Below are 112,532 nucleotides of genomic sequence, written 5' to 3'. Positions count from 1 at the left end.
AGACGTGCTGGCCATCGGCGGCGGGCACCCAGGCGCTGACGAAGTAGTGCTGCAGCCAGGCGGCCCAGCCACCGGTCACTGTCTCGCGCAGGTTGCCCTTGTCCATGTCCTTGAGCTTGAGCTTCTCATAGGAACCATCGGCGCTCCAGTAGGCGGCGCCGAGGAAGGTAGCCATGCCGGTAGCGGTGGAGCTCGACGGATCTCCACTGCCATCACGCTTGATCTGACCGTAGAGACCGCCGTTCCAGGTCTCGCCGCTCTGGTTGTCGATCAGGTAGTCGACCTTGATCAGATAATCGCCACGGGTGAAGGTGAAACGCTTGGTGTAGTTGACGCCGTTCTCGCTGAAGCGCAGATCGACGGCGAGGTTGTCCTGCCCCTCGGCCAGCTGGTAGCTGGTCTGTTCTGCCTGGTACAGCGGACGACCGTTGGCCCGGGCATCCGGCCCGTTGCGACCGGCCAGACCACTCTGGGCAATGTAGGTGCGCTGGCTACTGTTCTCGAGCAGCTGGAAGGGAACATCCGGACGCTGCTGGTGCACCGGGTACTCGGGCAGTGCCAGGGAGACGATATCACCACCGCGCGGATCTATGGTCAGGCGCAGGGTGTCGGTCTCGATGCTGATCAGACCACTTGCGGTCGAGGCTGTGGTGGTCGGTTGCAGAGCCGGAATATCCGAGCCGTCCGCCTCGACTGCCAGGGGAACATCACCATTCTCGGTCACCGCATCGGCCGGGGTACCGGGCAGGGCAGGAACGTCCGCTGTGTGGGCCTGCGGGCTGCTGCCGTTGACTGCCGCTTCGGCGACCGGGTCAACATAATCCTTGTTCCACTGCAGGATCATCAGATAGGTGATCACAGCCAGCGCAGCGATGAGGATGTTTCTTTGCATGTTCATGGTTATTCAGCCATCTGAGACGAACAGTTGTTCTTGAGTGGTACAGGATCATAGCCACCCGGGTTCCAGGGATGACAACGGGACAGGCGCCGTGCACTGAGCAGACTACCCCTGAGCAAGCCATGTTCTTCGATGGCTTCCTGGGCATAGCAGGAACAGGATGGGTAGAAACGACAATGACTGGCCATCAGCGGACTGATAGCGTAACGGTAAACCTTGATCAGTCCTAACGCGAGATTACGCATTGGATGACGGGCGTCCGGAATTGCTGGAGCGGTGGTATTTGTCAGCGGCCTTGTTCAGCCGGCGCCACATGTCCCGGAACAGGACATGCAGCGCTGCATTGTCAAGCTCGCCCAGACCCTTGCGGGCCAGGACGACGATATCCAGATTGTCCAGTTCGGCACGGTGGTGTCTGAAGGACTCGCGGGCAATGCGTTTTACCTTGTTGCGGTCAACGGCCCGCCGGACATTCTTCTTGGCAATGACCAGTCCCAATCGCGGATGATCCAGGCTGTTGTGCCTGGCCAGCAGCAGGATATGGGAACCAGAGGCCTTGCAGGTGGCTCCATCGAATACGCTCTTGAATTGCGCGGGCGTCAATAGCCGGTGTTCAGGAGTGAACCCGAGATTCACCTGCAAATCCGGTCTTAGGCTGACAGCTTGTGACGGCCCTTGGCGCGACGACGAGCCAGAACTGCACGACCGTTCTTGGTAGCCATACGAGCACGGAAACCGTGGTTGCGCTTACGCTTCAAAACGCTGGGTTGGAAAGTTCTTTTCATCTTCAGATACCTGAGTAATTCACAAAAGAGCAGTGAAGCCCTTTCAAGGGATCGGAGATTCTAGAGAAGAAGCCTGCTCAGGTCAATTTGATTTCCAAGGGGGATGAGTAAATTAGGAATAAAGAAAGACAGATTTTTAAAAGACTATGGATGTTGATGTATATAGGCAGGCGTTTTTCTGTGGATAACCGCGGCCAGGGTGCGCCGTTGCTGGCTGATCGGGGAAGGACAAGCCGGTGGGTACTCTGTTCACATCACCCGTCCGTGGTTGTGTCGGGCTTGTGGATAAGCGGGCATGATATCCACAGCCGGATTTATCCTCAGACAAACCGCCGACCTGCTAACAGGGTCATACAGGGATTGTCCACAGATTTCAGGAAGCCGCGCGGCTCAAGGGCCGGGAGCTTTCAGGCGGCTTTTTTCACGCGCGTTCAGGCGGGTGTTCCGGTATCGGGAACCCGATCTGCAGATGCTCGGGCGTGTGGATAAGTGAGGGCCGAAAGGCTAGAATGCAGGATGCTCGCAGGCCCGTCAGGCTGGCCGTCCTGCACCATCTTTCACCAAGCTGAACCGGGCCCTCGCGACCCGGAGTCGGGGGAAATTAGTGTCTGTTGTACTCTGGCAGCAATGCATGGAATTCTTGCGCGATGAGCTTCCTTCCCAGCAGTTCAATACCTGGATTCGTCCACTGCAGGTAGAAGGCGACCATGCGGAACTGCGCTTGTACGCTCCGAACCGCTTCGTGCTGGATTGGGTGAATGACAAGTACCTCAATCGCATTCAGGAACTGCTGGATGATCTGTCCCAGGGACAGGCGCCTTTCGTGTCCCTGGTGATCGGCAGCCGGCGCAGCGCCCCTGCTCCAGCCCCGAGCCCGGTGGCTGCGCCTGCCGTGGGGGGGGACACTGCCCCTGCGGCACCGGCTCCGGTGGTGTCCCAGGGGCATGGCTTCCAGCCGGACGCGGCCAATCAGGGTAACGCCGAGGACGAACCGCAGCCGCCGCAGCGCGCCGATCAGGGCAGTACTCTGATCAAGCATACCAGCTACCTCAATCGCAGCTTCACCTTCGAGAATTTCGTCGAAGGCAAATCCAACCAGCTGGCCCGCGCTGCGGCCTGGCAGGTGGCCGACAACCCGCGGCACGGTTACAACCCGCTGTTCCTCTATGGTGGCGTGGGTCTGGGCAAGACTCACCTCATGCATGCGGTGGGTAATCATCTGCTGAAGAAGAACCCGGCGGCCAAGATTGTCTATCTGCATTCCGAGCGCTTCGTGGCCGACATGGTCAAGGCGCTGCAGATGAACGCCATCAACGACTTCAAGCGCTACTACCGCTCGGTGGATGCACTGCTGATCGATGATATCCAGTTCTTTGCCAAGAAAGAGCGGTCACAGGAAGAATTCTTCCATACTTTCAATGCCTTACTTGAAGGCGGCCAGCAGGTCATTCTCACCAGTGACCGTTATCCGAAGGAAATCGACGGCCTTGAAGAGCGCCTCAAGTCCCGTTTTGGCTGGGGGTTGACCGTGGCGGTCGAGCCGCCCGAGCTGGAAACCCGGGTAGCCATTCTGATGAAGAAGGCCGAGCAGTCGCGTATCGACCTTCCCCACGACGCTGCCTTCTTCATTGCCCAGCGCATCCGCTCCAACGTCCGTGAACTCGAAGGTGCTCTGAAAAGGGTGATCGCCAGTGCCCACTTCATGGGCCGGGATATCACCATCGAGCTGATCCGCGAGTCACTCAAGGACCTGCTGGCACTGCAGGACAAGCTGGTCAGCATCGACAACATCCAGCGCACCGTGGCCGAGTACTACAAGATCAAGGTGGCGGATATCCTGTCCAAGCGCCGATCCCGCTCGGTGGCCAGACCCCGTCAGGTAGCCATGGCCCTGGCCAAGGAACTGACCAACCACAGCCTGCCGGAGATCGGTGACGCCTTTGGCGGACGGGATCACACAACTGTGCTGCATGCCACACGAAAGATCGCAGAACTGCGTGAAACTGATGCGGATATCCGCGAAGATTACAAGAACCTGCTACGGACACTGACCACCTGAGTGTGTGCCAAGCAAATTGCCAACCTGCACGAGGTCGAAGGAAGACAATGCAATTTACCATCCAGCGCGAAGCCCTGTTGAAGCCCCTGCAACTGGTGGCGGGTGTCGTCGAACGCCGGCAGACCCTGCCGGTTCTTTCCAATGTCCTCCTGGTGGTCGATGGAAATACGCTGTCGTTGACCGGTACGGATCTGGAAGTGGAACTGATCGGCCGGATCACCCTGGAAGAACCTGCCGAAGCGGGCGAGATCACAGTGCCGGCGCGCAAGCTGATGGACATCTGCAAGTCGTTGCCGGATGAGGCCAGCATCAACTTCCGCGTCGAAGAAGGCAAGGCGGTGGTCAAGGCCGGTCGCAGCCGCTTCACCCTGGCGACCCTGCCGGCGGCGGATTTCCCGAACGTGGAAGACAGTGCCGGCTCCATGAGTTTTGCTGTCAGCCAGAACAAGCTGCGCCGTCTGATCGAGCGTACCGGTTTTGCCATGGCTCAACAGGACGTGCGCTACTACCTCAATGGCATGCTGCTGGAAATCAACGCCGGTCAGCTGCGTGCGGTCGCTACCGACGGTCATCGCATGGCCATGTGCACCGTGGACGCCAATATCGACTATCAGGAAAAGTACCAGCTTATCGTGCCGCGCAAGGGCATTCTGGAACTGGCCCGCCTGCTTGCGGAAGCGGATGATCTGATCAATATCGTGCTGGGCAGCCATCATATCCGCGCGACCACCGGTGACTTCACCTTCACCTCCAAGCTGGTTGATGGCAAGTTCCCCGACTACGAACGGGTTCTGCCCCGTGGTGGTGACAAGGTGGTCATCGCCGATCGCCATTCCCTGCGCAATGCCTTCAGCCGTACCGCCATTCTGTCCAATGAGAAGTACCGTGGCATTCGTCTGATGCTCAGCGACTCGCTGCTGAAGATCCAGGCCAACAACCCGGAACAGGAAGAGGCGGAAGAGGATGCAGTGGTGGATTACTCCGGCAGCCCGTTGGAAATCGGATTCAACGTCAGTTATCTGCTGGACGTGATGAACGTATTGAGTGAAGAGCAGGTGCGCATCACCCTCTCCGATGCCAACAGCAGTGCCCTGGTTCAGGAAGCCGAGTCGGACGATTCCCTCTACGTCGTTATGCCCATGCGTCTCTGAGCGCCATGCCGCTCAAGCGTCTCTCAGTCACCGGCGTGCGCAATCTGCAGCCGGTGACATTACACCCCTCTCCCCGCATCAATCTCATCCATGGCGCCAATGGCAGCGGCAAGACCAGCCTCCTGGAAGCCATTCACCTGCTTGGTCTGGCCCGTTCCTTCCGCAGCACCCGCCTGCAACCGGTCATACGTTACGGCGAACAGGCCTGCACCGTCTTCGGTGAAATCGCGCAGCGCAGTGGGGTAACCAATTCCGTTGGGATTACGCGCAGCAAGGAACCCGATTACCAGATCCGAATGGATGGGCAGAAGGTGCGCAGCCTTGCGGAACTGGCTGCGGCCCTGCCCTTGCAGTTGATCAACCCGGACAGCTTCCGGTTGCTGGAAGGAGCGCCGAAACAGCGTCGACAATACCTGGATTGGGGTGTGTTCCACGTGGAACATCAGTTTCTCCCGGCATGGCAACGCTTGCAAAAAAGCCTCAAGCAGCGTAACAGCCTGCTCCGACGTGGTAGAATACAACGTTCCATGCTGCAGCCCTGGGAGATAGAGCTGGTGGCAGCGGGGGAGCAGCTGGATGCTTTCCGGCAGGCTTACCTGCAGCAGCTCAAGCCCGTGTTCGAGGATATCCTCGCCCAGCTGGTGCCGTTGGAGGACCTCACCCTCAGCTATTACCGCGGCTGGGATCGGGAGAAGCCACTGGCGCAGGTGCTGGATGAGCAGTTCGAGCGCGACACCCAGCTTGGCTATACCCAGGCCGGGGCCCAGCGGGCTGATCTGAGGTTGCGTTACCGCGGTATGAATGCGGTGGATGTGCTGTCCCGGGGGCAGCAGAAGTTGGTTGTCTGCGCGCTGAAGATTGCTCAGGGTTATCTGATGAAGCAACACGGCGCGCAGCAGGATTGTGTTTTTCTGGTGGACGATCTGCCGTCAGAGCTGGACGAACACCACCGCAGGGCGCTGTGCTCGCTGCTGGAAAACCTGGAGTGCCAGGTTTTTATCAGTTGTGTTGAACTGGCTACCCTGCGGGAATGTTGGAAAACCGATACACCCGTGTCGATGTTCCACGTGGAACATGGGCATATTGTGCAGACCGAAGATGTCTGGGAGTGATTACAGAATGACCGAACAAAAAGCTTACGATTCATCAAGTATCAAGGTTCTCAAGGGCCTTGATGCGGTGCGTAAACGCCCCGGCATGTATATCGGCGACACCGACGACGGAACCGGCCTGCACCATATGGTGTTTGAAGTGGTGGACAACTCCATCGACGAAGCCCTGGCGGGGCATTGTACTGATATCAGCATCACCATTCATACCGATGAATCCATTACCGTCCAGGACAACGGCCGGGGTATCCCCACCGATATTCACGAGGAAGGGGTGTCGGCAGCGGAAGTGATCATGACCGTCCTTCATGCGGGCGGCAAGTTCGACGACAACAGCTACAAGGTATCCGGCGGCCTGCACGGCGTGGGGGTTTCCGTGGTCAACGCCCTCTCTGAGGAGCTGGTAATGACCATTCGCCGGGGCGGCAAGGTGTGGGAGCAGACCTATCACCACGGCGTCCCACAGGCCCCTCTGGCGCCGATCGGGGACACGGATACCACAGGCACCCAGATCCATTTCAAACCTTCCGCCGAGACCTTCACCAACGTCACCTTCAGCTGGGATATTCTGGCCAAGCGACTGCGCGAGCTGTCGTTCCTCAACTCGGGAGTGGGCATCCATCTGATCGATGAGCGCACCGGCAAGCGTGAGCTGTTCCGTTACGAAGGCGGGCTGCGTGCCTTTGTTGAATACCTGAACCAGAACAAGACCACCATCAACTCGGTGTTCCACTTCAACGTTCAGCGCGATGACGGGATCGGCGTGGAAGTGGCCATGCAGTGGAACGACAGCTTCAACGAGAACCTGCTGTGTTTCACCAACAACATTCCCCAGCGCGACGGCGGTACCCACCTGGCGGGCTTCCGCAGCGCCCTCACCCGCTCGCTCAACAGCTATATCGAGCAGGAAGGTCTGTTGAAGAAGTTCAAGGTCAGCACCTCCGGTGACGATGCCCGTGAAGGTCTGACCGCGATCATTTCGGTCAAGGTGCCCGATCCCAAGTTCTCCTCCCAGACCAAGGACAAGCTGGTTTCTTCGGAAGTGAAGACCGCGGTCGAGCAGGAAATGAACAAGTTTTTCGCCGATTATCTGCTGGAGAAGCCCAACGAGGCCAAGGCCGTGGTCGGCAAGATGATCGATGCCGCCCGCGCCCGTGAGGCCGCCCGCAAGGCCCGGGAAATGACCCGGCGCAAGGGCGCTCTGGATATTGCCGGTCTCCCCGGCAAACTGGCCGACTGCCAGGAAAAGGACCCGGCGCTGTCCGAACTCTACATTGTGGAAGGTGACTCCGCGGGCGGCTCTGCCAAGCAGGGACGTAACCGCAAGACCCAGGCTATCCTGCCGCTCAAGGGCAAGATCCTCAACGTGGAAAAGGCGCGTTTCGACCGCATGCTCTCCTCTCAGGAAGTGGGCACCCTGATCACCGCTCTGGGCTGCGGCATTGGCCGGGAAGAGTTCAATATCGAGAAGCTGCGCTACCACAACATCATCATCATGACCGATGCTGACGTCGACGGTGCGCACATCCGGACCCTGCTGCTGACCTTCTTCTTCCGGCAGATGCCTGAACTGATCGAAAAGGGCTACATCTACATTGCCCAGCCGCCGCTGTACAAGATCAAGAAGGGCAAGCAGGAACAGTACCTCAAGGATGACGAGGCACTGGAGGATTACCTCACCCAGTCCGCGCTGGAGGATTCCTACCTGTACGTCAACGAGCATGCCCCGGGCATCACCGGTGAAGGGCTTGAGCGTCTGGTCAACGAATACCGCAGCGTGATGAAGATCCTCAAGCGCCTCGGCCGTCTCTATCCCCAGGAGCTTATGGAGCAGCTGATCTACCTGCCGCGCCTCTCCAAGGAGCATCTCGCGGACAAGGAGTTCATGGATAACTGGTTGAATTCATTCGAAAAACTGGTCAAGGAAGAGGAGCGTTCCGGTCAGGAGTACCTGGTCAGCCTGCGTGAGGACAAGGAGCGTCAGCTGTGGCTGCCCGAGGTGGAAAGCATCAGCCACGGCCAGACCAGCTATATCACCTTCAACCGCGATCTGTTCGCCAGTAACGACTATCGTGCCATCGCTGACCTCGGTGAAAAGCTGCAGACCCTGCTCGAGGAAGGCGCCTACGTCCAGCGTGGCGAGAAGAAGAAGCCCATCCGCTACTTCAAGGAAGCCATCGAATGGATGATGAACGAAACAGCTCGTCGTCATACCATCCAGCGCTACAAGGGGCTGGGTGAGATGAACGCCGACCAGCTGTGGGAAACCACCATGGATCCGGAAAACCGCCGCATGTTGCAGGTCACCATCGACGACGCCATCGCCGCCGACCAGATCTTCAACACCCTGATGGGCGACCACGTGGAACCCCGCCGCGAGTTCATCGAGCAGAACGCCCTGGCAGTATCCAATCTCGATGTTTGATGCGTAGCTACGGGGCTCCAGCCAGGAGGGGCCCTCAGAAACAAGGAAGAAGGCCCGACAGGTGACTGCCGGGCCTTCTGTGCGCCAGGGGGAGGGCCGCTGCGCTTGGCTACCTCCATCTCACTTACCCGGAGCCTTGCCATGAAGCTGGTCTGCATCTCGGATACCCACAGCCTGCACCGGGAAATCCCTCATATCCCGGACGGAGACGTGCTGATCCACGCCGGTGACAGCCTCGGTCAGGGCACGCTGGAAAATATCGAAGAGCTCAATGTCTGGCTGGGTTCCCTGCCCCACAGGCACAAGATTGTCATCGCGGGTAATCACGACTGGGCCTTTCAGGATGAGCCCGAGCAGGCCCGCGCCCTGTTGACCCACGCCATCTATCTGCAGGACAGCGGGGTCGAGATTGAGGGTATGCGTTTCTGGGGCTCGCCCTGGACACCGACATTCATGCACTGGGCGTTCATGCTGGACAGGGGGAAGCCCCTGCGCGATGCCTGGGGGCTGATTCCGGATAACACCGATGTGCTGATCACCCACGGCCCGCCGCAGGGGGTTGGCGACACCAGTTGTATCGGTGGAAGCAATGTCGGTTGCCGGGATCTGCTGGATCGAATCGATGAGCTGCGCCTGAAAGCCCATATCTTCGGGCATATCCACGAGGGCTATGGCAGCTATCAACGGGATGACACTACCCTGATCAACGCCAGTACCTGTACCGAGCGCTATGAACCGACCAACCCGCCAGTGATCTTCGAGCTGGGCTGAGGCACAAGGCGAAAAACATTGCCGGAGGTTCATTATGTCTATATTCTCCGACATATGGAAATGAAAAACGCGCTCGACACCTTTGCTGCACTCTCTCAGGAAACCCGTTTGGAGGTTTTTCGGCTTCTTGTGCGCCATGAGCCCCAGGGACTGGCCGCGGGCGAAATTGCCCGCCAATTGGCGGTCCCTCACAACACCATGTCAGCTCATCTTGGGGTGCTGACCCGAGCGCATCTGGCGGTATCTCAGAGGCAGGGTCGCTCCATCATCTACCGAGCGAACCTTGATCATATGAAGAAGACGGTTCAGTTCTTGGTACGCGATTGTTGCGCTGGCCACCCGGAAGTATGCGAGCCGCTAATGGCTGCTTTGTCAGGATGCTCCCCCACCACAGAAGAGAATCAACCAGCATGAAAATCCAGATTTATCACAACCCGAAATGCGGCACCTCTCGTAACACCCTGGCGATGATAGTGGCTTCTGGCGAAACACCGGAAGTCATCGAATATCTCCAGACGCCGCCGACGCGGGAGCGTCTGGTCGAGCTGATCGCAAGTATGGGAATACCAGCGCGAGCACTCCTGCGCCAGAAAGGCACCCCCTACGATGAACTCAACCTGGGCGATGCCAGCTTGACGGATGAGCAGTTGATAGATGCCATGATGGAGCATCCGATCCTGATAAACCGGCCCATCGTGGTTACCGACAAGGGCGTACGGTTGTGTCGGCCTTCTGAGTTGGTCTTGGATTTGTTGGCCGAGCCGGTAAAGGAATTTACCAAGGAAGACGGTGAAGTCGTACGTTACGATGGGAAGGAAGCATGAGCAGCACCAGTCCTGTCGACGACTTACCCAATATTGATCCGGATGAACTACACCCTATCAATATTGACGCGCTGGCTCACCCGGATGATCCTCGCCATCCACCGCGCATTCTGATGCTCTACGGGTCCCTACGCGAGCGCTCTTTCTCACGGCTCGTTTCCGAGGAAGCGGCTCGACTGCTCCGCTGGTACGGATGCGAGGTGCGCACCTTCAATCCATCCGGCCTGCCCCTGCCGGACGATGCGGATGCCGAGCACCCGAAGGTGCAGGAGCTGCGCGAGCTTACCCAGTGGTCGGAGGGGATGATGTGGGTCAGTCCAGAACGCCACGGGGCCATGACCGGCATCATGAAAACGCAGATTGACTGGATTCCGCTGGCATTGGGCGGCGTGAGGCCAACCCAGGGCAAAACGCTGGCAGTGATGGAGGTCTCGGGCGGGAGTCAGAGTTTCAATGCGGTTAATCAAATGCGCATCCTCGGACGCTGGATGCGGATGATCACCATCCCGAATCAATCTTCAGTACCCAAGGCTTTTACCGAGTTCGATGATGAAGGCCGGATGAAGCCATCACCACTGTATTTGCGCATCGTGGATGTCTGTGAAGAACTGGTGAAGTTCACCTGGCTCACAAGGGGCCGATCCAGCTATCTCACCGATCGTTATTCTGAGCGCGTGGAAACTGCTGAAGCCGTATCCCGGCGCGTCAATCAAGTCAGTCTCTGAATCACAGGACGTTTCATGTTGGCACTTGCTGTATTTGCGATCACTCTCGTGCTGGTGATCTGGCAACCCAGAGGGTTGGGTATCGGCTGGAGCGCGCTCGGTGGGGCTCTGGTTGCGCTGCTGCTGGGCGTCGTCCAGTGGACGGATGTCGAAGTGGTCTGGAATATCGTCTGGGACGCGACCTTCACCTTCGTCGCGCTGATCATCATTTCATTGATACTGGACGCCGCCGGTTTCTTTACCTGGGCCGCCCTGCACGTCGCTCGCTGGGGTAATGGCAAGGGGCATATGCTGTTTCCGCTGATCGTGGTGCTGGGGGCCCTCATAGCTGCATTCTTTGCCAATGATGGGGCGGCGTTGCTTCTGACCCCCATAGTGATCGCCATTCTGTTGCGGTTGAACTTCCCCCCGCCTGCCGCTTTTGCTTTCATCATCGCTACCGGCTTTGTCGCTGACACTACCAGCCTGCCTCTGGTGATCTCCAATCTGGTGAATATCGTCAGCGCCAATTACTTCGATATCGGCTTTGATCGTTATGCTGTCGTCATGGTGCCGGTCAATCTGGTGTCGCTGGCGGCCACCCTGATGGTGCTCTGGCTGGTGTTTGGGCGGCAGATACCTGGACATTATTCGGTCGCTGCGCTGGACCCGCCCCATTCCGCAATCAGGGATATGCTGGTGTTTCGCGCAGCTTTCCCCATCCTTCTGCTGCTGCTTATTGCCTATTTCGTTACAGCGCCGTTGGGAGTGGCCATATCGCTGGTGACCGGCACCGCTGCGCTTTTGCTGATGGCGATTGCGGGGCGCTGGTGGAAGAAAGGTGAGGGCGCTGTGGTTTCGGTAAGCCACGCCCTGCGCCACGCGCCATGGCAGATCGTACTGTTCTCGATGGGGATGTATATGGTGGTCTATGGTCTGGGCAATGCTGGTCTGACCAACCTGGGAGCTGCCGCCCTCCATTGGCTTGCGCAACAGGGTGATCTGGTCGCGACGGTGGGCACCGGATTCCTCTCGGCCGTGGTGGCCTCCATCATGAACAACATGCCGTCGACTTTGGTGGGCGCACTGGCCATCGACCAGGCGCAGGTTTCGGCAACGACCCGGGAGCTGATGATCTACGCCAATATCATAGGTAATGATCTGGGCCCGAAATTCACGCCCATTGGCAGCCTGGCAACGCTGCTGTGGCTACATGTTCTGGCGGACAAGGGCTACCGGATCACCTGGGGGCAATACATGAAGATTGGCTTGCTGATCACCCCGCCGGTTCTGTTCGCTACCCTCTTGGCCCTTGCCTGGTGGTTACCGGCCATCGCCGTCCATCAAGGGTAGCTCCAACAGCTTGCTCATTCCGGCTTCGGCAAGACCGGCGGCGTGGAGTCCATATAGGTAAGGAAATCCGCCCAGATCTGCAGGGTTCGCTGCCGGGTCAGCTGCAGAACGCAGTTCCCGGTCATGATGCCGCGGATGCTTCCGCCGGACCATTGCTGATAGACCGCATCGCAATAGGTCTTGCGGTAGTTCATCCAGGCGTCCTGGGACTCTTGCAGCAGGTCCACCACCGCCGGATCGTCGGAATAGCGCTGCAATGCCGCCTGCAGATATCGGCCGAGCTGTTCATCCGCTGCTGTCACCTGCTCGGCGATGCACAGGTTCATATCCAGGGTGGTGCCGGCGTGTTCCTCGCAGTCCGGGGGCTCCGCGTGAATGAAGGGGGTGAAGGCCAGCGGCAACAGCAACAGGTAGTTCTTCATGCACGGCTCCTCTGAGTCGGGGGCAACGCCATCAAGTATGGTACCGACCGCAGCCCTGGCCAATCCGGGGATCTGCCCGCGCTATCTGAAATCGTCCGTCAGGTCGCTGTCGCGCAGCACCTTCATCTCGTTCTCTTCATAGCTGAAGCCTTTCTCCAGGCGTGCCCTGAGCGTGAGGTCGGTGCGCGAGTCGGCGTGCTTGAGGGCTTCGTCGAGGCTGATGGCGCCGCTCTGGACCAGCTCGTAGAGGTGCTGGTCGAAGGTCTGCAGGCCCAGCTCGGCGCTGCGACTCATGGCGGATTTGATTTCCTCGAGCTCGTCCCGGGCGATCAGGTCGACGATATAGGGAGTGCGCAGCAGCAGTTCGACCGCAGCGACGCGCTTCTTCTCCACGCCGGGAACCAGGCGCTGGCCGATGACCGCAGCCAGGTTCATGGCAATGTCCCCGAGGACCTGATTGCGCGCTTCCTTGGGGAACATGTTGACCATGCGCTCAACGGCCTGTGAGGCGTTTGTAGCGTGCAGCGTGGCCAGTACCAGGTGACCGGTATCACTGTAGTGCAGCGCGTGCTGCATGGTCTCCAGATCGCGTATCTCGCCGATCATGATGACGTCCGGGGATTCGCGCAGGACGTTGCGCAGGGCCTCGGCAAAACTCATGGTATCGAGCCCGACTTCCCGCTGGTCGATGATGGCTTTCTGGTGCCGGTGCAGGAACTCGATCGGGTCTTCGATGCAGACAATGTGCCCGGCGCGGTTGGCGGTGCGGTAGTCGAGCATGGAGGCCAGGGTGGTCGATTTGCCGGAGCCGGCGGCGCCGACAACCAGAATCAGGCCGCGGTCGAGCATCACCAGCTTTTCCAGAACCGGGGGCAGCCCCAGCTCGGCGATACGCGGGATCTTGTTGTTGATGTGCCGCACCACCATGGCCACTTCGCCACGCTGGTAGTAGACGTTGACCCGGAAGCGCCCCGCATTGGGCACGCCCACCGCCAGGTTCATTTCCAGGGTGCGTTCGAACTCGGCAATCTGCTTCTGACTCATCAGCTGGTAGGCCAGCTGCTTGACCTCGCCCGGGCCCAGAGGCTTTTCCTCAAGCGGGTGATAGTGACCCTCGCGCTTGAGGGTGACCGGGGCACCTACACTGAAAAACAGGTCGGAGCCGTTGCGTTCGGAAAGCGCGTGCAGATAACGGAAGACGTCCATGGAATGACACTGTCCTGACTGAAATCAACCCTGAGCATAGCTCAGCGCTGCTGGATCTCGAGCATGGTCTGCTGCACCCAGTTTTCGGCCTGCTTGTGAGCCTCGACTATGGAACGCGGGTCCTGCCCCTTGGGATAGATGGCCGGCCCGATATGCACCTGTACGGTGCCGGAGCGCTTGCCCCAGCCGCGGCGCGGCCAGAACTCGCCGGCGTTGTGTGCCACCGGCACTATGGGCGCGTTGTTGGCGCAGGCCAGTGCGGCGCCACCGCGGCTGAACCTGATCGGCTCACCGGGGGCGACACGGGTCCCCTCGGGGAATACCAGTACCCAGAGGCCTTCGCGCAGCCGTTGACCGCCGATACGGTTGAGCTGCTGCAGGGAGCTGCGGGCCTTGCTGCGGTTGATGGCGATGGGTTTCATCAGGGCAAACGCCCAGCCGAAGAAGGGAACGTACAGCAGCTCCTTCTTGATCAGTTGGGTCTGGGGTGCGAATACCAGTTGCAGGAAGAAGGTTTCCCAGGTGCTCTGGTGGTTGGCGAGGATTACGCCGGGCCGGTCAGGGATGTTCTCCAGTCCGGTAACCCGGTAGTTGATGCCAACCACTGTCCTGGCCAGCCAGATGGCCAGGCGACACCAGCACTGCAGCACCAGCTTGAAGCGCAGCCGGTACGGCAGGAAGGCGCCGATCAGGATCATGGGGATGGCCCAGAGCACGGCGCTGGTGGACAGCAGCAGGTAGAACAGGATGACACGCAGGCCCATGAACACGGACATGATCAGTTTTCCAGCAGGTGAGAGACAACGGCAGCCAGATTATCGAACACGCGGGTACCTTCTGGCAGTGCCTTTTGTTCGGTTTGTGCGCCCTTTCCGGTGCGTACCAGATAGGGGCGGCAGCCGACCGCTGCGCCGGCCTGAAGATCACGCAGACTGTCGCCGACGGTGGGCACGCCGTCGAGGGAGACCTGATAGTGCTCGGCGATGCTGCGGAACAGGCCGGACAACGGTTTTCGGCAGCTGCAGCCGTCATCGGGACCGTGCGGACAGTGACGGATCAGATCGACCCGGCCGCCCTGCTCCGCGACCAGTTCGCGCAGGCGGCGGTGCATGGCTTCCAGGGTTTCTTCGCTGAAATAGCCCCGGGCCAGGCCGGACTGGTTGGTGGCCACTGCCACTGTCCAGCCGGCCTTGCTCAGGCGGGCGATGGCTTCAATGGAACCCGGCAGGGGAATCCATTCCTCGACCGATTTCACGAAGGCGTCGGAGTCCTCGTTGATGACCCCGTCGCGGTCCAGAATGATCAGCTTCATCCGAGCAGCGAGATATCGGCCACGCCCAGGAACAGGCCCCGCAGACGAGCCAGCAATGCATAGCGGTTGGCGCGGATGCGCTCATCCTCGGCATTGACCAGAACCTGATCGAAGAAGGCATCCACCGGCTCGCGCAGGGCAGCCAGACGGTTCAGCGTGGCGCTGTACTGGCGTTGCCGGGCCAGCGGTGCCACAGCGGCCTCGGCGTCGCTCAGGGCGGCGGCCAGTGTCTGTTCGGCGGTTTCGCTGAGCAGTTGCTGATCCACCGTGCCGGGTACCGTGCTGTCGGCCTTGGCGAGGATGTTGGCTACCCGCTTGTTGGCTGCCGCCAGCGCCTCGGCCTCCGGCAGACGGCGGAAGGCCTGGACCGCCTGCACGCGCTGATCGAAGTCCAGCGGCGAGTCCGGGTGTACCGAGCGTACCGACTGGTACACGGCCACATCGATGCCCTCGTCCTCGTAGCGGGCGCGCAGGCGGTCGAAGATGAAGTCCTGCACCTGGTCGACCAGACCGTCGCTCTTCACGGCGCTGCCGTACTGGTTGACGGCGGTCTGCAGTGCGGTGTGCAGGTCCAGCTCCAGCTGCTTCTCGATCAGGATGCGCAGCACACCCAGCGCCGCCCGGCGCAGGGCGTAGGGGTCCTTGCTGCCGGTCGGCAGCATGCCGATACCGAAGATGCCGGCCAGGGTGTCCAGCTTGTCGGCCAGGGCTACCGCCGCGCCGGTCAGGGTGCTGGGCAGCTCGGCGCCGGCACCCCGGGGCATGTACTGCTCGTTCAGGGCCAGCGCCACATCCTCGGCCTCGCCGTCATGACGGGCGTAATAGTAGCCGGCAATACCCTGCAGCTCGGGGAACTCGCCGACCATCTCGCTGGCCAGGTCGCACTTGCTCAGCAGACCGGCACGGGCCGCGTTGGCCGGGTTGCCGCCGATGCTCTCGGCAATGAAGGCGGCCAGGCTGGATACGCGCAGGGCCTTGTCATAGACGCTGCCCAGCTGGGCCTGGAAGACCACGTTGGCCAGCCGCTGATTGTTTTCCTCGAGCCGGTGTTTCTTGTCCTGCTGGAAGAAGAACTCGGCGTCGGTCAGACGCGGGCGCACCACCTTCTCGTTGCCGGCGATGATCTGCGCCGGGTCGGTGCTCTCGATGTTGGCTACGGTGATGAAGCGCGGCAGCAGCTTGCCCTCGGCATCCAGCAGGCAGAAGTACTTCTGGTTGTCCTGCATGGTGGAGATCAATGCCTCCTGGGGCACTTCGAGGAAGCGTTCCTCGAAGCTGCAGACCAGCGGCACCGGCCATTCGACCAGGGCGGTCACCTCATCCAGCAGGCTGTCCGGCACGATGGCACTGCCCTGCTGCTCGGCGGCCAGCTCGCTGACGCGGCGGCTGATCAGCTCGCGGCGCTCGGCGAAATCGGCGATGACGTGGGCCTTGCGCAGGTCATCCGCATAGCTGGCCGGGCTGCTGATGCTGACCGCAGCAGGATGGTGGAAGCGGTGGCCGCGGGATTCGCGACCGGCCTCGCGGGACAGGATCCGGCAGGGGATCACATCCTCGCCCAGCAGCATCACCAGCCACTGGGTGGGGCGTACGAATTCGGTCTTGCCGGCACCCCAGCGCATGCGCTTGGGAATCGGCAGATCGGCCAGGGCCTGGTCGACGATACCCGGCAGCAGTGCGTTGGCCGGCTGACCGGGAATGGTCTGCACGAAGCGCAGGCGCGGTCCGCTCTGGTCCAGCTCGCTCAGCTCGACCCCGCACTTGCGGGCAAAGCCCAGGGCCGCCGGGGTCGGCTGACCGTCGGCGCCGAAGGCGGCCTGCAGCGGCGGGCCGTCCATCTGCTGGGTGCGGTCCGGCTGCTGGGTAGCCAGTTGCTCGACGCGCACGGCAAGCCGGCGGGGAGCGGCGTAATGACGGGCCGCCCGGTAGCCCAGGCCGGCTTCCTTCAGACCCTTCTCGACACCGGCGAGGAAGGCCTCGGCGAGCTGTCTGAGGGCCTTGGGGGGCAGTTCTTCGGTGCCCAGTTCAACCAGAAAATCCTGTGCCTGCATCATTCGGCCTCCTTCAGTCTGGCCAGTACTTCGTCACGCAGCTCCGGGGTGGCCATGGGGAAGCCGAGGCGGGCGCGGGCGTGCAGATAGGCGTGGGCGATCGAGCGTGCCAGGGTGCGTACCCGCAGGATGTAACGCTGGCGCTCGGTCACCGAGATGGCCCGGCGGGCGTCCAGCAGGTTGAAGGTGTGCGAGGCCTTCATGACCATTTCATAGGCCGGCAGCGGCAACTCGGCCTCGATCAGCCGGTTGGCTTCGCTTTCATAGAAGCTGAACAGCTCGAACAGCTTCTCGACGTTGGCCTGCTCGAAGTTGTAGGTCGACTGCTCCACCTCGTTCTGGTGGAACACGTCACCGTAGGTGACCTTGCCGAACTGGCCGTCGGAATAGACCAGATCGTAGACCGAATCCACGCCCTGCAGGTACATGGCCAGGCGCTCGAGACCGTAGGTGATCTCGCCGGTGACCGGGTAGCACTCGACCCCGCCGACCTGCTGGAAATAGGTGAACTGGGTCACTTCCATGCCGTTGAGCCAGACTTCCCAGCCCAGACCCCAGGCGCCCAGGGTGGGCGATTCCCAGTTGTCCTCGACGAAGCGGATGTCGTGCACCAGCGGGTCGATGCCGATGTGGCGCAGGGAGTCCAGATACAGCTCCTGGATATTGTCCGGGTTCGGCTTGAGCACCACCTGGAACTGGTAGTAGTGCTGCAGGCGGTTGGGGTTCTCGCCATAGCGGCCGTCGGCCGGACGGCGGCTGGGCTGGACATAGGCTGCGTTCCAGATTTCCGGGCCGATCGAGCGCAGGAAGGTGGCGGTATGGAACGTCCCTGCACCCACCTCCATGTCGTAGGGCTGCAGGATTACGCAGCCTTGTTCCGCCCAGTAGCTCTGCAGGGCGAGAATCAGGCCCTGGAAGGTCTGGGCAGCAGGATTGGTCTGTGTCACGTTTTTCACCGGTCAACTGTGAAGTAAAGGGCGAAGTATACATTCTGGCGGGACGGCATACAGCATGCCCGGCTATTTGTCGGCCCGTCATGCTGCTGCCCGGTGTAGCGCAGCGGCGCTACACCCCGGTCAGGTTCAACTGACCACCCGGTAACAGGGCGTGTAGGCGGTACCGTTGGGCAGCTTCATGCGCTGCTGGTCGACAAAGGCCTGCAGCAGGGCACCCAGCGGCTGCATGATCTGCGGATCACCGTGCAGCTCGTAGGGGCCGTACTGCTCGATCCGGCGTATGCCGTGTTCCTTGACGTTGCCCGCGACTATACCGGAGAAGGCCCGGCGCAGATTGGCGGCCAGCAGATGCGGGGGCGTGTCGCGGCGCAGCGCCAGGGCCGCCATGTTCTCGTGGGTCGGGTCAAAGGGATGTTGGAAGTCTTCGTCGATCTTCAGCAGCCAGTTGAAGTGGAAGGCATCGTTGCGTTCGCGGCGGAAGCGCTCGACCTCTATCAGCCCCTTCTTCATGTGGCGGGCGACCCGGGCGGGGTCCTCGATGATGATCTCGTAGCGGGTCTGGGCGGCGTTGCCCAGGGTGGCGCCGACGAAATCATGCAGCTGGTGCAGATAGTCCGCTGCGCTGCGCGGGCCGGTGAGGATCAGCGGGAACGGCAGTTCGGCATTGTCCGGGTGCAGCAGTATGCCCAGCAGGTAGAGGAACTCCTCGGCGGTACCCACGCCGCCGGGGAAGATGATGATGCCGTGCCCGACCCGGATGAAGGCCTCCAGGCGCTTCTCGATATCCGGCAGTATCACCAGCTCGTTGACTATGGGGTTGGGTGCTTCGGCGGCGATGATGCCCGGCTCGGTCAGCCCCAGGTAGCGGGCATCCAGCACGCGCTGCTTGGCATGGGCAATGGTGGCGCCCTTCATCGGTCCCTTCATCACGCCCGGGCCGCAGCCGGTGCAGATGTCGAAGTTGCGCAGGCCCAGCTCATGCCCTACCCGCTTGCTGTACTTGTACTCCTGGTCGTTGACCGAGTGCCCGCCCCAGCACACCACCATCCGCGGTTCCACGCCCGGGGTCAGGGCGCGGGCGTTGCGCAGCAGGTGGAACACATAATCGGTGATGCCGCTGGAGGTGCTCAGGTCCGCCCGGTTGTTGTGCAGCTCGCTCTCGGTGTAGACGATATCGCGCAGGGCGCTGAACAGCATCTCGCGGACACTGGAGATCATGTGCCCGTCGACGAAGGCGTGGGCCGGGGCGTTGCGCAGCTCCAGGCAGACGCCGCGATCGAGCTGATGGATGAATACCTCGAAATCGGCGTAGGCTTCGAGGATGCTGCGTGCATCGTCCACCCGTACGCCGGTATTGAGGATCGCCAGCGCACACTGGCGGAACAGCTGATAGGTACTGCCGGAACCGACTTCACTGAGTTTGCGCACTTCGCGCTGGGACAGCACTTCCATGCTGCCCCGGGGGGTTACTGTGGCGTGAATCTTGTGTGCAGGCATTGTTGCTTCCGTTTGATCTGGACGGTCATATTACGCCATAGCCGGCCCCAGGGTGCAGAGCCGACCGTGCGCGTCGGCGTTTCGACGACTAGGATTATCCGGTCGTTCCCTTCAGGTGCCTGCCATGCCCGTCGATGTCCCTGCCCCCTGCCGTTGTCGGTGGTGTACCACTGACCCGCTCTACCAGCGCTACCACGATCAGGAGTGGGGCGTGCCCAGCCGGGACCCCGGGCACCTGTTCGAGATGCTGGTGCTCGAAGGCCTGCAGGCGGGCCTGTCGTGGATCACCATCTTGCGCAAGCGCGAGCGTTACCGGGAGGTCTACCGCGGCTTCGATGTCCGGTTCATGGCGGCGCAGACGGACGCCGAACTGGACCAGCTGGCGGAGGACCCCGGCATCATCCGCAATCGCCTGAAGCTGCGGGCGGCACGGCAGAATGCGAAGGCCTGGCTGAGGCTGGCCGGGGAACAGGATCCGGTCGACTGGCTCTGGCAGTTCGTCGGTGGAAAGCCGCAGATCAATCATTTCGCCGACCACGGCCAGGTGCCGGTCACCACGCCGGAGGCCCGGGCCATGAGCCGTGCACTGAAACAGGCCGGCTTCAGTTTCGTTGGTCCTACCATCTGCTACGCATTCATGCAGGCGACCGGGATGGTTATGGACCATACTCAGGACTGCTTCCGCTATCCGGAACTGGGCGGCAAGACCGGTGCCGCCCCACAACAACAATGAACGAGAACGAGGGGAGAGCTACATGCGACTGACCAGACGACTCGGCCTGCTCGCCGCTGCCGCTACGCTGACCATCACCACCGCCGTCAGCGCGGCACCGACCTACATCAACATCCTCACCGGCGGTACCAGCGGGGTCTACTACCCCATCGGTGTGGCCATTTCCCAGCTCTACGGCAAGATTGACGGCGCCAGGCCCTCGGTTCAGGCGACCAAGGCCTCGGTGGAGAATCTCAATCTGCTGCAAAGCGGTCGTGGCGAACTGGCCTTTGCGCTGGGCGACTCGGTATCCGATGCCTGGAACGGCGTCGAGGATGCCGGTTTCCGGGCGCCGCTCACCAAGCTGCGGGCCATTGCCGGGACCTACAACAACTACATCCAGGTGGTCGCCAGTGCCGAATCGGGCATCCGCAGCCTGGAGGATCTCAAGGGCAAACGCATCTCCGTCGGCGCACCGAAATCCGGCACCGAGCTCAATGCCCGGGCGATCTTCGCCGCCGCCGGCCTGAGCTACGATGACATGCGCCGGGTCGAGTTCCTGCCCTATGCCGAATCGGTGGAGCTGATCAAGAACCGCCAGCTCGATGCCACGCTGCAATCCTCGGGTCTGGGCATGGCAGCCATCCGCGATCTTGCCAGCACCATGCCGGTGACCTTCGTTGCCATTCCCGCCGAGGTGGTGGAAAAGATCGATAACGCCGCCTATCAGCCCGGGGTGATCCCCGCCGGCACCTACGACGGTCAGGACGAGGATGTGCCCACCGTGGCCATCACCAATATTCTGGTCAGTCATGAAGGGGTAGATGAGGAGACGGCCTATCAGATGACCAGGCTGATCTTCGATAACCTCGACGCCCTGGGCAACGCCCATTCCGCCGCCAAGGCAATCAGCCTGGATAACGCGGCGCAGAACCTGCCCATCCCACTGCATCCGGGGGCGGAGAGGTACTATCGGGAAGCAGGCATTCTGCAATAACCGGCGGCAGGGGGTAGCCCATGAGCGAGTATCAGGGGCTCCACGCGAGCCCCGCCGAGTGGCCCAGGGCCCTGTTCTACGTGGCCCTGGCATTTTCCTGTTACCAGATCATCACCGCCGCTTTTCACCCGGTTTCCACGCAGGTGTTGCGGGCCGGGCACGTCGGTTTTCTGCTGATGCTGGTGTACCTGGTCTACCCGGTGCGTGGCAACGACCGGCCCTGGCAGCCCCTGGCCTGGGTTCTGGCCCTGGCGGGCATGGCGACCTTCTTCTATCAGTGGTACTTCGAGGCCGATCTGATTCAGCGTTCAGGTGATCTGACCACGGCGGACATGGTCATCGGTCTGGTGCTGATAGCGCTGGTATTCGAGGCCGCGCGTCGGGTGATGGGCGTTGCCCTGCCGATCATCTGCGGGCTGTTCCTGGCCTACGGCCTGTTCGGCGAGCACCTGCCCGGAGAGCTGGCGCACCGTGGCTATGGTATCGATCAGGTCATCAACCAGCTGGCCTTCGGTACCGAGGGGTTGTACGGCACACCCACCTACGTGTCGGCTACCTATATTTTCCTGTTCATCCTGTTCGGCTCCTTCCTCGAGCAGGCCGGGATGATCCGCCTGTTTACCGATTTCGCCATGGGTCTGTTCGGTCACCGTGCCGGCGGGCCGGCCAAGGTGTCGCTGGTGTCTTCGGCGCTGATGGGTACCATTACCGGCTCGGGGGTCGCCAACGTGGTGACCACCGGGCAGTTCACCATCCCGCTGATGAAGCGCTTCGGCTACAAGTCCGCCTTCGCCGGTGGGGTGGAGGCCACCTCGAGCATGGGCAGTCAGATCATGCCCCCGGTCATGGGCGCGGTCGCCTTCATCATGGCCGAGACCATCAACGTGCCCTATGTGGAGGTGGCTAAGGCGGCACTGCTTCCGGCCCTGCTGTACTTCGGCTCGGTGTTCTGGATGGTGCATCTGGAGGCCAGGCGCTCTCAGCTCAACGGGTTGCCGAAGGATGAATGCCCCAGTGCCTGGGATGCGGTGCGCCAGCGCTGGTTCCTGCTGATCCCCCTGTTCGTGCTGATCTGGCTGCTGTTCTCCGGGCGCACGCCCATGTTCGCCGGTACCGTGGGTCTGGCCCTGACGGCCATAGTGATCCTCGGCTCGGCGCTGATCCTGCGGCTGTCCTCCACCGCCCTGCGGGTGGCGTTCTGGGTAGCGCTCGGCATTGTCTGCGCGGGATTCTTCCAGCTCGGCATCGGCGTGATCTTCGGTGTCATCGCCGTGCTGGTGGCTGCCTGCTGGTTCGTCCGCGGCGGCCGGGAGACCCTGCGGGTATGCCTGCAAGCGCTGGTGGAGGGGGCACGCCATGCGGTGCCGGTGGGTATCGCCTGCGTGCTGGTGGGCGTGATCATCGGCATCGTTTCGCTGACCGGGGTCGCCTCCACCTTTGCTGGCTATATTCTGGCCATAGGTCAGGACAACCTGTTCCTGTCTCTGCTGCTGACCATGCTGACCTGTCTGGTGCTGGGCATGGGCATTCCGACCATTCCCAACTACATCATCACCAGCTCGATCGCGGCTCCGGCGCTGCTGGATCTGGGCGTGCCGCTGATTGTCTCGCACATGTTCGTGTTCTATTTCGGCATCATGGCCGACCTCACTCCGCCGGTGGCCCTGGCCTGCTTCGCCGCCGCGCCGATCGCCCGGGAGAGTGGTCTGAAGATCAGCCTGTGGGCCATCCGCATTGCGGTGGCCGGCTTCGTTGTCCCCTTCATGGCGGTCTACAGTCCGGCGCTGATGATGCAGGGGGGCGATCTCTGGGCGACGCTGTACATGCTGTGCAAGGCAGGTTTTGCGATCGGCCTCTGGGGCATCGTGTTCACCGGTTATCTGGCCCAGCGTCTGCGCTGGTGGGAGGCGCCGCTGGGCCTGCTGGCCGGGGCGCTGATGATCCTCGCTCTGCCGGTTACCGATGAACTGGGCTTAGGCCTCGGACTGCTGTTTGTCATCCAGCATCTGTGGCGCGCCCGGCGTGCTCGGCAGACCGCATGATGCAACTCTGCCTGGGCCTGGCGGGGGTGATCTGGGCCCAGCTGCCGGTGACCGGCTTCACCCTGGCCTGGCAGCACAGCGTCGAGCAGATCCGCTGGGAGGAGGACTATCGCCTGGAGCCGGCCGGGCTGCGCCTGCATGAGGCGCGGGTGCGCGGCAGTGGAGCCGGTATGGAGATCCCCGAGGATGCCGTGCTGCGTGACGGCAGCTGGCATTACCGGCCGCAGCTGGCCCCCCTGGCCCAGCTTCGGCTGGCGCGCAGCACGGCCGAGCGGGCCGCTGACTACCAGCTGTGTACTGCGGGCCAGTGTCGGGCATTGGCTCACTGGCTGGGACCGCCGAGTGCCGGGCAGCCGGTGGTCGAACTGTGGAGCTGCGCCCCGGCGGTGGGCTGAGGCCGAAGGGCAGGCTACAATGGCGCTTTTTGCAGAAATGGGGTGTGCTCGGTGGAAAAGCTCAAGGGCGCGATCGTGGTGGGATCACTCAAGCTGTTCGCACGGCTGCCGTTCGGTGTGGCACAGCGGGTCGGCGCCTTTGTCGGCTGGCTCATGTGGAAGCTGCCCAATCGCTCGCGGGAGGTGGTGCGTACCAACCTGCGGCACTGCTTTCCGGAGTTGTCCGAACAGGAGCGCGAGCACCTGGTGGGCGAGACCCTGATCAATATCGGCCGCAGCTTTGCCGAAAGTGCCTGCGCCTGGATGTGGGACCCGGCCAGAACCGTGGGCCTGATCCGCGAGGTCGAGGGCGAACACCTGCTGGATGAGGCCCTGGCCTCCGGCAAGGGAGTGGTCGGCATCACCAGCCATCTGGGGAACTGGGAAGTGCTCAATCACTGGTACTGCCGCAAGTGCTCACCCATCATCTTCTACCGTCCGCCCAAGCAGAAGGCGGTGGACGAACTCCTGCAGAGACAGCGGACCCAGCTGGGCAACAAGGTGGCGGCCTCTACCCGCGAGGGCATCATCAGTGTCATGCGCGAGGTGCGCAAGGGGGGTGCCGTGGGTATTCCCGCCGACCCCGAGCCGGCGCTCAAGAGCGGCCTGTTCGTTCCATTTTTCGGGGTTCAGGCGCTGACCAGCAAGTTCGTGCCCGGGCTGCTCAAGGGGCATGCAGCCCGGGGCATCTTCCTGCACTGCGTGCGTCTGCCGGACCACAGCGGCTTCAAGGTGATTGTCGAGCAGGCCCCGGAGGCGTTATACAGTGAGGACGAGCAGGAAGCCGTCACCGCGCTGAGTGCGACCATTGGGAGTTATGTTCGCCGGTGGCCCAGTCAGTACATGTGGAGCATGAAGCGCTTCAAGAAGCGCCCCGCCGGAGAGAAGAAGTGGTACTGACCGGCGGCTGACCCCAAGGACAGCAACGATGAGCAACAAGCGGGTTTATCCCCGGACCATGATGAAGGCCCGGATCAATATCACCCATCCCGGGCTGGGTGAGGTATTCGGCTATACCCGTGACCTTTCGGACGGCGGGGTATTCGTCGAGAACCCCGAACTGGCCGGGTTGGCCCCCGGTACCGAGGTCGACGGACAGGTGCAGGACATGCCCTTCGAGGCGCCAGTACTGCGCATGGTCATCCAGCGCGTGGTGGCCGGGGAAGGTGCCGGTATGGCATTCGTCGACCCCTGAAGGCTCAGCGCCGCCAGAACATCGGCGTCAACAGTACCAGCAGGGTGAAAACCTCCAGACGGCCCAGCAGCATGGCGAAGCTCAACAGCCATTTCACCAGGGCGCTGAGTTCACCGTAGTGTGCATTTACCTCCCCCAGCCCGGGCCCCAGATTGTTCATGCAGGCCGCCAGTGCCGAGAAGGCGGTGACGAAATCCAGCCCAGTGCCCAGCAGCAGCAGAAGCAGCACCGCGAAGGCAAACACGTAGACCGAGCAGAAGCCCCATACCGCCTCCACCACCCGGTCGCCCACCGGCCGCTGGCCCAGCTTGACCGGGAACACCCCGTTGGTGTGCAGCAGGCGCTTGATCTCGCGCACTCCCTGCTTGAATACCAGCAGTACCCGGATGATTTTCATGCCGCCGCCGGTGGAGCCGGCACAGGCGCCGGCGAAGCTGGCGTACAGCAGCAGGAAGGGCAGTACCGAAGGCCAGGCGGAAAAGTCGGTCACGGTGAAGCCCGTGGTGGTGGCGATGGAGACGGCCTGGAACAGGGCGAAGCGGATGGCCGAGGCCGGTGCATAGTACTGATGGGCGATCAGCAGCAGCGCGGTGACCAGCACCAGGCCCAGCAGTATCATCAGGTAGGCGCGGCATTCCGGATCCCGCCAGTAGCTGCGCATCGAGCGGAAGCGCCAGGCGGTGAAGTGCAACGCGAAGTTGATCCCCGACAGCACCATGAAGAACACGCATATCAGCTCGATGACCGGGCTGTTGTAGTAGCCGATGCTGGTGTCGTGGGTAGAGAAGCCGCCGATTGCCACGGTGGAGAAGCTGTGACCGATGGCATCGAACAGGCGCATGCCGGCCGCCCAGTACGCCAGGGCGCAGGTCAGGGTCAGGCCGGTATAGATGAACCAGAGTACCTTTGCCGTCTCGGCAATGCGCGGCGTCAGCTTGTTGTCCTTCAGCGGGCCGGGCATTTCCGCGCGATACAGCTGCATGCCGCCGACACCCAGCAGGGGCAGTATCGCCACCGCTAGTACGATGATCCCCATGCCGCCGAACCACTGAAGTTGCTGCCGGTAGAACAGCAGCGCCCGGGGCAGGGTGTCGAGCCCGGTGATGACAGTGGCGCCGGTGGTGGTCAGGCCGGAGAAGGATTCGAACACCGCATCGGCCACGCTCAGATCGGGCAGCTCCAGCAGGTACAGCGGTACCGCCCCGAACAGGCCCAGCACCGCCCAGAACAGAACGGTGATCAGGTAGCCGTCCCGGGTGCGCAGTTCGTTGCGCTGCCCCCTGACCGGCAGCCAGACCAGCAGACCCACCCCCAGGGTGATGGCGAAACCGGTGAGGAAGGCGTTCCGGGCCGGCTCGGCAAAATAGTGACCGACCGCCGCCGAGGGCAGCATTGCCAGGGAGAACAGCATCAGCAATATGCCGATGATGCGCTGGATCTGGGGATATTGCATGGGCGTCTACCTGTCCGGAAAGGAGGTCAGAGGAACGTCAGGCCGATCTGGAACAGACGCTCGACATCGCGGATATGCTTCTTGTCGATCACGAACAGGATGACGTGGTCATCGCTCTCTATCACCAGACTGTCGGAGGCGATCAGCACCTTCTGCCCGCGGACCACCGCACCTATGGTGGTGCCCGGCGGCAGCTTGATGTCACGGATGGCGCGGCCGACCACCTTGGAGGAGCGGGCATCGCCATGGGCGACGATCTCGATGGCCTCCGCCGCACCACGGCGCAGGGAGTAGACGTTGACGATATCGCCGCGGCGGATGTGCGTCAGCAGGGTGCCCAGGGTCGCATGGGACGGCGAGATGGCGATCTCGATCTGCCCACCCTGCACCAGATCCACGTAGGCCGGGTTGTTGATCAGCGCCATGACCCGGCGTGCCCCCAGTCGCCTGGCCAGCAGCGAGGACATGATGTTGGCCTCGTCGTCGTTGGTCACGGCGCAGAAGATGTCCACTTCCTCGATATTCTCGTCGATCAGCAGTTCCCGATCCGATGCGCTGCCGTAGAGCACTATGGCCCGATCCAGGTGCTGGGCCAGATAGTCGGCGCGGGCCCGGTTGTTCTCGACGATCTTGACCCGGTAGCGGGTCTCGATGGCCTCGGCCAGGCGTTCGCCGATATTGCCGCCGCCGGCGATCATCACCGTCTTGTTGCTGCGCTCGACCCGGCGCAGCTCGCTCATCACCGCGCGAATATCTTCCGAGGCGGCGATGAAGAACACCTCGTCGTCGGCCTCGATGATGGTGTCGCCCTTGGGCGTGATGGGCCGGTCGCGGCGGAAGATCGCCGCCACCCGGGTATCCACGCTGGGCATGTGCTGGCGCAGATAGCGCAGTTCCTGACCCACCAGCGGGCCGCCGTGATAGGCACGCACCGCCACCAGCTGGACCTTGCCCTCGGCGAAGTCCAGCACCTGCAGGGCACCGGGGTGCTGGATCAGACGCTTGATGTAGTTGGTGACTGCCTGTTCCGGGCTGATGACCACGTCCACCGGCAGATGATCATTGCCCAGCAGGCCATCCCGGGTGAGGTAGGCCGATTCGCGGATGCGGGCGATCTTGGTAGGAGTGCGGAACATCGAGTAGGCCACCTGGCAGGCAACCATGTTGGTCTCATCGCTGCTGGTCACCGCGATCAGCATGTCCGCATCGTCGGCACCGGCCTGGCGCAGTACGGTCGGCAGGGAACCACGGCCCTGGATGGTGCGGATGTCGAGGCGGTCACCGAGCACCCGCAGGCGGGTAGCGTCCACGTCCACCACGGTGATGTCGTTGGCCTCGCTGGCCAGCTCCGCTGCCAGGCTGCCGCCCACCTGTCCTGCACCGAGAATGATGATCTTCATGGATTCGTCCTGTTATCCGCGCTCAGCCCTTGTCGAGCTTGACCAGTCTGGCCAGATAGAAACCGTCATGGCCCTCTGGCTGGGGCAGCAGCTGGCGACCGGCGGGCTGGGTCGCGCCCTCGCCCACGTCGACTGGCAGCTGCCGGGCACCGCTGTGGCGCTGCAGAAAGGCTTCGATGACCCGGGTGTTCTCCTCGGGCAGCACCGAACAGGTGGCATAGACCAGAATGCCGCCTACCTCGAGGGTCTGCCACAGGGTATCCAGCAGCTCGCCCTGCAGGGCCGCCAGCGCGGCTATGTCCTCGGACTGGCGGGTCAGCTTGATGTCCGGATGACGGCGGATCACCCCGGTGGCGGAGCAGGGCGCGTCCAGCAGTATGCGCTGGAAAGGTCTGCCATCCCACCAGCTGGCCAGCTCACGCCCATCGGCCGCCTTGAGTGTAGCCTGCAGTTGCAGACGCTGCAGATTCTCGCGCACCCGCTCCAGTCGGCTCGGCTCCAGATCCAGCGCCACCAGTTCGCTCAGCCCGGGTTCCAGTTCGAGGATATGGCAGGTCTTGCCGCCAGGGGCACAGCAGGCGTCCAGCACCCGCTGTCCCGCCTTGAGGTCGAGCAGCGGAGCGGCGAGCTGGGCCGCTTCGTCCTGCACGCTGACTTCACCTTCGGCAAACCCCGGCAATTGCTGTACATCCCGGGGCGCCTGCAGGGTCAACCCGTCCACCGAGAAACGGCAGGGGCTGGCTTCGATGCCGGCTTCCTGCAGGCGTGCCAGATAACGGTCGCGGGTGCCGCGCCGGCGGTTGACCCGCAGGGTCATCGGCGGGTGCAGATTGTTGGCGGCGCAGATGGACTCCCAGTGATCGGGCCAGTCGGCCTTGAGGCGTTTCTGCAGCCAGCGCGGGTGGGCGGTGCGGATGACCGGGTCGCGTTCCAGCTGGGCCAGCAGGTCATTGCCCTCGCGCTGGACCCGGCGCAGGACGGCGTTGAGCAGTCCCTTGGCCCAGGGCTTCTTCAGGCGCACGGCCGCATCCACTGTTTCGCTGATGGCGGCATGGCCGGGTATGCGTGTGTACAGCAGCTGATAGATGCCCACCAGCAGCAGGGCGTGAATGTCGCGGTCGGCGGCTTTCAGTGGCTTCTGCAGCAGCTGCTCGGCCAGACCCTGCAGGCGGAAGGACCAGCGTGCCGTGCCGAAGGCCAGCTCCCGCGCCAGAGCCTGATCCCGCGGGGCGACGTGAGCCAGCTGAGGGGGCAGGCTGGTACCCAGCGACGCCTTGCCGGCCATGACCAGCGCCAGCGCGTTGGCGGCAGCCAGGCGCGGACTCACTGGCCGTTTTCCAGGCGCTGGCCGGGTACGAACTGGTCGCGCCGGGCGTTGTACAGATCGGCAAAGGCCAGCGGCTTGCCGCCGGGCAGTTGCAGCCGGGTCAGGCGCAGGGCCTGATCGCCACAGGCCACCAGCAGGCCCTGGCGGCTGCATTCGATAATGGTCCCGGGTGCGCCATTGCCGGCCTCCACCTCGGCACTCCAGACCTTGAGTGGCTGCCCCTGCCAGAGTGCGTGGGCCAGTGGCCAGGGGTTGAAGGCGCGGATCATCAGCGCCAGCTCGGTGGCCGGGCGACTCCAGTCGATGCGTGCATCGGCCTTGCCCAGCTTGTGGGCATAGGTCGCCTGGCTGTCATCCTGAACCTCGCCGGTGAGGGTGCCGGCTGCGAGCCCCGCTATGGCCTGCAGCACCGCCGGCGGTCCCATTTCGGCCAGGCGGTCGTGCAGGCTGCCGCCGGTGTCGTCGGGGCTGATCGGTGTGCTGACCTTGAGCAGCATGGGCCCGGTGTCGAGCCCGGCCTCCATCTGCATCACGGTCACCCCGGTCTCGCTGTCACCTGCTTCTATGGCCCGCTGTATGGGCGCCGCACCGCGCCAGCGTGGCAGCAGCGAGGCGTGGCTGTTGATGCAACCCAGTCGCGGGATATCCAGTACCGCCTGGGGTAGTATCAGGCCATAGGCAACCACCACCAGCAGGTCCGGCTGCAGCGCCGCCAGTTCGGCCTGGGCCTCGGCTGCGCGCAGGGTCTGCGGCTGATACACCGGCAGCGCATGCTGCAGCGCCAGTTGCTTGACCGCGCTCGGGGTCAGGCGCTGACCACGGCCGGCCGGGCGGTCAGGCTGGGTGTAGACCGCGACTATGTTCAGTCCGGCCTGCAGCAGCGCCTGCAGATGGGCGGCGGCAAACTCGGGGGTGCCGGCGAAAACGATGCGTAGATCCGCGCTCTTCATCACACTCTTTTCCTGCGTAAAGAAAAAAGGCTTGCCGTAGCAAGCCTTCCAGCCCTGACCGGCTCAGGCGTTGGCCTGGGCCCGGTGCAGCTTTTCCAGCTTCTTGCGGATGCGATCCCGCTTGAGGTTGGACAGGTAATCCACGAACAGCTTGCCGTTGAGGTGATCGCACTCGTGCTGGATGCATACCGCCAGCAGGCCCTCGCAGATCATCTCGAAGGCTTCGCCGTCACGGTTGAGCGCCTTGACCCGGACCCGCTCCGGACGGGTTACCGTCTCGTAGAAACCGGGGACCGACAGGCAGCCCTCCTGCATCTCGTCCAGCTCCTCGGTGAGGATCTCCAGCTCCGGGTTGATGAACACCAGAGGCTCGTTGTGCTCCTCTGACAGGTCGATGACGATGACCCGCTCGTGCACGTTCACCTGGGTAGCCGCCAGGCCGATGCCCGGCGCTGCATACATGGTTTCGAACATGTCATCCACCAGTTGGCGGATGCGTTCGTCAACCACGGCGACCGGCTTGGCAATGGTGCGCAGCCGGGGGTCGGGAAACTCAAGAATATTCAATATGGCCATGTCGGTTTGTGATGCACTTGTAGAACTGAGACGAAAGGTGCTGCTAATATGCTTGCAGCTTGGAAGTATAGCTGGTCCGCATGCCGGTTTGGGCAGGGACCTGGGTGCTGGCCTCTATAATAAAGGGATTCGTGTCATGAGGAAAACATTACTCGGCCTGATGCTGCTCGGTGTGAGCGTTCTGGTACAGGCACAGGAGTCGGTGTTCAAGGAAAACCACCCGCAGCAGTACGAAGTAGTCAAGGGCGATACGCTCTGGGGCATCGCCGGCCGGTTTCTCAACCTGCCCTGGAAGTGGCCCGAGATCTGGCACGCCAACCCGCAGATCAACAACCCCCATCTGATCTATCCGGGTGACATCATTTCCCTGGTGTATATCGACGGCCAGCCCCGTCTCATGGTCAATCGTGGCCAGGGCGGCACCATCCGTCTGTCGCCCACCGTGCGCACCACCCCCATGGCCGAAGCCATCCCGACCATTCCGCTGGAAGCCATCAATGCCTTCCTCAATGCCGGCCGCATCCTGGATGACGCCGATGCGCTGGAAGCCGCGCCCTATATCATCGGTGGCGAAGCCGAGAGCGTGGTAGCCGGTGCGGGCAACAAGGTCTATGCCCGTGGAGAGGTTGACGAATCCGTGCCGGCCTACGGCCTCTACCGCCGTGGCAAGGCCTATACCGATCCGCAGACCGGCGAATTCCTCGGCCTGCATGCCCAGGAGATCGGCAACGTCCAGGTGCTGGCAACCGAGCGCGACATCACCACCCTCATGGTCAACCGCAGCCGCCAGGAAGTTCGCATCGGTGACCGCCTGCTGGAGACCGAGGAGCGCGCCGTGTCCTCCACCTTCTTCCCCAGCGATCCGGAAGGTGAGGTCGAGGGCCTGATTCTGGATGTACCCAACGGTGTCACCCAGATCGGTCAGTATGACGTGGTCATCCTCAACAAGGGTGCACGCGACAACCTCAAGGAAGGTAACGTGCTGGCCATCTACAAGACCGGTGAGCTGGTCCGCGACCGCATCCAGAACGAACGTGTGCGCCTGCCCGATGAGCGCGCCGGTCTGCTGATGGTGTTCCGTGTCTATGACCGCATGAGCTACGGTATCGTCCTCAATGCCCAGCGGCAGCTGGCGATCATGGACAAGGTCCGCAACCCCTGATGTTCTCCGGGTTGCCGCCCGGCCGGGCGGCAACCCGTCTTCACCCCACCTGCCCCATCCTGATTCTCTTCCGAGCCCTGCCATGCTTACCGATTCGACTGACCGCCGTCTGGCCTGGTTGGCCCTGAGTCTGCTGCCCGGCGTTGGCCCCGCAGCACGCCGCCTGTTGCTGGATCAGGTTGATGATCCCCTGGCCCTGCTCCACGACCTTGATTGCCCGGTTGCGGGCCGCCTGCCGCCCCGCGTGGAGCAGGGGCTGAGCCTCTATCGCCAGGGTGATCCGCGCATCGACCGGCACATCGAGCAGAGCCGGGCGTGGCTGCAGCAGGCCGACTGCCATCTGCTGACCATTGACGACCCGCACTACCCGCCCCTGCTGCGCGAAATCAGCGACCCGCCGCTGGTGCTCTTCGTTCAGGGTTCTGCACAACTGCTGAGCGATCCGCAGATCGCCATGGTCGGCACCCGGCATCCCGGTCCCCACGGCGCCAGCACGGCCAGGGCCTTCGCCCGGGATTTCACCGAGAACGGCCTGACCGTGACCAGTGGCATGGCGCTGGGCATCGACGGTGCCTGCCATCAGGGCGCGCTGGATGCCCATGGTCAGACCATAGCCGTTTGGGGCACCGGCCTGGCCAACTGTTACCCGCGGCGTCATCGCCGGCTGGCCGAGGAGATCCTCGCCAACCGCGGCGCGCTGGTGTCCGAGCAGCCGCCCGGCACGGCGCCCCATGCCGGTTTGTTTCCCCTGCGCAACCGCATCATCAGCGGGCTGAGCCTGGGCACCCTGGTGGTCGAGGCCAGCCTCAACAGCGGCTCGCTGATCACCGCGCGCCTGGCGATGGAGCAGAACCGCGAAGTGTTTGCCATACCGGGGTCGATTCACAACCCCCGGGCCAGGGGCTGCCATCGCCTGCTGCGCGACGGTGCCATACTGGTGGAAACCGTCGACGATGTACTGCAGGCCCTGCGTCTGCCTCTGCACCGTGCGCTGGCCGAGGCACCATCGCAGACGCAGGTGACCCACCCGCTGTGGCGCTGGCTCGGGCATGACCCGGTCACTGCAGACTGGCTCGCGCTGCAGAGCGACATGCCGATTCACCAGGTACTCCAGGGGCTGATGGAGCTCGAACTCGACGGGCTGGTACTGCATACCCCGCAGGGATATTGTCGGGCCGGTGCAAGCTGACCTTGAGCGACGGCGGCGCCTCAGCTAATGTCGCCACTCGCAGATCAGGGGGTGGAATATGCTGGCAGAATGGCGGTTGGGACAGATTCGACGGGTGCTGTATTCCGGGGGCGTGATTGCCTATCCGACCGAAGCGGTATGGGGCCTGGGGTGTCACCCCTTGCATGGCCATGCGGTGAAGCGGCTGCTGGAGCTCAAGCAGCGGCCGGTGGAAAAGGGGCTGATTCTGGTCGCCGGCGATATCGAGGAGTTCGGTTTCCTGCTCTGGGACCTTCCCCAGCATCAGCTGGCCAAACTGCAGTTGTCCTGGCCGGGGCCCAACACCTGGCTGGTGCCACACCAGAACCGACTGCCACACTGGATCACCGGCGAGCATGACACAGTGGCTCTGCGGGTCAGTGCCCACCCGCTGATCCGTCAGCTGTGTGCAGCCTGCGGACCGCTGGTGTCCACCTCGGCGAACCCTGCCGGGCGCCCGCCGGCGCGCAACCGGCTGCGGGTGGAACAGTATTTCCACGGCCGGCTTGATGATGTGGTGGCGGGCAATTTGGGTGAGCAGCGCAATCCAAGTATCATCCGGGATCTGCAGACCGACGCCATTATCCGCCCCGCCTGAGAGGTACCCCGTGAACGAGATTCCCACCGCCACCGACATAGCCGCCGTCAAGGACTACCTGATGGGGCTGCAGGACCGTATCTGCGCTGCGCTGGAGCAGGCCGACGGTCAGGCTCGCTTTGTCGAGGACGACTGGCAGCGCCCGGGGGGCGGCGGTGGCCGCTCGCGCATCATCGAACAGGGTGCGCTGCTGGAGAAGGGCGGTGTCGGCTTCTCCCATGTCCATGGCGACGGCATGCCGCCCTCGGCCACCGCGCACCGGCCGGAACTGGCCGGCCGCAGCTTCCAGGCCATGGGCGTGTCCCTGGTGATGCATCCGGACAACCCCCATGTGCCCACCTCCCACGCCAACGTGCGCTTCTTCGTTGCCGAGAAGGCGGGCGCCGATCCGGTCTGGTGGTTCGGTGGCGGTTTCGATCTGACCCCCTACTATGCCACCGAGGAAGACTGCATCCACTGGCACCGCGTGGCCCGGGATGCCTGTGCGCCCTTCGGTGAGGATGTCTATCCGCGTTTCAAGAAATGGTGTGACGACTACTTCTATCTCAAGCACCGTAACGAAGCCCGGGGTGTCGGCGGCCTGTTCTTCGACGACCTCAACGAGTGGGGCTTCGAGCGCTGTTTCGCCTTCCTGCGGGCGGTGGGCGATGCCTATCTGGAGGCCTACCTGCCGATCATCGAGCGGCGTCGCAACACCCCCTGGACAGAGCAGCAAAAGGCTTTTCAGGAATACCGCCGTGGCCGCTATGTGGAGTTCAATCTGGTCTGGGACCGCGGCACCCTGTTCGGGCTGCAGTCCGGTGGCCGCACCGAGTCCATCCTCATGTCCCTGCCGCCCACGGTGCGCTGGGGCTATAACTGGCAGCCGGAGCCGGGCAGTGCCGAGGCTCGCCTGGTGGAGGAGTTCCTGCCGCCGCGCGACTGGCTGAAGGAGGAGCACTGATGGACAGGTATGCGGTCATCGGCAATCCGATTGCCCACAGCAAATCCCCGCTGATCCACGGACTTTTCGCCCGCCAGACCGGCCAGCAGCTGACCTATGAGGCGCTGCTGGCGCCGCTGGATGACTTTGCCGGCACCCTGCGCGCCTTCCTCCGAGAGGGGCTGGGCGCCAACGTCACCGTGCCCTTCAAGGAGCAGGCCTGGGAGCTGGTGGATACCCGCACCCCGGCAGCCGAGCTGGCCGGTGCGGTCAATACCATTGCGCGGCGGGCGGATGGCCGGCTGCTGGGCGACAACACCGACGGCAAGGGGCTGGTGAGGGACATAGAGCACAACGCGGGTTTCAGCCTCAGGGGTAAGCAGATCCTGCTGGTGGGTGCCGGCGGTGCCGCCAGAGGGGTGATCCAGCCGCTGCTGGAGGCACAGCCGGCGCAGCTGTGCGTGGTCAACCGTACCGTGGAGAAGGCCGAGCATCTGGCCAGGCTGTTCCGCGATCTGGGCCCGATCAGTGCCGCCGGATTCGACTGGATCGAGGAGCCGGTGGACCTGATCATCAATGCCACCTCCGCCAGTCTCGACGGTCAGCTGCCGCCGATCTCGCCGGGGCTGATCCAGCCGGGGCTGACCTGGTGCTACGACATGATGTACGCCAGCGAGGCCACGGTATTCAACCGCTGGGCCGCCCAGCAGGGCGCGGCACGCTGCCTTGACGGCCTCGGCATGCTGGTCGAGCAGGCCGCCGAGGCCTTTGCGCTGTGGCGCGGGGTACGCCCGGAAACGGCCCCGGTACTGGCCGCGCTGCGCTGAGCGACTTGCCGCCGCTCAGAGGCTGTTGGTGAGGTGGCCGCCGTCCACGTTGATCACGGTGCCGGTCATGAAGGAACCGGCCTCGCTGGCCAGCAGCAACAGCGGCCCGTCCAGTTCCTCCAGCTGGCCCAGGCGGCGCATCGGCACCTTGTCGCGGATGTAGTCCATGCCCTGTTGGGTATCGAACCAGTCGCTGTTGATCTCGGTACGGAAGTAGCCGGGGGCAATGGCGTTGACGCGGATCCTGTTGCGCGCCAGCTCCTGGGCCATGGCCTTGGTCAGCTGGACCACACCGGCCTTGGCCACCGCATAATGACTCAGGGCGGTGCCCACCCGCAGCCCCAGAATCGAGGCGATATTGATGATGCAGCCGCCCTGCCCGGCGCGGGCCATGGCCAGGCTGGCACGGTGGGCTACCCGCCAGGCGCCGTCCAGGTTGGTGTCCATCATGCTGCGCCAGTTGCCCTCGGTCATGTTGAGGAACATCACCGGGTCACCGATGCCGGCGTTGTTGACCAGGATATTCACCACACCCCACTGCTCTTCCGCCTGCTCGAAGGCGCGCTTGACGCTGTCGCTGTCGGTCACGTCCATGGTCACTGCCAAGGCCTGGGAGCCCTGCGCCTGCAGCTCCGCTACCAGTGCGGCCAGCCGGTCGGTGCGCCGCGCGGCAACCACCACCCGTGCTCCGGCCTCGGCCAGGGTACGGGCAAAATGGGCACCCAAGCCGCTGGAGGCGCCGGTAATCAGCGCGGTCTTGCCGGTCAGATCAAAACGCTGTGCAATCATTTGTTCCTTCCTCTCTGGACTCTCTCCCGAGTATCCACGATTCAGCCGGACCGCTCCAGCAACCCGGATGGGATGAATATCGGCGGATCAGCCATTACACTCTTGGCAAGGGCCGCGCTGCGGCGCACCGGTTTGGTAGGAGTTTCGGGTGCGGGATGATCACTGATGCGGGATAACCTGCGGCTGCAGCCGCCCGGGGGTGATGGCTGGCTCGCCTGGCTGCGCCCTTATCGTGCCGCCTGGCTGAGCGGTGATCTGGTCGCGGGCCTGGTCACGGCGATCATGATCATTCCCCAGAGCATGGCCTATGCCATGCTTGCCGGTCTGCCGGTGCAGATCGGACTCTACGCCAGCCTGCTGCCGCTGATCGGTTATGCCCTGTTCGGCACCAGCATGAGCATGTCGGTCGGCCCGGTGGCGGTGACCGCGCTGATGACCGTGGCCCTGCTCGGCCCCTTCGCCACCATCGGCTCGGCGGAGTACCTGCAGCTGGCCATCTGGCTGGCGCTGCTGTCGGGGGTGCTGCTGTTCGTGCTCGGCCTGCTGCGGATGGGCTTTCTCGCCAATTTTCTCAGCCATCCGGTGATCAGCGGCTTCATCAGCGGCGCCTCCATTCTCATCCTGCTCAGCCAGTTTCCCCATCTGCTCGGGCTGGAGCAGCTGCCGGGCTCGCCGGCGGCACTGCGCGAGCAGTGGACCCCGGTCAATACACTGGTGCTGACCATGGGACTGCTGGCGCTGATCTGGCTGCTCTATGCTCGCAGCCGTTTGAGCGGCCACCTGCAGCGGCTGGGTTTGAACCCGGCGCTGGCGGGCGTGCTGGCGCGACTGGCGCCCATTCTGGTGGTGGCCCTGGGCCTGGTGATCAGCCTGCCCGCCGATCTGGCCGGGCGCGGGGTGCCGGTGGTGGGCAGCCTGCCCGCCGGCCTGCCAGCCCTGGTCTGGAGTACGCCCGACCTGCCCACGCTGAAACTGCTGCTGTTGCCGGCGGCGCTGATCAGTCTGGTCAGCTTCGTCGAAAGCGTGTCCATCGCCCAGTCGCTGGCCCGTCGCAAGCGCCAGAGCATAGACCCGGACAAGGAACTGCTGGCACTGGGGGCGGCCAACGTGGGATCAGCACTGACCGGCGGTTTTGCCGTCTGCGGCGGTTTTTCCCGCTCGGGGGTGAATATCGAGGCCGGGGCCAATACCCCCCTGGCCGGAGTGGTCTCGGCGGCCGTGATCGCCTTCATTCTGGTGACGCTGGCGCCCCTGTTTGCGGCCCTGCCGCTGGTGGTGCTGGCGGTGGTCATTCTGGTAGCGGTAGCGCCGCTGATCGACGTGGCCGGACTGCGACGTACCTGGCGTTACGACCGTCGGGAGGGCGCAACCCTGGTAGCGACCGCCGCCGGGGTGATCTGGCTGGGTATCGAGGCTGGCATAGTGCTGGGTGTGGGCCTGTCCATCGTTACTCAGCTGTGGCGGGGCAGTCGCCCCCACGTCGCGGTGGTAGGCCGGGTGCCCGGCACCCAGTATTTCCGCAATACCCGCCGGCACCTTGTGGAGATCGAGCCGCGATTGTTGGCGGTACGCATCGACGAGAACATCTTCTTCGCCAACACCCGGGCCATTGAGCGGGCCATCCTGCAGGCCCTGCGCGACTATCCGGACACCCGGGATCTGCTGCTGATTCTCTCGGCCGTCAACCATATCGACAGTACCGGTCTGGACATGCTCTGCGAACTCAGCCAGGGCCTGCGTGACAAGGGCATTGCCGTGCATCTGGCCGAGGTCAAGGGGCCGGTGATGGATCAACTGTCCGATACCGACTGGATCCAGAAACTGGTCAGCGGCGTCTTTCCCAGCACCCATATCGCCTTCAATACCCTGGGCGACAGCCCGGGCGCTGCTCTGGATCAATCCGCGGGCAGCACAACCTGATACCATTGTCTGCTGGATTTAGCCGCCCCGGACGGTTATACCAGCCTGCGGCAGCCATGTGCTGCCAGTTCAAATAACAGATAAGGAGTAATAACAGTGTTCAGAACCGTGCTCGCCGGCGCCCTGGCCGCCGTGGTAATGGGACTCGGCATGACCGCTCAGGCCGAGGTTGTTTCCCCCGAGGACCAGATCAAGCTGCGCAAGGCCGGCTACAGCTACATGTCCTGGAACATGGGCAAGATCAAGGCGCAGGTGATTGATCAAAGCGTGGCCTATGACCAGGGCCAGATCCTGGCCGCTGCCCGCACCCTGGATGCCATTGCCAATTCCGGCATGGGTGCGCTGTACGGACCGGGTACCGACCGTCAGGTCGGCGCGCAGCAGACCCGGGTCAAGCCCGAGATGTTCGACAACTTCCCCGATGTGGCGCAGCTGTCGGCTGGCCTCACTGCCGCCACCGGCAAGCTGGTCGACGCCGCCGAGGCGGACGATCGCGCCGCTCTGCGCACCGCCTTTGCCGAGGTCGGCCAGAGCTGCAAGGCCTGCCACGACAAGTACCGGCAGCGCTGAACCAACCGCCGTGCGGGTCTGGCCCGCGCGGACTTACCAGGCCGGTGCCGCCGCTGGGGCAGGTGCCGGTATCCAGCTGCCATTGGCCAGCCACAGCGCAGCGCCCGCCAGCAGCAACGCCAGTACCAGCGCCAGTACCGACCTGAACGGGGAGCGATTCCCCGGACACACCTTGCTCTCAGGCACATAGGTACAGCCATGAATCATGGGGCCGATCAGCCGCTTGCCGCGGAGCTGATACACCAGGATTGCCAGCACATGCAGCCCTATCAGCAGGTACAGCCACAGCTCGGTCTGGCGATGCAGACTGCTCAGCGTGGAGACGGTTGAAGAGGATACTGCCCGGGTCAGCGGGCCGTTGAAGGCGATCTCGTCGCTGGTGAACAGGCCCGATACCGCCTGGAAGCCGAACAGGAAAAGCATGGCCAATACCGAGAGCGCCCCCAGGGGGGTGTGTCCGGGCCGCTGCCAGTCTCCGCGCAGATAGGCGCCCAGCGCAGCAGGGGTGGGGAAGAAACTGCAAAAACGGGAATGGGTTGATCCCAGCACGCCCCAGGCAAGACGGAAAGCGATCAGGCCAACTACCGCCAGGCCGAAGCGGCCATGCCATTCGATCCAGGCTGCACCGCTATTGATGGTCACCAGTGCGCCGATGACGGCGACGGCCAGCGACCAGTGAAACAGCCTCAGGGGAAGATCCCAGACCTTGATCCGTACCACGTTACTGCTCCTTGCTGATCCAAATCAGCAAGGCTAAACGCAGTGCCGAACCCCGGCAAGGGGTGGAAGGTCGCAGTTACAAAGGGAGTAACGCCATACCGGCCACGGCAGGAGCCCGTATGGCGTTGCTGCTTCCCGCTGCGATCAGAGTCGCGGTCGGCGTCCCATGATGAAGGACACGATGAACAGGACGAGAAACACGACGAACAGAATCTTGGCAATGCCCGTTGCGGTCCCGGCGATGCCACCGAAGCCCAGAACCGCAGCGATGATGGCGATGATCAGAAAAGTGATAGCCCAGCTCAGCATGGTAGTTCTCCTCGATTGGTTTTATATTCAGCGCTCCTGCGCCGACTTCAGTCTTCCATGCCACCGACCCGCAGGGAGCCGGCATTCACACCGCGGACGCCGCGGATGTTCTCGGTGATCTCTACCGCCAGGGACTTCTCGGCCTCACTGGCAACCGCGCCACTCAGGGTGACCTGACCGTTACGGGTCTCGACGGAGATGTCCAGACCATCCAGATTGCTGTTGAACAGGAAGCTGGACTTCACCTTGCTGGTGATCCAGGCATCACTGATCGCCCCACCGGCATTGTCCACCTGCGCCCTGGCCCGATCACTGGTGCCGCCCTCGGCACTCACATTCAGCTTGTTCTCCACCCGGCGTACGCCTTCGGTGTTGCGAGCCAGACGCTCGGCCAGCTCGCTGGCGGCATCGCTGTCGGCACGGCCCTCCAGGGTCACCACGCCATCGCGTGTGGTGACATTGATATCCAGACCCTCGGTGTTGCGATTCCACAACAGTTTCGACTTCACGGTGGCGGTAGTAGTTGCATCATTGAAGCGGCTGGAGAAGCTGCGCTCGCCGTCCGCAGCGCGCTTGACCTCTTCACCGCTGACCTGCAGCTGGTTGTCCACCTCGTTGATGCCTTCCACGCCCAGGGCGACTTGCGCGGCCAGATCACGCTCGACCTCGGACTCCACTTCACCGGTCAGGATGGCTACCCCGTTCTCCACTTCCACGTCTATGCTGAAAGGACTCAGATGGCGGTTGAGGGCGAAGGCAGTCCACACCGACCCCTCCTGGCGAGCCTCGGTCAGCTGGCGGCTCATGTCCCCGTCGGCGGCGTGGGCGGTCATGGTGCCCAGGGTGAGCACGCTGAGGGTGGCGGTGGCGAGGGCTATCGTTTTCAATCTACGCATCGGTTGACTCCGTTTCATGTTGTTGTCTGCTGCCCAGAGTGGTGCTCTTCGTCTGCCGGCGTCTGCAGGGGGTGGCAAAACGGACCTTTTTCAAGGCAGTCTGATGTCATAGACCGTTATTTAGCGCAGAGGTTGCCATGTTTCGTTTAGCGATGTTGATCTCCCTGGTGCTGGCCCTGGGCGCCTGTCAGGTGTCGGTGCCGCGCACCGATTACGACCTGAACCGGGATTTCGGTCAGTACCAGACCTGGTCCTGGTCCGAGCCGGCGGTGACCTACGCCCCGGCCAGCGACCCCCGTGTGGCCAGCGATCTGACCTCCCGGCGGGTAAAGGAAGCGGTCAGCGCACAGCTCGATGTACGCGGACTTCGCCCGGCGACGGAGCCTGCCACCGCGGACCTGCGGGTACAGGCCACCCTGATCACCGAGATCCACAGGGATGACGTGACCACCCACTATGGGGGCTATTGGGGTTACTGGGGGCCCTATTGGGGCGGGCCGGGCTACAGCCAGACCCGTACCGTGGAGTACCCGGTGATGACGCTGCAGATCGATCTGTTCGACGCCCGGGATGGGCAGCTGGTGTGGCGCGGCAGCGACAGTGCCCGGGTCAATGAGCGTCTGTCGCCGCTGGAGCGCAGTCGCGAGATGCACGAGCGCGCCGCACGGGTGCTGAACAGCTACCCGCCCGGCTACTGAGATCGTTCAGAAATTGGCTGGGGTGGTGGCGCTGATCAGCTCGCAGGGCTCATCGAAGGGATTATTGAAGCGGTGCGGCAGACTGCTCTCGAAATAGTAGCTGTCCCCCGCATCCAGCACGTGAACCTCGTCACCCACGGTGAGCTCGAGGCGGCCACGCACCACCATGCCGGCCTCCTCGCCTTCATGGCGCAGCATGTCCGGACCGGTATCCGCCGCAGGGGGATAGACCTCGCGCAGAAAGGAGATGCTGCGTCCGGGATGGTCCTTGCCGACCAGCTGCATGATGACCTGATTGGAGCCGATATCCAGTAACTCGTCGGCCCGGTAGACCACCTTGCGAGGCTGCGCCTGGGCACTTTCCAGGGAAAAGAACTCCACCAGCGACATGGGGATGCCGCCCAGCACCTTCTTCAGCGAACTGACCGAAGGACTGACGCTGTTCTTCTCGATCATGGAAATGGTGCTGTTGGTGACACCGGCGCGTTTGGCCAGCTCACGCTGGGACAGACCCTTGAGTTTACGGATGGTTTTCAGGCGGGTACCAACATCCAAGGTCGGAATCCTCCAGGAGGGCGGAAAGTCAGGAACAGCAGGGGGTTCAGGAACAGCGCATTGTTGCACGGCTGTGCATTATCTTCAACGCGCTGACTGAAATCCGCCACGCTGGCGGACAGTCAGTCCTGATAGCAGCGCGGTACCCGGTTCAGGTTGCAGAACAGCTGGTAGGAAATGGTCCCCGCATGACTGGCCACCTCGCCCGCATCCAGCCCCTTGCCCCACAGCCGTACATGGCTGCCCAGACCGCTGGCCGGCAGGTCGGTCAGATCCACGGTGAGCATGTCCATCGACACCCGCCCGACCAGGCTGGTGCGCTGACCATCCACCAGCACCGGGGTGCCGTCGGCGGCATGGCGTGGATAGCCGTCGGCATAGCCCATGGCCACCAGACCGATACGGCTGGGTCGGGTGGTCAGGTAGCGCGAGCCATAGCCGATGGGTTCGCCGCTGGCGACCTGGTGCACGGCGATGATCTTCGATTCCAGCTGCATCACCGGCTGCAGTTGCGCCGCCTGCGGCTGGGGAAAGCCGAAGGGGCTGGAGCCGTACAGCATGATGCCCGGGCGGACCCAGTCACCATGGGCCTGTGGCCAGGCCAGTACGCCGGCGGAGTTGCACAGGCTCCTGGCCACCTCCCCGAGGTCGGCGGTGGCGCTGCGGACGGCCTCCAGCTGCTGCTCGGTGCGGCCGGTGTCCGGCTCGTCTGCGCGGGAGAAGTGGGTGATGCTGGTCAGGCTGGCGACCTTGCCGCTGGCCAGCAGCTGCCGCCAGATGGCCGGATAGATCTGCGGAGCGAAGCCGGTGCGATGCATGCCGCTGTCCAGCTTCAGCCAGGCGTTCAGCGGTTTGCTCAGGTTGGCCTGCTCAAGGTCCTGCAGGTGCCCGTCGTGGTGTATGACCGGCCACAGGTCATGCTGGCAGATCAGCTCCAGTTCACTGGCCTCGAACCAGCCCTCGAGCAGCACTATCGGCTGGCGATGGCCGGCCGCCCGCAGTTCCAACGCCTCCTCGATGGCGGAGACGGCAAAGCCGTCCACTTCCGTGTCCAGCGCCGCCGCACACTCCAGTGCGCCATGGCCATAGGCGTTGGCCTTGACCACCGCCAGTGCCCGGCAGCCGGACAGGCTCTTGGCCAGACGGTAGTTGTGACGCAGGGCAGACAGGTCGATCAGGGCACGGGCTGGACGCATGGTAAATCCACAGGAATGACGATAGAAACAGGGCCACGGAATGGCGGAACGCCGGCGGCAAGAATATCAGATTCCGCCGGCTGAGGCGGTGGACGTTGGTCGATATGTCCCGCTTGTGCGCTCTTCTTCCGCAGGGCAATTGCCGCTATTCTGCGGCTATCAATCGCAAGCAGGGGATTTTTCATGTCGTTTCCAGCCATTCACACCGATGACTACCCCGACTCCTGGTATCTGGCCTCGCGCAAACTGGAATTCGATTGCCCCGTGCTCGAGGGCGAGTTGCAGGCGGATGTCTGTGTGGTGGGCGGCGGCTTCACCGGCCTGAATACCGCCATCGAACTGGCCCAGCGCGGCATGTCGGTGGTGTTGCTGGAGGCCCGGCGCATCGGTTGGGGCGCCAGCGGGCGCAATGGCGGGCAGCTGATCCGTGGCGTGGGTCATGACCTGGAGCAGTTCACCCGGATCCTGGGTGCCGAGGGGGTGCGCGAGCTCAAGCTGATGGGACTGGAGGCGGTACAGCTGGTGCGCCGGCGCATCGAGGAGTTCGGCATCGATTGCGATCTGACCTGGGGTTACTGCGATCTGGCCAACAAACCTAAGCACATGGACGGCTTCCGGGCTGATCGGGAGGAGTTGCTGGGGCTGGGTTATCAGCATGAGCTGCGGCTGGTCGAAGCCGATCAGCTGCATTCCGTGGTCGGCTCCGACCGCTATGTCGGCGGCATGATCGACATGGGCTCGGGGCATCTGCACCCGCTCAACCTGGCCCTCGGCGAAGCGCAGGCAGCCCGCTCGCTGGGCGTGCAGCTGTTCGAGCGCTCGGCGGTCACCGCCATTGACCAGGGCCCTGTGATTACCGTCCATACCGCCCGCGGGCGGATCCGGGCCTCGCAGCTGGTATTGGGTTGCAACGCCTACCACAGCGGCGTACAGCCATCGCTGGCCAGCCGAGTGATCCCCGCCGGCAGCTATGTGATCGCCACTGAGCCCCTGTCCGAGGAACTGGCGCGGGAACTGATCCCGCAGAACATGGCCCTGTGTGATCAACGGGTGGCGCTGGACTATTACCGGCTGTCGCCCGACCGTCGCCTGCTGTTCGGCGGTGCCTGCCACTACTCCGGGCGGGATCCGGCGGATATCGCCGCCTACATGCGGCCGAAGATGCTCAAGGTCTTTCCGCAGTTGGCCAATGTCCGCATCGACTACCAGTGGGGCGGCATGATCGGCATCGGCGCCAACCGCCTGCCGCAGATCGGCCGTCTGCCCGAGCACCCCAACGTGTTCTATGCCCAGGCCTACTCCGGCCACGGGGTGAATGCCACCCACCTGGCCGCGCGCATCCTTGCCGAGGCCATCACCGGCCAGGCCAGTCGCGGCTTCGATCTGTTCAGCCAGGTGCCGCACATGGCCTTCCCCGGCGGCGAACGCTTCCGGGCGCCGCTGCTGGCGCTGGGCATGCTCTGGCAGAAGATCAGGGAAGGCAGTTTCTGAACAGAGTTCAGGCAAACTGCTTGGCAAAGGCGGTTATTTTGTCTGTCTGCTCGAACTCAACGAGAGGCAGCCGGTTTCTGCGGATAATTTGCTTGGCTGCATCAACCGCTTTGCGTTGAGTTCTGGTTTGCTCTGAATAGGGTGCAGTAACGGGTATCAGAACATTTTCCAGTTTGATAATCCCCTCACGTTCGGCCCGTGCCAGTCTTATCACCCACTGCTCGCAATGGTCGAGAATCGAGCTTGGTTCAGCTTGGTCAAACGCCAGAGGCTTGATCGCGGCTATCACATTGTTGCGATGTACCAACGGAAGGTGCAGCTTGGTCAGTTCACCGGTAAGCGTGTCGTCGCGAAAGTTGCGGATGGCGGCCTCTGTAAACAAGGTCCGGATTTCTCTAACCATCTGTTCTTCCCGACGCGCGCGCGGTATCTCCTGCCGCTCAATGAAACGTTCGTACAGCTGGTTGAGCGTCTCCGAGAAGCCGTCCGCTAGAATGGAGCGCATCGGGCTGAAACGGATCAGGGACTCCCTGGGTTCGGTAAGGTATCTGAAATGGTTGACGATCTGATTGTCCGTGGCCTGCGCGGTCATCTGCCGAACGCTTTCCAGCTCGTTCTGTGCGACTTCGATGACTTTGGCGAATAGCTGAGGGCACTCAAAGAATTGATTGACCCGCTTCCAGTTTCTGCGCGCCAGACGATATTCCATGCGGCCGTATGCCGGTGCCGTGAGCACAATACCGACGTTGGCAAACTCTTCAGTTTCAGCGTAAGGCGCGAAGCGCACTATGCTGTAGAGACAGGAATATTTCATTCAAGGACGCCCCAGAAGTCATCCGTGCGGTAGCGTAGAAGGTTGCTCTCGATCAGGCGCAGCTGCTCGCTCAGCGCAGCATCGCCTGATGCTTCTCGCCATTGCTCAGGTATGTCTGAGCATAGTTCATTGAATCGCACGGCAGTATCATCGATCCGCTGTTGGTATTCAACACGACTGACCAGGTCCAGACGCCAGGAGCGATTAGCCGGACCAAAGGTATGGCTGGCTATGAATTCCTCTGCGTTGACCGGCCACTGGAAGGCCTGATTATGATCAATCAAGCTGAGCGAGCCATCTGCTTTCATCATCAGGTTGGGGCGTCCGCCATAACAGGTCAGCTGTCGGTCGCTGTTTCCAACCCAGTAATCAAAAACATACACGGCTTGTTGCAATTCAATCGGTATCTGCTAGGAATGGCCGTGTCATACCACCTTCCAGTCTGCGGATAATCTCAACAGCTTCTATGTAATGTCCGTTGATCACGCTGTGCCTCCGTCGTATCAGCGGGCCAGGCTGTAGCCGTCTGTGGTTTGCTCCACCATGCCCAGTTCTTCCAGGGCCTCCAGTACCGACTGCACGGCAGCCTTGGGTGAGCGTTTGAACCGGCTGGCGATGGCCTCGGCTGGCAGGGCCCCTTGGGCCAGCGCATCGCGTACGGCGGCGACCTGTTCGCGCATCTGTTTGGGCCAGGTGAGTTTACCGGTGGTGGCAGGCACGGTGTTGAGCACGGCTTCAATCTGCCCCCTCTCCCTTTGCGGGAGAGGGCTGGGGAGAGGGGTAACAGCCGTCGGGTTCTGGTATTCCGGCCGCAGCCAGCGAACATGCCCGCGAGCCTCTTCCGCGGCGCGCTGGGCATTAAGGTCTACCAGTCGGCGCAGCAGTTCCTCCTCGGCTTCCGCCTGGGCCTCGGGTTTATCTGGCAGCGGGGTGGTTGCGCCCGGTCTGCCGACCAGTTGTTCGGCCAGGTCATCCCAGCCGTAGGCTGCGAATACCTCCCGGTCCAGTTCGTCGTGCAGCTCGCGCAGCACCGATACCAGCCCCTGTCCGTGGATGGTTTTCTCCTTGGCCGTCAACGGCTCTTCGCTGCGCAGTTTTTCCAGCACGTTATACATGCCGGTCAGCGTCAGGGTCGGGTGCTGCTCCTGCTGGCGCTTGCGGTGGGCATCCAGGCGTTCGGCCAGGTCGCGGATCTTTTCCTGTTGCTCGGCGCTGGCGTCGGGGAAAGGGAAGGTTTCGAAACAGCGGGTTTTGTTGTAGCGGGGATCGTTGCCAACGCCGAGGCGGCCGCCTGCGGTTAGAGCCCAGCCGGAGTGAATGCGGCTGGAAAGAACACCCAGTAACAAGGCATCGCCGCTGGCAATATTGACCAACATGTTATCTGGCAGGATTTCCGCACCAAGGAACTGGAAGACACGGTGCTTGGTTGTTTCGACTGTCGCGATATAGCGGGGTAGCCCCGCTAACTGATGGCGAAGCTTGGGATTGGTTTCGCCAAAGAGCCACCAATTGAGTCGACGGCTGTCTCGTTTATTCTGATCGCGCTCCGGCTTCACCTTTTCTAGTAACCATTGGTAGACCTCTGGAAAAGACTGGCGTGTTTCGTCTGCGGTCAATCCAAAGAGATCTATTACCATGGCATTGCGTGAAATTTGAGTGAGGTCTTTCCCGTTACGGTAATGCCTTATGTGTCGATCAAGACCAGGAACTTGCCCAAGCCCAAGAAGACAAGCTTCATCTTGGCTGACGATAAATCCTGAACCAAATAGGCAAACGCCACGATTGCTAATTCCAGCATTGGCGTTGAGTTGCTCACTGCCAGCAACATCCGCTCCAATTTCCAGATTTGAGAACAATACCCCACGCCGCTCCTGCAACTGCACCGAGATGTCATCCTGGTTTCGTTCATTGCGGTACTCATCGCGTACCTGCAGCAGCCTGCCCTCCCCCGATTCGCCACTGCCCACCGTCATGGCAATCCGCACAGCGGCTCCGTCTCCGGCATCCACCCAGGGATGGTCGGGGATGGCAAACGTCAGTGCCAGCGGGTTTTTCTTCGCTTCCAGCTGGGTCTGAATCACCCGCCGGTTGAAGGTCTGACGGATGCTGTTGGTGGTGATGAAACCAAAGCGCGCTGCCTGCCCGGCGCGCACGGTTTCGGCAGCGATATGCCACCAGTACATGACAAAGTCTGCGGATTCGGGGACTTCCGGCCAAGTGCGGCGTACCGCATCTACATAGCCATCACCCAGTGCACGGCGCATGGTCGAGGCACCGATAAACGGCGGGTTGCCGACAATGTAATCCGCCTTCGGCCACTCAGCCTGTTTTGGATTACGGTAGATATATCGCTCGACCTGTGCGGTTTCATCCGGCACCTGTTCGCCAGTAATCGGGCTGACTCTCGTGGTGATGCCGTCCCAGCGGGTAAGCGGTTTGCCGCTGGCGTCGGTCAGCAGCTCCTGCGCGTCATAACTGATCAGCGCATCGCGGTTTTCTATGTTCTTGAAATCACGCAGTACCGGCTCCGGTGGGCTGACCTTGCCGTGGGTGCGGTAGTGCCATTGCAGGTAGCCGATCCACAACACCATCTCGGCAATGCGCGCGGCACGCGGGTTGATTTCCAGGCCGAGGAACTGGTGCGGATCAACGGTGACGCCTTCAAGCTCCAGCAAGCCCTGGGATTCGCCCAGGTCGTGCAGCAGGTTGAGCACTTCGCCTTCAAGCCGCTTCATGTGCTCCAGGGTCACATACAGAAAGTTGCCGCTGCCACAGGCTGGGTCAAGCACCCGCACTTCACACAGGTGGCGGTGGAAGGCGCGGACTTCGGCTACGGCCTCTTTGAGCTTGTTACGTGCCTCAAAGGCCAGTGCAGCTACCTGTACTTCCTGCCATTGGGCGCGCAGGGGTTCGATCACGGTCGGCAATACCAAGCGTTCGACATAGGCGCGGGGCGTGTAATGTGCGCCCAGTTTATGGCGCTCGCGGGGGTCAAGAGCACGTTCCAGCAGGGTGCCGAAGATGGCAGGCTCAACGTAACGCCAGTCTGCCTCGGCGGCGCTGAATAATAGCTCCATTTGATCCCGGTCAAGACTGATGGCCTGATGCTCGGCAAACAGCCCACCGTTAAAGCGCAGGAGGTTGCCCTCCAGGATTGGTGAGAACCCGCCAGTGTTCATGGTCTGCCAGAGGTTTTCCAGCATCGGGGCGAAGGTGTCCGGGCTTTTCTTCAAGCGTTGCAGCAGCTCGGTGAAGCCCCGTTCAGGCAGCAGGCCGACGTCCTCGGCGAACATGGTGAACAGGGCTCGCATGAGAAATGCCGAGACCAGTTGGGCGGAGTGCCCAGCGCTTTCAAGGGATTTGGCCAGCTTTGCCAGTTGGTCGGCAATTTCACGGGTAACCCGTGCCGAACGCCGTGAAGGGTCAAGGCTGATTGGGTCCAGCCACACCGCCCTCAGGCGTTCACGGATATCTTCGCGATGCAGGTCTTCGAGTCGGATGCGGTGGCTGCGGGCATCCGGAAATGGTGTATAGGTAGCGCCGGAACGGCTGAATTCAGCATACAGCTCGATATTGCGACCCACATCCACCACCAGAATGAACGGTGGGCGGCCTTCTTCCGCTGGCAGGGCTCGGGCGTACTGGTCGGCCTGGTTGTGCGCCCGGAGCATGGCCTTGTCCCAGCCGGAGCTGTCCAGGGTCTTGCCAGTCTGCTTGGCTTCCAGTACGAAACAGCCACGTTTGTACAGATCGATAAAACCGTTGTTACTGGAACCGTCTGGCTGCTTGATGAGCACGCGCCGCTCGAACACATAGGCGTTGTCGCGGGTATTATCGCCTGCGGGTTCCGGTAGTGGCAGATCGAGCAGTGCGCAGAGTTCGGTGAGGAACAATTGGTAATTGGCGCGCTCGGTACCCCCCGATGTTTTGCCAGCGGGCCAGAAAGGGTTCCAGATGGTCCTTCAATCGACTACTCCTGTTCGGTTGGACTTCGGATTCTAACCAAGCGGGGTCAGGGAAGACAGGTGCAGAGTCCGGTCGTCGGGCGGGCGCTCGACAACCCGCGGCCGGTATCGATTATCCGCGCTGGATCTCCGCCAGCCCCCAGGGCAGCTCGGCGACCTTGCAGGGCTGAGCGCTCAGGTCTATCAGCTCGCCGTTGCGCGGCACCAGGGTGCCTATGCCGAGGCTGCGGGCAAAGGCCTGGTGCGCCTGCTGATGGTAATCCTCGCCATGCACCGGCAGCACATGGCGTGGCCGCAGCCATTCATACAGCTGGCGCAGATCCTCCTGTGGCGGGTGCCCGGAGGCATGGATCGGTGCCATGTCGTCGTCGATGATACGCACGCCCTGGGCCTGCAGGCTCTGGCGGATGCGGCCGAGAGCCTCCTCATTGCCCGGTATCACCCGCGAGGAGAACACCACGCTATCCCCTGGCTCCAGGGTCAGCTGCGGATGGTTGCCGGTGGCCAGTCGACCCAGCGCGGCGGCCGGCTCGCCCTGGCTGCCGGTACAGATCCACAGTTGCTGGTCCCGGGGCAGAAAACCCAGCTCCCAGGGGCCGATGAAGCCTGGGCGAGCGGAAAGGTAGCCATGGGCACGCCCGTGGCCGTGCATGCGCACCAGGCTGCGCCCCAGCAGGCCAGCGTAACGGCCGCAGTCCATGGCGATCTCGGCCAGGCTGTGCAGCCGGGCCAGGTTGCTGGCAAAACAGGTGACAATCACCCGCCCGCGGCAGGGGCGTATCACATCCGACAGACCATCCTGCACCGCCCCTTCCGAACGGCTGGCGCCGACAACCGAGGCGTTGGTCGAGTCGCCGATCACCACATCAACCCCTTCCCTGCCGATGCTGCGCAGACGGCCTTCGGCGGTCAGACCGCCGACCACCGGCTGGGGGTCGAGTTTCCAGTCGCCGCTGTGGTACAGCCGCCTGCCGGCCACCTGCAGGAGTATGCCGTGGGACTCGGGAATCGAGTGGGTCACCGGTATCCACTCGGCCTGAAAGTGGTCCAGCCCTACCGGTTGCAGCGGACTGATCTCATGCAGCACCGGCCACTCCAGATTCGGCGCCAGCCGGCTGCGGATCAGCTGCGCGGTGAAGGGGCTGGCATACAGCGGACAATTCAGCTCGCGCCACAGGTGCTCAACGGCGCCGATATGATCCTCGTGGCCATGGGTGATCAACAAAGCATTGAGCTGGATATCGTGGCGCCGCAGGGCCTCCAGCGAAGGCACCGAGACGCGATTGTCGCCACTGGGCGTCGATTCCAGCGCCAGCCCGCAATCGATGCCGATCCACTGACCCGCCGAGCCGTACAGATACAGATTGGCACCGAACATCCCCGCCCCGCCAAGGGCGAGAAAGAAGGGACCGGGCTGGCGGTGCAACTGATCGAAACGCGGGGCAGGCATGGGGTGCTCCTTGAAAACGCTTGCCCACAGCTTAACAGGCCATGGCCGGAACGGGGTCAGCCGAAGAACCAGTAGCACACCCCTATGGCCGTCAGCATGCCGGCCAGGTCCGACAGAAGCGCGCAGCCCAGCCCGTGGCGGATGCGGGTGATGCCCACCGCGCCGAAATACACTGCCAGCACATAGAAGGTGGTCTCGGTACTGCCCTGGAAGGTGGCGGCCAGCAGTGCCGGGAAGCTGTCCACGCCGAAGGTGTTCATGGTTTCCAGCATCATTGCCCGGGCGCCGCTGCCGGACAGCGGTTTCATGAAGGCGGTGGGCAGGGCGTCGATGAAGCGGGTGTCCCAGCCTGCTCCTTCCACCAGCCAGCGGATGCCCGCCAGACCGGCATCGAGCACGCCACTGGCGCGCAGTACGCCGATGGCCACCAGCATGGCGATCAGGTAGGGCAACAGCGAGATAGTGAAGCTGAAACCCTCCCTGGCCCCGGCGATGAAGGTGTCATACACCTGGACCCGGCGCAGGGCGGCCACCCCGAGAAACAGGATGACGATACCGAACAGGGTCAGGTTGCCGATCAGCGAGGAGGTGGCGGCCAGCGCCTGGGCGGACATGCCCGCCAGCGCGGTCAGCAGCAGGCCCAGACCGGCGGCCCCGGCCAGCAGGTAGGCCAGCACCACCGGATCATGCAGCCGCAGGCGCTGCACCAGGGCCACCGTCAGCAGGCCGACGAGGCTGGAGACGGTGGTGGCCAGCAGTATCGGCAGGAACACCAGGGTCGGGTCATCGGCGCCCTGCTGGGCGCGGTACATGAAGATGGTCACCGGCAGCAGCGTCAGCGATGAGCTGTTGAGCACCAGGAACAGGATCTGGGCATTGGTGGCGGTGTCCTTCTGCGGATTGAGCTCCTGCAGCGAGTGCATGGCCTTGATGCCTATGGGCGTGGCGGCATTGTCCAGGCCGAGGATATTGGCGGCGAAATTCATGCTGATATGCCCCAGCGCCGGGTGGCCGCTGGGCACGCCGGGCATCAGTCGGCGGAACAGCGGGTCCAGCAGCCGCGCCAGCAGGCGTATCAGACCGGCCTTTTCGGCAACGGCCAGAAAGCCCAGCCACAGGGTCATGGTGCCGACCAGTACCAGGACGATTTCCACGCTGAGGCGGGCCATGTCGAACAGGGCGGCGACCAGCCGGGTGAACACCTCGGCATCGCCCAGCCCCAGCCATTGCCAGAGGGCGGCAGCAAAGGCCGCGAGGAAGAAGCTCAGCCAGATTCCATTGAGCATACGCTGGACAGTCCCTGATCAAGGTTGGGTGGGAAAGGGCTCGACCTGCTGCAGTCGGTGGTAGTCGCCGATACGCTCGAAGCTCCCTGGCACCAGGGCCGCGAGGATGGCTGCAGTCTCGGGATCGGCTTCGCCATCATGTCGGGCGGGCCGGAAGCGCATCTGGAAAGCGGCGATGACGTTGCGCAGTCGTCGGGCCTCATCACCGGTTCCGCCAAGGCTGTAGCCGAAGCGTTCCAGGGTTGCCGCAAACCACTCCAGGGAAGGGGTGAGCTCGCCCAGCAACGCCTCGTAGTGATTTACCCTGGCGGCATCGGGCCAGATGGCGACGCCGGCGGCCGCCAGCTGCTGCCAGGGGAACAGGGGGCCCGGATCAAGCTTGCGCTGGGGCGCGATGTCACTGTGACCTATGACTCTTTCGGGCGGCAACCCGTGTCGCTCCAGTATGTCCTGCAGCAGAGGGATCAGGGCGTCAATCTGCTGCGGGTTCCAGGGATACCAGTGACGGCCATGAGGCCCGTCCCGGTAACCGGGATGCACTATCTCGATGCCGATGGAGCTGGCGTTGAGCCAGGTTCGCCCCTGCCAGCTGCTGTCCCCGGCGTGCCAGGCGCGCCGGTTCTCGTCCACCAGCCGGTAGATGGTCGGTGGGGTATCGTTGATCAGGTAATGGCTGCTGACCTCACCCTGGGTGAGGGTGCGCAGGGCGCGTTCGGCATTGGACGAGGTGTAATGCAGGATGACGTACTGCACCCGGCTGTCCTGCCCACGCGCCGTGTGGGTGGTGTCGATCTTCAGGCCGCCGGCGCAGCCGGCCAGCACGGCCAGGATCGCTGTCAGGCAAGCCTGATGGAAGGGGCGCAACCAGCTCCGCGGCATCAGCTTGCTGCTGGATGGTTGTCGGGTATCCGGCAGACGCTGGGGGGCAACCGGATATGCATGGCCACGGGAAGGTGATCGGAGATCGGCTGCGGCAACACATCCACCTGCTCGATGCTCAGGCTCGGGCTGAGCAGGATATGATCCAGCACCCTGGCCGGTTTCCAGCTCGGGTAGGTGCCCGGCAGATTGGCGGTATGCAGGTTGCTGCCGCTCAGGGGCGAACGTTCCAGGAGGTCCTCGGCGTGGGTGTTCATGTCACCCATGAGTACCACATGGCTGTGATCGGCAATGCGTTCGCGGATATAGGCCAGCTGGCTGGCGCGGGTGCGGGTGCTCAGCGCCAGGTGCATCATTACTACCAGCAGGCTGTCTGGCCCCTGACCGAAACTGGTGAGGATGGCACCGCGGCCGGGCAGCATGCCGGGCAGCTTATGATCCTCCAGCAGCTGGGGCTGGTAGCGGCTGAGGAAACCGTTGGAGTGCTGGGCAAAGCGCCCCAGGTTGCGGTTGAGCTGCTGATACCAGTAGGGGAACTGGCTCTCCCTGGCCAGGTGCTCGACCTGGTTGATGAAGCCGGAGCGCAGGCTGCCGCCATCCACTTCCTGCAGCGCCACCACATCGAACTCGCTGATCAGCTGGGCGATCTGGGCCAGGGTCTGCTGGCGCCGGGCGTGGGGCAGCAGATGCTGCCAGCCACGGGTCAGGTAGTGATGATAACGCTGGGTGTTGATACCCACCTGGATATTGAAGCTGAGCAGCTTCAGCACCTCAGGCAGGGTGGGCACCTCCTCCGAGCAGGTCCAGTTGGGGTTGGTCTGCATGCAGGCGGGGGCCATGGTGCCTTGGGTGGCCCGCCGCCAGGGAATATTACCCGTTGCCATCATTAGGTCATCCTCGGTCAGGGACGTTCCTGTTCCACCAGATAATCCGCGATCTTCAGCATGTTCTCGAAGCTGCCGGCCATGCTGGCTTCGATACGGTACTTGCCGTTGACAATCAGGGTCGGTACCCCGGTGGCCCGGTAGGCCCGTGCCAGTCGTTTGGCCTGATTCATCTTCAGCTTCACGCCGGGGGAGTTCCAGGTCTCACGGAACTCCGCTTCGTCCACACCATACTGCTTGAGCAGCCGGACCATGGCATTGACATCGGCCAGTCGCTCACCCTGATTATGGATCGCCTGGAAGATGGCTGCATGGGTTTCATCCAGCTTGCCCATGCTCTCCAGAGTATAGAATAGCTGTCCATGGGTATCCCAGGTACCACCGAAGAAGGCCGGAACCGGGCGGAAGTAGGCATGCTCGGGCAGGGTTTCCTTCCACTCGCGGATGATCGGCTCGAGGTTGAAGCAGTGGCCGCAGCCGTACCAGAACAGCTCGGCTACCTCTACCTTGTCCGGCTCCTGGGTGGGGGCCGCAGAGGGCAGCTCGACGTAGTCGACACCGGCCTGATACTGGGCACTCTGGGCCTGTGCCAATGCCAGGCTGCCCAGCAACCAGACCAATCCTGCAGTCAAGAACTTGCGCATGTAACTCTCCGAACAAATGTGGCTGCCATTAAGGCTGCAATGGTGGCAGAAAGGTTCCCGGCAGCCTCCTGTCCGCTGCCGTTGGGCATCCTACAGTCGCAAAAAAGGGTGGCCTTGGCCACCCTTTTTTTAACACCGGTTATTGCCGGTCGCTCCAGGCTCAGCGCAGTCCCTGGATGTACTCGGCAACGGCCTGTATGTCCTTGTTGCTCAGGCGTTCAGCGACGGTGCGCATGACCATGATGTCACCATCATTGGTGCGATCGCCTTCGCGGAAGTCGGTCAGCTGCTTGGCAGTGTAGGCAGCATGCTGGCCAGCCAGACGCGGATAGCCTGCAGGCTCGTTACCCTGACCGGTGGGCGAATGACAGCCGGTGCAGGCGGGCAGACCGGTTTTCAGGTTGCCACCGCGGTAGATGGCTTCGCCGCGCTCGGCCAGTTCGGCGTCGGCAACCCCGCCAGCCATGGGCTGAGAAGCGAAATGGGCTGCGATGTCAGCCAGGTCCTGATCACTCAGGTTGGTCAGCATGCCGGTCATTTCTGGTACCTCACGGGCGCCATCACGGATGTCCGTCATCTGCTTGACCAGGTAACGCTCGCCCTGACCGGCCAGTTTCGGCCAGTTCGGCATGATGCTGTTGCCATCTGCGCCATGACAGGCTGAACAGACTGCCACCTTGCCTGCGCCGGCAGCGGCATCACCCTGCAGAGCATGGGCCGAACCGGCCACACCGAGGGATAACACCAGACTTACAAGTAATTTATTCATCGGCTAATCCAATTACGGCTAAAAATAACAGGTCTGGTCTGCGTCCGGTCTTGATGACCGCGTTATATGCAGGCCGCCTCGCATGCTTGCTGACAATTCCAGCCAGCTGCAGGCACGGATAAGCGCCCATGCTAGCGGCGGCCGGAGGGCAGCGCAATGGTCATTCTGTCGCAGTTCCCTGCCACGATATAAAACCGCGGCATTATATACTAAGCTAGCCGCGAACGTGAATGCACCAAGCCACAGAACCGGATATCCCATGTCTTCAGTAACGCCCCTGGCAATACTCTGCCAGACCGCCAGTTTCATCAAGAGTGCCAGCAAGGTCGACCAGTGTCCCGAGGATATCGGCCTGGAAGTGGCCTTCGCCGGCCGGTCCAATGCCGGCAAGTCGAGCGCGTTGAATACGCTGACCCACGCCCGCCTGGCGCGTACCTCCAAGACACCGGGGCGCACCCAACTGATCAATTTTTTCGCTCTGGATAAGCAGCGCCGCCTGGTGGATCTGCCCGGCTACGGCTACGCCAAGGTGCCGCTGGAACTCAAGGAGCACTGGAAGCAGCATCTGGATGCCTACCTGACGGGTCGCCAGTCACTGGCCGGCGTGGTACTGGTGATGGACATACGTCACCCGCTGTCGCCCTTTGACTGCATGATGCTGGACTGGGCCAATACCGCCGGCCTGCCGGTGCATATCCTGCTGAGCAAGGCGGACAAGCTGTCCTTCGGTGCGGCCAAGGGGGAGCTGCTCAAGGTCCAGAACCGGGTGCGCAGGGAGTTCGGCAACCGGGCCACGGTACAGCTGTTTTCCTCGCCCAAGCGTATGGGTGTCGAGGAGGCCCACGGGGTGCTGCAGCAATGGCTGTTTCCGGAGGAGTCCGCAGAGGAACCTGCGCCGCAGGAATAAAAAAAACCCCGAACTTCATAGGGGAGGGAGGTTCGGGGTTCAACAACCGGGCTGTGCTAGGAGAGGTGCCCGGTTTCTGCCAACACTAAATCACATCCAAGGAGCATGAAGGGCCTGACGAGCCGTTCATGATGCTAGGACCGCCTGGGTTGTCGGGAGTTCCACCGCAGCGAAAACTTTTTTCGCGCGTTCAGCGTTCGCCGCCCACGGCGAAGTTCGGCATGCTGTTGACCGGCTGGGCAAAGTCGAAGGGGATGGAAACCGTATTCAGTCCGACGTTCTTCTGCACCACGAAATGCAGATGCGGACCTGTGCTGTTGCCGGTATTTCCCGACTGCGCCAGCAGGTCCCCGGTGCGCACATACTGTCCCTCACGGACCTGGACCGAGCCCTGCTTCAGGTGCAGATAGACCCCCATGGTGCCGTCGTCATGCAGCACCCGCACGAAGTTGCCCGCCGGGTTGGTGCCCCGTCCGCTCTGATTGTTCTCGGTCTTGATTACCACGCCGCTGCGCGCCGCGACTATGGGCGTGCCGACCGGCATGGCGATATCCACGGCATAGCGCCCCTTGGGACCGGTGTGGCTGTAGCGCCCACCGGGGCCCTGGGTCATGCGGAAGGGACCGCCCCGCCAGGGCAGCGGGTAGGCGACCGGCTGGGGCTGGGCGCGGGGATCGCCCAGCGCATAGCGCAGCCGGTGCTGATAGTGGGGGGTGCCGGTACCGGCAGGGGCCAGGGTCAGCAGGCGGATTTCGCCGCGGGGCGGCAGCACCCAGCGCACAGGTTCGGCAGGTACGCCGAGAACGTGTCTGGCCTCGGTAATTTCCAGCTCGATCTCCACGGGGGCGTAGAGCTCGTTCTTGACCACCAGGGTGTCGCCCCCCGCATGTTTGCGCGTGGTTACATAGACCTGACGATCGATGTTCTCGACCATGTTGTCGTTGAAATGGAATACCCGCGCCCCTTCGACGCGCTGGTCGGTATAGGTCACTACGCCATTGGCATCGGTGTATTTGTAGATGGTCGCGCCGAGCACAGCTGGGCTGGCGAGCAGCAGGGCGAGGCTCAGTAGACAGGTACGCATCCGTTGCAACCCTATGAACGCATGACAGAAGGGCAAGAATAAACCCTGTGGGCGGGGAAAGCGACCCGCCCGACAGGGTGAATCTGCGACCCTGTTAACGCTCCGGGGTAACCCTCCAGACCGTGTTCGACAGATCATCGGCAACGATGAGGGCCCCCGCCGGGTCCACGGTCACGCCGACCGGTCGGCCGCGGGTCTTGCCATCCTCGCCATAGAAGTTGAAGACGAAGTCCACCGGATCGCCGGCGGGCTCGCCGTTGCTGAAGGGCACGAAGACCACCTTGTAGCCCGCTGGCTCCTTGCGGTTCCAGCTGCCATGCTCACCGACGAACACGCCTTCAGCGAACTCCGGACCCATCGCCGGTGTGGAAAAGTCCAGCCCCAGCGCCGCCACGTGGGCGCCCAGACTGTAATCCGGCGCTATGGATGCGGCGACCTTTTCCGGGTCCTGCGGACGCACCCGGGGGTCCACGTTCTGGCCCCAGTAGGCGTAGGGCCAGCCGTAGAAGGCGCCTTCCCGGACGGAGGTCAGGTAGTCCGGCACCAGGTCCTCGCCCAGCTCGTCCCGCTCGTTGACCACGGCCCACAATCGGCCGCTACCGGGCTGAATGGCCAGTGCGGTCGGGTTGCGCAGCCCGGTGGCATAGGGCTTGTAGTGGCCGGTCTCCACATCTATCTGCCAGACCATGGCCCGATCCACCTCGGCCTCCATGCCGCGCTCGGTGATATTGCTGTTGGAGCCTATGCCGACATACAGGTAGCGGCCATCGGCGCTGGCGGTCATGGCCTTGGTCCAGTGGTGATTGATCTCCGAGGGCAGATCGATGACCTTCTCCGGGGCGCCGCCAGCCTGGGTCTGGCCTTCCCGGTAATCGAAGCGGACCAGGGCGTCCTGGTTGGCGACGTACAGGTCGTTGCCGATCAGTGCCAGGCCGTAGGGGGCGTTGAGGTCCTCCGCGAACACAGTCTGCAGCTCGTAGGTGCCGTCGCCATCGGCGTCGCGCAGCAGGGTCAGGCGATTTCCGCTGTCCACCGAGGTGGTGCCCCTGGCCTTGATCACACCGGCAATCACGTCCTTGGGCTTGAGGGCAGGGGCACCCCCGCCACGGCCCTCGGCCACCAGGATGTCGCCGTTGGGCAGCACCAGGGTCTGCCTGGGGATCAGCAGGTCGGTAGCGATGGCGGTAACTCGATAGCCATCCGGCACCCGGGGTTGCTGATCGCCCCATTCGGCCGGTTCGGCAATTTTCATGCTGGGCAGCAGGCCGCGCTGGATGTTCGGCAGATGCGGATCGGGACCGTAGTTTCTCGGCGGTTCGTCGTTGCCACCGCAGGCGGTGAGCAGGGTGCCCAGGGCCATCAGCCCGAGGAGATCGGCTTTTCTCATCGCACACCCCCGTCGCGCAGGCTGAACAGACCCAGCCATACCGCAGCCAGGGCAAGAATCGTCACCAGTACCGAGAGCACCAGGGCGCCGGGCATGATCGCCCAGGCGTCACGGGCATGTATCAGCGCGTTGAAGAAGCCGAGGATCCAGGCGGCCAGCAGCATGACGAAGTACATCAGCGCCGGCCCCTGACGCCGGTCCCGGCGGAACAGGCCTATCAGTGCACAGAGCAGGGCGAGGCCGCTGAGGAGCAGGGCGCCTGCCAGCAGCCAGGAGGCGAAGTTGCTCCACTGGATCTGATAGGTGTTGTAGTAGGTGATGTCGCTCAGCAGGGTGCCGAGAAACAGCGGAAGACTGCCGGCCAGCAGCAGGGCATGCAAGGGATGCAGCGGAGTGGGGTAATACGGATCTACAGCTGGGGTCACGGCTCGGTTTCCTGTACCAGGGAAAGACGGGCCGCCGGTCAGGCGGGGTTGCCCCTGCCTGTCGGCGGCGGCAACCCTGGCGGGCCGGCAGCGTGCCTGAGCCAGTGTAGTTCAGCTGGCCGGGGAGGCCAGCGAAGCGGCAGCGGCCTCAGACCGCCCCGGGCTGCAGGCTGTAGGTGCGCAGATGAGCTGCGAAGTCCTGCAATACCCGGATGCGTGTCGCCTCGGCCTGGGCACACCAGTCCTTGAGTGCCTGAACCATCTCATGACCGTTGCTGCTGGTGCGGTTCCAGATCTGCTGCAGTGCGGCGTGTTTCTCGTGAATGATGCGCAGCGTCTGATTGTGCTCCAGCAGTGACTGTACGCGTTTCTGCTGGTGGGGCTGCAGCAGGCTGGCTTCGCGACCCAGCAGGCGTCGGGCGCGGCGGAACAGATGGCGGACGGAGTCGTCCACGCGCTGGCGTTCCTGCCGCAGCAGCGGCAGCATGACCTGCTTGCGGTACTGAGCCATGACCTGGAACCGGTTGTTCAGGATGGCTCTGGCGGTATCCAGATCCAGCGTCTGCTTGCCTTCCACGCGATGGGGCACGGGGGCGACGCGGCGCACCCGGGCCAGTCCCAGCAGGCTGAACAGGCGGATCCACATCCAGCCCATGTCGAACTCCCACTTCTTCACCGACAGCTTGGCGGAGTTGGGATAGGTGTGGTGATTGTTGTGCAGCTCTTCGCCGCCGATCAGCACACCCCAGGGCAGGATGTTGGTGGCCGCGTCCTTGCATTCGAAGTTGCGGTAGCCCACGGCATGTCCCAGGCCATTGACCACCCCGGCGGCGAACAGTGGAATCCACATCATCTGTACCGCCCAGACGGTCAGTCCGAGTACGCCGAACAGGGCCAGGTCAATCAGCAGCATCAGCACTATGCCGGTATTGCGGAAGCGGCCGTAGAGGTTGCGCTCGATCCAGTCATCGGGGCAGCCCTTACCGTAGGTCCGCAGGGTGTCCTGGTTCTTCGCCTCGGCCATATACAGCTCGGCGCCCTTGCGCAGTACGGTGCTCAGGCCCTTCTGCACCGGGCTGTGGGGATCTTCCGGGGTCTCGCACTTGGCGTGGTGCTTGCGATGGATCGCGGTCCATTCCCGGGTATTCATGCTGGTGGTCAGCCACAGCCAGAAACGGAAGAAGTGCTGCAGGACAGGGTGCAGCTCAAGCGAGCGGTGGGCCGAATATCGGTGCAGATAAACGGTTACGCTGATGATGGTGATATGGGTCAGAACCAGGATGATGGCAGTCAGCTGCCAGGGGGAAGGATCAATAAAACCGTTGTACCACATGCGTCAGAACCTCTGATGGAGCTGTGCCGAGCTGATCGGCCTGTTGTTGTCGAGTATGGGCCAGCTTTGCAGAAGCTGACATGCGCAGGGGACGAATGGAAGGTCTGGCGGGACGGTCAATTGCTACCGGATGTGGCAGGGCGATGGCGGCACCGAGGGCTGCGCGTACTGCGCTGGGTTCAGGGCCTGCGCAGCACCCGTTGCAGCAAGGAGGGAGCAGCCTGGCTGAACGCCGCCAGCAGTGTAGGGATATCCGGCCGCTGGGTCTGCTCGAAGGCTAGCGCGCGGCGCAGTGCCGGCCAGCAATGGCGCGGAAGCCTGGGCGGCGGCGTCAGGGTCTTGTCCTGACCCATGCGGATGGCCTGGCGGGCAGTCAGGCGGCTGAAGGGGTGATGACCACTGCACAGCTCGTAGAGCACGCAGGCTGCTGCGTAGACGTCCGCGGCAGCTGACAGGGGCTCGCCGTCGAGCAGCTCCAGGGCCGCATAACGTGGGGTCCAGGCCGCCAGTCGTGCCCGGCTCAGGCGCGGCAGACCGGGCAGTCTATCACCGATGGATTGTCCCAGGCCGAAGTCGAACAGCCGCAGACCGTCCTCGGCCATCATCACGTTACTGGGTTTCAGATCGCCATGCAGAACACCCCGGGCGTGGGAATGTGCCAGGGCCTGCAGCAGGGCCACGGCGATTTCCCGATACTGCTCCCAGGGCAGCCCCTCGGGATTGGCGCTGATCAGATCATCCAGGGTGGGGCCCCTGAGCAGCTCCATGGTGATATAGGCGCGCCGGCAACGGGCATCGGTATGAAATCCGTAGAGCTGGACCACATGGGCGTGGCGCAGGCGGCTGGTCAGGGCGAACTCGCTGTACAGCAGGGCATGGGCGTCGGGGTACTCGGCGAAGGTGTCGTTGAGCACCTTTACCGCCACCCAGGGTTCGGGGTCACCGAACTGCTCGCGCAGCAGGTCACGTGCCCGGTAGACCGCGCCCATGCCGCCCACGCCCAGCAGGCGTTCGATGCGATAGCGCTTGCTCAGCACCTCCGGCACCGGACCGGGCGGAACGAACTCCTTCTTCCCTTGTGTGGTGGCTGGAGGGGTGATGGCGGTTGCGCTGGGGGTTTCCATGTTGTGCTCCTGTTGCATGTCAGCGGCGGATGACCACGGCACTGAGGTTGTCCCGGGCGGGCCCGGCCAGGGCCTGTTCGAAAAGACGCTCCAGCGCCAGCTGGGGCGAGGGCCGATTGAGGGCGCTGCCCAGTTCGGAGCCGCTCAGGCTCTGGTACAGGCCGTCGCTGCACAGCAGCAGGGTATCGCCGGGGTAGACGTTGAACTCGACCACATCCAGCGCCAGCTCCTCGCTGGCGCCGACAGCGCGGGTCAGGGCATGAGCGGATGGGTGACTGGCGGCCTGTTCCGGGGTCAGGTGCTGCTCTTCGATCAACTGCTGCAGCAGTGAATGGTCCCGGGTGATCTGGTAGAGGCCGCCGCTGCGCCACAGGTAGCAGCGGCTGTCGCCGGCCCAGATGCAGGTGGCGCGGTCCTCCTCCACCAGCAGTACCACCACTGTGCTGCCCATGACAGGGTCGGGTTGTCCACTGACCAGGGTCAGCTCCCGGCTCAGACGCCTGTTGAGCAGGTGCAGGGTGTGGCGCACCTGCTGGACGCGCCTATCCAGGTCGCTGCCGCCGGGCAGCTCGGCCAGGTGTTCGACTATCAGGCGGCTGGCCAGGGCGCCGTTCTGATGCCCGCCCATGCCGTCGGCTACCACCCAGAGCCCGCGTTCCGGCAGGGCCAGAAAGGCGTCCTCGTTGTGGCTGCGGACCTTGCCGGGATCCGTTCTGGCATGGCTGTGCCAGGCGCTGAGCAGATCCATCACAACCGGGCCGGCAGGCTGAAGCCGCGCAGCAGGCTCAGATCGAACGGGTTCGGCGAGCGCTGACTGTGCAGCAGGTAATGGGCACGCATGCCGCCCAGGTCCGCCTTGAGCAGCAGCACGTCGCGATCCGAGTGGTAGTCGACCTGGAGCTCGTCGAGCAGCCGGAACAGTGACCAGACGCCGCGATTGTGATCCAGCGACATGCGCTTGCCACCCAGATCCTCGAGTACCAGGCTGGCGCGTCCGGCCTCGTTGTCCACCGGCCAGCGGAAGGCGGTCTGCACTATCGGGCCGTGACGGTACTCCATGTTCTGATAGCCGAGGCGCAGACTGGCCCGCCCCAGGTTGGAGTCGAGGAAGAAGGGCTCCAGGCGGAACTGCACCTGGGGCTCGCTGGGATTCTCGGCGAAGAAGCTGCGCCGGATCCGTTCGGCCCGGCCCATCTGTGCCAGCAGCTCCCGGGATATCGGCAGACCCCGGCCGTCCACCTGGCGGATCTGGTAGCCCCGGGCGCTGCTGCTGACGAAGGGCTGCAGATACTGCTCGAAGAACTGCTCGGCGGTACCGCGGCTGCGGAAGAACTCGCGGAAGTCGCTGAGGGTTACCTCGCTCTCGCTGTCACGGCTGAAGGGATAGCGCTGACCGACGGAGTTGCGCCAGCTGGCCAGCAGTTCACTGCGGTAGCGCTGGTTCAGATGCTTGTAGGCCTCATCGAGCACCAGCATCCAGCTGTCACCGGCCAGTTCGGTGAGCCACTTGTTCGCTGGCAGCGGCAGGCGGGCGGCGGCGGTGCGCAGCTGGGTGATGGCGTCAGCCTGGCCACCGATACGGCTGCGTGCCATATCGAAGGCCGCCTGACCCGGTGCACTGGCCTGGGCCAGACCACTGAACTGCAGGTGCATGGCGTCCAGCGCCTGGAGTGCCTGGAGCAGCTCTGGCCCGGGGCTGGCGTCCTGATCCAGCAGTTGGTGCAGCGGCTCGAAGCGGCGCTCCATGCTGCGCATGGCGCGGTTGGGGGTGGCGGTGTCGTCGGTCAGCAGGGTGTTGTTGCGCACCTGCTCCAGCAGCTTGACCAGGGGCGAGTTGGCGGCAGCCAGTATGCTCATGTTCTGGGCCGCCTGCTGGGCGTCGGGCAGCGGGTCCAGAGCGATGCGGCCGAGCAGCTCGCCCCAGTGATGGGCGTAATCCTCGAAGTACAGCTGTTCCATCTCCAGCATCAGCCGGTTGCGGTCCTGGCTGCTCAGCTCGTCATCGCCACCGAGAACCCAGTTGTCGCGCAGCATGTCCTGCACCAGATCATTGCCGCGGGCGAGGAACATCTGCTGGTAGCCGCTGCGGGTGTAGAAACCGGGCAGGGTGTTCTGGTTGCTGGTCAGAAGGGCACCGCGGGGCCCCAGGTGATTGATCAGGCGGTACTCCGGCAGGCTGCCGGACTGCTCCACCAGGGTGCGGTACAGCACGCTGGCCAGCGACTCGCGGCGCAGTTCGCGGCGGGCATCACTGATCAGGCGGGTATCCAGTGCGTAGGGACGGAACGGTTGTTCCAGCAGGCGACCGAAGTGCCCGTTCAGGCTGGCCTGCATGGAGGTGTCGCCGGCGAAGCGCTGGGACCAGTCCTCGGCCATCCATTCCTGCAGCCACTGGCGATCACGGCGCTCAGACATGCCGAGCATCAGGTAGGCGCGCAGGTTGTTGAACAGCTGTTCACGGTCATGCAGGCTGGCCTCGATCCGGGATTCCAGGCGCAGCGCTACATTCTTCAGCAGCAGCTTCTCCAGCTGGTCGCGGTAGGCGCGGTGCAGAGTCGGATTAACCGCTTCGCCCTGATAGAGCCCGGCCCGCTCGCGCCAGCGGGCATCGGCGCGGCTGGTGTAGACCAGGCTGGCGGCGTGGCTGCTGTCCAGAACCCGCAGCATGCCCTCGGTATGCTTCCGGGTCTGCAGGCGCTGCTGATCCTGCTTGAGCTGCTGGGCGATGCTGCGCAGTTGCTCGAGTCGTTGGTGGTTGGCCGAGAAGCTGTTGGCCCAGGCCAGGCCGGCGACAATCAGGCAGGCTGCGGCGGTTCCGAACATCAGGCGCTGGCGCCAGTGGATGCGTTTGACCTCGCGCTCATCCAGCCCGGCGAGATCCGCCTCGGGGAAGATCACCCGGCTGAGCAGGTGGCGGATGAAGCGCGGGCGGCCGCTGCGGGCGGCGGGTACCGCCGCGCTGCCCTGGCCCAGGTTACGGCCGATGCTGGCGGTGAGCGGATCGAGACCGCCGCGCACGCTCGGCGCGCTGGTCAGGTAGAAGCCGCGCAGCTGGGCGGCGCTCTGGTAGCGGTTGCCGGCGAAGGCCAGCTCGATCAGCAGGCTCAGGGGTTCGCCCAGGCGGCCCAGCTGATGCGGAAAATCGAGGATGCGTCCGCGGCGGCCGATGTCCCGCTCCTGATGCAGGCGCATGATCACCTGGCTGTTGAGACGCTGCAGCAGGTCCTGGAATTGCTGGCGCACGACCTCCAGGTCGGTGCCATCCTGGTCCTTGCGGAAGCTCACGCCCAGTACCTGATCATTCTCGTCGCTGGACAGGTTGTCGAAGTGCTCGTCGAAGCCGAGCAGCAGGTCGGCCTTGCTCAGAACCAGATAGACCGGCACCTCCATGCCGAGCCGGCGGTTGATTTCCAGCAGCCGCTGGCGAATCTGCCGCGCCTGGTTTTCCAGCGCCTGCTGGTTCTCGCCCAGCAGCAGATCGACCGGCAGGTTGATCAGCACGCCATTGAGCGAACGCTGTCTGCGGTTGCGCAGCAGCCCCAGCAGGGTATTCCAGCCGAGGCTGTCAACCTGGGGATCGGGTTGGCTGAGATAGCGTCCGCTGCTGTCGATCAGTACCGCATGTTCGGCGAAGTACCAGTCGGCATAACGGGTGCTGGCGACCTCGTTGGTGACACCCTGCCGATCACGGGTATTGAGCGGGAAATCCAGCCCGGAGAACTCCAGCAGGCTGGTCTTGCCGCTGCCCTCGGGGCCGAGCAGCAGGTACCAGGGCAGCTCCCGCCGCCAGCGTTCACTGCGCCCCTTGTACAGGCTGGAACGGCTGAGGGTACGCAGGGCCTGCTTGTAGCGGCTGTGCAGCTCGAGCTGTTCCTCGACGATCAGGTTCTCCCGGCGCAGGCGCTCCTGGGCTTCGCTGTCGCTTTCCTCGGTCTTCTGTCGGCGCTGCTTCTTCCAGTTGGCGAACACCAGACTCAGACCCCAGCCCAGCAGCAACGCACTGATGGTCAGCCAGCGGGCGCCGGCACTGCCCCAGGGCCTGTGATCATTGATGGCCAGGGTCGGGCCCAGGGTCCAGACAATCACCGCCAGGCCCAGCACCAGGATCAGGCTCCAGGCCCAGCCCTGGCGGACCATGCGCAGTGCTTTGAAGAGTATGGATTTGGCATTCATTGCAGATCATCCCTGAAGGTGGTGTCGGCCAGCGAGGCCGGACTGCCCTGTATGAATTCCTGAAGAACGTGCTGGCGCTGCTCCCTGAGCACCCAGCTGAAACCGCCATAGATCACCCCCAGGCACAGCAGGGTGAACAGGGTGACCGCCCACCAGGGCGCAGCCCGCACGAACTGGCCGCGCTCGCCCTGCAGGCCCTGCCAGTGGGGCGAGATCTCGCTGGGTACATCCCCGCGCAGCTGGCGGATCTGCCGATACAGGCTGTCGCGGATGACCTCCAGCTCCAGCGTTCCCCGGGGCATGACGCGGTACTTGCCCTCGAAGCCCAGGGACAGGCACAGGTACATCAGCTCCAGCAGGTGCAGATGCTTGACCGGGTTGCGCGACAGCCGCTCGAGCAGCTGGAAGAATTTCTCGCCACCGAAGGTTTCATTGTGGAAGCTGCTCAGCAGGCTCATCTGCGACCAGGCGCTTTCGTTGCCCCAGGGAGTGGTGGCCACGGCCTCGTCGATGGCCGTGCAGAGCACGTAGCGGGCGGCCATTACCTCGCTGCTGTCGCCGCTGTCCTGCAGCGCCTGGTGCTCGAACAGGCGGATCTCGGAACTCAGGCGCTCCTTGAGGCTGTGCAGATCCTCGGCCTGGTAGGTGTTCTTCAGCCGCACCACCTCGGACAGCAGGGTGGCGGCGAGGGAGATCAGCGGGTTCAGGCTGGGATTGAAATTGCCTGCATCGTGCCGGCGAGCGGCGTACACCATGCGCTGCTCTATCCTTTCCATCTTCGGCGCGGCGGCGAAATCGGTCAGCGGTGTACGTGCCGGCAGCTCGCCGCTGCGATTGAGAATGACCGTGCGGTCGTCCTGGCTGTAGTCCATATCCTTGATCATGGGGTTCAGTTCCTGATGGCCCAGAATGTGAGTTCAAGTCCGGGGAAGTCGCCGGAAACGTGGAAGGCGAAACCCCCGGAGCGCTCGAGCTGCGCCATCTCTTCGGAATTGAGCTCGAGGGCGAAGTAGGTCTTGCCGGAATGGAAGGGGATCTGCCGGGGCGCCACCGGCAGCGGTCTGACCTTGATGCCAGGCAGATGCAGATTGACCAGCTGGCGGATCCGTTCGACCGGGCCGACCTTCAGATGCGCCGGCAGGCGCTGGCGCAGTTCTTCGGAATCGCACTGGGCGCTGGCAGCCAATACGAAGGAGGCGGTGTCCAGCAACTTGTGGTCGTGCAGCGGCGACACCTGAATGCCGTACTGGCGCTGCTGCAGGGCCAGTTCCACGGCGTGCTGTTCCAGCACCATGGAAAGCGACTGGCGCAGCGCCTCCATCAGACGGCGGAAACTGCTGCGCTGATCGCTGTGCTGATAGCGGCTGTCCAGACGTGGCCGGCGGGCATCGCCGGCGAAGGTCGACAGCTCGCCGAAGAGCCCCAGCAGCTCCCGGTACAACTGTTCCGGATGCAGGTGCTCCTGGCCCATGTAATGGCGCAGCAGCGGCTCGTGCCGGTTGATCAGCTGCAGCATGGCGAAGTCGCCGAATTCCGCGCCGCTCACCCGGCCCGCCGCGCGGATCCGCTCGGCGAGGATGTCGCCGCGGTGGCTGAGCATGCTGATCACTTCCTTCAGGCAGGACTGCAGGAAGTGGCTGGCCTGGACGTGCAGGAAGCTCGGCACGAACTCGGTATCCAGACTCACCACCCCATCCGGTGTGGTATCCAGTATCTGGCACAGTTGCAGGCGCACGTAAGCCTGGGCATCAGGCTGCTCGCCCAGCAGCAGACGGAAGTCCGGCTGGGCGCAGCTGACCACGGCGCTGCCATCATCCCCGGCATTGGAGTCACTGACGTCCCGGTCATGCACCGTGTAGCGGGCCAGCACATCCTGCTGCTGGGGTCGTCGGGCCTCGACGTGGTTGCCGGTTACCAGCGGCAGGGCCAGCCATACCGCGCAGTTGCTGGTGTTGGGCGGCACATCCAGCGACAGCGGGCTGTGTCCTGATCCCAGTTCGAACAGGCTGCCATCGGGCAGGATGCCGCTGGCCTGGCTCAGAACCAGCTTGCCCATGGCCAGGAACTGATGGTCGATCTCGAGATTGAAGAAGCCATGGGCGCAGCTGTGCAGCAGCTGGGTCCGCGCCTTCAGCTGGTGATCGTAGTACCTGTCGTTCTGCTGGAAATGCTGGGGCCGCAGCAGCATCCCCTCATGCCAGACAACTCTGCTGATCATCATGCATCAGTTCCTCGGGGCGCGGGCATGGTCGTTGTCGCTGATGCCCAGCTCATCGAGCTGCAGATGCAACTGATTGAGCTGGCCGACGCGCAGGGGAATCACCTGTTGCCAGCGTGTCGCCGGCAGATTGCGATAGGCGGCCAGTACGCCGAGATAGGTGCCTTCAGCGGTGGTCAGCAGATTCAGCTCCTGGCTCTGGCCGGGCCGCAGCTCCAGCTCCTCGTGGGCGATCAGGTCCAGCGCCAGGGTTTCCTGGGGCTGCTGATACAGGGAAAAGAACTCGGCATGCTCGAAGGTCACCGGGTTCTTCAGTTCATACAGGCGCAGCACTATGGGCGAGGGACGCCCATGCAGATCCGGGTTGAGCCGGTCGCTGCCGGTCAGGTGCAGGTCGATCCGCGTGGCAGGCGGATTCTGTTTCAGGGCACAGCCGGCCAGTGTCACAAGTACCAGAGCGGTCAGGGCGATACGCAGCATGGCAGTCATCCTTGGGTATCCATGTTGAGGGTGGCGATCAGGCGGATCTGTTCTTCGTAGGCATTGGCAAAGTCGCGGGCGAACAGGCGCTTGCTCCAGTCCTCCTCGGCCTGGATCGCCTGATGGAAGCGGGTGTAGGCCTTCCAGCGGGCGCCGTTGGTGTTGAGCAGGCCCTTGCCTTCGCGTTCGAAACGCAGGTTCAGCTGTTCCGGTGAGAAATGTTCCAGCATGCCCCGCAGCGCTGCTCGACTGGCGGCACTGAGGGCCACCTGATGGGCCTGCAGGTCACGATAGCCACGGGCTACCGCCTGGGTGGCGGACAGTTGCCCAGGCTCCCCGCCGCGCAGCATCAGGGTCAGGGCCTCACTGCTGTCCGCAGCGTGCTTGAGCGGATTGTTGCCGGCAGTCTGAACCGTGGTCTGGGCCAGACGCAGCTCGCTCTTCAGCTCGCTGCGGGTCTTCAGGCTCTGCTGCAGATGGCTGACACATTGCCTGAGCAGGGTGGCTGCGGCGATGGCCAGGGCCTCGCGCTGGTCATCCGGCAGTCCATCCAGGCTGACACCCAGGGCCTGGGAGTATCTGGCCCAGAAGGTATCGGCGAGCGCCGGTTCGACGGTGGACACGGGCGGCTCGACCGGCGCGGCCGGGGGCGGAACCAGCTCGGGGACCGGCAGTCGCTCCATATCGATACGAGCGTAATCGTGGGGTTGCTCGGCGGATTCAGCGGGCAGCCCCCAGGACAGCTCGTCCCGGTACTGGCGCTCTTCCTGCTGATCCAGGGCATTCAACGGGTCCAGATCGAGGAAGGCATCGTCGGGAATGATGTTGCCAGTGGACTGGCTGTGTGGCAGGGCGGAGTCGAACTCGCTGGGGTCCTGCCGCAGCCGCGCGCGGATCTGGTAGTCGCCCAGACAGAACACCTGGCCATGCTCGATGCGTACCGGCTCGCCCTTGACCATGGGCATGCCGCTGTCCTTGAGGTGGATGCCGTTGCTGCTGGTATCGGTCAGATAGAAGGCGCCATTGTCGAAGGTCACCATTGCATGCTTGCCTGATACCACCCGGTTGCGATCCGGCAGCACCCAGTCGCACCCCTCGGCACGTCCGATGATGCCTCCTGCCAGCCTGAAGGTCTTGCTCGCCGCGCTTCCATCCAGCGGTTGCGGTGCGCTGACCATGTCAAAAACCAGTTCCATGCCTGTTTTGCTCCTGTCGATCAGAGGCCGCGACCGGCCGTGGGCTCGCCGAGCGGGCGGTAGTCCTTCTTGTTGCTGCTGCAGCCAGCGCTGAGCACCAGCAGTAACGAAAGGGTGAGTGCGGAGTAGAGTTTCCAGTTCATGGCGCTTTACCTTGCGGGGATTTCAGTTGTCGTTCTGCTTTGCAAGCACATGTATGTATGGGTCGTGATAGCTGTGCTCGATCCGTATGCCGGCCGCTCTGGCCTGTTCTTCATGTATTGGACGCCGAAGCGCTTGATCACCGGCTCATCGGCGACCATGCCGTTGCCCTGATCAAAGCCGGTGGGCGCCAGCCGCGGAAATACCGGCAGGTCGCTGACCAGCTGCAGTTCGATGCGGTAGCACTGGCTGATGGCTTCGTGAGCGCGGAAGGAAAGCACCCGGAAGTCGTGCTTGAGGCCGGACAGGTCCAGGGTGAAGTGGGCTTCATTGGCCAGGTTGAGCATGGTGTCTCTCCCTGGTTCTCAGGTTGGCGGGGCTGATGTTCAGTCGTTGCATGCGGTACAGCAGGGTGCGTCTGGGCAGCCCCAGTTCCTGCGCGGCGCTGGTCTGGTTGCCCTGATTGCGCTGCAGGCAATCGAGCAGCAGGTTGCGTTCGACCCGCTCCAGTCGGTCGCGCAGGTTCATGCCTGTGGCCGGCCCGCTGTCGGCGGGCAGGTTGAAATGCTCGGGCAGCAGCAGGTTGTCCTCGCACAGCAGCAGGGCTCTGGCGATCATCCCCTTCAGCTCGCGGACGTTGCCCGGGAAGCTGTAGCTGCTCAGCTGCTGCAGGGTGCCTTCGCCCCAGCGGCAGGGGCTGCGGTGCAGGAAGCGGCAGGCCTCGTCGGCAAAGCGCAGGGCCAGCAGCGCGATATCCTCACCCCGCTCCCGCAAGGGCGGCAGCAGGATGGGGAAGGGGGTCAGCCGGTAGTAGAGGTCCTCGCGGAACAACCCCTTGCTGACCATGCTTTGCAGATCCTGATGGGTGGCGGTGATGATGCGCACATCCACCCGGCGGGTTTCGTTGCTGCCGAGCGGGCGCACTTCGCTTTCCTGCAGAAAGCGCAGCAGCTTGGCCTGCAGCGACAGGGGCATGTCGCCGATTTCATCCAGGAAGAGGGTGCCGCCATCGGCGCTGGCGATGAGCCCGGCGTAGTCCCGATCGGCCCCGGTGAAGGCACCCCGGCGATAGCCGAACAGCTCGCTTTCCAGCAGGTGTTCGGGCAGGGCCGCACAGTTCTGCACCACGAAGTTCTCGCTGCGGCGGGAGCCGTAATCGTGAATCGCCCGTGCCACCAGCTCCTTGCCGGTGCCGGTTTCCCCTGTTATCAGCACTGTGACCGGGTTGTGCAGCACCTTGCCGATGAGCTGGTAGACCCGCTGCATGGCGGTGCTTTCACCGATCAGGCCGTAGCTGCGGGCCAGAGCCGTTGAAGGCGTCACTGCCGGGAGTGGGGGTGACGCCGGCTGATTGTGCTGCAACAGCTGCAGTTGCTGCAGGGTGAAGTTACCCAGTAACTGCAGGGATTCCTCATAGGCCTGGAAGGCCTGACCTGCGCGTCCGGCCAGCAACAGCAGTCCGCTGACATGCTGTTCGCCGTCCTGCAGCGGCAGGCAGGTCAGGCAGCGCCACTGTCCAGCATCGGCGGGCAGGAAATCCGTCTGATACAGGCTGCCATGCAGATCGTCGATATGCAGTGGCCGGTTCTGCGTCAGGCAATACTGCAGCAGCTGCTGGTCACGGTAGTCGCTGGACAGGGTGCCGCCGTCCCGGGAGCAGGGACGTCCATCCTGCCACTGCGCAGCCAGGTTCAGCTGGGTATGGGTCACGTCCAGCAGATAGAGCTGACTCAGGGCGCTGCCGGACAGCGCACCCGCCGCCTCGGCCAGGCCCTGCTGCAGTTCCCGGCTGTCACGGTTGCTGGCCAGAGCGGCGAAGCGGACCAGCAGCTGCTCGGCGTAATCCAGCGGTCGGCTCAGCTGGTCGAACAGCGGTGGCAATTCAAGCGAACTCACAGACCAGCGCTCCTTCGGCATCCAGGGTGGCGTGAACGTGGTTCAGGCTGGCGCCGGTGGCCATGCTGTCCAGCACCTGATCGACGATTCGCGGTTGTAGCTGCTGGTCGATCAGGTAGTCGATCAGCCTCGCGCCGCTGTCGCCCTGCTGGCAGCGACCGGCGAAATGCTCGACCAGCGCCGGGCTGTGGCTGAAGCCCAGCTGGCGGCGTTGCAGGCGCTCGCCGAAGCGCTCCAGCTTGAGTGCGATGAGCTCCCGCAGCACCTGATCGTCGACCGGGTAGTAGGGCACCACGCGCATGCGGGCCAGCAGCGCCGGCTTGAAGTGGCGGCTCAGGGTGGGGCGTATGCTCTGTTCCAGTTGCGCGGCATCCGGCCGCTGGCCCCCGGCACAGAGCTGCATGATCTGTTCGCTGGCCAGATTCGAGGTCATCAGGATCAGGGTATTGCGGAAGTTGATCTCTCGACCTTCACCGTCATTGGCTACGCCCTTGTCGAAGACCTGATAGAAGACGTTGAGCACCTCGGGGTCGGCCTTCTCGATCTCGTCCAGCAGGATGACCGAGTAGGGCCTCTGGCGCACTGCTTCGGTGAGCATGCCGCCTTCGCCATAGCCGACATAGCCGGGCGGCGCGCCGAGCAGCCGCGATACGCTGTGCTTTTCCTGGAATTCGGACATGTTGATGGTGGTGAGAAAACGCTCGCCGCCATACAGCAGATCGGCCAGCGCCAGCGCGGTCTCGGTCTTGCCGACCCCGCTGGGACCCACCAGCAGGAATACCCCGGCCGGCGCATCCGGATTGTTCAGCCCCGCCGCCGCGGCGCGCATGGCGCGGTCCAGCGCCACCACCGCCTGCTCCTGGCCGCGGATGCGCTGGCGCAGATCGTCGGCGAAGCCGGTAACCCGTGCGCTGTGTTCCCGGGCCAGCTGGCTGAGCGGTACTCCGGTCCAGTGGCTGATGACCTCGGCCACCAGGCGCGGGGATACCTCGTAGCTCACCAGCCGCCGCTCGACGGGGATGCTCTGCAGTTGGCCCTGCAGCTGCTCCAGCTCGGCGGTCAGCTGCTCCAGCGACGGTGCCTGCGGCTGATCCGTTGGGCTATCGGCCGGCGCGTCGGACTGGCGCCGCGCGGTGCAGCGGCGGCGCAGCTGCAACAGGCGATCCGCCAGTTCCCGTTGTTGCTGCCAGTCGGTCTCCAGCTCCTGCAAGGTGTGGCGGTTCCGGTCAATCTCCTGCTGCAGATGGTCGAGCTCGCTGCTGGCCACCGCCAGTCCGGCCTGCTGATCGCGCTGCCGGGCCTGGAGCTGACGTTCCTGCTCGGCGATTCGGGTGCGCAGGTCGGTGATGGCCTCCGGCGGTGAGGCGAGCCCGATGCGTACCCGGGCGCAGGCCGTGTCCAGCACATCCACTGCCTTGTCCGGCAGCTGCCGTCCGGCCAGGTAGCGGGCGGACAGCTGCGCAGCGGCAATCACCGCATCATCACGCAGGTAGACCCCGTGACCGGCTTCGTAGAGGGGGGCCAGCCCGCGCAGTATGGTGACGGCTTCATCGGTGGTCGGCTCCAGCACCTGCACCGGCTGGAAGCGTCGGGTCAGGGCCGGATCCTTCTCGAAGTGCTTCTTGTATTCGCTCCATGTGGTGGCGGCGATGGTGCGCAGCTCGCCCCGTGCCAGTGCCGGCTTGAGCAGGTTGGCGGCGTCCGAGGTGCCCTGCTGGCCGCCAGCCCCGATCAGGGTGTGGGCTTCATCGATGAACAGGATCGCCGGGCGGGCGGCGCTGCGAACCTCGTCGATCACCGCCTGCAGGCGACGCTCGAACTCACCCTTGATGCTGGCGCCCGCCTGCAGCAGGCCCATGTCCAGGGCCAGCAGGTCGACATCGCGCAGGGCCTCGGGTACCTCCCCGGCAACAATGCGCAGGGCCAGCCCCTCGACCACGGCGGTCTTGCCCACACCCGCATCACCGATGACGATGGGGTTGTTCTTGCGTCGCCTGGCGAGGATATCGATCATCTGGCGCAGGACCTGATCGCGGCACAGAACCGGGTCCAGACGGCCGTCCCGGGCCTGGGCTGTGAGGTTGTGGGTGAAGCGGGCCAGGGCGCTGTCTCCAACGGCGGCCGGAGCGCTGGCCGGCGATTCCTGCATGGCCAGAGCATGGTCAAGGAGCCTGTCGCTGCGGATGCTGTCGAGGGCCGGCTGGTAGCGGGTGCCGGCATAGCGCACCGGATTGCGCAGCAGGCCGAGCAGCAGTGCCGCCTGGTCCACCTGACTGCGGCCCAGTTCCAGGGTGGCCACCAGCAGCGCGTCCTGCAGCCACTGCACCAGCTCCAGCGCGAAGCTCGGGCTGCGGCCGCAGTCGCCCTCGCCGCGGGGCTGCAGGGCGCTGCGCAAGCGGTCGATATCCTGCTCCGCGTCCTCCAGAGCCTTCAGCAGCAGGCTGTCCGGGCGCTCCAGCATCGCCAGCAGCAGATCCTCCGGCAGGACCTTGCCGGCACCCCGGTGCACGCAGCTCTGGGCGGCGCCTTCCAGGTCGCGGCGGCTGGGCGCATCGAGCGCCTGTACCAGTTTCTGAATATCCACGTTGATCATCTGTCAGTCCTTGATTCCTGAGGCCAGTGTGACTTCCGGGGGGTAGTCGGATTCGCCCAGCCAGCTGGTCCAGCCCAGCCGGCAGAGGTTGTTCCCGGCCAGAAAAAGCGGGTGAATGGCGTCCCGGCGCAGCTGCAGCCGCAGGTCATGGGCCAGGGGTGTGCGCAGACAGAAGCGCACCAGGGTCAGCAGTGCCGCATAGCCCTTGCCGCCAGGCAGGAAGTCATGGAAACCTTCCCAGTCCAGATCGCGGATATGGATGCGGAATTTGCCGCTGCGGTCGCGGATGCGGTCCCCCAGTACCAGCGAGCTGCCCAGCTGACTGTTGGCCCGGCCCAACCGGTTCTGCTGTTCCACGTCGATCTCCACCCGGCGTTCGACGCATTCCTCGATGTCCATGCCCGGGTGCTGGAAGTAGTAGCGCAGGGTGGATTCCAGCAGTGCCGCGGACTGCACGCGCATGCTGATCAGGCCCAGGTAGGGCAGCAGACGATTCCACTGCAGGTCGCCGGCCTCGCGCAGCGGCGCCTGACCCAGCCCGACCAGGGCAAACATGTGCGCCGAAACGGCGTCGCCGGCGCCGGGACGGTAGCGGCTCTGGTAGCGATACTTGCGCCATATCGGCAGCAGCAGCCGTTGCAGCCGATTGTTGAACAGGTCGAGAAAGTCCCGGGTGGTGATGTCCCCCGGAGCATCGCCCAGGGCCTGTTCACTGTAGAAGGTCGGCAGTGGAGAGGCGGAGCCGAACAGGCCGATCAGATTGATACACAGGCGCGCCCGCAGCTCCCCATGCTCATGCACGAACTCCACCTGCTCGATATCGGTGCCGGGAAACCCCATGCTCGGATTGGCCCGGAATTCCAGGTGCTCGTACAGCGCCTCCTCGCTCAGGCCGGGGTGGGCCTGGCGCAGGCGGTGCATTACCTGGCTGATGCCCTGAAACAGGCTGTATTCTCGAATGGTGCGGCCCAGACTGCTCAGAGCAGGGGCTGCAACCCCATGCGTGGCGTCCATTGGTACCGCTCTCCCTGGGTGGTTGTGACCCGCAACTCGTGGAAGGAGTTGAGGTTGGCGTACAGCGCAAAGAATTCGTTGAGCACGCTGGCGAACAGGAAGAGTTCGCCCTCGCTCAGATAGTGCTCGGCGTCCATCTCCAGCTCGGTGCGTATGCCGCGCACCGGCAGCCCCTGTTTGAGGCGGTCGACATGCTGGTGCCGGATATGTTTCAGGCCATCGAGCCGGTGCTGCCCGATGCGCGCCGCGTGCTGATCGTGATAGCGCGGGAAGTCGTAGTTGCGCAGCATCGCCTTGAGTGCATCGACATTGGTCAGCGACAGGTAGTTGAGCGACATGTTGCTGATCAGCTTCCACAGGAAATCGCTGTCCAGGGGCGGTGCGTAGCTGGGGGTGACCGGACTGATGTTGCGGAAACCGAGAAAGTCCGGGGTGTCCTCGCTGAGGCAGCAGATGTCGCCGATACCCAGCTGGCTGGGCAGCTGGTGATTGGTGCAGGTCAGCTCGATGGACAGGGTCTCGTGGAGATCCTCGCTGCCGCCGCCGAAGCTGAGGAAGGTCTCCAGCCCCTCGCCGTGCAGGGACGGATACTGACGGAGGCTGTAGTGGGGCGCCGACACAGCTCCCTCGGTGCGGTTGTCGTGCTCGAAGGATTCGAAGGCGACGTACTCGGTATGCCCCATGCCGCCGGGCTTCCAGCCGGTGATCCGGTCCACCGAGTAGACCGCGCACTGGTGCTGCGGATATTCCGCCGGGCGCAGCAGGTAGTGGTCCTGTCGGCCATCAAGGCGGATGGGGACGGCATCGTGACTGAACAGGTTCGCCACCGGCGTGCAGTACAGACGCACGTTGTCCAGGGTCGGACTGATACGCTGGCTGCCGGTCTTGCGGATGTGGCAGCGCAGCTCCAGACCGCAGGCCTGCTGGAGCAGTGCCGGATCGAGCCGGGTGAGACAGTCCAGCCCGGTGACGTCGACAAAGAGGAATTTTTCCTCGAAGGCGTAGTATTCCTGCAGGCAGCGATAACCGGTGAAGGTATTGACCGGATAGGGGACCAGCCCCTGTTGCGGGTCGAAGCCACCGGCCTGCACCTGGTCGGCGCCGATCTGCAGTGCGCGTGGTCGGCCGGGGCCCTCCGGCAGTGCCAGGGCTCGGCCTTCGGCATCCAGCGGGACCAGCTCTATCCTGTCCAGCTGTTGCAGCAGATACAGGTAGAGCATCTGGCTGACGTAGCGCTCGCCGGCCAGATGCAGGCGCAGGCGCTGCAGGCCCAGATCACCCAGACAGCCTTCGCAGACCATGGCCATGCGCAGGCTGAGCAGCGCGCCTTCACCCTTGACCGAGTAATCCAGCCGGTTCAGCTGCAGGGGCAGGATCTCCACCTCGCTGGTGGTGCGGAATCGGCAGGAGATGCCCTGTATCGGTCGGGACTCCACGGGGGTGTGACGGGGGACCGTCACCGCCGGGCCGGCGCGCCTCAGCGGGTCGAACTGCAGCATGCTGAAGGCAGGCAGCGGGCGCATGTAATTCGGCCACAGCAGGTGCATGAGCGAATGGGTCAGCTCCGGCAGTTCATCATCCAGCTTCTGCCGCAGGCGGCCGGTCAGAAAGGCAAAGCCCTCCAGCAGACGCTCCACGTCCGGGTCCCTGCCGCTCTGACCGAGGAAGGGCGCCAGCGCCGGGTTGCGCTCGGCAAAACGCTTGCCTGCCTGACGCAGGGCGCTCAGTTCGCTCTGGTAATAGTGGTTGAAGGACATGACTGGCGACCCTGTCTTGGTGGCTGGCGCGGTTATCGAACACGAACCCGGCCGCTGCCATCGAGGCTGGCGGCAAAGCTCACTTTCCGGCGATCACCCCCGCTGTCCATGAACGCTTCGATGGCAAAGGCCAGATGCAGGGGGTCGTGGTGGCGCGGCAGGGCGGTGACGCGGACCTGCTGCAGGCGCGGCTCGTAGTCGGTAATGAAGCGCTCGATGGCCGAGCGCGCCTGCTGCAGGGCGTCGTGTACTGACAGGCGCATGTCGTTGAGGTCCGGCAGACCGTAGTCCGGCAGGGTCTGTACGCTGCCGGCACGGGTGCTGAGCATGCGGGTCAGGTGCCGGGATACCGAGGCGGCCACCGCGTCTGCGGTGGCCAGCCCCTGACGGGCGCGGACCTCGCCGGCCAGGCGTTCGAACAGACTGCCGTAGCTCACCGGGGCTTACTCCTTGTCCAGCTTGCCGACCAGGGACAGGGTGAAGTCGGCACCCATGTACTTGAAGTGCGGGCGCACGCTGAGGCTGACCCGGTACCAGCCCGGCTCCCCTTCCACATCGGTCACCTTCACCTGGGCGGCACGCAGCGGCCGGCGTCCGCGCACTTCGGGGTTGGGGTTGTCCTGGTCGGCAACGTACTGGCGGATCCACTTGTTCAGCTCCAGCTCCAGGTCGGTGCGCTCCTTCCAGGCACCGATCTGTTCGCGCTGCAGTACCTTGAGGTAGTGCGCCAGGCGGTTGACGATGAACAGGTAGGGCAGCTGGGTTCCCAGGCGGAAGTTGAGCTCGGCATTCCTGCCCTCTTCGCTGTTGCCGAAGAACTTCGGCTTCTGGGTCGAGTTGGCGGAGAAGAAGGCCGCATTGTCGCTGCCCTTGCGCATGGTCAGGGCGATGAAGCCCTCCTCGGCCAGCTCGTATTCCCGGCGGTCGGAGACCAGTACCTCGGTGGGGATCTTGGTCTCGATCTCGCCCATGCTCTCGAAGTGGTGCAGCGGCAGGTCTTCCACGGCGCCACCGTTCTGCGGGCCGACGATATTCGGGCACCAGCGGTAGCGGGCAAAGCTTTCGGTCAGACGGGTAGCGAAGGCGAAGGCAGTATTGCCCCACAGGTAGTCTTCGTGACTGCCCGCGACATTCTCCCGATAGACGAAGCTGCGCACCGGGTTCTCGACCGGGTCATAGGGGGTGCGCAGCAGGAAGCGCGGCAGGGTCAGACCGACATAGCGGGCGTCGTCCCGCTCACGGAAGGACTGCCACTTGGCGAACTGAGGGCCCTCGAAGTGATCCTTGAGGTCCTTGATGTCGGGCAGCCCGTTGAAGCTTTCCAGGCCGAAGAACTGCGGGCCCGCCGAGGCGATGAACGGGGCATGCGCCATGCTGGCAACGCTGGCCACGTACTGCAGGGTCTTGATGTCGGGTGCGCTTGGGCCGAAGTAGTAGTTGGAGATCAGGGCGCCCACCGGCTTGCCGCCGAACTGGCCGTACTCGGCGGTGTAGACGTGCTTGTACAGGCCGGATTGGACGATATCGGGACTGTCCTCGAAATCCTCCAGCAGATCCTGTTTGGACGCGTTGATCAGTTCGATGCGGGTGTTCTCGCGGAAGTCGGTACGATCGACCAGCAGCTTGAGTCCGCGCCAGGCTGATTCCAGGGCCTGGAAGCTAGGGTGATGGAGAATCTCGTCCATCTGCTGGCTGAGCTTGCTGTCGATCTCGGCAATCATGCGATCGACCATGGCCTTCTTCACCGGCTGCTGCTGATTGTGGGGCTTGAGCAGTTCCTCGATGAAGGCGGACACACCCCGCCGTGCGATGCCGTAGGCTTCGTCTTCGGGGCTCAGGCGGGTCTCGGCGATGATGCGGTCGAGAATGCTGTCGTCGGTGGCTTGCCGGCTGGTGTCGAGCGCTGTCTGTGTGGTCATGGCTGGCGTCCTCGGGATCAGGAATCGGGTTGCTGGGTGTCGGTGAGGCCGAGTTCGTCGAGAATGCGTTCCCGAGAGGCGTCATCACCGAGTACGCTTTCGATGGCCTTGCGGAAGGCCGGGGCATTGCCCAGAGGGCCTTTCAGCGCGACCAGGGCGTCACGCAGCTCCATCAACTGGCGCAGTTCCGGAACCTGCTCCACCAGGCTGGCAGGGTTGAAGTCCTTCATCGAATTGATCTGCAGTTTCACCGCGAGATCTTCCTGCTGCGGGTCGTCCTGAAGCCGGTTCGGCACCGTCAGCGTCAGATTCAGCTCCTGCTTGGCCAGCACCTCGTCGAAGTTGTGCTTGTCGATCGAGATGGGTTTGCGATCCTCGATCTGGCGCTCGTCCTCGCGCTGGGTGAAATCACCGAGGACCATGAGCTTGAGTGGCAGCTCCAGTTCCTCCTGGGCGCCACTGGTATCCGGGCTGAAGGTGACGTTGATGCGTTCCTTGGGTGCTACCGAGCCTTCTTTGGCCATGTGTCGTTCTCCGCTTGGGTTATGGCCCGAGGGCCTGCTCCAGCACCACATCGAAATCGAGGTGGCACAACCGTTGAAAGATTTCATCGCGGCGCTGGCGCGATGCCTTGTCCGCGAGTTGCTCATGGGTGCGCAGCAGCAGGCGCATGACCCGTACCAGCAATTGCGGCTCCCATTGGCTCAGCCGTGGGTCGCGCAGCGTGTGTTCCATCCCCTCGAGCAGGTGCCGGGCCAGATCCTGTCGGCCTGCCTGGCTGCACAGCCGAGCTGCCGCCAGCTGCCAGTGCAGTCGTGCGCGTCCGCCCCGGGCGTTGTCGATACCGGTCTGCATCCTGGTCATGGCGGCCTTGAGACCCTCGCCCTGCAGCAGGACCATGGCTTCGCTCAGGGCGGTGTCCCAGGGCTCATCCGTTGGCGATTCCAGGGCTGGCGTGCTGGCGCCGTTGTGGTCCATGAGTACCCGGCTGCTGATCCAGGAAAGCGTTTTCGGGTTGGCGAAGGGCGTGCCATCGAAGAACTGCAGCTGTTCGATGCCGGGCAGGCGCCGCAGGAAGTTGCCCAGCTGCAGCTCCAGTTCCTGTCTGGCGGCTGTGGCCTCCAGAGCACCCAGGCACTGCCAGACCAGATGCTGGCCATCAAGCCAGAATGGGGAGCGGGCGACGCTGCTTTCGATGTCCCTGAGCAGTTCGCCGGGCTGCCCCTGCCCCAGGCGTTCCTGGAACTGCTGCAGCCGGTCGGCCGGCAAGCCGCGCAGCTGGGTGCGCCCGCTGGCGTCGTGTTCCGGCACGGCTTCGATCGGCAGCCACAGCAGGCAGCGGGACAGGCTCATTGCCCGCGGATCGGTCAGCGACTGGCTCTGCCACCACTGGCAGATGCTGCGGGCCTGTTCCTGCAGGGATCGGAGCGCCCGATGCGCGTCCCTGGGGGAGACAATGATGTCGGGGCCTGCTGATCCGCCGACGCTGCCGGGGTCCGGGACAGGGGCCGGCGCAGGTGAGGCAGTGGCACTGGGTGCCGGGGCAGGACTGCTGGCGGGATTTGCGGCATTACTGCGCTCACGGAGTTGCCGGCACAGCGGCTGTAACAAGGGGGCCTGCTCTCCGAGCAGCTCGGCAAGCGGCTGGTCCAGCCCGGACAACGCCCCCTGCAATCCTTGCAGCTGCTCGCTGGTACCCGCCTCAAGCAGGTCGGGCATGGCCTGTTCCAGGCGCAACGCGAGCCAGCCGATGGCGGCTGCACGGGTTCTGTCGCGGCGCGGATGCAGCTGCAACCAGTGCGGCAGCAGCGCGCCGATCATCTCAAGCCCCGCCTGCAGACCGGACGGGCCTTCGTGGCGATAGAGCGCCCAGGCCAGCCAGCAGGCCACCCGCAGATCCTTGGATTGTTCGGCCAGCAGTGCGCTGCTCTGCGCAATCACCTGCTGCCAGTCGGGCTCGCCACTGGCGTGGATGGAGCCCTGCTGTGTCACCGTCGATTCGATGGCCTCGAATTCTCCGCAATAGCGCACATCAACGCCGGCAAAGTCGCCGTCGGCAATGGGCTGGGTGGCCAGTTCGATATATCGAGATGTAAGCATTCCGGATGCCAGACCTGTAAAAATAGGCATGACGCGCCAGATATCTGGTGCGCCCTGATTCATCGAATTCTGATACGCCGGATACTGCTGAGATTCAGCGACGTGCTAGAGCTTGGTTGTTGTGTGCAACTTGTTGCGCAGCATTAATTTCACCGCAGCGAACTCTAGTTTCCATGCTCTTCAAGAACAAGGGCAGTTATGTGAGGTGCTTGGCGTTTCCGGGAAATAGGACGGCAAAATTGTGCATGGGAGCGTCTAAAAAGCGGATGTTGACACGGCATGATTTGTTTCTGGTCCGGATTCCAGGTGATCTGTTTCACACTTTGGACGGTTTATTAGTTAGAGAGTCATCCTGTTTAAAGGTTGGCAAGAATTTGCGCAGTATGGATTTGTCATGAAGCTCTGGATGATTCTAATTTTTGTTGTTTATTCATATTTAAGTGCGCAACTTCTTGCGCGCTTGTATGTTCCGTGGATTTCCGAAAAACGTAACAGATAAAAATGATGCAAAATGGAGCAGACCCCGCTTCCAGCAGCGCCTCGCTGTCCTGAAGGGGGCGAAAAACGGGGAGTTGTGACCCGCAACGCTAGGCAAACTGGTCAGAATATGGATAATGCGGAACCATCCCATTACAACGTCCCACGGATGGGTGATGGGCACGAACTCTACTAAAAACAGCATCCAGGCATCTGAAAATGACTAAATACAAACTGAGCGCCATAGCACTGGCCCTGATGACTTCCGTCCCGGCACTGGCTGCCGGTCAGGCCGACTCCAAGGGCTTTGTCGAGGACAGCAGTCTCGATCTGTTCCTGCGCAATGCCTATATGAACCGCGACTACAAGCACGGTGCTGACGACAAGGTGGAATGGGGCCAGAGTGCCGTTCTGACCTTCAAATCCGGGTTCACCCAAGGCGTGGTTGGCTTTGGAGTCGACGCCTTCGGCCAGTATGCCGTGCGTCTGGACAGCGGCCGGGGCCGCGCCGGTGCCGGCGGTATCGACTTCTTCATGATTGATAACAATGGTGATGTTGAGAAGGACGTTGCCCACGCTGGTGCAGCCTTCAAGGCGCGTTTCTCCAATACCGTTCTCAGCTACGGCGATCAACAGCCCGCTCTGCCGGTACTGAGCCATGATAACAGCCGTCTGTTGCCGGAAGCCTATACCGGTACCATGATCACCTCCAACGAGATTGACGGTCTGACCGTGCATGCCGGCCGCTTCCATGCTCAGCATCGCAAGAGTGATGAAGGTCGTGACAGTGGCGGACTGAAGTCCATCGAAGTCCTGGGCGGCAGCTATCAGTTCAGCGACAACTTCCGTGCGGCTCTCTATGCCTCCGATGTGGAAGATCGCCTGAAGCGCCAGTACGCCAACCTGAACTATGTTCTGCCGATGGATCAGAATGATACCCTGACCCTGGATTTCAGCGGCTACCGCACCAAGCAGGACAAGGATTGGGATGGTTCGGGTGACCGTAACAATCTGTGGAGCCTGTCTGCCAACTACGCTACCGGCCCGCATGACTTCACCGTGGCTTACCAGCGCAGCAGTGGTGACACTGGTTACAACTATGGTTTCTACCAGAACCAGGGTGCGGTGGGTGATGGTGGCACTACCATCTGGGTCGCCAACTCCTTCTGGTCCGACTTCAACGCCGAAGACGAGCGCTCCTGGCAGTTCGGTTACGGCCACGACTTCACCCAGTACGGCATTCCCGGTCTGAGCTACAACTTCGCCTACATCTACGGCACCGACATCAATGATGGTACGGGTCGTGGCAGCGGTAGCGAGCGGGAAATCTTCAACCAGCTGAAGTATGTGGTACAGAGTGGCGCAGCCAAGGATATGAGCATCCGCCTGCGCAGCTCCTTCCTGCGTGTGTCCAACAATGCCAGCGCCTATAACGACGATGGCAACGAAGTGCGCATCTTCGTCGACTTCCCGATGAACATCCTCTAAGCACGCCGGTTATCGGGCGGGCCGCCATGGCCCGCCCGGTTCCTTCCTTACTCTCTCCGCCTGCGACCTTCCGCGGCTGTCATTGCCTCACATCCAACGCCTACAATGGCGGCACTGATTCCATCCTGCCGGAGGCATCCTTGTCCCTTGGTGTTGTTCTGTCCGTACTGGCCTCCATGTTGTTTGGCGGGCTGTATTATTTCTCCACCCTTCTGGAGCCGCTCAACGGTGAGCAGATCTTCGGCTGGCGCATGCTGCTGACCTTTCCCTGCGTCACCCTGTTCATGCTGTGGTTCGGTTACTGGCCGCTGGCCCGGGAAATTGCCGGGCGTCTGCGCCGGCGACCCGTGCTGCTGCTGATGCAGTTGCTGAGTACCGCGTTGATGGGCGTCCAGTTATGGCTGTTCATGTGGGCACCGCTCAACGGCCGGGCGCTGGAGGTCTCGCTGGGCTACTTCCTGCTGCCGCTGAGCATGGTGCTGGCCGGGTATCTGATCTACCGCGAACACCCGTCCCGCCTGCAGCAGCTGGCCATTGCCTTCGCCGTGTTCGGCGTCGGTCATGCGCTGCTCCAGGCCGGCACCCTGGCCTGGGAAACCCTGCTGGTGGCCATAGGTTATCCGGCCTATTTCATCCTGCGTCGGGCGCGGGGTACCAACCATCTGGGTGGTTTCTGGTTCGACATGCTGTTTCTGCTGCCGGTGGCCTTCTGGTTCGCCTGGGATGGTGGGACGGCCCTTGCCCTGTTTGCCGAGGCGCCCCGCCTGTATCCGCTGGTGGCCCTGCTCGGGGTATTCAGTGCCGCCGCGCTGATCTGCTTCATCGTGGCCAGCCGCCTGCTGACCTTTACCCTGTTCGGCCTGCTCGGTTATGTCGAGCCGGTGCTGCTGGTGATGGTGGCCTTGCTGCTTGGCGAGCAGATAGGGCCGAGCGAGTGGCTGACCTACATTCCGATCTGGCTGGCGGTTGCCGTGCTGGTGCTGGAGGGCCTGCGTCACCTGCGGCGCCAGCAGCGAGGGCTGCAGCCACCGGCCGAGCCACCGCAGGGCTAGCCCCGGGCGGCAAGCCGATCCTGACCTATACTGCTTGGCGAGAGCAGTTTTGCTGTCGACGCCAGCGCCCTATCCGGGCGCTGGCGGGCAGTCCGGCCACAAGCCGGCCACCCCGGACAGGAGGACAGTATGCCGTTAACCGTGCAGATTCCCTTTACCCGTTATCTGGACGACCAGGGCCAGCCGCAGGGCGACCTGCCGGGCTGGGTGGATGATCCCCCGCTGTTGCTCGAGTTGTACCGCCAGATGAATCTGGTGCGGCTGTTCGATCAGAAATGTGTTGCCCTGCAGCGCACCGGCCAGATAGGCACCTACGCGTCCACGCTCGGGCAGGAGGCCGTTGGCACGGCGCTGGGCCGTGCGATGAGCGACGCCGATGTGCTGATTCCCTACTACCGCGATACCGCCACCCAGCTGCAGCGCGGCGTGCAGATGCAGGACATCCTGCTGTACTGGGGTGGAGACGAGCGCGGCAGTGCCTGGTCGGCGCCCGCCGCCGTCGAGGATTTCCCCATCTGTGTGCCCATTGCCACCCAGGCCTGCCATGCCTGTGGTGTGGCCGCCGCCTTCCGTATCCGGCAGCAGCCCCGGGTCGCCGTCGCCACCTGTGGGGATGGCGCCACCAGCAAGGGCGATTTTCTCGAAAGCCTGAACCTGGCCGGGGTGTGGCAGCTGCCGGTGGTGTTCGTGGTCAACAACAACCAGTGGGCGATTTCGGTACCGCGCTGTCTGCAGTCCGCCGCGCCGACCCTGGCGCACAAGGCGCTGGCGGCGGGTATTCCCGGGGAGCAGGTGGATGGCAATGATGTGCTGGCGGTATACGACCGGGTGCGGACCGCCATCGAGCGTGCCCGGGCCGGCAAGGGCCCGACGCTGATCGAATGCGTCACCTACCGTCTGGGCGACCACACTACCTCGGACGATGCCAGCCGCTATCGCTCCGCCGAGGAACTGAGCGAGGCGTGGAAACGTGAACCTTTGGGCCGCCTGCAGCGGTTCCTGCACCAGCAGGGGCTGTGGGACGACGCGCAGGAGCAGCGCTTGCACCGGGAGCTGGGTGAGCAGATCAACGCTGCGGTGGAGGCCTTCCGCGCGCTCGCCGAGCCTGAGCCATCGGCACCCTTCGATCACCTGTACCAGCAGTTGCCCGCCGGTTATGCAGCGCAGCGGGACCAATGGCTGGAGCGGGCCGGGCGACTGGTGGGAGGTGAGCATGGCTGAGCAGAATACCCTGTGCATGGTCGAGGCCATCAATCTGGCGCTGCACCGGGCCATGACCGACGACCCGGATGTGGTGGTGCTCGGCGAGGACGTGGGGCCCAACGGCGGCGTGTTCCGCGCCACCCTGGGGTTGCATGAGCGTTTCGGTTTCCGCCGGGTCATGGACACGCCGCTGGCCGAGACCCTGATTACCGGGATCGCCGTGGGCATGGCCGCCCAGGGCTTGCGCCCGGTTGCGGAAATCCAGTTCATGGGGTTCATCTACCCGGGCATGGAGCAGCTGGTATCCCATGCCAGCCGCCTGCGCAGTCGCACCCGCGGACGCCTCAGCTGCCCCATGGTCATACGCACGCCCCATGGCGCGGGCATCCATGCGCCGGAGCACCACGGTGAGAGCACCGAGGCCATGCTGGCCCATGTGCCGGGATTGCGGGTGGTGATTCCCTCCTCCCCACGCCGGGCCTATGGCCTGTTGCTGGCGGCGATCGCCGATCCGGATCCGGTGATCTTCCTCGAGCCCTCGCGGCTCTACCGGTCGGTGCGCCAGCCGGTGGTCGATGACGGTCAGCCCCTGCCGCTGGACACCTGCTTTACCCTGCGCGAGGGCAGTGATCTGACCCTGGTCAGCTGGGGAGCGGCGCTCAAGGAGACCCTGGAGGCCGCCGCACGTCTGGCCGAAGAGGGTATCGACTGCGAGGTGATCGACGTGGCCACCCTCAAGCCCCTGGATGCCGAGACCATCCTGGCCTCGGTCAGCAAGACCGGGCGTTGTGTGGTGGTGCACGAGGCCGCACGCAGTTACGGCCCGGGTGCCGAGATTGCGGCACTGGTGCAGGAGCAGCTGTTCCATGCCCTGCAGGCACCGGTGCAGCGGGTTACCGGTTTCGATTGCGTGATTCCCTATGCGCGTCAGGAGATGGCCTACCTGCCGGATGTGGAAAGTATCTGTCGGGCCGCGCTGCGGACCCTGGAGCAAGCATCATGAAGCAATTTCGACTGCCTGATCTGGGCGAGGGGCTGCAGGAGGCGGAGATCATCGAGTGGCATGTGCAGCCCGGTGATACCGTGGAAGTCGATCAGTTGCTGGTTTCGGTGGAGACGGCCAAGGCCATCGTCGAGGTGCCGTCGCCCCGGGCCGGGGTGGTCAGCCGCTGCTTCGGCGCACCGGGGGACCTGCTGCACGTCGGCTCGCCGCTGGTGGAGTTCGAAGGGCCGGCCGAGGACAGCGGTACCGTGGTCGGCAGCCTGGGCCAGGCCGCCGGACACAGCGACCTGGCGGCGGATGATTTCATCATAGGCGCGGCACCGTCCAGTCGTGCGGCCCGGGCGGTGCGCGCTGCCCCGCGCGCCCGTCAGCTGGCGGAGCGCCTCGGCGTGGCACTGGACACCCTGCAGGGCAGCGGTACCGATGGGTTGATTACCGAGAAGGACGTGCAGCGCGCTGCCGCCGGCCCCGATGGTGGCGAAGCGGTACGCAGCGTGCGACGCAGCATGGCCAGGAACATGGCTCGGGCCCATGCCGAGGTGGTACCGGTGACCCTGGTCGAGGACGCCGATCTGCACCTGTGGCCGTCCGGGCAGCGTGACCCCATGGTGCGGCTGGCCCGCGCCATAGCCCGTGCCTGTCTGGCCGAGCCGGCGCTGAACGTGGCCTTCGATGGGGTGCGCATGAGCCTGGTGCGGCATCAGCAGGTCGAGCTCGGTGTGGCGGTGGACACCCCCGACGGGCTATTCGTGCCGGTACTGCGGGACGTGGCCAATCGCGATGCGGAGGATCTGCGCGCCGGGCTTGATCGGCTGCGCGCGGATGTGCTGAATCGCTCCATCCCGCCCCGGGAGCTGATGGGCGCGACCATCAGCCTGTCCAATTACGGGACCCTGTTCGGCCGTTACGCCAGCCCGGTAGTGGTCCCGCCGCAGGTGGCCATAGTCGGTGCCGGGGTCATCCGCGATCAGGTGGTGGCAGTGGATGGACAGCCGGTGGTGCACCGGATATTGCCGCTGTCGCTGACGGTGGACCACCGCGCCGTTACCGGTGGCGAGGCGGCGCGCTTTCTCAAGGCGCTGGTGAGCGATCTGCAGCTGGCTGAGTAATGCTGTCGCTCCGGTTACCAGGCCTGAATGCGGTTGCGGCCCCGTTCCTTGGCCTGGTACATGCGCTGGTCCGCGAGCTTCAGCAGGGCACCGGGGCTTTCGATCTGATCAAAGAAGCGCTCCGCCAGACCGATACTGGCTGTCAGTGGGCTGCCGTCGGGCCGCTGACCGAGCCCCGTCATCTGTAACCGCTCCAGTGCCTGGCGCGCCCGGGTCATGTCGGTATCGGGCATGATCAGCAGGAATTCCTCCCCACCCCAGCGCACCAGGCTGTCGGAACTGCGCATACAGCTCTGGATCTGCTGGCTGGTCTGGCGCAGCGCATCGTCGCCGCTGGCATGGCCGTGGCGATCATTGATCTGCTTGAAATGGTCCAGATCGATGAACGCCACGGACAGCGCGCTGTTGTTGCGCAGGCTGGTATTCCACTGCATCTGGAGTATTTCCTCGCCGCTGTTGCGGGCAAAGACCCCGGTCAGGTCATCGCGGATGGCCCGTCGCAGCAGCGCCACCATGTAGGCCAGCTGGCTCATGCAGGCCAGGCTGGTGACGCCGGCGATCAGGATCAGCAGCCAGAAGGCACCGACGAAGGACGGCCAGTTCAGGGTCGACCAGTTCAGATAGCCGGCCAGACCCTGGGCGAGCAGCAGTACGGCTGCCACCAGCAGGTTCTCCAGCAGGGTCAGCGGGAACAGCGCCAGCCCGGCCATCAGTACGAAGGGCAGGAAGGCATAGCCGGCGGCAACCGCTGCCGGCATGTCCACCAGATCGTAGTGCATCAGCAGGGTGTGCGAGGCGATATAGAACAGGGTGGGGATGGCGAACAGGATGAACATCGCCAGGTAGGCGTCCCCCATGCGTTCCCGGTCCCGGTAGAACAGCAGCAGGCAGAGGAAGGCCAGACATACCATCAGCCGCAGGCCCATCAACTGCCCCCACAGCGGCGAGGGGAAGGCGATGAAGTCCACGATGCTCCACAGTGGGGTCAGCACGGCGAACAGGAAGGCAAACAGGCGAACCCGGTCGACGATCAGCCCGGCGCGATGGCGACTGATGAGCAGGGGGTGCCGAAACGGGGTCAGCAGTTTCAGACGCTCACCGGGGGCAATCTCCGCTGGCAGCAGACTGCCGAGGCGCCGCCGGAGCAGATCAAGAAATGTCGACATAGTGGTGTGTTGATATCGTTATAGTGGCCTGAGCCTAAGATACAGGGCACCGGGGTATCCGAGCTGATACAGATCAAGATAAGGCCCGATTGGGGTACCGACGGAAATTTGATCCCGGACAAGATGGGTGTCGCGTTGCTCTGCTATGCTGTGTGCATGGAACCTCTCATGGGGACAGGTATCCGGTTCACCGGGCTTGGTTTTCCGGTGTCGTTCACGCGGTCGCTGAAGGAATCCGCTGTTGGTGCGTAAACGCCTCAATGCACTGAGTATCTGGCTTGGCCTCTTTGCCATGCTGATGATTCATGCCGGTCCGCTGTACTCCGCGCTGCGGATGGAGGCGGCTGCCCCGGCACATGCGGGGCACCATCAAACGCATCATGCGCCGCCTTCGGCTCACGGCCACCATACGACCACGGCCGAGTTGCCCGACTGGCTGGCGGCGCTGGAGCTGTGCGGCTACTGTGAGCTGCTGACCCTCAATCCGCCGCTGATTCTGTCCCTGCAGCTGGTACTGCCCCGGCATCAGCCGCAGCAGGCCCAGCCGTTACCTGAAACACCGCGGCGGCCGACGCTGCGCCATGGCGACAGTCAGCCCCGCGCCCCTCCCCTGCATTTCCACAGTTGACCTCCATAGCCGTGCAGGAGCACGGCGAAGCTGATTATTGAAGTGGAAATTGCCATGTCCAGATATGACTGTGACCGGGTGGCATCTGCCTGCCCGTCCCTGCGTTTTGCCGTTCACCCTTCCCGCCTGCGCTGGCAGGCTGCACATACCGTCCTGCTGGCGTTGCTGGCCGGCAGTGCCCTGGCTCAACAGCATCATCACCCGCATGGGGAGCAGGACCTCTTGTTGCTGCCGCCCCGGGTGATCACCTCGGTGCAGCAGGACTCACCGCTGACCATCATCACCAACCCCAGGGACGCGCGCCAGCCGATCCCAGCCAGTGACGGGGCCGACTACCTGAAGACCATCCCCGGCTTTTCCGCAGTACGCGGTGGCGGCAGCAACAGTGATCCGGTGCTGCGCGGCATGTTCGGCTCGCGGCTCAAGCTGCTGACCAACGGCGGCGAAATGCTCGGTGCCTGCCCTTCGCGCATGGATACTCCGTCCTCCTATATCGCCCCGCAGAACTTCGATCAACTGACCGTAATCAAGGGTCCGCAGACCGTGGCCTGGGGGCCGGGCTCCTCGGCGGGCACCGTGCTGTTCGATCGCCTGCCGGAAAGTTTCGACGAGCCGGGTACGCGGCTGGATGCCAGCGTGGTGGCTGGGTCCAATACCCGCCGGGATCTGCAGCTGGACGGTGCCATCGGCAGCCGTGAGGGCTATCTGCGGTTGAGTGGCAACCGCTCCCGTTCCGGCGACTATAAAGATGGCAACGGCGACCGGGTGCCCTCGCGCTGGTACAAATGGAATACCGATCTGGCGCTGGGCTGGACCCCGGACGATGACACCCTGCTGGAGCTGAGTGTTGGCGCCGGAGACGGCGAGGCGCGTTATGCCGGGCGCGGCATGGATGGATCCCAGTTCGAGCGCGAAAGCCTGGGCCTGCGCTTCGAGAAGCAATTCCAGGGCGGTGCGCTGCAGGAACTGGAGGCGCGGGTGTACTACAACTATGCCGACCATGTGATGGACAACTACAGCCTGCGGGTACCGCCCAGCACCGGCATGATGGCCGGGGGCATGGCCTCCAACGTCGACCGCCGTACTCTGGGCGCGCGGCTCGCGGCCACATGGGTATGGGAGGATATCGAGCTGCTGGCCGGGGCCGATGCCCAGCGTAACACCCACCGCACCCGCAACAGCATGGGCGTCGAGGATGCCTACCGGCACCAGCCCTGGCTCAAGGACGCCAGCTTCAGCCAGATCGGCCTGTTCTCCGAACTGACCTGGACGCGCCGGAAGGACCAGCGGCTGATCGGGGGTGTGCGGCTGGATCAGCACCATGTCGAGGACTTTCGCCAGACTGTCAGCGCCGGCCATGGCGGTGGGCATATGCCACCGCCAGCCAATCCTACCGCCGGGGAGACCCGCCGGGAGACCCTGCCCGCCGCCTTCCTGCGGCTGGAGCAGGATCTGTCCAGCCTGCCCGCCACCGCCTATATCGGTATCGGCCATGTGCAGCGCTTCCCCGACTACTGGGAGCTGTTCTCGCCCCGCCGGTCGCCGGGAGCGGTCAATGCCTTCGACGCTATCGAGCCGGAACGCACCACCCAGCTGGACGTGGGTCTGCAGTACCAGCGTGACAGCCTGCAGGCGTGGATCTCCGGCTATGCCGCGGTGGTGGATGACTTCATCCTGTTCGACTACACCGGCATGGGCAGCAGCGCCGAGAATATCGACGCCCGGATCATGGGCGCCGAGGCGGGCATCGCAGTGGATCTGACCGACCGCTGGCAGGCGGAAACCAGCCTGGCCTGGGCCTGGGGCCGCAATCGCAGCGACGGGGAGGCATTACCGCAGATGCCGCCGCTGGATGCCCGCTTCAACTTGACCTATGCCCGGGACAACTGGAGTGCCGGGGCCCTGTGGCGGGTGGTGGCGGCGCAGAACCGCACCGCCGATGGCAAGGGCAATGTCACCAGCCGGGACTTCGGCGACTCTGCCGGGTTCGGGGTACTGTCACTGAATGCGGCCTACCGCTTCAATCAGGCGGTAACCGCCAGCGTCGGGGTCGACAACCTGTTGGACAAGGCCTACGCCGAGCATCTGAACCTGGCCGGCAACGGCAGCTTCGGTTTCCCGGCCGATACCCGGATCAACGAGCCGGGGCGCACGCTCTGGGCCAAGCTGGATCTGAGCTTCTGAGGTGAGCAGGCGTGGCGCACGTGCGCTACGCCTTCACGAAGCCCGTCGGCGAGCCGGTGCTCGCCAACCCTTGTCAGTAGAATACCGCCAGCAAGGCGATGCCCAGCAGGATGCGGTAGATGACGAAGGGCTGCATGCCGATGCGCTTGATGAACACCAGGAAGTAGTGGATGCACAGGAAGGCGCTGACGGCCGACACCAGCACACCCAGCCCCATGGCGAACCAGTCTACCGGCACCTGCTCCTCGATCAGGTCCCTGGTCTTGAGCAGGCAGGCCAGCAATATCACCGGGATCGACAGCAGGAAGGAGAAGCGCGAGGCCGCTTCCCGGTTCAGCCCCAGAAACAGGGCCGCGGTGATGGTAATACCGGCGCGGGAGGTGCCGGGAATCAGCGCCAGGGCCTGGGCGCAGCCGATGATCAGCACATCCTTCCAGGTCATCTGGCTCTCGCTGCGATCGCCGCGGTGGCGCCAGTCCGCCCAGCCCAGCAGCAGACCGAAGAACACCAGGCCCATGGCCAGATAGAAGGGCGAGCGCAGGTAAAGCTCGATCTGATCCTTGAACGCCAGCCCCGCCAACCCCACGGGAATGGTGGCGAAGACCACGCCCCAGGCCAGTCGTGCATTGTCATCCAGTTGCCGGGTCGCGACCGAGCGCCCCCAGCTGGCGGTCATGCCGATCAGGTCGCGGCGGAAATACAGCAGCACGGCAAACAGGCTGCCGAAGTGCAGGGCGACATCAAACGCCAGGCCCTGGTCCGGCCAGCCGGTCAGGGCGGGCACCAGGATCAGGTGGGCGGAACTGGAAACGGGGAGAAACTCGGTCAGGCCCTGGAGCAGGGCCAGTACCACAACTTGCAACCAATCCATCTACGCATTCGCTCCGTGGTCTGGGGAAACGGCTGGAAAACGCGCAAGTAAACCACGAACTGCCCGGCGGAGCGAACATTTGCATGACCCGTTCAGCTTCCGGTCAGCTGGCCGGCAGATGGCGCAGCAGCAGTGCGTACCCTGTGTCGACTCCCTGCGGCCTGGGAATGCGCACTACATGGCCGGTGCCCGGTGCGACTTCGGCTGGCTGCCCATGGCGGTCCTGCAGTGCTTCCAGAACGAAGCTGTGATTGCCGGAGGGGGTCATGAGTTCCATCCGGTCGCCCAGGGCAAAGCGATTCTTTACCTCGATGCTCAGCCAGTCATCCTGCTCCTCCAGGACCTCGCCGACGAACTGGTGACGGCTCATGCTGGAGTTGCCGCGCTCGTAGTTCTGATACACCCCCGGTGGATGGCGGCGGTAGAAGCCCTCGGTATAGCCGCGGTTGGCCAGACTCTCCAGATCGTCCATCAGGGCCATGTCGAAGGGCCGGCCGGCCATGGCATCGTCGATCGCCTTGCGGTAGGTCTGCACGGTGCGGGCGACGTAGAAATGGGACTTGGTGCGGCCCTCGATCTTCAGCGAGTGGATGCCCATCTCGACGAACCGGGGTACATGCTGAACCGCCCGCAGGTCCTTGGAGTTCATGATGTAGGTGCCGTGCTCGTCTTCCTCGATCGCCATCTGCTCGTCGGGCTTGTCGCTCTGGTTGAGCAGATACAGCGGCTGGGGCGGGGGCTCCACCACCACCGGCTCGACATTGCCTTCGGGAGTTTCCCAGGCCGGCTGCAGATCGTATTTCCAGCGGCAGGCGTTGGTGCAGGCGCCCTGGTTGGCATCGCGGTGGTTGAAGTAGCCCGACAGCAGGCAGCGCCCTGAGTAGGCGATGCACAGGGCTCCATGAACGAAGACCTCCAGTTCCATGTCCGGGCACTGCCGACGGATCTCCTCGATCTCCTCCAGCGACAGCTCACGGGAGAGAATGACCCGTTGCAGCCCCTGTTGCTGCCAGAACTTCACCGTGGCCCAGTTGGTGGCATTGGCCTGCACCGACAGGTGCACCGGCATCTGCGGCCAGCGTTCACGCACCAGCATGATCAGTCCCGGATCGGACATGATCAGCGCATCCGGCCCCATTTCGATGACCTGCTGCAGATCGCGCTCGTAGGTGGCGACCTTGTTGTTGTGGGCGGAGATGTTGCTGGCCAGATAGAACTTCCTGCCCAGCGCGTGGGCCTCGGCAATGGCTTCGGCCAGTACCGCCGGGTCGTGGAAGTCGTTCTCGCGCACGCGCAAACTGTAGCGCGGCTGACCGGCGTAGACCGCATCGGCGCCATAGGCAAATGCAAAGCGCATGGCCTTGAGCGTGCCGGCCGGAGCCAGGAGTTCGGGGGCTTGGTTCATGGCGTGATCCTGTTTACAAGACAAGAAGGCCGGGGAGGATAGCCGCTCAGGTCATGCAGGACATTGATCAGGATCAGGCGCAGCGCAGGTGCGCGGCACCCCACCGGGATGGCGAGCACAGGCTGGCCGACAACCCGCCTCTGCTCGGTTCCCTCAGGCGCAGTGAGCACCCGGGAGGGAGGAGCATCATCTCGTCCAGCGGGCTAGAGAAACATCTCCAGAAGATCATTGAGAAACAGCCGGCCCTGTTCGGTAGGGCGCAACTGCTGTTGCCAGGGCTCCAGCAGCCCGCGCTGCACGGCCTTGTCCAGCAGTGGAGCGATGGCCGCCAGGCTCTGACCGGTGCGCTGCTGATACCAGGCGCTGGGTACACCCTCCACCAGCCGCAGTGCATTCATCAGGAAGTCGAAGGGTAGCTCCTCGGCGCTCAGCCGCTTGCTGCCGGCCAGCCAGGGCGTCTGCGGGTTGAGGTAGTCCTTCGGCTGGCGGGTCTTCCAGTTGCGCTCCACCGTGCCGTCCGGCTGGGTCAGCTTGCCGTGGGCGCCGGCGCCTATGCCGATGAAGTCACCGTACTGCCAGTAGTTCAGGTTGTGCCGGGCACGGCGGCCGCCGCGGGCATAGGCGGAAATCTCGTACTGGGCATAGCCGGCCTCGGCCAGCCGGGCCTGGCCGGCTTCCTGGATATCCCACAGCACCTCGTCCTCGGGCAGCTGCGGCGGGCGGCTGTAGAACACCGTGTTGGGCTCCAGGGTCAGCTGGTACCAGGACAGGTGCTCCGGGCCCAGGGCGATGGCCTGGTCGATATCGGCGCGGGCCTGGGCCAGGCTCTGACCGGGCAGGCCGTGCATCAGATCCAGATTGAGGTTGTCGAAACCGGCGCGGCGGGCCATGTCCACCGCCGCCAGCGCCTCGCTGTCATCATGGATGCGCCCCAGCGCCTTCAGGTGTTCGGGGTTGAAGCTCTGGATGCCGATCGACAGGCGATTGATGCCGATAGCGCGGTAGTCGCGGAACTTGGCCTGCTCGAAGGTGCCCGGATTGGCCTCCAGGGTGATCTCGATGTCGCCGGCAAAGCGCAGGCGTTGCTGCATGGCCTGCAGCAGCCGGTCCAGGCTGGCAGCGGAGAACAGGCTGGGGGTCCCGCCACCGAAGAAGATCGACACCAGCTCCCGACCATGCACCTGAGGCAGCTCCAGCTCCAGATCGGCGATCAGGGCATCGATGTACTCGGCCTCCGGCAGGCCGCTGTCGTAGGTATGCGAGTTGAAGTCGCAGTAGGGGCATTTGCGCACACACCAGGGTATGTGCACATAGGCGGCCAGCGGTGGCAGGCCGGATTCCCCGGCGCCGCTCACGCCAGTCCCAGGCGGGCGCGCAGCTGCTGCATGGCGCGGGCCCGGTGGCTGAGCTGGTTCTTCTGCCGGGCCGGCAGTTCGGCGCTGGACAGCCCCAGCTCCGGAATCAGGAACAGCGGGTCGTAGCCGAAGCCGTGTTCGCCCCGGGCGGCGTGCAGGATACGGCCCTCCCAGGCGCCTTCGCAGATGATCGGCACCGGGTCCTCGGCATGGCGTACCAGCGCCAGGGCGCAGATGAAGCGCGCGCCGCGCTCCGCGTCCGGTACGTCGCGCAGAGCCTGCAGCAGCTTGGCGTTGTTGGCCGCATCCCCCTGTCCATCGGCATAGCGCGCCGAGTAGATGCCCGGGGCGCCGCCCAGGGCATCCACCGCCAGTCCGGAATCGTCCGCCAGTGCGGGCAGGCCCGAGGCGCGGGCGGCGTGGCGGGCCTTGAGAATGGCATTCTCGACGAAGCTCAGGCCGGTTTCGTCGGCCTCCTGGTCGGTGAACTCCCGCTGCGGCAGCACCTCGATGTCGTCACCGAGCATGGCCTGCAACTCCTTGAGCTTGCCGGCATTGTTGCTGGCCAGCACCAGTCTGCTGAAGGGCAGGGCAGCCTTACTCATCCGGATGGAACTCCTGCTGGAAGCGCACCGTGTGCACCGGGGCATTGTCGTCGGCCTGCACCTTCACCTCGAAGCGCAGCAGCCCGCGTTGTCCGGCGCTGTAGTTGGCAACGAAGTAGATGGCATCCTCTTCCTGGATGCGAATGAAGCGCAGTGGGGTGGTCTGTTGCAGCAGGTTGGTCACTGTACCCTCGATCCGGGCATCCACGACCTCCACACCGTCCTCGGTCAGCCGTTGCACGGCGATATTGACCACGCCCTGGCGCGGGCCGCGCTGCAGGCCTGCTGCGGCAGCGATCTCCGGCTGCAGGTAGGAACTGTTGAAGGCGTTGTGATGCACCAGCAGATCGCCGAAGCGCTGCGGGCTTTGTGCCGGGCCCTGCTGGGCGGTGGCGACGCCGGCGATCAGCATGAGCAGGGCGGCAAACAGATGGCGAAACATGGTGGCTCCTTGTCAGCGTGTGACGCGATAGATGGCGACTTCCCCGAGCAGGTTGGGCCACATGGCACTCAGGCGGCTGCTCTGGTGGGTCTGGTCCACCACCAGGCGGTCGAGAATCTTCACCGACCTTTCATGGCACAGGTTCTCGAAGTCCTTGAAGGTGCAGAAGTGGATGTTCGGGGTGTTGTACCAAGTGTAGGGCATGAACTCGGATACTGGCATGCGGCCTTTCATCCCCAGGTACAGGCGGCAGCGCCAGTGGCCGAAATTGGGGAAGGTCAGGATCGCCTCGCGGCCGATGCGCAGCATGTCCTCGAGGATGCGGTCGGGGTAGTGCACCGCCTGCAGGGCCTGGGTCATGACCACGGTGTCGAAGCTGCGATCGGCAAAGTTGTCCAATCCGTGGTCGAGGTTCTTCTCGATCACGTTGACGCCCTTGTTGATGCAGGTGTTGATGTTGTCCGGATCGATTTCCAGGCCGTAGCCGCGGACCTTTTTCTGGCTCTGCAGGTAGTGCAGCAGCTCGCCATTGCCGCAACCCAGGTCAAGCACGTGGCTGCCGGGGCTGATCCATTTTTCGATGATCTGCAGATCGGCGCGCAGGTTCATGCATCCACCTCGATACGGTTCATGTAACTGCTCAGGGCCTGGATATAGCGCGGAATCGGCAGCAGGAAGGCATCGTGCCCCTGGTCGGCCTCGATCTCCAGATAGCTGACGTCCTTGCGTGCGGCAATCAGCGCATTGGCCAGCTCCCGGGAGCGTGACGGCGGGAAGCGCCAGTCGGTACTGAAGGACATGACCAGACACCTGGCCTGCACCGGCTCCAGGGTCCTGGCCAGGTCGCCGCCATGGGCCCGTGCCGGGTCGTAGTAGTCCAGCGCCTTGGTCATCAGCAGATAGGTATTGGCGTCGAAGCGCTGGGAGAATTCCTGGCCCTGATAGCGCAGGTAGCTCTCGACCTGGAACTCGACGCCCTTGATGTCGTACTTCAGCTCATCGCTGCGCAGCTCGCGACCGAATTTCTGGCCCATGGCATCGTCGGACAGGTAGGTGATGTGCCCGACCATGCGCGCCAGGCCCAGGCCGTGCTTGGGCACCAGACCGTGGGCGGCGTAGTCACCGTCGCGGAAGTCCGGGTCGCTGAGGATGGCCTGGCGGGCCACCTCGTTGAAGGCGATGTTCTGCGCCGACAGCTTGGAGGCAGTGGCAATGGCGACGCAATGGCGCAGCCGTTCGGGGTAGGCAATGGCCCACTGCAACGCCTGCATGCCGCCCAGGCTGCCACCGACCACGGCGGCCCACTGCCGGATACCCAGATGGTCGGCCAGCCGGGCCTGACTGTTGACCCAGTCCTCCACCACTATCATGGGGAAATGGGCGCCCCAGGCCTTGCCGGTGTCCGGGTTGATGCTCGACGGGCCGGTGGAGCCATGGCAGCCGCCGAGGTTGTTCAGGGACACGACGAAGAAGCGGTTGGTGTCGATGGCCTTGCCGGGCCCGATGCAGACATCCCACCAGCCGGGCTTGCGGTCATCCGGGCTGTGGTAGCCGGCGGCGTGGTGGTGCCCGGACAGCGCGTGGCAGATCAGCACCGCATTGCTGCGACTGGCATTGAGCTGCCCGTAGGTCTCGTAGACCAGCTCGTAGTTGGCCAGACTGCGCCCGCAGGCCAGTTGCAGCGGTTCGCTGAAGGTCTGTCGCTGGGGCGTGACCAGGCCGACGGAATCAGCAGGGAATTGGGACATGGGGTTTTCGTTTTCCTGTTCTGGATTGGCACGCCGGCCGTCATGCGGGCCGGCCCAATGAGCGAAGCGTCAGTCTAGGGTCTGAGGGCGTCGGATCGCAAGCCGACGGCCATCAGGGCCGGGCAATACCGAGCTCCTCTGGAAGCCGCCCGGGCGCCTCGATCAGCACCCGCTTCTGCCGGCTCTGCTGACCGCTGAGCAGGCTGACCTGGCGCCGCCCCACATCGAATTCTTTGGCCAGGAAGGCCAGCAACATCTCGTTGGCCTTGCCGTCCACCGGCGGCGCACTGATACGAATCTTCAGCCGCTCGCCGTGCTGACCGGCAAAGCCGATGCTCCTGGCTCCGGGCTGCAGGTGACAATCCAGCAGCAGATCGGCACCGCGCCACTGGTAGAAGCCGGCCATCACAGCGCCAGGGTAAGGCCTTTGGGCATGCCGGTGGCCATCGCCAGGTTGGTGATCAGCAGCATGTCCAGCAGGTTGAGCGCGATGAAGGCAAAGATGGGCGACAGGTCCAGCCCCCCCATCGCCGGCAGGAAGCGGCGGAAGGGCGCCAGCACCGGCTCGCAGATCTGGGTGACCAGCAGCGCCGCCGGGTTGTGACTGTGCGGCGCTACCCAGGACAGGATCACGCTGATGATCAGGGCGAAGAAGAAGATCTTCAGAAACAGTGCCGTGACACCTACCAGAGACCAGACCAGCAGCTGCAGTACCGGTGGCAGGGCGTAACCCATCAGCTTGATGATGAGTGCCAGGATCACCAGCTGCACCAGCACCGCCAGGATCAGGGAGGCCACATCCACCCCGGCAAAGCCCGGAATCACCCGCCGCATCGGCTTGAGCAGCGGCTGGGTGGCACGCACTATGAATTGTGACAGGGGGTTGTAGAAGTCGGCGCGCACCAGCTGCAGGATGAAGCGCAGCAGCACTATCAGCAGGTACAGGCTGCCCAGGGTCTGCACCACGTATACGGCGGCCATGTTCAGTCCGTTCATCTTGTCTCCTCAGGCGAGTTCTCTGGACAGTTCGGCGGAGCGCTCGGCGGCGGCGCGCATGGCCCGGGCCACCATGCCCGGCAGGTCATCGGCGGCGAAGCTGTTGATGGCGCGTTCGGTGGTACCGTTGGGCGAGGTCACCCGGCGGCGCAGTTCGGCGGTGTCCACGTCGCTGTGCACGGCCATGTCGGCGGCGCCCAGGGCGGTGAACAGGGTCAGGCGTTCGGCCACCTCGCGGGGCAGGCCCAGCTGCTCGCCGGCGTCGGTCATGGCCTCCATCAGGTAGAAGAAGTAGGCCGGGCCACTGCCGGATACCGCGGTGACCGCATCGATCTGGCTCTCGTGCTCCAGCCACAGGCTGATGCCCACGGCATTGAGGATGCTCTCGGCCAGCTTTCTCTGTTCGGCGCTGACCCGGGGCACGGCGAACAGGCCGCTGACACCCTGACCCCGCAGCGCCGGGGTATTGGGCATGCAACGGATCAGTGGCGTGTCGGCGCCCAGCCAGGCGGCCAGGCTGTCGCAGGTGATGCCGGCGGCAATGGAAATCACCAGCTGGCTGGAGCGGCGCGGAGCCGGCAGCGCTGCGCATACCGCCTGCATGACCTGCGGCTTGACCGACAGCACCAGCACATCGCAGTCCCGGGCCAGCTCGGCATTGTCGGTGGTGGTGTGGATGCCGAACTGGCGGTGCAGTCGCTCCAGCTGTTCGGCACTGGTATCGCTGGCCAGTATCTGGCCGGCCTTGAAGCTGTTCTGCAGCATGCCGCCGATGAGGCTGGTAGCCATGTTGCCGGCGCCGATGAATCCGATTCGCGGTGCTGTCATCTCATTGTTCCTCTGCTGCGGGAGTGGAGTAGTCGCGGGCGCCGAACAGCGCGGTGCCGATACGCACCAGGGTCGAGCCCTCGGCGATGGCCTCGTCCAGATCGTCGCTCATGCCCATGGACAGGGTGTCCAGCGGCAGCTCGAGGGCAGTCATGGCCTCGCTCAGGGCGCGCAGTGGTACCCGGCGGGCGGCGCTGTCGCTGGCCGGTGCGGGGATGGCCATCAGGCCACGCAGACGCAGGCCGGGCAGGGCGGCCACGGCGCTGGCCAGTTCCGGCAGCTCGGCCAGGGTTACCCCGGACTTGCTGGCCTCGCCGCTGATGTTTACCTGCAGGCAGATATTCAGCGGTGGCAGCTGGTCAGGCCGCTGGGCCGACAGTCGCTGGGCGATCTTCAGGCGATCGACGCTGTGCACCCAGTCGAAATGCTCGGCGATGGCCCGGGTCTTGTTCGACTGGATCGGTCCGATGAAGTGCCAGACCAGCGGCAGATCCTGCAGCTCGCTCATCTTGGACAGGGCTTCCTGCAGGTAATTTTCGCCGATGTGTACGATGCCGGCCGCGGCTGCTTCGCGGATGTCAGCAGGTGGGCGGGTCTTGCTGACTGCCATCAGGGTGACACCTCCGGGATCACGACCAGCAGCGTGCGCAGCACGCAAAATGCGCATACGAACGTTTGCAATATTCTCTGCTATCGTGGACATTACGGACGTTGAACACCTTGCCAATGGAGCTGACCTGTACGGCATTCTACATGCTTGCAGGTTGCAATGGGGAACCCTATGGATATTACCGAGCTGTTAGCCTTCAGCGCCAAACAGGGCGCGTCGGACTTGCACCTGTCGGCCGGACTGCCGCCCATGATTCGTGTGGACGGCGATGTGCGCCGCATCAACGTACCTGCACTGGAACACAAGCAGGTGCACGCGCTGATCTACGACATCATGAACGACAAGCAGCGCAAGGATTACGAGGAATTTCTGGAAACGGACTTCTCCTTCGAGGTCCCGGGTGTGGCCCGTTTCCGGGTCAACGCCTTCAATCAGAACCGTGGTGCCGGCGCAGTGTTCCGTACCATTCCTTCCAAGGTGCTGACCATGGAAGAGCTGGGCATGGGCGATGTGTTCAAGCAGATTTCCGATGTTCCCCGCGGGCTGGTGCTGGTCACCGGGCCGACAGGGTCGGGCAAGTCCACCACCCTGGCGGCCATGCTCGACTATCTGAACAACACCAAGTACCAGCACATCCTCACCATCGAGGACCCGATCGAGTTCGTCCACGAGTCGAAGAAGTGCCTGGTCAACCAGCGTGAAGTGCACCGTGATACCCATGGCTTTGCCGAAGCGCTGCGCTCGGCCCTGCGGGAAGACCCCGACATCATCCTGGTCGGTGAGATGCGTGACCTGGAAACCATCCGCCTGGCGCTGACCGCCGCGGAAACCGGTCACCTGGTGTTCGGCACCCTGCACACCACCTCCGCCGCCAAGACCATCGACCGGGTAGTGGACGTATTCCCGGGTGAAGAGAAGGCGATGGTCCGGTCCATGCTGTCCGAATCCCTGCAGGCGGTGATTTCCCAGACGCTGCTGAAGAAGATCGGCGGTGGTCGGGTAGCGGCCCACGAGATAATGATCGGCACCCCGGCGATCCGTAACCTGATCCGCGAGGACAAGGTGGCGCAGATGTACTCGGCGATCCAGACCGGCGGCAACATCGGCATGCAGACCCTGGACATGTGCCTGAAGAACCTGGTGGCCCGTGGTCTGGTTACCCGGGAAGCGGCGCGGGAAAAGGCCAAGGCGTCGGACGCCATCTGACAGACATGTAGAGGGCGCAGGAAGGCGTCCCGGATGAGGAAATTATGGAGTTCGAAAAGCTGCTGCGCCTGATGGTCGAAAAGGGCGCGTCCGACCTGTTCATCACCGCTGGTGTGGCACCGAGCATGAAGGTGCACGGCCGCATCCTGCCGGTGACCAAGACCCCGCTGTCACCCGAGCAGACCCGGGAAACCGTGCTCGGGGTGATGTCCGAGGCGCAGCGCCGGGAGTTCGCCGAGAAGAAGGAGTGCAACTTCGCCATCAGTGCCCGCGGTATCGGTCGCTTCCGGGTAAGCGCCTTCTACCAGCGCAACCTGGTCGGCATGGTGGCGCGGCGCATCGAGACCCAGATTCCCACCATCGAGGAGCTGCGCCTGCCGGAGATCCTCAAGAAGCTGGCCATGACCAAGCGTGGCCTGGTGATCTTCGTGGGTGCCACGGGTACCGGTAAGTCGACCTCGCTGGCGTCCATGATCGGCTATCGCAACAAGAACTCGACGGGTCACATCATCACCATTGAGGACCCGATCGAATTCATTCACCAGCACCAGAACTGCATCGTCACCCAGCGTGAGGTCGGCATCGACACCGATACCTTCGAGGTGGCGCTGAAGAACACCCTGCGCCAGGCGCCGGACGTGATCCTGATCGGTGAGGTGCGTAGCCGTGAGACCATGGAGCACGCGCTGACCTTCGCCGAGACCGGGCACCTGTGTCTGTGCACCCTGCACGCCAACAACGCCAACCAGGCGCTGGACCGTATCATCCATTTCTTCCCCGCCGACATGCACCAGCAGGTGTGGATGGACCTGTCGCTGAACCTCAAGGGCATCGTCGCCCAGCAGCTGATCCCCACACCGGATGGCAAGGGTCGCCGGGCGGCCATCGAGGTCATGCTCAACACCCCGCTGGCGGCCGACATGATCCGCAAGGGCGAGGTACACGAGCTCAAGCCGCTGATGGCCCGCTCCAACGAGCTGGGCATGCAGACCTTCGACCAGGCGCTGTACAAGCTCTACAGCCAGGGCGAGATCACCTACGAGGATGCGTTGGCCCATGCCGATTCGGCCAACGACCTGCGCCTGCTGATCAAACTGGGCTCGGAGACTGACGGCAAGTTCCTGATGCGTGAGGATCAGACCCTGAGCATCCAGGAAGACGAGGAAAACTTCCTGCGCCGCTAGGCGCCTCCCTCCCCGGATGGCGGACCCTCAGGTCCGCCGCCGCTTCCCTCTCCGGCGCTTGCGCCGCGACGATCAGGCCTGGTAGACCAGGCGACCCTGATACAGGGTGTGACTGACCTTCCCCGGGGCGCTCTGACCCATGAAGGGGCAGTTGCTGCCGCGGGACAGCCAGTGGTGGCCGATCTCGGTGGTACCGGCGGGATCGAACAGCACCAGATCCGCACTGTCACCCACCGCCAGCCGGCCGGCGGGCAGACCCAGCGCGGCAGCCGGGCCGCTGGTCAGACGCGCCAGCAGTGCTGGCAGCTCCAGCAGGCCATCGGCAACCAGGGTCAGTGACAGCGGCAGCAGGACTTCCACACTGCTGATACCGGCCTCGGCGGCGGCAAAGGGCACCCGCTTGGCCTCGGATTCGTGCGGGCGGTGGTGCGAGGAGATGGCCTGGATGATGCCGCTCTGCACTGCCTGGCGCAGGGCGCGGCGGTCGCTGGCGCTGCGCAGGGGCGGCATCACATGCAGCAGGCTGGAGTAGCCGTCCAGGTCCTCGTCACACAGCAGCAGCTGATACATGGCGACGTCGGCGGTGACCGGCAGACCGCGGCTCTGGGCGTCCGCCAGCATGTCGATGGCCCGGGCGCTGCTCAGACCGCTGAAATGGGCGCGCACCCCGGTCTGCTCGATCAGCAGCAGGTCCCGGGCCAGGGCCACGGTCTCGGCGGTTTCCGGGATGCCGCGCAGGCCGAGCCGGGCAGCGGTAGGACCCTCGTGGGCCACGCCGCCCTCGGCCAGGGCGGCATCCTGGGGCATGAAGATGACCGACAGGTCGAATCCGGCGGCGTATTCCAGGGCCCGGCGCAGGATGCGGTTGCTGGCCACCGGCGCCAGGCCCTGGGTGAAGGCCACGCAGCCGGCGTCACGCAGGGACACCAGCTCGCTCAGCTGCTCCCCCTCCAGGCCACGGGTCAGTGCGCCAATGGGAAATACGCGGGCCTGGCCGGCGCGCTCGCTGCGGTCGAGAATCAGCTCGGCCACGGCCGGGGTATCCAGCACCGGACGGCTGTCCGGCGGGCAGCACAGGCTGGTGACGCCGCCGGCGGCGGCGGCGCGGGTCTCGCTGGCAATATTGCCCTTGCGACCGAAACCCGGCTCGCGCAGGCTCACATCCAGATCGACCAGGCCGGGACAGGCAATCAGGCCGCGGGCGTCTATGGTCATGGAGGGCTGGAAGCCCTGCGGGGCGTCGCCGAGGGCGTGGATCAGACCGTGGTCGATATGCACGTCGGTGATCTGATCGAGCTGGCTGGCAGGGTCGATCACCCGGGCGCCGCTGATGGTAATACGCATGCTCATTCTGCTCCCTGTCTGGACTGGCGCTGGGTGGTCTGTCCGGCCATGGCCATGGACATCACGGCCATGCGCACGGCGATGCCGTAGGTGACCTGTTTGAGAATCACCGACTGGGCGCCGTCGGCCACGGCGGACTCGATTTCCACGCCGCGGTTGATCGGGCCGGGGTGCATCACCAGGGCGTCGGGTCTGGCCAGGGCCAGGCTGTCGCTGGTCAGGCCGTACTGACGGTAGAACTCGCCTTCACTGGGCAGCAGGCCGCTCTGCATGCGCTCCTTCTGCAGGCGCAGCATGATCACCACGTCCACGTCCCGCAGGCCGGTGCGCAGATCGTTGAACACCCGGACCCCGTACTGCTCGATGCCCTCGGGCAGCAGGGTGCGCGGGGCTATGACGCGGATGTCGGGGCAGCCGAGGATGCGCAGGGCTTCCATGTTGGAGCGGGCCACCCGGGAGTGCAGGATGTCACCGACGATCGCCACCGACAGCTGCTCGAAGGGCTTCTGGTGGCGGCGGATGGTCAGCATGTCCAGCATCGCCTGGGTCGGGTGGGCGTGGTTGCCGTCGCCTGCATTGATGATGGCCACGTCCGGACAGACGTTGCCGGCGATGAAGTGTGCGGCGCCGGAGTCGCCGTGACGGACCACGAACATGTCCGCAGCCATGGCTTCCAGGTTGCGCAGGGTGTCATACAGGGTCTCGCCCTTGCTGGTCGAGGAGGTCTGCACGTCGAGGTTGAGAACGTCCGCCGACAGGCGCTTGGCCGCCAGTTCGAAGGTGCTGCGGGTACGCGTGGAGTTCTCGAAGAAGACGTTGCATACCGTCTTGCCGCGCAGCAGCGGTACCTTCTTGATGGACCGCTCGCCCACCTCGAGGAAGGAGTCGGCGGTGTCCAGGATCTCGGTCAGCAGCTCGCGGGACAGGCCATCGATGCCGAGGAAGTGGCGCAGCTGGCCCTGTTCGTTCAGTTGCAGTTTGCTAGATTTGAGGCTCATGGCGATCAGGACTCGGCGATGGGGTTCAGGGTCAGCCGCAACGGCTCGGGGCCGGTCAATTTTATCCGCTGGCCCCGGGGCAGTGCCAGACTGACGCCGAGGATATCGGCACGGATCGGCAGTTCGCGGGATTCGAGGTCCACCAGGGTGACCAGGGTTACCGAGGCCGGACGGCCATAGTCGAACAGCTCGTTGAGCGCGGCGCGTATGGTGCGACCGGTCATCAGCACATCATCAACCAGCACCAGATGCCGACCTTCCACGCTGAAGGGCAGCTCGGATGGCCGCACCCCCGGCTGCAGGCCGATCTGCGAGAAATCGTCACGGTAGAAGGCGATATCCAGACTGCCCAGCGGGGAATCCGGGAGGAAGCGGTCACGCAGCTGCTCGGCGATCCAGGCACCGCCGGTGTGGATGCCCACTACCGCCGGATCGGTGCGCTGCTCACGGTCCAGCAGGGCGATCAGGTCCTCCCCCATGCGTTGCAGCAGGGTCCCGACGTCGGGTAATTCAGTCATCACGTCTCCTTGGTTTGGCTGGCCAGCCAGGTTTCCAGCAGCAGCGCCGCGGCCAGGCTGTCCACCGGGTTGTCTCGGTAACTGGCCGGCGTACGACGGCCGCTTTCACGCAGCGTCTGTTTGGCTTCGAAGGTGGAAAGGCGTTCATCAATGCAGTGCACCGGCAGCTGGAAGCGCCCGTGCAGGCGGCGGGCGAACTTCTGCGCCCGGGCGCTCATCTCGCTCGGGGTGCCGTCCATGTTCAGCGGCAGGCCGACGACCAGCGCATCCGGCTCCCATTCACGCAGCAGGGCGGCGATCTGCTCCCAGTCGGGCACGCCGTCCCGGGCGCGCAGCTCCCTGAGCGGGCGTGCGTTGCCGGTGAGCGTCTGACCCACGGCGACGCCGATCTGGCGGGTGCCGTAGTCGAATCCGAGGACCCGCTGGGGAATCGCCGTCATCAGGCGTGGCCCGCCTGGCTGGTCAGCAGGCTGAGATCAATGCCCAGGCTGCGTGCGGCGGCGTTCAGGCGCTGCTCGGGCTCCAGCTCGAAGAGAATCTGGTAATCGGCGGGGCAGCTGAGCCAGGCGTTGTCCATCAGCTCGCGCTCCAGCTGCCCGGCGTCCCATCCCGCATAGCCCAGGGCTACGAAGGAATCGCGGGGGCCACGACCGCGGGTCATGTCCACCAGGATGTCGCGGGAGGTGGTCAGCTGCAGCGGTCCGAGGTCCAGGCTGCCTTCCCAGTGACCGGGCCCGCGATGCAGGACGAACCCTCGTTCGCTCTGGACCGGGCCGCCATTGAATACCACGCGGGCGCCTATGCCCGCAGGAATATCCAGGCCAGGGGAGGTCTGTTCCAGCACGTCACCCAGATTCAGACCGCTGGGGCGATTGATGATCAGCCCCATGGCGCCATCGGCGTTGTGCTCGCACAGATAGATCAGGGTCTGCGCGAAACGCGGATCCTCCATGTGCGGCATGGCGATCAGGAAGTGGTGCTTGAGGTAGCTCGGAAGTGTCTGGGTCATGCCGCATAGTATTGGGTGCGGGCGCGCGGAGGGCAAGAGCAGGCCGGCTCAGAAACTGGAAACACGATCTCCGGGCTCGAAGCGCCAGGTGCGGGTGATCTCGAGCAGACCGAACTCAGCCAGATCCCCGGTAAAAGGCGCGAAGGGGGCGGCCAGGCGCACGATGCGCAGGGCGGCGTTATCCAGTACCTGATGGCCCGAGGACTCGATCAGCTCGACGCTGTCGAGGCTGCCGTCACGGCGAATGGCCACGCGCAGCACCAGGCTGCCGTAGATGCCCTGACTGCGCGCCTCGGCCGGGTAGTTCTGGTTGCCGATGCGCTCGATCTTGCGACGCCAGGAGTCCATGTAGAAGGCCCCCGGATCCCGGCGGGTCGAGGCGGAGTTGAGCCGGTGCACCCGGGGCCGCTCGGCATACTGCTGGCGCTCCTCGGCAAGCTGTGCCTCGAGGCTGGCAATTTCCTGGGACAGCCGGCTCAGATCGAAACGGATGCCGGCCTGGGGTGCATCCCGGGGCTCGGGTTGCACAGGGGCGCTGGTCACGCGCTCGGGCGCCGGTGCCCTGGTGGTCACCACCTGCTGCTGCGTCGGTTCCGGCGGCGGGGCGGCCTCCTCGACCGGGATCACCGGCTGGATCTCGCTGTCCTGGAACACGGTTTCTTCGGGGGTGCTGGGGGTGGCCTTCTCGTCCAGGGTGCCGCTGCCGAGCTGATCGAACTGCGCCAGGTAGTCCGCATCGTCCGGCGCCTCGGTGCTGGGCTGGGTGGCCAGGGTGATTTCCAGGCTGCGCGCCAGCTCCCGGGGATCGGGCACATCGAAGGTTATGCCGAGGATGACCAGAGCATGCAGCACCGCCGCCAGGAACAGGGTGAACCCCAGGCGGTCCCTGGGTTCGATACCGGGTCTGGGCGGCCCGGCAAGGGCTGGCTGCGTCGCTGCTGTGTTCATGCTGTCCATAGGCGTGGGGGACGTACTGCACCGCAGTCTGCCCCTGTCACGGAAAAAAATCTACGCACTGTGTCGCGCTTTGAGCTGCTGTTCGATGCAATCCATCAGTTTTCCGCCGATATCCGTATCGAAGGCTGCATCGATCTCGCGGATGCAGGTTGGGCTGGTCACGTTGATCTCGGTGAGGTAGTCGCCGATCACGTCCAGGCCGACGAACAGCAGACCGCGCCGGCGCAGCTCGGGCCCTACCTCGGCGGCGATCCAGCGGTCGCGCTCGCTCAGCGCCCGCGCCTCGCCGCGCCCTCCGGCCGCCAGGTTGCCCCGGGTCTCGCCAGCCTGGGGAATACGCGCCAGGCAGTAGGGCACCGGCTCGCCGTTGATCATCAGGATGCGCTTGTCGCCATCGATGATCTCGGGCAGGTAGCGCTGGGCCATGATCTGCTGGCGGCCATGCTGGGTCAGTGTCTCGATGATGACACTGATATTCGGATCGTTCTGATTCACACGGAAGATCTGCGACCCGCCCATACCGTCCAGCGGCTTGAGGATCACGTCCCCGTGCTCGGCGATGAAGGCGCGCAACAGGTCTGCCCGGCGGGTTACCGTATTCGGCGGGCAGCACTGGGGGAAGCGGGTGGCGAAGAGTTTCTCGTTGCAATCACGCAGACTGGCCGGGCGATTGACTACCAGCACACCGTCGCGCTCGGCTGCCTCGAGGATATGAGTGGCATAGAGGAATTCGTTATCGAAGGGCGGGTCCTTGCGCATCAGGATCACGTCCAGCTGGCTCAGCGGCAGCAGTTGCGCCTCGCCCAGCTCATACCAGCGCTGGGGGTCGGCGAAGACCTGCAGCGGGCGCATGCTGCCCATCGCCTGGCCGTTCTGCAGGTAGATGTCCTGAGGCTCCATGTAGCTCAGTTCCCAGCCCCGCTGCCGGGCGGCCAGCAGCATGGCCAGGGAGCTGTCCTTCTTGTAGTGGATCGCGCTGATCGGATCCATGACGATGCCAATACGAATACTCATGGGGTTTTCACTGTGTCGAGCGGATATTGACCGCAGTGTACCCCCTGGGCCGGATACGAAGAAAGGATGACCGAAGTCGCAAGCTGTCTCACCGGCAGGAAGCCTTTATGGATTGCCCGGGAAATCTATGCTAAAAGTACGGCGAAATGGAATTGGTCGGTCTGGTGCGCCTGGCCGCCCGGTAACTGACCGCCGCATATAACAAGGGCTGATTGTTTATGGACGAAAATTTCGAGAGCCTGAAAGTCATGGTTATTGATGACAGCAAGACCATCCGGCGTACCGCGGAAACGCTGCTGAAGAAGGTCGGTTGTAACGTCATCACCGCTGTAGACGGCTTTGATGCCCTGGCCAAAATCGCTGATAATCACCCCGACATCATCTTTGTCGACATCATGATGCCGCGTCTGGATGGTTATCAGACCTGCGCACTGATCAAGAACAACGCTGCCTTCCGTTCCACCCCGGTCATCATGCTGTCAAGCAAGGACGGTCTGTTCGACAAGGCCAAGGGTCGGATCGTGGGGTCGGATCAGTATCTGACCAAGCCATTCAGCAAGGAAGAATTGCTGGGCGCCATCCGCGCTCATGTTCCGCAGTCGGACAGGAAGGTGGCCGGCGCCGGTAACTGAGGCCGCCGGTAATTTTGATCCAGGGGGATAAATGGCTCGCATACTTGTAGTGGATGATTCGCCGACCGAGCTGTACAAGCTCAGCGGCATGCTGGAAAAGAACGGATTCGAGGTGCTCAAGGCAGAGAACGGCGCCGATGGCGTGGCACTGGCCCGACAGGAAAAGCCCGACGCCGTACTGATGGACATCGTGATGCCCGGACTCAACGGCTTCCAGGCTACCCGGCAACTCACCAAGGATCCGGAAACCGCACATATCCCGGTGATCATCGTGACCACCAAGGATCAGGAAACCGACCGGGTCTGGGGCAAGCGTCAGGGGGCCAAGGATTATCTGACCAAGCCCGTTGAGGAAACCACGCTGATCAAGACACTGAAGACGGTGCTGGGTAACTGACCGGCACCGACATCTCGGTGCATATGACAACAGGGACGGTATGTCAGAGACATTGCATCCTTTCGATCTTCTCCAGCAGCTGGCGGAGCGTTGTGTACGGATGGCCGCCGGCCTGCCGTCACAGGAAGTGGTGGCCGAAACCTGGAGTGGCATCGGTTTCCGCCTCGCCGGCCAGCCCATGATCGCCAGTCTCGGCGAGATCAGTGAAATTCTCCATGAGCCGCGCTACACCGCACTGCCCAGGGTCAAGCCCTGGGTCAGGGGTGTGGCCAATGTGCGTGGCAGGCTCCTGCCGATCATCGACCTCAGCCAGTTCTTCGGGTCCACCAGCAGTGCTCCGCGCAAGCAGCGGCGAGTGCTGGTGCTGGACCGGGACGAGATCTTCGTCGGTCTGCTGGTCGATGAGCTGTTCGGCATGCAGCATTTTCCAGTAAGCAGTTTTACCACCTCGGTGCCTGATCTGCCGCAGCAGTTCAGGCCCTTCGTGGTGGGCGCCTATACCGGAGAGCAGGTATCGATGATATTCAACTTCCGGGCATTGGCACGCGACCAGGCGTTCCTTGACGTGGCGGTCTGATCGGAGGGGGGGCGGGCCGGCGGTTGCCGGTGCGCAACATTTCAGGACTTCAAGAAGCATGCGGTAGGCCAGGTAGGGGCCCAGAAAATGAAAAATTTTGACACCACCAGCATCCTCTCGACTCTGCGCAGCAACCGGACCATCAGTGGCCTGTTCGTCGCGCTGGTTGTCTCGTTGATCCTGCTGTTCATCAACTTCCTGTACGTGAACGTGCAGAGCTCATACGACACCGAGTACATCGGTCACTCGGGTGAGCTGCGGGTACTGTCCCAGCAGATCTCCAAATCGGCGACCGAAGCGGCAACCGGTACCCGTGAGGCATTCCCGCTGCTGCTGCATGCGCGCAACGATTACGAGCAGCGCTGGGGCTATCTGACCAACGGTCGGGACGAAACCGGCCTGCCGCCGACGCCCGGCGCCCTGTTCGAGGAGCTGGCTGCGGCCGGTGCGGACTGGGAGAAGCTGCGTAACAACGCCGACGCCATTCTGAACAGTGAAGAGACGGTACTGGCGCTGCACGAGGTGGCCGCCCAGCTGTCCGATACCGTGCCGCAGCTGCAGGTCGAGTACGAGGATGTGGTGGACGTGCTGATCGAAAGCGGTGCCTCCGCCCATCAGGTTTCCATGGCCCAGCGTCAATCCCTGCTGGCCGAGCGGATTCTCGGCTCGGTGAACCGGGTACTGGCCGGTGACGAGGACGCGGTCATGGCGGCCGACAGCTTCGGTCGCGACGCTACCCTGTTCGGTCGGGTGCTCGATGGCATGCTGCACGGCAACGAGGTACTGGGCGTGACCCGGGTAACCGACCCTGATGCGGTGAGCCGTCTGGAGGAGATCGCCGACCTGTTCAGCTATGTATCCGAATCGGTTGAGCAGATCCTGCTCACCTCCCCCGAGCTGTATCAGGTACGAAGCGCGGCCAACAACATCTTCAGCGATTCCCAGCAGCTGCTGGACAACGTGTCCACCCTATCCCAGGCCTTCGAGAAACGTGCCGACGGCCGCTGGTTCAACACTCTGCTGGGCTATCTGCTGGGCCTGATCGCCCTGGGCAGCATTCTGCTCATCGGCCTGCAGCTGACCCGCGATACCCGCCAGCGTCTGGCGGAAACCGCTGCCACCAACGAGCGTAACCAGGCGGCGATTCTGCGACTGCTGGACGAGATCGCCGACCTCGCGGACGGTGACCTGACAGCCGAAGCGACGGTGACCGAGGACTTCACCGGTGCCATCGCGGACTCCATCAACTACTCCATCGACCAGCTGCGTGCCCTGGTAGAGACCATCAACCACACCGCACTGCAGGTGGCCAAGGCAGCCCAGGAAACCCAGGGAACGGCCATGCACCTGGCCGAAGCATCGGAGCATCAGGCCCAGGAAATCGCCGGCGCCTCCGCCGCGGTGAACGAGATGGCCGTGTCCATTGACCAGGTATCGGCCAACGCCGCCGAGTCCGCCGCGGTAGCGGAGCGTTCGGTAGCCATCGCCAACAAGGGCAACGAGGTGGTGCAGAGCACCATCGCCGGCATGGACGTGATCCGTGAGCAGATCCAGGACACCTCCAAGCGGATCAAGCGTCTGGGTGAATCCTCCCAGGAGATCGGTGACATCGTCAGCCTGATCAACGACATTGCCGACCAGACCAACATTCTGGCGCTGAACGCCGCCATCCAGGCGGCGATGGCCGGTGATGCCGGTCGTGGCTTCGCGGTGGTAGCGGACGAGGTACAGCGTCTGGCGGAACGTTCCTCGGCGGCCACCAAGCAGATCGAGGCGCTGGTGAAGACCATTCAGACCGATACCAACGAAGCGGTCATCTCGATGGAGCAGACCACCGCCGAGGTGGTCAGCGGTGCCCGCCTGACCCAGGATGCGGGTGTGGCCCTGGAGGAGATCGAAAAGGTATCCACCAGCCTGGCGGCGCTGATCCAGAACATCTCCAACGCGGCGCGCCAGCAGGCGTCCTCCGCCGGCCACATTTCCAACACGATGAACGTGATCCGCGAGATCACCTCGCAGACCTCTGCCGGTACGACCGCCACCGCGCGCAGCATCGGCGAGCTGGCCAAGCTGGCCGAGAGCATGCGTCAGTCGGTGGACGGTTTCACCCTGCCCGAGCGTAACTGAGGGGCAGCGCCGGGGTGGCCGCAAGGCCACCCCCATTGAGGGCACCGCGAGGGTCGCACAGTGCATACAACGCCACACTGGTCATTGGAGAAGTTGCCAGACATGGACGGACATCAGTTCCGTCAGTGGCAGGCCCTATTGGAAATGCGTACCGGTGTCTGCGTGAGTGCCGAACGCCAGATCTATCTGCAGACCAGTCTGCGGGCGCGGATGCGGGATCTGGGGATCAGCGATTATCAGACCTACTACGAACATGTGACCGAGGGCGTCAGCGGCGCGGTGGAATGGTCGGCGCTGGTGGAATGCCTGACCGTGCGCGAAACCAGCTTCATGCGCCACCGTCCCTCCTTCGAGTGTGTCGCGCGGTTGCTCCGGGAACGCCGGCAGCAGCCGCAACAGCGCCCGCTGCACCTGTGGAGCCTGGGTTGTGCCAGCGGTGAGGAAGCCTATTCCCTGGCCATGGTGGTGGAACAGGTGCTCAGCGAGACCGGG

The 112,532-nt window shown here is 63.7% G+C and carries 111 protein-coding genes (2 of these 111 only partly in view); 39 read left to right on the top strand and 72 right to left on the bottom strand.

Annotated elements, in window-relative coordinates:
• The 4 genes in view from yidC to rpmH are tightly spaced (at most 14 nt apart) and all read right to left on the bottom strand, a layout consistent with a single transcriptional unit that may run on beyond the window.
• Window positions 1–898 carry the 5' portion of a membrane protein insertase YidC gene (gene yidC, locus VF673_RS05950; protein ID WP_440291257.1) on the bottom strand. The gene continues 806 nt to the left of window position 1, outside the view, so 898 of the gene's 1,704 nt are visible here — the first part of the coding sequence; it begins with the start codon at window positions 896–898; its stop codon lies off the left edge, out of view.
• Window positions 899–900: 2 nt separating this feature from the next.
• Complete coding sequence (yidD, locus tag VF673_RS05945; RefSeq protein ID WP_273125221.1) at window positions 901–1,143, bottom strand: membrane protein insertion efficiency factor YidD; 243 nt, start codon at window positions 1,141–1,143, stop codon at window positions 901–903.
• A complete protein-coding gene (gene rnpA / locus VF673_RS05940; RefSeq protein WP_090539472.1) occupies window positions 1,136–1,534 on the bottom strand; it encodes a ribonuclease P protein component in 399 nt (132 codons plus the stop codon). The genes yidD and rnpA overlap by 8 nt, the downstream gene beginning before the upstream one ends.
• A gap of 14 nt (window positions 1,535–1,548) precedes the next feature.
• Window positions 1,549–1,683 carry a 50S ribosomal protein L34 gene (gene rpmH, locus VF673_RS05935; RefSeq protein ID WP_074779021.1) on the bottom strand — a complete coding sequence of 45 codons (135 nt, stop codon included), beginning with the start codon at window positions 1,681–1,683 and terminating at the stop codon, window positions 1,549–1,551.
• A gap of 604 nt (window positions 1,684–2,287) precedes the next feature.
• Between rpmH and dnaA the strand changes: the two genes are divergently transcribed.
• The 9 genes from dnaA (at window position 2,288) to VF673_RS05890 (ending at window position 12,079) form a co-directional block, all read left to right on the top strand.
• Window positions 2,288–3,742 carry a chromosomal replication initiator protein DnaA gene (dnaA, locus tag VF673_RS05930; RefSeq protein ID WP_440291256.1) on the top strand — a complete coding sequence of 485 codons (1,455 nt, stop codon included), beginning with the start codon at window positions 2,288–2,290 and terminating at the stop codon, window positions 3,740–3,742.
• A gap of 47 nt (window positions 3,743–3,789) precedes the next feature.
• On the top strand, window positions 3,790–4,893 hold the full coding sequence (gene dnaN / locus VF673_RS05925) for a DNA polymerase III subunit beta (RefSeq protein ID WP_440291255.1): 1,104 nt from the start codon (window positions 3,790–3,792) through the stop codon (window positions 4,891–4,893).
• A gap of 5 nt (window positions 4,894–4,898) precedes the next feature.
• Window positions 4,899–6,005, top strand: coding sequence for a DNA replication/repair protein RecF (gene recF, locus VF673_RS05920; protein ID WP_090539477.1), 1,107 nt, complete (start codon window positions 4,899–4,901; stop codon window positions 6,003–6,005).
• Between the two features lie 7 nt (window positions 6,006–6,012).
• On the top strand, window positions 6,013–8,427 hold the full coding sequence (gyrB, locus tag VF673_RS05915) for a DNA topoisomerase (ATP-hydrolyzing) subunit B (protein WP_440291254.1): 2,415 nt from the start codon (window positions 6,013–6,015) through the stop codon (window positions 8,425–8,427).
• A gap of 141 nt (window positions 8,428–8,568) precedes the next feature.
• Window positions 8,569–9,198 carry a metallophosphatase domain-containing protein gene (locus tag VF673_RS05910; RefSeq protein ID WP_440291253.1) on the top strand — a complete coding sequence of 210 codons (630 nt, stop codon included), beginning with the start codon at window positions 8,569–8,571 and terminating at the stop codon, window positions 9,196–9,198.
• Between the two features lie 54 nt (window positions 9,199–9,252).
• Window positions 9,253–9,612, top strand: coding sequence for an ArsR/SmtB family transcription factor (locus VF673_RS05905; protein WP_440291391.1), 360 nt, complete (start codon window positions 9,253–9,255; stop codon window positions 9,610–9,612).
• A complete protein-coding gene (arsC, locus tag VF673_RS05900; protein ID WP_090539483.1) occupies window positions 9,609–10,022 on the top strand; it encodes an arsenate reductase (glutaredoxin) in 414 nt (137 codons plus the stop codon). Before VF673_RS05905 ends, arsC begins: the two co-directional genes overlap by 4 nt.
• Window positions 10,019–10,747 carry an arsenical resistance protein ArsH gene (arsH, locus tag VF673_RS05895; protein WP_440291252.1) on the top strand — a complete coding sequence of 243 codons (729 nt, stop codon included), beginning with the start codon at window positions 10,019–10,021 and terminating at the stop codon, window positions 10,745–10,747. Before arsC ends, arsH begins: the two co-directional genes overlap by 4 nt.
• Window positions 10,748–10,762: 15 nt before the next feature.
• Window positions 10,763–12,079, top strand: coding sequence for an arsenic transporter (locus VF673_RS05890; protein WP_440291251.1), 1,317 nt, complete (start codon window positions 10,763–10,765; stop codon window positions 12,077–12,079).
• A gap of 14 nt (window positions 12,080–12,093) precedes the next feature.
• Here the strand turns inward: VF673_RS05890 and VF673_RS05885 are convergent, their stop codons facing one another.
• The 7 genes from VF673_RS05885 to ppnN all read right to left on the bottom strand — a co-directional run bounded on the left by VF673_RS05885 (window position 12,094) and on the right by ppnN (window position 19,523).
• The gene (locus tag VF673_RS05885) at window positions 12,094–12,501 is read right to left on the bottom strand and encodes a lysozyme inhibitor LprI family protein (RefSeq protein ID WP_090539490.1); all 408 of its coding nucleotides are present in this window, start codon (window positions 12,499–12,501) and stop codon (window positions 12,094–12,096) included.
• Window positions 12,502–12,582: 81 nt separating this feature from the next.
• A complete protein-coding gene (locus VF673_RS05880; protein ID WP_090539492.1) occupies window positions 12,583–13,707 on the bottom strand; it encodes a PilT/PilU family type 4a pilus ATPase in 1,125 nt (374 codons plus the stop codon).
• Between the two features lie 41 nt (window positions 13,708–13,748).
• Window positions 13,749–14,483 carry a lysophospholipid acyltransferase family protein gene (locus VF673_RS05875; RefSeq protein ID WP_440291250.1) on the bottom strand — a complete coding sequence of 245 codons (735 nt, stop codon included), beginning with the start codon at window positions 14,481–14,483 and terminating at the stop codon, window positions 13,749–13,751.
• Window positions 14,484–14,485: 2 nt separating this feature from the next.
• A complete protein-coding gene (gene gmhB, locus VF673_RS05870; RefSeq protein ID WP_440291249.1) occupies window positions 14,486–15,019 on the bottom strand; it encodes a D-glycero-beta-D-manno-heptose 1,7-bisphosphate 7-phosphatase in 534 nt (177 codons plus the stop codon).
• A complete protein-coding gene (gene glyS, locus VF673_RS05865; RefSeq protein ID WP_440291390.1) occupies window positions 15,016–17,070 on the bottom strand; it encodes a glycine--tRNA ligase subunit beta in 2,055 nt (684 codons plus the stop codon). The genes gmhB and glyS overlap by 4 nt, the downstream gene beginning before the upstream one ends.
• On the bottom strand, window positions 17,070–18,017 hold the full coding sequence (gene glyQ / locus VF673_RS05860) for a glycine--tRNA ligase subunit alpha (protein ID WP_090539497.1): 948 nt from the start codon (window positions 18,015–18,017) through the stop codon (window positions 17,070–17,072). Before glyQ ends, glyS begins: the two co-directional genes overlap by 1 nt.
• Before the next feature lie 135 nt (window positions 18,018–18,152).
• Window positions 18,153–19,523 carry a nucleotide 5'-monophosphate nucleosidase PpnN gene (gene ppnN / locus VF673_RS05855; RefSeq protein ID WP_440291248.1) on the bottom strand — a complete coding sequence of 457 codons (1,371 nt, stop codon included), beginning with the start codon at window positions 19,521–19,523 and terminating at the stop codon, window positions 18,153–18,155.
• A 124-nt stretch (window positions 19,524–19,647) separates the two neighbouring features.
• Between ppnN and VF673_RS05850 the strand changes: the two genes are divergently transcribed.
• The 6 genes from VF673_RS05850 to VF673_RS05825 are packed head-to-tail and all read left to right on the top strand — an operon-like array spanning window position 19,648 to window position 24,903.
• Window positions 19,648–20,256, top strand: a complete 609-nt coding sequence (locus VF673_RS05850) for a DNA-3-methyladenine glycosylase I (protein ID WP_440291247.1) — start codon at window positions 19,648–19,650, stop codon at window positions 20,254–20,256.
• 22 nt (window positions 20,257–20,278) lie between these two features.
• Window positions 20,279–21,232 (top strand): TAXI family TRAP transporter solute-binding subunit, encoded by a 954-nt coding sequence (locus VF673_RS05845; protein WP_090539503.1) that lies wholly within the window; start codon window positions 20,279–20,281, stop codon window positions 21,230–21,232.
• 20 nt (window positions 21,233–21,252) lie between these two features.
• A complete protein-coding gene (locus VF673_RS05840; protein WP_440291246.1) occupies window positions 21,253–23,274 on the top strand; it encodes a TRAP transporter permease in 2,022 nt (673 codons plus the stop codon).
• Window positions 23,271–23,669 (top strand): DUF1850 domain-containing protein, encoded by a 399-nt coding sequence (locus VF673_RS05835; RefSeq protein WP_440291245.1) that lies wholly within the window; start codon window positions 23,271–23,273, stop codon window positions 23,667–23,669. The genes VF673_RS05840 and VF673_RS05835 overlap by 4 nt, the downstream gene beginning before the upstream one ends.
• Window positions 23,670–23,720: 51 nt before the next feature.
• Window positions 23,721–24,608, top strand: a complete 888-nt coding sequence (locus tag VF673_RS05830) for a lysophospholipid acyltransferase (protein WP_440291244.1) — start codon at window positions 23,721–23,723, stop codon at window positions 24,606–24,608.
• Window positions 24,609–24,636: 28 nt separating this feature from the next.
• Window positions 24,637–24,903, top strand: a complete 267-nt coding sequence (locus tag VF673_RS05825; protein WP_440291243.1) for a PilZ domain-containing protein — start codon at window positions 24,637–24,639, stop codon at window positions 24,901–24,903.
• Between the two features lie 4 nt (window positions 24,904–24,907).
• On the opposite strand, the gene VF673_RS05820 is transcribed toward VF673_RS05825, so the two are convergent.
• The 5 genes from VF673_RS05820 to def all read right to left on the bottom strand — a co-directional run bounded on the left by VF673_RS05820 (window position 24,908) and on the right by def (window position 30,609).
• Window positions 24,908–26,356 carry a TrkH family potassium uptake protein gene (locus VF673_RS05820; protein WP_440291242.1) on the bottom strand — a complete coding sequence of 483 codons (1,449 nt, stop codon included), beginning with the start codon at window positions 26,354–26,356 and terminating at the stop codon, window positions 24,908–24,910.
• 26 nt (window positions 26,357–26,382) lie between these two features.
• A complete protein-coding gene (trkA, locus tag VF673_RS05815; RefSeq protein ID WP_440291241.1) occupies window positions 26,383–27,756 on the bottom strand; it encodes a Trk system potassium transporter TrkA in 1,374 nt (457 codons plus the stop codon).
• Between the two features lie 22 nt (window positions 27,757–27,778).
• The gene (rsmB, locus tag VF673_RS05810; RefSeq protein WP_440291240.1) at window positions 27,779–29,083 is read right to left on the bottom strand and encodes a 16S rRNA (cytosine(967)-C(5))-methyltransferase RsmB; all 1,305 of its coding nucleotides are present in this window, start codon (window positions 29,081–29,083) and stop codon (window positions 27,779–27,781) included.
• Window positions 29,080–30,033 (bottom strand): methionyl-tRNA formyltransferase, encoded by a 954-nt coding sequence (fmt, locus tag VF673_RS05805; RefSeq protein ID WP_440291389.1) that lies wholly within the window; start codon window positions 30,031–30,033, stop codon window positions 29,080–29,082. The genes rsmB and fmt overlap by 4 nt, the downstream gene beginning before the upstream one ends.
• 63 nt (window positions 30,034–30,096) lie before the next feature.
• Window positions 30,097–30,609: a peptide deformylase gene (def, locus tag VF673_RS05800; protein ID WP_090539521.1), complete on the bottom strand. Its 513-nt coding sequence runs from the start codon at window positions 30,607–30,609 to the stop codon at window positions 30,097–30,099.
• A 136-nt stretch (window positions 30,610–30,745) separates the two neighbouring features.
• On the opposite strand from def, the gene VF673_RS05795 reads away from it, so the two are divergent.
• From VF673_RS05795 to aroE, 5 genes are all read left to right on the top strand, one after another.
• Window positions 30,746–31,771 (top strand): LysM peptidoglycan-binding domain-containing protein, encoded by a 1,026-nt coding sequence (locus VF673_RS05795; protein WP_440291239.1) that lies wholly within the window; start codon window positions 30,746–30,748, stop codon window positions 31,769–31,771.
• A gap of 82 nt (window positions 31,772–31,853) precedes the next feature.
• Window positions 31,854–32,960, top strand: coding sequence for a DNA-processing protein DprA (dprA, locus tag VF673_RS05790; protein WP_440291238.1), 1,107 nt, complete (start codon window positions 31,854–31,856; stop codon window positions 32,958–32,960).
• 58 nt (window positions 32,961–33,018) lie between these two features.
• Window positions 33,019–33,576 carry an L-threonylcarbamoyladenylate synthase gene (locus VF673_RS05785; protein ID WP_090539527.1) on the top strand — a complete coding sequence of 186 codons (558 nt, stop codon included), beginning with the start codon at window positions 33,019–33,021 and terminating at the stop codon, window positions 33,574–33,576.
• Between the two features lie 37 nt (window positions 33,577–33,613).
• Complete coding sequence (hemF, locus tag VF673_RS05780; protein WP_407046231.1) at window positions 33,614–34,519, top strand: oxygen-dependent coproporphyrinogen oxidase; 906 nt, start codon at window positions 33,614–33,616, stop codon at window positions 34,517–34,519.
• The gene (gene aroE, locus VF673_RS05775) at window positions 34,519–35,325 is read left to right on the top strand and encodes a shikimate dehydrogenase (protein ID WP_440291237.1); all 807 of its coding nucleotides are present in this window, start codon (window positions 34,519–34,521) and stop codon (window positions 35,323–35,325) included. The genes hemF and aroE overlap by 1 nt, the downstream gene beginning before the upstream one ends.
• Before the next feature lie 15 nt (window positions 35,326–35,340).
• Here the strand turns inward: aroE and VF673_RS05770 are convergent, their stop codons facing one another.
• A complete protein-coding gene (locus VF673_RS05770) occupies window positions 35,341–36,114 on the bottom strand; it encodes an SDR family NAD(P)-dependent oxidoreductase (RefSeq protein WP_440291236.1) in 774 nt (257 codons plus the stop codon).
• A 165-nt stretch (window positions 36,115–36,279) separates the two neighbouring features.
• On the opposite strand from VF673_RS05770, the gene VF673_RS05765 reads away from it, so the two are divergent.
• Together VF673_RS05765 and VF673_RS05760 are read left to right on the top strand one after the other, a co-directional pair.
• Window positions 36,280–38,034: a SulP family inorganic anion transporter gene (locus tag VF673_RS05765; RefSeq protein WP_440291235.1), complete on the top strand. Its 1,755-nt coding sequence runs from the start codon at window positions 36,280–36,282 to the stop codon at window positions 38,032–38,034.
• Between the two features lie 96 nt (window positions 38,035–38,130).
• Window positions 38,131–38,604, top strand: a complete 474-nt coding sequence (locus VF673_RS05760) for a c-type cytochrome (RefSeq protein ID WP_440291234.1) — start codon at window positions 38,131–38,133, stop codon at window positions 38,602–38,604.
• Between the two features lie 33 nt (window positions 38,605–38,637).
• On the opposite strand, the gene VF673_RS05755 is transcribed toward VF673_RS05760, so the two are convergent.
• From VF673_RS05755 to VF673_RS05745, 3 genes are all read right to left on the bottom strand, one after another.
• The gene (locus VF673_RS05755; protein ID WP_440291233.1) at window positions 38,638–39,324 is read right to left on the bottom strand and encodes a cytochrome b/b6 domain-containing protein; all 687 of its coding nucleotides are present in this window, start codon (window positions 39,322–39,324) and stop codon (window positions 38,638–38,640) included.
• A gap of 144 nt (window positions 39,325–39,468) precedes the next feature.
• A complete protein-coding gene (locus tag VF673_RS05750) occupies window positions 39,469–39,633 on the bottom strand; it encodes a DUF1328 domain-containing protein (protein ID WP_090539539.1) in 165 nt (54 codons plus the stop codon).
• 47 nt (window positions 39,634–39,680) lie between these two features.
• On the bottom strand, window positions 39,681–40,529 hold the full coding sequence (locus VF673_RS05745) for a BON domain-containing protein (RefSeq protein ID WP_440291232.1): 849 nt from the start codon (window positions 40,527–40,529) through the stop codon (window positions 39,681–39,683).
• A 137-nt stretch (window positions 40,530–40,666) separates the two neighbouring features.
• Between VF673_RS05745 and VF673_RS05740 the strand changes: the two genes are divergently transcribed.
• Window positions 40,667–41,227 (top strand): DUF4136 domain-containing protein, encoded by a 561-nt coding sequence (locus VF673_RS05740; RefSeq protein WP_440291231.1) that lies wholly within the window; start codon window positions 40,667–40,669, stop codon window positions 41,225–41,227.
• Window positions 41,228–41,233: 6 nt separating this feature from the next.
• On the opposite strand, the gene VF673_RS05735 is transcribed toward VF673_RS05740, so the two are convergent.
• The 3 genes from VF673_RS05735 to VF673_RS05725 form a co-directional block, all read right to left on the bottom strand.
• On the bottom strand, window positions 41,234–41,782 hold the full coding sequence (locus VF673_RS05735; protein WP_090539545.1) for a cupin domain-containing protein: 549 nt from the start codon (window positions 41,780–41,782) through the stop codon (window positions 41,234–41,236).
• Between the two features lie 122 nt (window positions 41,783–41,904).
• On the bottom strand, window positions 41,905–42,978 hold the full coding sequence (gene alr, locus VF673_RS05730; RefSeq protein WP_440291230.1) for an alanine racemase: 1,074 nt from the start codon (window positions 42,976–42,978) through the stop codon (window positions 41,905–41,907).
• The gene (locus VF673_RS05725) at window positions 42,957–43,163 is read right to left on the bottom strand and encodes a hypothetical protein (protein ID WP_440291229.1); all 207 of its coding nucleotides are present in this window, start codon (window positions 43,161–43,163) and stop codon (window positions 42,957–42,959) included. The genes alr and VF673_RS05725 overlap by 22 nt, the downstream gene beginning before the upstream one ends.
• Between VF673_RS05725 and VF673_RS05720 the strand changes: the two genes are divergently transcribed.
• Window positions 43,162–44,469: an NAD(P)/FAD-dependent oxidoreductase gene (locus VF673_RS05720; RefSeq protein WP_440291228.1), complete on the top strand. Its 1,308-nt coding sequence runs from the start codon at window positions 43,162–43,164 to the stop codon at window positions 44,467–44,469. The two genes, VF673_RS05725 and VF673_RS05720, sit on opposite strands and share 2 nt — an antisense overlap.
• Before the next feature lie 7 nt (window positions 44,470–44,476).
• Here the strand turns inward: VF673_RS05720 and VF673_RS05715 are convergent, their stop codons facing one another.
• The 9 genes from VF673_RS05715 to VF673_RS05675 form a co-directional block, all read right to left on the bottom strand.
• Entirely contained in the window at window positions 44,477–45,283 is an 807-nt protein-coding gene (locus VF673_RS05715; protein WP_440291227.1) for a DUF3037 domain-containing protein, read from the bottom strand.
• Complete coding sequence (locus VF673_RS05710; protein ID WP_440291388.1) at window positions 45,280–45,684, bottom strand: HipA family kinase; 405 nt, start codon at window positions 45,682–45,684, stop codon at window positions 45,280–45,282. Before VF673_RS05710 ends, VF673_RS05715 begins: the two co-directional genes overlap by 4 nt.
• 102 nt (window positions 45,685–45,786) lie before the next feature.
• A complete protein-coding gene (locus VF673_RS05705) occupies window positions 45,787–49,176 on the bottom strand; it encodes a class I SAM-dependent DNA methyltransferase (RefSeq protein ID WP_440291226.1) in 3,390 nt (1,129 codons plus the stop codon).
• Window positions 49,177–49,360: 184 nt separating this feature from the next.
• Entirely contained in the window at window positions 49,361–50,698 is a 1,338-nt protein-coding gene (locus VF673_RS05700; RefSeq protein WP_440291225.1) for a ribonuclease J, read from the bottom strand.
• Window positions 50,699–50,754: 56 nt separating this feature from the next.
• A complete protein-coding gene (locus tag VF673_RS05695) occupies window positions 50,755–51,984 on the bottom strand; it encodes a nucleoside recognition domain-containing protein (protein ID WP_440291224.1) in 1,230 nt (409 codons plus the stop codon).
• Window positions 51,985–52,002: 18 nt separating this feature from the next.
• Window positions 52,003–52,863 carry an N-acetylmuramoyl-L-alanine amidase gene (locus tag VF673_RS05690; protein WP_440291223.1) on the bottom strand — a complete coding sequence of 287 codons (861 nt, stop codon included), beginning with the start codon at window positions 52,861–52,863 and terminating at the stop codon, window positions 52,003–52,005.
• The gene (locus tag VF673_RS05685; protein WP_440291387.1) at window positions 52,863–53,687 is read right to left on the bottom strand and encodes an endonuclease/exonuclease/phosphatase family protein; all 825 of its coding nucleotides are present in this window, start codon (window positions 53,685–53,687) and stop codon (window positions 52,863–52,865) included. Before VF673_RS05685 ends, VF673_RS05690 begins: the two co-directional genes overlap by 1 nt.
• Before the next feature lie 77 nt (window positions 53,688–53,764).
• Complete coding sequence (locus tag VF673_RS05680) at window positions 53,765–54,391, bottom strand: thiol:disulfide interchange protein DsbA/DsbL (protein WP_440291222.1); 627 nt, start codon at window positions 54,389–54,391, stop codon at window positions 53,765–53,767.
• Window positions 54,392–54,551: 160 nt separating this feature from the next.
• Window positions 54,552–55,160, bottom strand: a complete 609-nt coding sequence (locus VF673_RS05675) for a c-type cytochrome (protein WP_273123876.1) — start codon at window positions 55,158–55,160, stop codon at window positions 54,552–54,554.
• A 259-nt stretch (window positions 55,161–55,419) separates the two neighbouring features.
• Between VF673_RS05675 and yihA the strand changes: the two genes are divergently transcribed.
• Entirely contained in the window at window positions 55,420–56,067 is a 648-nt protein-coding gene (yihA, locus tag VF673_RS05670) for a ribosome biogenesis GTP-binding protein YihA/YsxC (RefSeq protein WP_440291221.1), read from the top strand.
• A gap of 190 nt (window positions 56,068–56,257) precedes the next feature.
• Here yihA and VF673_RS05665 read toward each other — a convergent pair whose 3' ends face one another.
• The 21 genes from VF673_RS05665 to tssA all read right to left on the bottom strand — a co-directional run bounded on the left by VF673_RS05665 (window position 56,258) and on the right by tssA (window position 80,907).
• Window positions 56,258–57,151 carry a peptidoglycan DD-metalloendopeptidase family protein gene (locus VF673_RS05665; protein WP_440291220.1) on the bottom strand — a complete coding sequence of 298 codons (894 nt, stop codon included), beginning with the start codon at window positions 57,149–57,151 and terminating at the stop codon, window positions 56,258–56,260.
• 94 nt (window positions 57,152–57,245) lie between these two features.
• Window positions 57,246–58,538, bottom strand: a complete 1,293-nt coding sequence (locus tag VF673_RS05660) for a PQQ-dependent sugar dehydrogenase (RefSeq protein ID WP_440291219.1) — start codon at window positions 58,536–58,538, stop codon at window positions 57,246–57,248.
• Window positions 58,535–58,963 (bottom strand): DUF2231 domain-containing protein, encoded by a 429-nt coding sequence (locus tag VF673_RS05655; RefSeq protein WP_090539567.1) that lies wholly within the window; start codon window positions 58,961–58,963, stop codon window positions 58,535–58,537. The genes VF673_RS05660 and VF673_RS05655 overlap by 4 nt, the downstream gene beginning before the upstream one ends.
• Window positions 58,964–59,111: 148 nt before the next feature.
• The gene (locus VF673_RS05650) at window positions 59,112–60,296 is read right to left on the bottom strand and encodes a DesA family fatty acid desaturase (RefSeq protein ID WP_440291218.1); all 1,185 of its coding nucleotides are present in this window, start codon (window positions 60,294–60,296) and stop codon (window positions 59,112–59,114) included.
• Between the two features lie 179 nt (window positions 60,297–60,475).
• Window positions 60,476–61,420 carry a serine/threonine-protein kinase gene (locus VF673_RS05645; RefSeq protein ID WP_440291217.1) on the bottom strand — a complete coding sequence of 315 codons (945 nt, stop codon included), beginning with the start codon at window positions 61,418–61,420 and terminating at the stop codon, window positions 60,476–60,478.
• Between the two features lie 19 nt (window positions 61,421–61,439).
• The gene (locus VF673_RS05640) at window positions 61,440–62,168 is read right to left on the bottom strand and encodes a PP2C family protein-serine/threonine phosphatase (protein WP_440291216.1); all 729 of its coding nucleotides are present in this window, start codon (window positions 62,166–62,168) and stop codon (window positions 61,440–61,442) included.
• Window positions 62,168–65,593, bottom strand: coding sequence for a type VI secretion system membrane subunit TssM (gene tssM / locus VF673_RS05635; RefSeq protein ID WP_440291215.1), 3,426 nt, complete (start codon window positions 65,591–65,593; stop codon window positions 62,168–62,170). The genes VF673_RS05640 and tssM overlap by 1 nt, the downstream gene beginning before the upstream one ends.
• Window positions 65,590–66,477, bottom strand: a complete 888-nt coding sequence (gene icmH / locus VF673_RS05630) for a type IVB secretion system protein IcmH/DotU (RefSeq protein WP_440291214.1) — start codon at window positions 66,475–66,477, stop codon at window positions 65,590–65,592. The genes tssM and icmH overlap by 4 nt, the downstream gene beginning before the upstream one ends.
• Before the next feature lie 5 nt (window positions 66,478–66,482).
• Window positions 66,483–67,814 (bottom strand): type VI secretion system baseplate subunit TssK, encoded by a 1,332-nt coding sequence (tssK, locus tag VF673_RS05625; protein WP_440291213.1) that lies wholly within the window; start codon window positions 67,812–67,814, stop codon window positions 66,483–66,485.
• Between the two features lie 3 nt (window positions 67,815–67,817).
• Window positions 67,818–68,291 carry a type VI secretion system lipoprotein TssJ gene (tssJ, locus tag VF673_RS05620; protein ID WP_440291212.1) on the bottom strand — a complete coding sequence of 158 codons (474 nt, stop codon included), beginning with the start codon at window positions 68,289–68,291 and terminating at the stop codon, window positions 67,818–67,820.
• Window positions 68,292–68,296: 5 nt separating this feature from the next.
• The gene (tagH, locus tag VF673_RS05615) at window positions 68,297–69,487 is read right to left on the bottom strand and encodes a type VI secretion system-associated FHA domain protein TagH (RefSeq protein ID WP_440291211.1); all 1,191 of its coding nucleotides are present in this window, start codon (window positions 69,485–69,487) and stop codon (window positions 68,297–68,299) included.
• A 20-nt stretch (window positions 69,488–69,507) separates the two neighbouring features.
• Window positions 69,508–69,630, bottom strand: a complete 123-nt coding sequence (locus tag VF673_RS05610; RefSeq protein ID WP_268875177.1) for a hypothetical protein — start codon at window positions 69,628–69,630, stop codon at window positions 69,508–69,510.
• A 6-nt stretch (window positions 69,631–69,636) separates the two neighbouring features.
• On the bottom strand, window positions 69,637–69,975 hold the full coding sequence (locus VF673_RS05605) for a hypothetical protein (protein ID WP_440291210.1): 339 nt from the start codon (window positions 69,973–69,975) through the stop codon (window positions 69,637–69,639).
• Complete coding sequence (locus VF673_RS05600) at window positions 69,956–71,500, bottom strand: sigma-54 interaction domain-containing protein (protein ID WP_440291386.1); 1,545 nt, start codon at window positions 71,498–71,500, stop codon at window positions 69,956–69,958. The genes VF673_RS05605 and VF673_RS05600 overlap by 20 nt, the downstream gene beginning before the upstream one ends.
• A gap of 10 nt (window positions 71,501–71,510) precedes the next feature.
• Window positions 71,511–74,117 (bottom strand): type VI secretion system ATPase TssH, encoded by a 2,607-nt coding sequence (tssH, locus tag VF673_RS05595; RefSeq protein ID WP_440291209.1) that lies wholly within the window; start codon window positions 74,115–74,117, stop codon window positions 71,511–71,513.
• Window positions 74,118–74,120: 3 nt separating this feature from the next.
• Window positions 74,121–75,131, bottom strand: a complete 1,011-nt coding sequence (tssG, locus tag VF673_RS05590; protein WP_440291208.1) for a type VI secretion system baseplate subunit TssG — start codon at window positions 75,129–75,131, stop codon at window positions 74,121–74,123.
• Window positions 75,095–76,888 (bottom strand): type VI secretion system baseplate subunit TssF, encoded by a 1,794-nt coding sequence (gene tssF / locus VF673_RS05585; RefSeq protein WP_440291207.1) that lies wholly within the window; start codon window positions 76,886–76,888, stop codon window positions 75,095–75,097. The genes tssG and tssF overlap by 37 nt, the downstream gene beginning before the upstream one ends.
• 32 nt (window positions 76,889–76,920) lie before the next feature.
• A complete protein-coding gene (gene tssE, locus VF673_RS05580) occupies window positions 76,921–77,325 on the bottom strand; it encodes a type VI secretion system baseplate subunit TssE (RefSeq protein WP_440291206.1) in 405 nt (134 codons plus the stop codon).
• 6 nt (window positions 77,326–77,331) lie between these two features.
• On the bottom strand, window positions 77,332–78,807 hold the full coding sequence (tssC, locus tag VF673_RS05575) for a type VI secretion system contractile sheath large subunit (RefSeq protein WP_273124814.1): 1,476 nt from the start codon (window positions 78,805–78,807) through the stop codon (window positions 77,332–77,334).
• Between the two features lie 17 nt (window positions 78,808–78,824).
• Window positions 78,825–79,331 carry a type VI secretion system contractile sheath small subunit gene (gene tssB / locus VF673_RS05570; RefSeq protein ID WP_273124810.1) on the bottom strand — a complete coding sequence of 169 codons (507 nt, stop codon included), beginning with the start codon at window positions 79,329–79,331 and terminating at the stop codon, window positions 78,825–78,827.
• A gap of 19 nt (window positions 79,332–79,350) precedes the next feature.
• Window positions 79,351–80,907 (bottom strand): type VI secretion system protein TssA, encoded by a 1,557-nt coding sequence (tssA, locus tag VF673_RS05565; RefSeq protein ID WP_440291205.1) that lies wholly within the window; start codon window positions 80,905–80,907, stop codon window positions 79,351–79,353.
• 696 nt (window positions 80,908–81,603) lie between these two features.
• On the opposite strand from tssA, the gene VF673_RS05560 reads away from it, so the two are divergent.
• The 5 genes from VF673_RS05560 (at window position 81,604) to VF673_RS05540 (ending at window position 87,239) form a co-directional block, all read left to right on the top strand.
• A complete protein-coding gene (locus VF673_RS05560; protein ID WP_440291204.1) occupies window positions 81,604–82,872 on the top strand; it encodes an OprD family outer membrane porin in 1,269 nt (422 codons plus the stop codon).
• A 140-nt stretch (window positions 82,873–83,012) separates the two neighbouring features.
• Window positions 83,013–83,924, top strand: a complete 912-nt coding sequence (gene rarD / locus VF673_RS05555) for an EamA family transporter RarD (protein ID WP_440291203.1) — start codon at window positions 83,013–83,015, stop codon at window positions 83,922–83,924.
• Window positions 83,925–84,053: 129 nt separating this feature from the next.
• Window positions 84,054–85,145 (top strand): pyruvate dehydrogenase (acetyl-transferring) E1 component subunit alpha, encoded by a 1,092-nt coding sequence (gene pdhA, locus VF673_RS05550; protein ID WP_440291202.1) that lies wholly within the window; start codon window positions 84,054–84,056, stop codon window positions 85,143–85,145.
• Window positions 85,138–86,130 carry an alpha-ketoacid dehydrogenase subunit beta gene (locus VF673_RS05545; protein WP_440291201.1) on the top strand — a complete coding sequence of 331 codons (993 nt, stop codon included), beginning with the start codon at window positions 85,138–85,140 and terminating at the stop codon, window positions 86,128–86,130. Before pdhA ends, VF673_RS05545 begins: the two co-directional genes overlap by 8 nt.
• The gene (locus VF673_RS05540) at window positions 86,127–87,239 is read left to right on the top strand and encodes a dihydrolipoamide acetyltransferase family protein (RefSeq protein ID WP_440291200.1); all 1,113 of its coding nucleotides are present in this window, start codon (window positions 86,127–86,129) and stop codon (window positions 87,237–87,239) included. Before VF673_RS05545 ends, VF673_RS05540 begins: the two co-directional genes overlap by 4 nt.
• Before the next feature lie 14 nt (window positions 87,240–87,253).
• On the opposite strand, the gene VF673_RS05535 is transcribed toward VF673_RS05540, so the two are convergent.
• On the bottom strand, window positions 87,254–88,405 hold the full coding sequence (locus tag VF673_RS05535; RefSeq protein ID WP_440291199.1) for a diguanylate cyclase: 1,152 nt from the start codon (window positions 88,403–88,405) through the stop codon (window positions 87,254–87,256).
• 265 nt (window positions 88,406–88,670) lie between these two features.
• Here VF673_RS05535 and VF673_RS05530 point away from each other — a divergent pair, with 265 nt between their 5' ends.
• Both VF673_RS05530 and VF673_RS05525 read left to right on the top strand, forming a co-directional pair.
• A complete protein-coding gene (locus tag VF673_RS05530) occupies window positions 88,671–89,033 on the top strand; it encodes a DUF2946 domain-containing protein (protein ID WP_440291385.1) in 363 nt (120 codons plus the stop codon).
• Window positions 89,034–89,087: 54 nt separating this feature from the next.
• Window positions 89,088–91,217 (top strand): TonB-dependent copper receptor, encoded by a 2,130-nt coding sequence (locus VF673_RS05525; protein WP_440291198.1) that lies wholly within the window; start codon window positions 89,088–89,090, stop codon window positions 91,215–91,217.
• Between the two features lie 73 nt (window positions 91,218–91,290).
• On the opposite strand, the gene VF673_RS05520 is transcribed toward VF673_RS05525, so the two are convergent.
• The 11 genes from VF673_RS05520 to VF673_RS05470 form a co-directional block, all read right to left on the bottom strand.
• Window positions 91,291–92,088: an undecaprenyl-diphosphate phosphatase gene (locus VF673_RS05520; protein ID WP_440291197.1), complete on the bottom strand. Its 798-nt coding sequence runs from the start codon at window positions 92,086–92,088 to the stop codon at window positions 91,291–91,293.
• Window positions 92,089–92,191: 103 nt separating this feature from the next.
• Window positions 92,192–93,493, bottom strand: a complete 1,302-nt coding sequence (gene trhP / locus VF673_RS05515) for a prephenate-dependent tRNA uridine(34) hydroxylase TrhP (protein ID WP_440291196.1) — start codon at window positions 93,491–93,493, stop codon at window positions 92,192–92,194.
• Between the two features lie 203 nt (window positions 93,494–93,696).
• Window positions 93,697–94,848, bottom strand: coding sequence for a radical SAM family heme chaperone HemW (gene hemW / locus VF673_RS05510; protein ID WP_440291195.1), 1,152 nt, complete (start codon window positions 94,846–94,848; stop codon window positions 93,697–93,699).
• Window positions 94,845–95,453, bottom strand: coding sequence for an RdgB/HAM1 family non-canonical purine NTP pyrophosphatase (gene rdgB / locus VF673_RS05505; RefSeq protein WP_090540236.1), 609 nt, complete (start codon window positions 95,451–95,453; stop codon window positions 94,845–94,847). The genes hemW and rdgB overlap by 4 nt, the downstream gene beginning before the upstream one ends.
• A complete protein-coding gene (locus VF673_RS05500) occupies window positions 95,446–95,895 on the bottom strand; it encodes a DUF4426 domain-containing protein (protein ID WP_273125329.1) in 450 nt (149 codons plus the stop codon). Before VF673_RS05500 ends, rdgB begins: the two co-directional genes overlap by 8 nt.
• Before the next feature lie 12 nt (window positions 95,896–95,907).
• Window positions 95,908–96,498, bottom strand: a complete 591-nt coding sequence (gene metW, locus VF673_RS05495; RefSeq protein WP_090540280.1) for a methionine biosynthesis protein MetW — start codon at window positions 96,496–96,498, stop codon at window positions 95,908–95,910.
• Window positions 96,499–96,500: 2 nt separating this feature from the next.
• Window positions 96,501–97,643, bottom strand: coding sequence for a homoserine O-succinyltransferase MetX (gene metX, locus VF673_RS05490; protein ID WP_440291194.1), 1,143 nt, complete (start codon window positions 97,641–97,643; stop codon window positions 96,501–96,503).
• 112 nt (window positions 97,644–97,755) lie between these two features.
• Window positions 97,756–98,049, bottom strand: coding sequence for a DUF167 family protein (locus tag VF673_RS05485; protein WP_090540232.1), 294 nt, complete (start codon window positions 98,047–98,049; stop codon window positions 97,756–97,758).
• Entirely contained in the window at window positions 98,049–98,639 is a 591-nt protein-coding gene (locus tag VF673_RS05480; RefSeq protein WP_090540230.1) for a YggT family protein, read from the bottom strand. The genes VF673_RS05485 and VF673_RS05480 overlap by 1 nt, the downstream gene beginning before the upstream one ends.
• Before the next feature lie 9 nt (window positions 98,640–98,648).
• Window positions 98,649–99,467 (bottom strand): pyrroline-5-carboxylate reductase, encoded by an 819-nt coding sequence (gene proC, locus VF673_RS05475; protein WP_440291193.1) that lies wholly within the window; start codon window positions 99,465–99,467, stop codon window positions 98,649–98,651.
• A 1-nt stretch (window position 99,468) separates the two neighbouring features.
• Window positions 99,469–100,170 carry a YggS family pyridoxal phosphate-dependent enzyme gene (locus VF673_RS05470; protein ID WP_440291192.1) on the bottom strand — a complete coding sequence of 234 codons (702 nt, stop codon included), beginning with the start codon at window positions 100,168–100,170 and terminating at the stop codon, window positions 99,469–99,471.
• 78 nt (window positions 100,171–100,248) lie between these two features.
• Here VF673_RS05470 and pilT point away from each other — a divergent pair, with 78 nt between their 5' ends.
• Together pilT and VF673_RS05460 are read left to right on the top strand one after the other, a co-directional pair.
• Window positions 100,249–101,283: a type IV pilus twitching motility protein PilT gene (gene pilT, locus VF673_RS05465; protein WP_090540224.1), complete on the top strand. Its 1,035-nt coding sequence runs from the start codon at window positions 100,249–100,251 to the stop codon at window positions 101,281–101,283.
• Between the two features lie 44 nt (window positions 101,284–101,327).
• Window positions 101,328–102,467: a PilT/PilU family type 4a pilus ATPase gene (locus VF673_RS05460; protein ID WP_440291191.1), complete on the top strand. Its 1,140-nt coding sequence runs from the start codon at window positions 101,328–101,330 to the stop codon at window positions 102,465–102,467.
• A 72-nt stretch (window positions 102,468–102,539) separates the two neighbouring features.
• Here the strand turns inward: VF673_RS05460 and VF673_RS05455 are convergent, their stop codons facing one another.
• The 7 genes from VF673_RS05455 to gshB are packed head-to-tail and all read right to left on the bottom strand — an operon-like array spanning window position 102,540 to window position 108,307.
• Window positions 102,540–103,811 (bottom strand): dihydroorotase, encoded by a 1,272-nt coding sequence (locus VF673_RS05455; protein ID WP_440291384.1) that lies wholly within the window; start codon window positions 103,809–103,811, stop codon window positions 102,540–102,542.
• Window positions 103,812–103,813: 2 nt separating this feature from the next.
• A complete protein-coding gene (locus VF673_RS05450) occupies window positions 103,814–104,809 on the bottom strand; it encodes an aspartate carbamoyltransferase catalytic subunit (RefSeq protein WP_273124426.1) in 996 nt (331 codons plus the stop codon).
• A 5-nt stretch (window positions 104,810–104,814) separates the two neighbouring features.
• A complete protein-coding gene (gene pyrR / locus VF673_RS05445; protein WP_090540218.1) occupies window positions 104,815–105,327 on the bottom strand; it encodes a bifunctional pyr operon transcriptional regulator/uracil phosphoribosyltransferase PyrR in 513 nt (170 codons plus the stop codon).
• Window positions 105,327–105,767, bottom strand: coding sequence for a Holliday junction resolvase RuvX (ruvX, locus tag VF673_RS05440; RefSeq protein ID WP_090540216.1), 441 nt, complete (start codon window positions 105,765–105,767; stop codon window positions 105,327–105,329). The genes pyrR and ruvX overlap by 1 nt, the downstream gene beginning before the upstream one ends.
• Window positions 105,767–106,336: a YqgE/AlgH family protein gene (locus VF673_RS05435; protein ID WP_440291190.1), complete on the bottom strand. Its 570-nt coding sequence runs from the start codon at window positions 106,334–106,336 to the stop codon at window positions 105,767–105,769. The genes ruvX and VF673_RS05435 overlap by 1 nt, the downstream gene beginning before the upstream one ends.
• Before the next feature lie 48 nt (window positions 106,337–106,384).
• Window positions 106,385–107,284 carry a TonB family protein gene (locus VF673_RS05430; protein WP_440291189.1) on the bottom strand — a complete coding sequence of 300 codons (900 nt, stop codon included), beginning with the start codon at window positions 107,282–107,284 and terminating at the stop codon, window positions 106,385–106,387.
• Window positions 107,285–107,344: 60 nt separating this feature from the next.
• Window positions 107,345–108,307, bottom strand: a complete 963-nt coding sequence (gshB, locus tag VF673_RS05425; protein WP_273124418.1) for a glutathione synthase — start codon at window positions 108,305–108,307, stop codon at window positions 107,345–107,347.
• 218 nt (window positions 108,308–108,525) lie between these two features.
• Between gshB and pilG the strand changes: the two genes are divergently transcribed.
• The 5 genes from pilG to VF673_RS05400 form a co-directional block, all read left to right on the top strand.
• Entirely contained in the window at window positions 108,526–108,939 is a 414-nt protein-coding gene (gene pilG, locus VF673_RS05420) for a twitching motility response regulator PilG (protein ID WP_440291188.1), read from the top strand.
• A gap of 31 nt (window positions 108,940–108,970) precedes the next feature.
• Window positions 108,971–109,336 carry a twitching motility response regulator PilH gene (gene pilH, locus VF673_RS05415; RefSeq protein WP_090540208.1) on the top strand — a complete coding sequence of 122 codons (366 nt, stop codon included), beginning with the start codon at window positions 108,971–108,973 and terminating at the stop codon, window positions 109,334–109,336.
• A 40-nt stretch (window positions 109,337–109,376) separates the two neighbouring features.
• Entirely contained in the window at window positions 109,377–109,913 is a 537-nt protein-coding gene (locus VF673_RS05410) for a chemotaxis protein CheW (protein WP_440291187.1), read from the top strand.
• Window positions 109,914–110,000: 87 nt separating this feature from the next.
• Window positions 110,001–112,040, top strand: coding sequence for a methyl-accepting chemotaxis protein (locus VF673_RS05405; RefSeq protein WP_440291186.1), 2,040 nt, complete (start codon window positions 110,001–110,003; stop codon window positions 112,038–112,040).
• 102 nt (window positions 112,041–112,142) lie between these two features.
• On the top strand, window positions 112,143–112,532 hold the 5' end (the start) of the coding sequence (locus tag VF673_RS05400; protein WP_440291185.1) for a CheR family methyltransferase. The gene runs 450 nt beyond the window's last position; the window shows 390 of its 840 coding nt (coding positions 1–390); its start codon is at window positions 112,143–112,145; the stop codon falls past the right edge of the window.

Source organism: Halopseudomonas sp. Lyrl_26, from assembly GCF_051948695.1.
Taxonomy (GTDB): domain Bacteria; phylum Pseudomonadota; class Gammaproteobacteria; order Pseudomonadales; family Pseudomonadaceae; genus Halopseudomonas; species Halopseudomonas formosensis.
The sequence above is the reverse complement of the archived record's forward strand: the minus strand, read 5'-3'. Positions and strand labels throughout refer to the sequence as shown.

Excerpts from the sequence above, each read along its gene's own strand:
- metX (WP_440291194.1), bottom strand. The coding sequence starts at position 97,643 with ATGTCCCAATTCCCTGCTGATTCCGTCGGCCTGGTCACGCCCCAGCGA.
- VF673_RS05660 (WP_440291219.1), bottom strand. The coding sequence starts at position 58,538 with ATGAGAAAAGCCGATCTCCTCGGGCTGATGGCCCTGGGCACCCTGCTC.
- VF673_RS05875 (WP_440291250.1), bottom strand. The coding sequence starts at position 14,483 with ATGTCCGTGTTCATGGGCCTGCGTGTCATCCTGTTCTACCTGCTGCTG.
- ruvX (WP_090540216.1), bottom strand. The coding sequence starts at position 105,767 with ATGACGGCGATTCCCCAGCGGGTCCTCGGATTCGACTACGGCACCCGC.
- VF673_RS05850 (WP_440291247.1), top strand. The coding sequence starts at position 19,648 with ATGCCCGTCGATGTCCCTGCCCCCTGCCGTTGTCGGTGGTGTACCACT.
- tssA (WP_440291205.1), bottom strand. The coding sequence starts at position 80,907 with ATGCTTACATCTCGATATATCGAACTGGCCACCCAGCCCATTGCCGAC.
- VF673_RS05835 (WP_440291245.1), top strand. The coding sequence starts at position 23,271 with ATGATGCAACTCTGCCTGGGCCTGGCGGGGGTGATCTGGGCCCAGCTG.
- yidD (WP_273125221.1), bottom strand. The coding sequence starts at position 1,143 with ATGCGTAATCTCGCGTTAGGACTGATCAAGGTTTACCGTTACGCTATC.
- VF673_RS05690 (WP_440291223.1), bottom strand. The coding sequence starts at position 52,863 with ATGCCGCGGAGCTGGTTGCGCCCCTTCCATCAGGCTTGCCTGACAGCG.
- VF673_RS05700 (WP_440291225.1), bottom strand. The coding sequence starts at position 50,698 with ATGCCTGCCCCGCGTTTCGATCAGTTGCACCGCCAGCCCGGTCCCTTC.
- gyrB (WP_440291254.1), top strand. The coding sequence starts at position 6,013 with ATGACCGAACAAAAAGCTTACGATTCATCAAGTATCAAGGTTCTCAAG.
- VF673_RS05905 (WP_440291391.1), top strand. The coding sequence starts at position 9,253 with ATGGAAATGAAAAACGCGCTCGACACCTTTGCTGCACTCTCTCAGGAA.
- aroE (WP_440291237.1), top strand. The coding sequence starts at position 34,519 with ATGGACAGGTATGCGGTCATCGGCAATCCGATTGCCCACAGCAAATCC.
- VF673_RS05765 (WP_440291235.1), top strand. The coding sequence starts at position 36,280 with ATGCGGGATAACCTGCGGCTGCAGCCGCCCGGGGGTGATGGCTGGCTC.
- trkA (WP_440291241.1), bottom strand. The coding sequence starts at position 27,756 with ATGAAGATCATCATTCTCGGTGCAGGACAGGTGGGCGGCAGCCTGGCA.
- VF673_RS05650 (WP_440291218.1), bottom strand. The coding sequence starts at position 60,296 with ATGTGGTACAACGGTTTTATTGATCCTTCCCCCTGGCAGCTGACTGCC.
- tagH (WP_440291211.1), bottom strand. The coding sequence starts at position 69,487 with ATGGAACTGGTTTTTGACATGGTCAGCGCACCGCAACCGCTGGATGGA.
- VF673_RS05770 (WP_440291236.1), bottom strand. The coding sequence starts at position 36,114 with ATGATTGCACAGCGTTTTGATCTGACCGGCAAGACCGCGCTGATTACC.
- VF673_RS05545 (WP_440291201.1), top strand. The coding sequence starts at position 85,138 with ATGGCTGAGCAGAATACCCTGTGCATGGTCGAGGCCATCAATCTGGCG.
- tssJ (WP_440291212.1), bottom strand. The coding sequence starts at position 68,291 with ATGCTGCGTATCGCCCTGACCGCTCTGGTACTTGTGACACTGGCCGGC.
- VF673_RS05430 (WP_440291189.1), bottom strand. The coding sequence starts at position 107,284 with ATGAACACAGCAGCGACGCAGCCAGCCCTTGCCGGGCCGCCCAGACCC.
- fmt (WP_440291389.1), bottom strand. The coding sequence starts at position 30,033 with ATGAAGAGCGCGGATCTACGCATCGTTTTCGCCGGCACCCCCGAGTTT.
- VF673_RS05435 (WP_440291190.1), bottom strand. The coding sequence starts at position 106,336 with ATGACCCAGACACTTCCGAGCTACCTCAAGCACCACTTCCTGATCGCC.
- VF673_RS05540 (WP_440291200.1), top strand. The coding sequence starts at position 86,127 with ATGAAGCAATTTCGACTGCCTGATCTGGGCGAGGGGCTGCAGGAGGCG.
- icmH (WP_440291214.1), bottom strand. The coding sequence starts at position 66,477 with ATGATCAAGGATATGGACTACAGCCAGGACGACCGCACGGTCATTCTC.
- VF673_RS05450 (WP_273124426.1), bottom strand. The coding sequence starts at position 104,809 with ATGAGCCTCAAATCTAGCAAACTGCAACTGAACGAACAGGGCCAGCTG.
- VF673_RS05740 (WP_440291231.1), top strand. The coding sequence starts at position 40,667 with ATGTTTCGTTTAGCGATGTTGATCTCCCTGGTGCTGGCCCTGGGCGCC.
- glyS (WP_440291390.1), bottom strand. The coding sequence starts at position 17,070 with ATGCAGGCACAGGATTTTCTGGTTGAACTGGGCACCGAAGAACTGCCC.
- VF673_RS05485 (WP_090540232.1), bottom strand. The coding sequence starts at position 98,049 with ATGGCCGGCTTCTACCAGTGGCGCGGTGCCGATCTGCTGCTGGATTGT.
- trhP (WP_440291196.1), bottom strand. The coding sequence starts at position 93,493 with ATGAACCAAGCCCCCGAACTCCTGGCTCCGGCCGGCACGCTCAAGGCC.
- ppnN (WP_440291248.1), bottom strand. The coding sequence starts at position 19,523 with ATGCCTGCACACAAGATTCACGCCACAGTAACCCCCCGGGGCAGCATG.
- tssK (WP_440291213.1), bottom strand. The coding sequence starts at position 67,814 with ATGATGATCAGCAGAGTTGTCTGGCATGAGGGGATGCTGCTGCGGCCC.
- tssH (WP_440291209.1), bottom strand. The coding sequence starts at position 74,117 with ATGATCAACGTGGATATTCAGAAACTGGTACAGGCGCTCGATGCGCCC.
- VF673_RS05840 (WP_440291246.1), top strand. The coding sequence starts at position 21,253 with ATGAGCGAGTATCAGGGGCTCCACGCGAGCCCCGCCGAGTGGCCCAGG.
- pdhA (WP_440291202.1), top strand. The coding sequence starts at position 84,054 with ATGCCGTTAACCGTGCAGATTCCCTTTACCCGTTATCTGGACGACCAG.
- VF673_RS05890 (WP_440291251.1), top strand. The coding sequence starts at position 10,763 with ATGTTGGCACTTGCTGTATTTGCGATCACTCTCGTGCTGGTGATCTGG.
- VF673_RS05825 (WP_440291243.1), top strand. The coding sequence starts at position 24,637 with ATGAGCAACAAGCGGGTTTATCCCCGGACCATGATGAAGGCCCGGATC.
- VF673_RS05500 (WP_273125329.1), bottom strand. The coding sequence starts at position 95,895 with ATGTTTCGCCATCTGTTTGCCGCCCTGCTCATGCTGATCGCCGGCGTC.
- VF673_RS05525 (WP_440291198.1), top strand. The coding sequence starts at position 89,088 with ATGTCCAGATATGACTGTGACCGGGTGGCATCTGCCTGCCCGTCCCTG.
- VF673_RS05910 (WP_440291253.1), top strand. The coding sequence starts at position 8,569 with ATGAAGCTGGTCTGCATCTCGGATACCCACAGCCTGCACCGGGAAATC.
- VF673_RS05605 (WP_440291210.1), bottom strand. The coding sequence starts at position 69,975 with ATGCTCAACCTGGCCAATGAAGCCCACTTCACCCTGGACCTGTCCGGC.
- VF673_RS05470 (WP_440291192.1), bottom strand. The coding sequence starts at position 100,170 with ATGTCCACGATAGCAGAGAATATTGCAAACGTTCGTATGCGCATTTTG.
- VF673_RS05725 (WP_440291229.1), bottom strand. The coding sequence starts at position 43,163 with ATGAAAAATCCCCTGCTTGCGATTGATAGCCGCAGAATAGCGGCAATT.
- VF673_RS05885 (WP_090539490.1), bottom strand. The coding sequence starts at position 12,501 with ATGAAGAACTACCTGTTGCTGTTGCCGCTGGCCTTCACCCCCTTCATT.
- alr (WP_440291230.1), bottom strand. The coding sequence starts at position 42,978 with ATGCGTCCAGCCCGTGCCCTGATCGACCTGTCTGCCCTGCGTCACAAC.
- tssF (WP_440291207.1), bottom strand. The coding sequence starts at position 76,888 with ATGTCCTTCAACCACTATTACCAGAGCGAACTGAGCGCCCTGCGTCAG.
- VF673_RS05680 (WP_440291222.1), bottom strand. The coding sequence starts at position 54,391 with ATGCGCAAGTTCTTGACTGCAGGATTGGTCTGGTTGCTGGGCAGCCTG.
- dnaN (WP_440291255.1), top strand. The coding sequence starts at position 3,790 with ATGCAATTTACCATCCAGCGCGAAGCCCTGTTGAAGCCCCTGCAACTG.
- arsH (WP_440291252.1), top strand. The coding sequence starts at position 10,019 with ATGAGCAGCACCAGTCCTGTCGACGACTTACCCAATATTGATCCGGAT.
- VF673_RS05720 (WP_440291228.1), top strand. The coding sequence starts at position 43,162 with ATGTCGTTTCCAGCCATTCACACCGATGACTACCCCGACTCCTGGTAT.
- pilT (WP_090540224.1), top strand. The coding sequence starts at position 100,249 with ATGGATATTACCGAGCTGTTAGCCTTCAGCGCCAAACAGGGCGCGTCG.
- dprA (WP_440291238.1), top strand. The coding sequence starts at position 31,854 with ATGCTTACCGATTCGACTGACCGCCGTCTGGCCTGGTTGGCCCTGAGT.
- VF673_RS05480 (WP_090540230.1), bottom strand. The coding sequence starts at position 98,639 with ATGAACGGACTGAACATGGCCGCCGTATACGTGGTGCAGACCCTGGGC.
- VF673_RS05455 (WP_440291384.1), bottom strand. The coding sequence starts at position 103,811 with ATGCGTATTACCATCAGCGGCGCCCGGGTGATCGACCCTGCCAGCCAG.
- VF673_RS05845 (WP_090539503.1), top strand. The coding sequence starts at position 20,279 with ATGCGACTGACCAGACGACTCGGCCTGCTCGCCGCTGCCGCTACGCTG.
- VF673_RS05695 (WP_440291224.1), bottom strand. The coding sequence starts at position 51,984 with ATGCTCAATGGAATCTGGCTGAGCTTCTTCCTCGCGGCCTTTGCTGCC.
- VF673_RS05665 (WP_440291220.1), bottom strand. The coding sequence starts at position 57,151 with ATGCGTACCTGTCTACTGAGCCTCGCCCTGCTGCTCGCCAGCCCAGCT.
- VF673_RS05410 (WP_440291187.1), top strand. The coding sequence starts at position 109,377 with ATGTCAGAGACATTGCATCCTTTCGATCTTCTCCAGCAGCTGGCGGAG.
- pilH (WP_090540208.1), top strand. The coding sequence starts at position 108,971 with ATGGCTCGCATACTTGTAGTGGATGATTCGCCGACCGAGCTGTACAAG.
- arsC (WP_090539483.1), top strand. The coding sequence starts at position 9,609 with ATGAAAATCCAGATTTATCACAACCCGAAATGCGGCACCTCTCGTAAC.
- VF673_RS05460 (WP_440291191.1), top strand. The coding sequence starts at position 101,328 with ATGGAGTTCGAAAAGCTGCTGCGCCTGATGGTCGAAAAGGGCGCGTCC.
- pyrR (WP_090540218.1), bottom strand. The coding sequence starts at position 105,327 with ATGACTGAATTACCCGACGTCGGGACCCTGCTGCAACGCATGGGGGAG.
- gshB (WP_273124418.1), bottom strand. The coding sequence starts at position 108,307 with ATGAGTATTCGTATTGGCATCGTCATGGATCCGATCAGCGCGATCCAC.
- VF673_RS05715 (WP_440291227.1), bottom strand. The coding sequence starts at position 45,283 with ATGAAATATTCCTGTCTCTACAGCATAGTGCGCTTCGCGCCTTACGCT.
- tssM (WP_440291215.1), bottom strand. The coding sequence starts at position 65,593 with ATGAATGCCAAATCCATACTCTTCAAAGCACTGCGCATGGTCCGCCAG.
- tssB (WP_273124810.1), bottom strand. The coding sequence starts at position 79,331 with ATGGCCAAAGAAGGCTCGGTAGCACCCAAGGAACGCATCAACGTCACC.
- gmhB (WP_440291249.1), bottom strand. The coding sequence starts at position 15,019 with ATGAAGCTGATCATTCTGGACCGCGACGGGGTCATCAACGAGGACTCC.
- VF673_RS05645 (WP_440291217.1), bottom strand. The coding sequence starts at position 61,420 with ATGGAAACCCCCAGCGCAACCGCCATCACCCCTCCAGCCACCACACAA.
- VF673_RS05640 (WP_440291216.1), bottom strand. The coding sequence starts at position 62,168 with ATGGATCTGCTCAGCGCCTGGCACAGCCATGCCAGAACGGATCCCGGC.
- tssG (WP_440291208.1), bottom strand. The coding sequence starts at position 75,131 with ATGGACGCCACGCATGGGGTTGCAGCCCCTGCTCTGAGCAGTCTGGGC.
- VF673_RS05785 (WP_090539527.1), top strand. The coding sequence starts at position 33,019 with ATGCTGGCAGAATGGCGGTTGGGACAGATTCGACGGGTGCTGTATTCC.
- VF673_RS05685 (WP_440291387.1), bottom strand. The coding sequence starts at position 53,687 with ATGCAGACCAACCCCAACTGGACCTGCTCGGAGGAGGTGCCCACCCTG.
- VF673_RS05405 (WP_440291186.1), top strand. The coding sequence starts at position 110,001 with ATGAAAAATTTTGACACCACCAGCATCCTCTCGACTCTGCGCAGCAAC.
- VF673_RS05795 (WP_440291239.1), top strand. The coding sequence starts at position 30,746 with ATGAGGAAAACATTACTCGGCCTGATGCTGCTCGGTGTGAGCGTTCTG.
- VF673_RS05745 (WP_440291232.1), bottom strand. The coding sequence starts at position 40,529 with ATGCGTAGATTGAAAACGATAGCCCTCGCCACCGCCACCCTCAGCGTG.
- proC (WP_440291193.1), bottom strand. The coding sequence starts at position 99,467 with ATGACAGCACCGCGAATCGGATTCATCGGCGCCGGCAACATGGCTACC.
- VF673_RS05610 (WP_268875177.1), bottom strand. The coding sequence starts at position 69,630 with ATGAACTGGAAACTCTACTCCGCACTCACCCTTTCGTTACTGCTGGTG.
- VF673_RS05880 (WP_090539492.1), bottom strand. The coding sequence starts at position 13,707 with ATGGACGTCTTCCGTTATCTGCACGCGCTTTCCGAACGCAACGGCTCC.
- VF673_RS05560 (WP_440291204.1), top strand. The coding sequence starts at position 81,604 with ATGACTAAATACAAACTGAGCGCCATAGCACTGGCCCTGATGACTTCC.
- VF673_RS05535 (WP_440291199.1), bottom strand. The coding sequence starts at position 88,405 with ATGTCGACATTTCTTGATCTGCTCCGGCGGCGCCTCGGCAGTCTGCTG.
- tssC (WP_273124814.1), bottom strand. The coding sequence starts at position 78,807 with ATGACCACACAGACAGCGCTCGACACCAGCCGGCAAGCCACCGACGAC.
- VF673_RS05750 (WP_090539539.1), bottom strand. The coding sequence starts at position 39,633 with ATGCTGAGCTGGGCTATCACTTTTCTGATCATCGCCATCATCGCTGCG.
- def (WP_090539521.1), bottom strand. The coding sequence starts at position 30,609 with ATGGCCATATTGAATATTCTTGAGTTTCCCGACCCCCGGCTGCGCACC.
- yihA (WP_440291221.1), top strand. The coding sequence starts at position 55,420 with ATGTCTTCAGTAACGCCCCTGGCAATACTCTGCCAGACCGCCAGTTTC.
- recF (WP_090539477.1), top strand. The coding sequence starts at position 4,899 with ATGCCGCTCAAGCGTCTCTCAGTCACCGGCGTGCGCAATCTGCAGCCG.
- rpmH (WP_074779021.1), bottom strand. The coding sequence starts at position 1,683 with ATGAAAAGAACTTTCCAACCCAGCGTTTTGAAGCGTAAGCGCAACCAC.
- VF673_RS05675 (WP_273123876.1), bottom strand. The coding sequence starts at position 55,160 with ATGAATAAATTACTTGTAAGTCTGGTGTTATCCCTCGGTGTGGCCGGT.
- pilG (WP_440291188.1), top strand. The coding sequence starts at position 108,526 with ATGGACGAAAATTTCGAGAGCCTGAAAGTCATGGTTATTGATGACAGC.
- VF673_RS05820 (WP_440291242.1), bottom strand. The coding sequence starts at position 26,356 with ATGCAATATCCCCAGATCCAGCGCATCATCGGCATATTGCTGATGCTG.
- rdgB (WP_090540236.1), bottom strand. The coding sequence starts at position 95,453 with ATGAGTAAGGCTGCCCTGCCCTTCAGCAGACTGGTGCTGGCCAGCAAC.
- VF673_RS05520 (WP_440291197.1), bottom strand. The coding sequence starts at position 92,088 with ATGGATTGGTTGCAAGTTGTGGTACTGGCCCTGCTCCAGGGCCTGACC.